At 51.4% G+C, this 115,343-nt stretch carries 106 protein-coding genes, 3 tRNA genes, 1 other RNA gene and 1 other annotated feature (1 of these 111 only partly in view); of the genes, 95 read left to right on the top strand and 15 right to left on the bottom strand.

Translation table 11 applies throughout. The features are described from left to right. The 17 genes from ACI48K_RS05190 to rnpB all read left to right on the top strand — a co-directional run. Positions 1-105 carry the 3' end of a PhoH family protein gene (locus ACI48K_RS05190; protein ID WP_475026480.1) on the top strand. Its footprint begins 867 nt before the window's first position, so only the last 105 of its 972 coding nucleotides appear in the window; the start codon falls outside the window, past its left edge; it ends in the stop codon at positions 103-105. Between the two features lie 128 nt (positions 106-233). Beyond that, the gene (locus ACI48K_RS05185; protein WP_475026479.1) at positions 234-2,522 is read left to right on the top strand and encodes an HD family phosphohydrolase; all 2,289 of its coding nucleotides are present in this window, start codon (positions 234-236) and stop codon (positions 2,520-2,522) included. Continuing rightward, positions 2,494-2,991, top strand: a complete 498-nt coding sequence (ybeY, locus tag ACI48K_RS05180) for an rRNA maturation RNase YbeY (protein WP_475026478.1) — start codon at positions 2,494-2,496, stop codon at positions 2,989-2,991. Before ACI48K_RS05185 ends, ybeY begins: the two co-directional genes overlap by 29 nt. Further along, positions 2,991-3,362 (top strand): diacylglycerol kinase family protein, encoded by a 372-nt coding sequence (locus ACI48K_RS05175; RefSeq protein WP_475026477.1) that lies wholly within the window; start codon positions 2,991-2,993, stop codon positions 3,360-3,362. Before ybeY ends, ACI48K_RS05175 begins: the two co-directional genes overlap by 1 nt. A 205-nt stretch (positions 3,363-3,567) precedes the next feature. Continuing rightward, positions 3,568-3,984, top strand: a complete 417-nt coding sequence (locus tag ACI48K_RS05170) for a cytidine deaminase (RefSeq protein WP_475026476.1) — start codon at positions 3,568-3,570, stop codon at positions 3,982-3,984. Between the two features lie 41 nt (positions 3,985-4,025). Next, a complete protein-coding gene (gene era / locus ACI48K_RS05165) occupies positions 4,026-4,928 on the top strand; it encodes a GTPase Era (protein ID WP_475026475.1) in 903 nt (300 codons plus the stop codon). 112 nt (positions 4,929-5,040) lie between these two features. After that, positions 5,041-5,184, top strand: coding sequence for a YqzL family protein (locus tag ACI48K_RS05160; protein ID WP_475026474.1), 144 nt, complete (start codon positions 5,041-5,043; stop codon positions 5,182-5,184). Between the two features lie 36 nt (positions 5,185-5,220). Beyond that, positions 5,221-5,970, top strand: coding sequence for a DNA repair protein RecO (recO, locus tag ACI48K_RS05155; protein ID WP_475026473.1), 750 nt, complete (start codon positions 5,221-5,223; stop codon positions 5,968-5,970). A gap of 339 nt (positions 5,971-6,309) precedes the next feature. Continuing rightward, positions 6,310-7,197: a glycine--tRNA ligase subunit alpha gene (gene glyQ, locus ACI48K_RS05150; RefSeq protein WP_475026472.1), complete on the top strand. Its 888-nt coding sequence runs from the start codon at positions 6,310-6,312 to the stop codon at positions 7,195-7,197. Further along, positions 7,190-9,268 carry a glycine--tRNA ligase subunit beta gene (gene glyS / locus ACI48K_RS05145; RefSeq protein WP_475026471.1) on the top strand — a complete coding sequence of 693 codons (2,079 nt, stop codon included), beginning with the start codon at positions 7,190-7,192 and terminating at the stop codon, positions 9,266-9,268. Before glyQ ends, glyS begins: the two co-directional genes overlap by 8 nt. Positions 9,269-9,441: 173 nt before the next feature. Further along, positions 9,442-9,903 carry a YaiI/YqxD family protein gene (locus tag ACI48K_RS05140; RefSeq protein ID WP_475026470.1) on the top strand — a complete coding sequence of 154 codons (462 nt, stop codon included), beginning with the start codon at positions 9,442-9,444 and terminating at the stop codon, positions 9,901-9,903. A gap of 90 nt (positions 9,904-9,993) precedes the next feature. Then, positions 9,994-11,817, top strand: coding sequence for a DNA primase (dnaG, locus tag ACI48K_RS05135; RefSeq protein ID WP_475026469.1), 1,824 nt, complete (start codon positions 9,994-9,996; stop codon positions 11,815-11,817). A 44-nt stretch (positions 11,818-11,861) separates the two neighbouring features. After that, entirely contained in the window at positions 11,862-12,989 is a 1,128-nt protein-coding gene (gene rpoD / locus ACI48K_RS05130) for an RNA polymerase sigma factor RpoD (protein WP_475026468.1), read from the top strand. 72 nt (positions 12,990-13,061) lie between these two features. Further along, positions 13,062-13,886 (top strand): hypothetical protein, encoded by an 825-nt coding sequence (locus ACI48K_RS05125; protein ID WP_475026466.1) that lies wholly within the window; start codon positions 13,062-13,064, stop codon positions 13,884-13,886. Next, the gene (locus ACI48K_RS05120; RefSeq protein WP_475026464.1) at positions 13,883-14,650 is read left to right on the top strand and encodes a tRNA (adenine(22)-N(1))-methyltransferase; all 768 of its coding nucleotides are present in this window, start codon (positions 13,883-13,885) and stop codon (positions 14,648-14,650) included. Before ACI48K_RS05125 ends, ACI48K_RS05120 begins: the two co-directional genes overlap by 4 nt. Continuing rightward, positions 14,626-15,741, top strand: coding sequence for a Nif3-like dinuclear metal center hexameric protein (locus ACI48K_RS05115; protein WP_475026462.1), 1,116 nt, complete (start codon positions 14,626-14,628; stop codon positions 15,739-15,741). Before ACI48K_RS05120 ends, ACI48K_RS05115 begins: the two co-directional genes overlap by 25 nt. A 102-nt stretch (positions 15,742-15,843) precedes the next feature. Next, positions 15,844-16,248: RNase P RNA component class A (gene rnpB, locus ACI48K_RS05110), an RNA gene on the top strand. Positions 16,249-16,338: 90 nt separating this feature from the next. Here rnpB and ACI48K_RS05105 read toward each other — a convergent pair. Beyond that, complete coding sequence (locus tag ACI48K_RS05105; RefSeq protein ID WP_475026460.1) at positions 16,339-18,228, bottom strand: S8 family peptidase; 1,890 nt, start codon at positions 18,226-18,228, stop codon at positions 16,339-16,341. 153 nt (positions 18,229-18,381) lie between these two features. Between ACI48K_RS05105 and ACI48K_RS05100 the strand changes: the two genes are divergently transcribed. The 6 genes from ACI48K_RS05100 to thiI all read left to right on the top strand — a co-directional run bounded on the left by ACI48K_RS05100 (position 18,382) and on the right by thiI (position 23,250). Continuing rightward, positions 18,382-18,888 (top strand): DUF3907 family protein, encoded by a 507-nt coding sequence (locus ACI48K_RS05100; RefSeq protein WP_475026458.1) that lies wholly within the window; start codon positions 18,382-18,384, stop codon positions 18,886-18,888. 107 nt (positions 18,889-18,995) lie between these two features. After that, complete coding sequence (locus ACI48K_RS05095) at positions 18,996-19,247, top strand: DUF1540 domain-containing protein (protein ID WP_475026456.1); 252 nt, start codon at positions 18,996-18,998, stop codon at positions 19,245-19,247. A gap of 76 nt (positions 19,248-19,323) precedes the next feature. Further along, positions 19,324-19,743 (top strand): hypothetical protein, encoded by a 420-nt coding sequence (locus ACI48K_RS05090; RefSeq protein ID WP_475026454.1) that lies wholly within the window; start codon positions 19,324-19,326, stop codon positions 19,741-19,743. Between the two features lie 181 nt (positions 19,744-19,924). Further along, positions 19,925-20,752, top strand: coding sequence for a lytic transglycosylase domain-containing protein (locus ACI48K_RS05085; protein WP_475026452.1), 828 nt, complete (start codon positions 19,925-19,927; stop codon positions 20,750-20,752). A 104-nt stretch (positions 20,753-20,856) separates the two neighbouring features. Continuing rightward, on the top strand, positions 20,857-22,008 hold the full coding sequence (locus ACI48K_RS05080; protein ID WP_475026517.1) for a cysteine desulfurase family protein: 1,152 nt from the start codon (positions 20,857-20,859) through the stop codon (positions 22,006-22,008). A gap of 6 nt (positions 22,009-22,014) precedes the next feature. Continuing rightward, positions 22,015-23,250, top strand: a complete 1,236-nt coding sequence (thiI, locus tag ACI48K_RS05075) for a tRNA uracil 4-sulfurtransferase ThiI (protein WP_475026516.1) — start codon at positions 22,015-22,017, stop codon at positions 23,248-23,250. 95 nt (positions 23,251-23,345) lie between these two features. Here thiI and ACI48K_RS05070 read toward each other — a convergent pair whose 3' ends face one another. After that, the gene (locus ACI48K_RS05070) at positions 23,346-24,050 is read right to left on the bottom strand and encodes a TerC family protein (protein WP_475026515.1); all 705 of its coding nucleotides are present in this window, start codon (positions 24,048-24,050) and stop codon (positions 23,346-23,348) included. Between the two features lie 150 nt (positions 24,051-24,200). Here ACI48K_RS05070 and ACI48K_RS05065 point away from each other — a divergent pair, with 150 nt between their 5' ends. The 6 genes from ACI48K_RS05065 (at position 24,201) to ACI48K_RS05040 (ending at position 29,632) form a co-directional block, all read left to right on the top strand. After that, positions 24,201-24,863, top strand: coding sequence for a TerC family protein (locus ACI48K_RS05065; protein WP_475026450.1), 663 nt, complete (start codon positions 24,201-24,203; stop codon positions 24,861-24,863). 162 nt (positions 24,864-25,025) lie between these two features. Beyond that, positions 25,026-25,520 carry a hypothetical protein gene (locus ACI48K_RS05060; RefSeq protein ID WP_475026448.1) on the top strand — a complete coding sequence of 165 codons (495 nt, stop codon included), beginning with the start codon at positions 25,026-25,028 and terminating at the stop codon, positions 25,518-25,520. Positions 25,521-25,705: 185 nt separating this feature from the next. Then, positions 25,706-27,547, top strand: coding sequence for a translational GTPase TypA (gene typA, locus ACI48K_RS05055; RefSeq protein ID WP_475026446.1), 1,842 nt, complete (start codon positions 25,706-25,708; stop codon positions 27,545-27,547). A gap of 32 nt (positions 27,548-27,579) precedes the next feature. Then, complete coding sequence (locus tag ACI48K_RS05050; RefSeq protein WP_475026444.1) at positions 27,580-27,897, top strand: YlaH-like family protein; 318 nt, start codon at positions 27,580-27,582, stop codon at positions 27,895-27,897. 90 nt (positions 27,898-27,987) lie between these two features. Further along, on the top strand, positions 27,988-29,076 hold the full coding sequence (locus ACI48K_RS05045; RefSeq protein ID WP_475026442.1) for an LCP family protein: 1,089 nt from the start codon (positions 27,988-27,990) through the stop codon (positions 29,074-29,076). Positions 29,077-29,179: 103 nt separating this feature from the next. After that, positions 29,180-29,632, top strand: a complete 453-nt coding sequence (locus ACI48K_RS05040) for a pyridoxamine 5'-phosphate oxidase family protein (RefSeq protein WP_475026440.1) — start codon at positions 29,180-29,182, stop codon at positions 29,630-29,632. A 40-nt stretch (positions 29,633-29,672) separates the two neighbouring features. On the opposite strand, the gene ACI48K_RS05035 is transcribed toward ACI48K_RS05040, so the two are convergent. Further along, the gene (locus ACI48K_RS05035; protein WP_475026438.1) at positions 29,673-30,257 is read right to left on the bottom strand and encodes a YhcN/YlaJ family sporulation lipoprotein; all 585 of its coding nucleotides are present in this window, start codon (positions 30,255-30,257) and stop codon (positions 29,673-29,675) included. Positions 30,258-30,361: 104 nt separating this feature from the next. Here ACI48K_RS05035 and ACI48K_RS05030 point away from each other — a divergent pair, with 104 nt between their 5' ends. Continuing rightward, positions 30,362-31,693 carry a PhoH family protein gene (locus ACI48K_RS05030; protein ID WP_475026436.1) on the top strand — a complete coding sequence of 444 codons (1,332 nt, stop codon included), beginning with the start codon at positions 30,362-30,364 and terminating at the stop codon, positions 31,691-31,693. A gap of 165 nt (positions 31,694-31,858) precedes the next feature. Continuing rightward, positions 31,859-33,118: a sugar ABC transporter substrate-binding protein gene (locus ACI48K_RS05025; RefSeq protein ID WP_475026434.1), complete on the top strand. Its 1,260-nt coding sequence runs from the start codon at positions 31,859-31,861 to the stop codon at positions 33,116-33,118. 3 nt (positions 33,119-33,121) lie between these two features. Here the strand turns inward: ACI48K_RS05025 and ACI48K_RS05020 are convergent, their stop codons facing one another. Continuing rightward, the gene (locus ACI48K_RS05020; protein ID WP_475026432.1) at positions 33,122-34,207 is read right to left on the bottom strand and encodes a coiled-coil domain-containing protein; all 1,086 of its coding nucleotides are present in this window, start codon (positions 34,205-34,207) and stop codon (positions 33,122-33,124) included. A gap of 142 nt (positions 34,208-34,349) precedes the next feature. After that, entirely contained in the window at positions 34,350-34,586 is a 237-nt protein-coding gene (locus ACI48K_RS05015) for a DUF2626 domain-containing protein (RefSeq protein WP_475026430.1), read from the bottom strand. 342 nt (positions 34,587-34,928) lie between these two features. On the opposite strand from ACI48K_RS05015, the gene ACI48K_RS05010 reads away from it, so the two are divergent. The 38 genes from ACI48K_RS05010 (at position 34,929) to ACI48K_RS04825 (ending at position 78,545) form a co-directional block, all read left to right on the top strand. Further along, the gene (locus ACI48K_RS05010) at positions 34,929-35,582 is read left to right on the top strand and encodes an RsfA family transcriptional regulator (RefSeq protein WP_475026428.1); all 654 of its coding nucleotides are present in this window, start codon (positions 34,929-34,931) and stop codon (positions 35,580-35,582) included. Positions 35,583-35,815: 233 nt separating this feature from the next. Beyond that, entirely contained in the window at positions 35,816-36,781 is a 966-nt protein-coding gene (locus ACI48K_RS05005; RefSeq protein WP_475026426.1) for a ketopantoate reductase family protein, read from the top strand. 76 nt (positions 36,782-36,857) lie between these two features. Further along, positions 36,858-37,241, top strand: coding sequence for a DUF3397 domain-containing protein (locus tag ACI48K_RS05000; RefSeq protein ID WP_475026425.1), 384 nt, complete (start codon positions 36,858-36,860; stop codon positions 37,239-37,241). Positions 37,242-37,467: 226 nt separating this feature from the next. Then, positions 37,468-39,180 (top strand): peptide ABC transporter substrate-binding protein, encoded by a 1,713-nt coding sequence (locus tag ACI48K_RS04995; RefSeq protein WP_475026424.1) that lies wholly within the window; start codon positions 37,468-37,470, stop codon positions 39,178-39,180. Between the two features lie 199 nt (positions 39,181-39,379). Further along, complete coding sequence (locus tag ACI48K_RS04990) at positions 39,380-40,312, top strand: ABC transporter permease (protein WP_475026423.1); 933 nt, start codon at positions 39,380-39,382, stop codon at positions 40,310-40,312. Between the two features lie 3 nt (positions 40,313-40,315). Beyond that, positions 40,316-41,278, top strand: coding sequence for an ABC transporter permease (locus ACI48K_RS04985; protein WP_475026422.1), 963 nt, complete (start codon positions 40,316-40,318; stop codon positions 41,276-41,278). Positions 41,279-41,289: 11 nt separating this feature from the next. After that, positions 41,290-42,285: an ABC transporter ATP-binding protein gene (locus tag ACI48K_RS04980; protein ID WP_475026421.1), complete on the top strand. Its 996-nt coding sequence runs from the start codon at positions 41,290-41,292 to the stop codon at positions 42,283-42,285. After that, positions 42,282-43,226, top strand: coding sequence for an ABC transporter ATP-binding protein (locus ACI48K_RS04975; protein ID WP_475026419.1), 945 nt, complete (start codon positions 42,282-42,284; stop codon positions 43,224-43,226). Before ACI48K_RS04980 ends, ACI48K_RS04975 begins: the two co-directional genes overlap by 4 nt. A 206-nt stretch (positions 43,227-43,432) precedes the next feature. After that, positions 43,433-45,070: a bacillithiol biosynthesis cysteine-adding enzyme BshC gene (gene bshC / locus ACI48K_RS04970; protein ID WP_475026417.1), complete on the top strand. Its 1,638-nt coding sequence runs from the start codon at positions 43,433-43,435 to the stop codon at positions 45,068-45,070. A gap of 11 nt (positions 45,071-45,081) precedes the next feature. Beyond that, positions 45,082-46,350, top strand: a complete 1,269-nt coding sequence (locus tag ACI48K_RS04965; RefSeq protein WP_475026416.1) for an adenosylhomocysteinase — start codon at positions 45,082-45,084, stop codon at positions 46,348-46,350. Positions 46,351-46,663: 313 nt separating this feature from the next. Continuing rightward, positions 46,664-47,095, top strand: a complete 432-nt coding sequence (mraZ, locus tag ACI48K_RS04960) for a division/cell wall cluster transcriptional repressor MraZ (protein ID WP_475026514.1) — start codon at positions 46,664-46,666, stop codon at positions 47,093-47,095. Positions 47,096-47,140: 45 nt separating this feature from the next. Further along, entirely contained in the window at positions 47,141-48,115 is a 975-nt protein-coding gene (gene rsmH / locus ACI48K_RS04955) for a 16S rRNA (cytosine(1402)-N(4))-methyltransferase RsmH (protein ID WP_475026415.1), read from the top strand. A gap of 1 nt (position 48,116) precedes the next feature. Next, complete coding sequence (locus ACI48K_RS04950; RefSeq protein WP_475026414.1) at positions 48,117-48,551, top strand: hypothetical protein; 435 nt, start codon at positions 48,117-48,119, stop codon at positions 48,549-48,551. 22 nt (positions 48,552-48,573) lie between these two features. Then, positions 48,574-50,799: a penicillin-binding transpeptidase domain-containing protein gene (locus ACI48K_RS04945; RefSeq protein WP_475026413.1), complete on the top strand. Its 2,226-nt coding sequence runs from the start codon at positions 48,574-48,576 to the stop codon at positions 50,797-50,799. Between the two features lie 82 nt (positions 50,800-50,881). Further along, a complete protein-coding gene (locus ACI48K_RS04940; RefSeq protein ID WP_475026411.1) occupies positions 50,882-52,834 on the top strand; it encodes a stage V sporulation protein D in 1,953 nt (650 codons plus the stop codon). A gap of 74 nt (positions 52,835-52,908) precedes the next feature. Then, a complete protein-coding gene (locus tag ACI48K_RS04935; protein ID WP_475026409.1) occupies positions 52,909-54,399 on the top strand; it encodes a UDP-N-acetylmuramoyl-L-alanyl-D-glutamate--2,6-diaminopimelate ligase in 1,491 nt (496 codons plus the stop codon). Next, a complete protein-coding gene (locus ACI48K_RS04930; protein WP_475026407.1) occupies positions 54,396-55,796 on the top strand; it encodes a UDP-N-acetylmuramoyl-tripeptide--D-alanyl-D-alanine ligase in 1,401 nt (466 codons plus the stop codon). The genes ACI48K_RS04935 and ACI48K_RS04930 overlap by 4 nt, the downstream gene beginning before the upstream one ends. Before the next feature lie 25 nt (positions 55,797-55,821). Further along, positions 55,822-56,787, top strand: a complete 966-nt coding sequence (mraY, locus tag ACI48K_RS04925; RefSeq protein ID WP_475026405.1) for a phospho-N-acetylmuramoyl-pentapeptide-transferase — start codon at positions 55,822-55,824, stop codon at positions 56,785-56,787. Positions 56,788-56,790: 3 nt separating this feature from the next. Further along, on the top strand, positions 56,791-58,215 hold the full coding sequence (gene murD, locus ACI48K_RS04920) for a UDP-N-acetylmuramoyl-L-alanine--D-glutamate ligase (RefSeq protein WP_475026403.1): 1,425 nt from the start codon (positions 56,791-56,793) through the stop codon (positions 58,213-58,215). A 49-nt stretch (positions 58,216-58,264) separates the two neighbouring features. Next, complete coding sequence (gene spoVE, locus ACI48K_RS04915; RefSeq protein ID WP_475026401.1) at positions 58,265-59,362, top strand: stage V sporulation protein E; 1,098 nt, start codon at positions 58,265-58,267, stop codon at positions 59,360-59,362. Between the two features lie 4 nt (positions 59,363-59,366). Continuing rightward, on the top strand, positions 59,367-60,488 hold the full coding sequence (murG, locus tag ACI48K_RS04910) for an undecaprenyldiphospho-muramoylpentapeptide beta-N-acetylglucosaminyltransferase (protein WP_475026399.1): 1,122 nt from the start codon (positions 59,367-59,369) through the stop codon (positions 60,486-60,488). 229 nt (positions 60,489-60,717) lie between these two features. After that, the gene (gene murB, locus ACI48K_RS04905; RefSeq protein ID WP_475026397.1) at positions 60,718-61,623 is read left to right on the top strand and encodes a UDP-N-acetylmuramate dehydrogenase; all 906 of its coding nucleotides are present in this window, start codon (positions 60,718-60,720) and stop codon (positions 61,621-61,623) included. Positions 61,624-61,639: 16 nt separating this feature from the next. Further along, entirely contained in the window at positions 61,640-62,920 is a 1,281-nt protein-coding gene (murA, locus tag ACI48K_RS04900) for a UDP-N-acetylglucosamine 1-carboxyvinyltransferase (protein ID WP_475026395.1), read from the top strand. An 81-nt stretch (positions 62,921-63,001) separates the two neighbouring features. Further along, positions 63,002-63,766 carry a cell division protein FtsQ/DivIB gene (locus ACI48K_RS04895; protein ID WP_475026393.1) on the top strand — a complete coding sequence of 255 codons (765 nt, stop codon included), beginning with the start codon at positions 63,002-63,004 and terminating at the stop codon, positions 63,764-63,766. Between the two features lie 247 nt (positions 63,767-64,013). Further along, positions 64,014-65,258, top strand: a complete 1,245-nt coding sequence (gene ftsA / locus ACI48K_RS04890; RefSeq protein ID WP_475026391.1) for a cell division protein FtsA — start codon at positions 64,014-64,016, stop codon at positions 65,256-65,258. A gap of 56 nt (positions 65,259-65,314) precedes the next feature. After that, a complete protein-coding gene (gene ftsZ, locus ACI48K_RS04885; RefSeq protein WP_475026389.1) occupies positions 65,315-66,436 on the top strand; it encodes a cell division protein FtsZ in 1,122 nt (373 codons plus the stop codon). A 223-nt stretch (positions 66,437-66,659) separates the two neighbouring features. After that, entirely contained in the window at positions 66,660-67,679 is a 1,020-nt protein-coding gene (gene spoIIGA, locus ACI48K_RS04880; protein WP_475026387.1) for a sigma-E processing peptidase SpoIIGA, read from the top strand. A 19-nt stretch (positions 67,680-67,698) separates the two neighbouring features. Then, a complete protein-coding gene (gene sigE / locus ACI48K_RS04875; RefSeq protein ID WP_475026385.1) occupies positions 67,699-68,421 on the top strand; it encodes an RNA polymerase sporulation sigma factor SigE in 723 nt (240 codons plus the stop codon). A gap of 90 nt (positions 68,422-68,511) precedes the next feature. Continuing rightward, the gene (sigG, locus tag ACI48K_RS04870) at positions 68,512-69,294 is read left to right on the top strand and encodes an RNA polymerase sporulation sigma factor SigG (protein ID WP_475026383.1); all 783 of its coding nucleotides are present in this window, start codon (positions 68,512-68,514) and stop codon (positions 69,292-69,294) included. 1,020 nt (positions 69,295-70,314) lie between these two features. After that, the gene (locus ACI48K_RS04865; protein ID WP_475026367.1) at positions 70,315-70,650 is read left to right on the top strand and encodes a YlmC/YmxH family sporulation protein; all 336 of its coding nucleotides are present in this window, start codon (positions 70,315-70,317) and stop codon (positions 70,648-70,650) included. Between the two features lie 78 nt (positions 70,651-70,728). Continuing rightward, entirely contained in the window at positions 70,729-71,577 is an 849-nt protein-coding gene (pgeF, locus tag ACI48K_RS04860; RefSeq protein WP_475026378.1) for a peptidoglycan editing factor PgeF, read from the top strand. A gap of 8 nt (positions 71,578-71,585) precedes the next feature. Next, the gene (locus ACI48K_RS04855; protein WP_475026366.1) at positions 71,586-72,278 is read left to right on the top strand and encodes a YggS family pyridoxal phosphate-dependent enzyme; all 693 of its coding nucleotides are present in this window, start codon (positions 71,586-71,588) and stop codon (positions 72,276-72,278) included. Further along, the gene (locus ACI48K_RS04850) at positions 72,278-72,727 is read left to right on the top strand and encodes a cell division protein SepF (RefSeq protein ID WP_475026365.1); all 450 of its coding nucleotides are present in this window, start codon (positions 72,278-72,280) and stop codon (positions 72,725-72,727) included. The genes ACI48K_RS04855 and ACI48K_RS04850 overlap by 1 nt, the downstream gene beginning before the upstream one ends. Positions 72,728-72,734: 7 nt before the next feature. Beyond that, on the top strand, positions 72,735-73,004 hold the full coding sequence (locus tag ACI48K_RS04845; protein ID WP_475026364.1) for a YggT family protein: 270 nt from the start codon (positions 72,735-72,737) through the stop codon (positions 73,002-73,004). Between the two features lie 10 nt (positions 73,005-73,014). Continuing rightward, a complete protein-coding gene (locus ACI48K_RS04840) occupies positions 73,015-73,797 on the top strand; it encodes a YlmH family RNA-binding protein (protein ID WP_475026363.1) in 783 nt (260 codons plus the stop codon). A gap of 141 nt (positions 73,798-73,938) precedes the next feature. Continuing rightward, complete coding sequence (locus tag ACI48K_RS04835) at positions 73,939-74,487, top strand: DivIVA domain-containing protein (RefSeq protein ID WP_475026362.1); 549 nt, start codon at positions 73,939-73,941, stop codon at positions 74,485-74,487. A gap of 81 nt (positions 74,488-74,568) precedes the next feature. Further along, positions 74,569-74,877: a binding site (T-box leader), on the top strand. Positions 74,878-74,929: 52 nt separating this feature from the next. After that, positions 74,930-78,025 carry an isoleucine--tRNA ligase gene (gene ileS / locus ACI48K_RS04830; protein WP_475026361.1) on the top strand — a complete coding sequence of 1,032 codons (3,096 nt, stop codon included), beginning with the start codon at positions 74,930-74,932 and terminating at the stop codon, positions 78,023-78,025. A gap of 169 nt (positions 78,026-78,194) precedes the next feature. Next, positions 78,195-78,545, top strand: a complete 351-nt coding sequence (locus ACI48K_RS04825) for a DUF5665 domain-containing protein (protein ID WP_475026360.1) — start codon at positions 78,195-78,197, stop codon at positions 78,543-78,545. Here the strand turns inward: ACI48K_RS04825 and ACI48K_RS04820 are convergent. Then, positions 78,532-79,275, bottom strand: a complete 744-nt coding sequence (locus tag ACI48K_RS04820) for a TraR/DksA C4-type zinc finger protein (protein WP_475026359.1) — start codon at positions 79,273-79,275, stop codon at positions 78,532-78,534. The two genes, ACI48K_RS04825 and ACI48K_RS04820, sit on opposite strands and share 14 nt — an antisense overlap. Before the next feature lie 207 nt (positions 79,276-79,482). Here ACI48K_RS04820 and lspA point away from each other — a divergent pair, with 207 nt between their 5' ends. The 12 genes from lspA (at position 79,483) to ACI48K_RS04760 (ending at position 92,913) form a co-directional block, all read left to right on the top strand. Beyond that, complete coding sequence (gene lspA, locus ACI48K_RS04815; protein WP_475026358.1) at positions 79,483-79,980, top strand: signal peptidase II; 498 nt, start codon at positions 79,483-79,485, stop codon at positions 79,978-79,980. Next, on the top strand, positions 79,977-80,924 hold the full coding sequence (locus ACI48K_RS04810; protein WP_475026357.1) for an RluA family pseudouridine synthase: 948 nt from the start codon (positions 79,977-79,979) through the stop codon (positions 80,922-80,924). Before lspA ends, ACI48K_RS04810 begins: the two co-directional genes overlap by 4 nt. Positions 80,925-81,062: 138 nt before the next feature. Beyond that, entirely contained in the window at positions 81,063-82,316 is a 1,254-nt protein-coding gene (locus ACI48K_RS04805) for an LL-diaminopimelate aminotransferase (protein ID WP_475026356.1), read from the top strand. 623 nt (positions 82,317-82,939) lie between these two features. Beyond that, positions 82,940-83,485, top strand: coding sequence for a bifunctional pyr operon transcriptional regulator/uracil phosphoribosyltransferase PyrR (gene pyrR, locus ACI48K_RS04800; RefSeq protein ID WP_475026377.1), 546 nt, complete (start codon positions 82,940-82,942; stop codon positions 83,483-83,485). A 1-nt stretch (position 83,486) separates the two neighbouring features. After that, positions 83,487-84,398: an aspartate carbamoyltransferase catalytic subunit gene (locus ACI48K_RS04795; protein ID WP_475026355.1), complete on the top strand. Its 912-nt coding sequence runs from the start codon at positions 83,487-83,489 to the stop codon at positions 84,396-84,398. Between the two features lie 33 nt (positions 84,399-84,431). Then, positions 84,432-85,727 (top strand): dihydroorotase, encoded by a 1,296-nt coding sequence (locus tag ACI48K_RS04790; protein ID WP_475026354.1) that lies wholly within the window; start codon positions 84,432-84,434, stop codon positions 85,725-85,727. 75 nt (positions 85,728-85,802) lie between these two features. Continuing rightward, a complete protein-coding gene (gene carA, locus ACI48K_RS04785; RefSeq protein ID WP_475026353.1) occupies positions 85,803-86,939 on the top strand; it encodes a glutamine-hydrolyzing carbamoyl-phosphate synthase small subunit in 1,137 nt (378 codons plus the stop codon). A gap of 3 nt (positions 86,940-86,942) precedes the next feature. Continuing rightward, positions 86,943-90,158 carry a carbamoyl-phosphate synthase large subunit gene (gene carB / locus ACI48K_RS04780; protein ID WP_475026352.1) on the top strand — a complete coding sequence of 1,072 codons (3,216 nt, stop codon included), beginning with the start codon at positions 86,943-86,945 and terminating at the stop codon, positions 90,156-90,158. 298 nt (positions 90,159-90,456) lie between these two features. Next, positions 90,457-91,191: an orotidine-5'-phosphate decarboxylase gene (gene pyrF, locus ACI48K_RS04775; protein WP_475026350.1), complete on the top strand. Its 735-nt coding sequence runs from the start codon at positions 90,457-90,459 to the stop codon at positions 91,189-91,191. Next, the gene (gene pyrE, locus ACI48K_RS04770) at positions 91,188-91,829 is read left to right on the top strand and encodes an orotate phosphoribosyltransferase (RefSeq protein ID WP_475026349.1); all 642 of its coding nucleotides are present in this window, start codon (positions 91,188-91,190) and stop codon (positions 91,827-91,829) included. The genes pyrF and pyrE overlap by 4 nt, the downstream gene beginning before the upstream one ends. Before the next feature lie 88 nt (positions 91,830-91,917). Then, positions 91,918-92,346 (top strand): RidA family protein, encoded by a 429-nt coding sequence (locus ACI48K_RS04765; RefSeq protein ID WP_475026348.1) that lies wholly within the window; start codon positions 91,918-91,920, stop codon positions 92,344-92,346. Between the two features lie 12 nt (positions 92,347-92,358). Then, positions 92,359-92,913, top strand: a complete 555-nt coding sequence (locus ACI48K_RS04760) for a hypothetical protein (RefSeq protein WP_475026347.1) — start codon at positions 92,359-92,361, stop codon at positions 92,911-92,913. Positions 92,914-93,285: 372 nt separating this feature from the next. Here the strand turns inward: ACI48K_RS04760 and ACI48K_RS04755 are convergent, their stop codons facing one another. Further along, on the bottom strand, positions 93,286-94,884 hold the full coding sequence (locus tag ACI48K_RS04755) for a glycosyl hydrolase family 18 protein (RefSeq protein WP_475026346.1): 1,599 nt from the start codon (positions 94,882-94,884) through the stop codon (positions 93,286-93,288). A gap of 218 nt (positions 94,885-95,102) precedes the next feature. Between ACI48K_RS04755 and ACI48K_RS04750 the strand changes: the two genes are divergently transcribed. From ACI48K_RS04750 to ACI48K_RS04720, 7 genes are all read left to right on the top strand, one after another. Continuing rightward, positions 95,103-95,930, top strand: coding sequence for an ABC transporter ATP-binding protein (locus ACI48K_RS04750; RefSeq protein WP_475026345.1), 828 nt, complete (start codon positions 95,103-95,105; stop codon positions 95,928-95,930). Beyond that, positions 95,893-97,002, top strand: coding sequence for an efflux RND transporter periplasmic adaptor subunit (locus ACI48K_RS04745; protein WP_475026344.1), 1,110 nt, complete (start codon positions 95,893-95,895; stop codon positions 97,000-97,002). The genes ACI48K_RS04750 and ACI48K_RS04745 overlap by 38 nt, the downstream gene beginning before the upstream one ends. Continuing rightward, a complete protein-coding gene (locus ACI48K_RS04740) occupies positions 97,002-99,914 on the top strand; it encodes an ABC transporter permease (protein ID WP_475026343.1) in 2,913 nt (970 codons plus the stop codon). Before ACI48K_RS04745 ends, ACI48K_RS04740 begins: the two co-directional genes overlap by 1 nt. A gap of 6 nt (positions 99,915-99,920) precedes the next feature. Beyond that, the gene (locus ACI48K_RS04735) at positions 99,921-100,811 is read left to right on the top strand and encodes an ABC transporter ATP-binding protein (protein WP_475026342.1); all 891 of its coding nucleotides are present in this window, start codon (positions 99,921-99,923) and stop codon (positions 100,809-100,811) included. 6 nt (positions 100,812-100,817) lie between these two features. After that, positions 100,818-102,323, top strand: coding sequence for an ABC transporter substrate-binding protein (locus ACI48K_RS04730; protein ID WP_475026376.1), 1,506 nt, complete (start codon positions 100,818-100,820; stop codon positions 102,321-102,323). Between the two features lie 352 nt (positions 102,324-102,675). Further along, positions 102,676-102,749 (top strand) — tRNA-Met (locus tag ACI48K_RS04725). 12 nt (positions 102,750-102,761) lie between these two features. After that, positions 102,762-102,835, top strand: a tRNA-Ile gene (locus tag ACI48K_RS04720). A 242-nt stretch (positions 102,836-103,077) separates the two neighbouring features. Here ACI48K_RS04720 and ACI48K_RS04715 read toward each other — a convergent pair. The 3 genes from ACI48K_RS04715 to ACI48K_RS04705 form a co-directional block, all read right to left on the bottom strand. Beyond that, entirely contained in the window at positions 103,078-103,305 is a 228-nt protein-coding gene (locus ACI48K_RS04715; protein WP_475026341.1) for a DUF6199 family natural product biosynthesis protein, read from the bottom strand. Between the two features lie 20 nt (positions 103,306-103,325). Then, complete coding sequence (locus ACI48K_RS04710) at positions 103,326-103,520, bottom strand: DUF6199 family natural product biosynthesis protein (RefSeq protein ID WP_475026340.1); 195 nt, start codon at positions 103,518-103,520, stop codon at positions 103,326-103,328. Positions 103,521-103,634: 114 nt separating this feature from the next. Further along, positions 103,635-104,318, bottom strand: a complete 684-nt coding sequence (locus tag ACI48K_RS04705) for an S-layer homology domain-containing protein (protein ID WP_475026339.1) — start codon at positions 104,316-104,318, stop codon at positions 103,635-103,637. A gap of 162 nt (positions 104,319-104,480) precedes the next feature. Between ACI48K_RS04705 and ACI48K_RS04700 the strand changes: the two genes are divergently transcribed. Beyond that, positions 104,481-104,566, top strand: a tRNA-Leu gene (locus tag ACI48K_RS04700). 680 nt (positions 104,567-105,246) lie between these two features. Here the strand turns inward: ACI48K_RS04700 and ACI48K_RS04695 are convergent. Continuing rightward, positions 105,247-105,846: a YjgB family protein gene (locus ACI48K_RS04695; RefSeq protein WP_475026338.1), complete on the bottom strand. Its 600-nt coding sequence runs from the start codon at positions 105,844-105,846 to the stop codon at positions 105,247-105,249. Between the two features lie 286 nt (positions 105,847-106,132). Here ACI48K_RS04695 and ACI48K_RS04690 point away from each other — a divergent pair, with 286 nt between their 5' ends. The 4 genes from ACI48K_RS04690 to ACI48K_RS04675 all read left to right on the top strand — a co-directional run bounded on the left by ACI48K_RS04690 (position 106,133) and on the right by ACI48K_RS04675 (position 110,260). Then, positions 106,133-108,394, top strand: a complete 2,262-nt coding sequence (locus ACI48K_RS04690; RefSeq protein ID WP_475026337.1) for an Ig-like domain-containing protein — start codon at positions 106,133-106,135, stop codon at positions 108,392-108,394. Positions 108,395-108,553: 159 nt separating this feature from the next. Then, positions 108,554-109,489 (top strand): ComEC/Rec2 family competence protein, encoded by a 936-nt coding sequence (locus ACI48K_RS04685; RefSeq protein ID WP_475026336.1) that lies wholly within the window; start codon positions 108,554-108,556, stop codon positions 109,487-109,489. A gap of 9 nt (positions 109,490-109,498) precedes the next feature. Further along, positions 109,499-109,714, top strand: a complete 216-nt coding sequence (locus ACI48K_RS04680) for a DUF3006 domain-containing protein (RefSeq protein ID WP_475026335.1) — start codon at positions 109,499-109,501, stop codon at positions 109,712-109,714. Positions 109,715-109,741: 27 nt separating this feature from the next. Continuing rightward, the gene (locus ACI48K_RS04675) at positions 109,742-110,260 is read left to right on the top strand and encodes a DinB family protein (protein WP_475026333.1); all 519 of its coding nucleotides are present in this window, start codon (positions 109,742-109,744) and stop codon (positions 110,258-110,260) included. A gap of 76 nt (positions 110,261-110,336) precedes the next feature. Here the strand turns inward: ACI48K_RS04675 and manA are convergent, their stop codons facing one another. Together manA and ACI48K_RS04665 are read right to left on the bottom strand one after the other, a co-directional pair. Beyond that, a complete protein-coding gene (gene manA / locus ACI48K_RS04670; RefSeq protein ID WP_475026375.1) occupies positions 110,337-111,281 on the bottom strand; it encodes a mannose-6-phosphate isomerase, class I in 945 nt (314 codons plus the stop codon). 23 nt (positions 111,282-111,304) lie between these two features. Continuing rightward, a complete protein-coding gene (locus ACI48K_RS04665) occupies positions 111,305-112,219 on the bottom strand; it encodes an ROK family protein (RefSeq protein WP_475026332.1) in 915 nt (304 codons plus the stop codon). A 115-nt stretch (positions 112,220-112,334) separates the two neighbouring features. Here ACI48K_RS04665 and ACI48K_RS04660 point away from each other — a divergent pair, with 115 nt between their 5' ends. After that, positions 112,335-113,363, top strand: coding sequence for a LacI family DNA-binding transcriptional regulator (locus ACI48K_RS04660; protein WP_475026331.1), 1,029 nt, complete (start codon positions 112,335-112,337; stop codon positions 113,361-113,363). An 80-nt stretch (positions 113,364-113,443) separates the two neighbouring features. Here the strand turns inward: ACI48K_RS04660 and ACI48K_RS04655 are convergent, their stop codons facing one another. Next, positions 113,444-114,061, bottom strand: a complete 618-nt coding sequence (locus ACI48K_RS04655; RefSeq protein ID WP_475026330.1) for a superoxide dismutase — start codon at positions 114,059-114,061, stop codon at positions 113,444-113,446. A 209-nt stretch (positions 114,062-114,270) separates the two neighbouring features. On the opposite strand from ACI48K_RS04655, the gene ACI48K_RS04650 reads away from it, so the two are divergent. Then, positions 114,271-114,516, top strand: coding sequence for a YuzB family protein (locus tag ACI48K_RS04650; RefSeq protein WP_475026374.1), 246 nt, complete (start codon positions 114,271-114,273; stop codon positions 114,514-114,516). A 50-nt stretch (positions 114,517-114,566) separates the two neighbouring features. On the opposite strand, the gene ACI48K_RS04645 is transcribed toward ACI48K_RS04650, so the two are convergent. Next, the gene (locus ACI48K_RS04645; RefSeq protein ID WP_475026329.1) at positions 114,567-115,199 is read right to left on the bottom strand and encodes a helix-turn-helix transcriptional regulator; all 633 of its coding nucleotides are present in this window, start codon (positions 115,197-115,199) and stop codon (positions 114,567-114,569) included. Between the last annotated feature and the right edge of the window lie 144 nt (positions 115,200-115,343).

Here is a 115,343-nt window from a genome sequence, read left to right as displayed (position 1 = left end):
GAGGAAATCGGCTTCGTTTATTTCAACGAATCGGATGTTGTTCGCCATTCGCTTGTACAGAAAATTATTGTTGCTTACGACCGTGCTGCTGAAAATCAGGGTTAATGATCCAGCCCCCGGACCCTCCCGCCAGGGAATCTTCGCGGCGATACACATTCGCTGTCGCTTTGAGCCAGAAGAATGATGCGGAGAAGGGTTTGCCGGGCTTTACATTTTTCAGGAGGCTGTCTTTTATGACTACTAACGATCAGCGCAGAAAGACGTTTCATACCAAAACAGCAGGCTGGAAGCATAGCGTATCGGTTCGATACGGCCTGTTTGTGTTGCTTGTCATCATGTTCTACGTCAGTCTGGCGCCAAAGCTGCTGCCCGAGACCTATGACATCGCCGTGGGAATGCCCAGCGAAAAAGAGATTCTGGCGCCGATGGAAATTCCGAATACCAAAGCTACGTTAAAAGCTCAGGAAGACGCCGCCGAAAAAGTAGGGCAAATCTATACGATACTTCCTCTCCGCAATGAGGTGCTTGTCGGCCAAATGCTTGACCGCATTTTTCGGCTGAATCAGGACGATCAGGTGTCGACGGAAGATAAGATTAAAATTTACCGTGAGGAGTTGCCTCAGCGCGTAAAGGACCATATTCAGAATTTCATCATGAACAACCGGGGGTCAAGCGCTTACTCCTCGACGTTGTTCCAGGAAGTGACCCAACGGATCGACGAGCAGCAATACCATATTTCCGAGGAAACGTTTATTAAAATTCCAACCTTGACGCCGGAGGATATCAACGAAATGAAGCCGGTGGCGGCGGATATTGTTGCCCGGCTCATGACGGACCAAATCGTCGACGCTCAGACCGCCCGGGCGAAAGTTGCGGAAATGGTAAGCACCAGCTCGCTGAGCAAGCGGACATCCCGTGAGGTTGTTCAGGAATTGGCCCGCCTGTCGATTACGGCCAATAAATTTTATGACGAAGAAGCGACCAAGGCCGCGAAGGTGGACGCACGGGAGAATACGCCTACCGTTTTTATTAAACAGGGTGATGTGCTTGTTAATAAAGGCGAAAAAATTACCCAGGAAATGTACACGCTGCTGGAAAAAAATGGCCTGCTTAAGGATGAAGTCAACTATTCGCCGCAGTTTGGGCTGATTTTGCTGTCCACGCTTATGGCTATCGGTCTGATTATGTTTATCCGGCAATCGGAAGGCGTCAGCCGCTTTAAGTACAATAACGCGCAGTTCGTCATGCTGCTGCTGATTTTTCTCATTACGATCGCGTCTATGCATGTAATCAATATCGTTCAGGATGAGCAGCGTCCGTACATCGGTTATTTGGCTCCGGTCGCAACGGGAGCGATGCTGATCACACTGCTGCTGGACTTGTCGCTGGCATATATTTGCTCGATTCTGTTCAGCATACTGGCCAGCATTATTTTGAACGTCCATCAGGGACAGATCTTTGATTTTCAATTCGGCCTTTTTACTTTCGTGATTTCGTTTGCGTCGATCTTCGCGATCCACCGGGCGAGTCAGCGTTCTACACTGCTGAAGGCAGGCATTATGATTTGCTTGTTTGGTTCGCTGTCCGTATTTACGCTGATTCTGATCAACAACAACGGCTGGACCGAGTCCAGCACCTTGTATGCCGTTGGCTTCGCGATTGCCGGAGGTTTGCTGACGACCATTCTGGTCATCGGCCTCATGCCATTCTTCGAAGTGACCTTTGGCATTTTGTCGGCATTGAAGCTGGTCGAGTTGTCCAATCCGAACCATCCATTGCTGCGCAAGCTGCTTACGGAGACGCCGGGAACGTATCATCACAGTGTCATGGTCGGCAACCTGTCGGAAGCGGCGGCGGAGGCGATTGGAGCCAACGGACTTCTGTGCCGCGTCGGCTCGTATTATCATGATATCGGCAAAACGAAGCGGCCGAGCTATTTTATCGAAAACCAGAACAATATGGAAAACCCGCATGATTTCATCGATCCGAAGCTGAGCAAATCGATTATCATCGCGCATGCACGGGATGGCGTCGAGATGCAGAAGGACTATAAGATTCCGAAGCCGATTCGGGACATCGCCGAGCAGCATCACGGAACGACGTTCCTGAAGTTCTTTTATCACAAGGCGCTGCGTCTGGCCGAAGAACAGGGGATTGAGCCCGATTTCACCGAAGCGGATTTCCGGTATCCGGGACCAAAAGCACAGTCCAAGGAAGCCGCGGTGGTGGGTATCGCCGACAGTGTGGAAGCTGCGGTGCGTTCGCTGCGCAAGCCGACGGTAGAGCAGGTGGAATCGATGATCGAAAAGATCATCAAAAGCCGCCTCGACGACCATCAATTCAACGAGTGCGACTTGACGATGCGGGAGCTGGATCTCGTAGCCCAGACCTTGAAGGAAACGGTAATGGGCATTTTCCATTCGCGGATCGAATATCCGGAAGAAATCAAGAAAAGCAAAGAGAGCGAAGATACGGACAGGGGGCAAGATTTAAATGGGCCTACAACTGGCTTGGAACAATGAACAAGGGAAAATGGAGATCGGCGATGATTTAATCTCTTTATTGGATACGCTGCTGCAAAAAGCGGGCGAAGCCGAGGGGATCAGCGAGGGAGAGGTTGCCCTGACGTTCGTCGATGACGAAGCGATCCACGAGCTGAACCGGGATTACCGGGGGATCGACCGCCCGACGGACGTGCTGTCCTTCGCTATGAACGAATCGCTGGATGATGAACTCGATATCGTGTACGAATTGGAAGAGGACGAAGAACTGAATGATCTGCCGGATGTGCTGGGCGATATTATTATCTCGGTGGATCGCGCCAAGGCGCAAAGTGAGGACTATGGTCACTCTATCGAGCGGGAGATCGGATTTTTGTTCGTGCACGGATTTTTGCATCTGCTCGGCTACGATCATCAGGATCCGGCGAGCGAAGCGGAAATGATGGGTAAACAGGAAGCCGTGTTGGCCCAGGTAGGTCTTGTACGCTGATGAAACCGCGGGGGAAATGGAGCGACACGTTTCGGTACGCCCTTGAAGGGATCGCCGCCTCGCTGAAATCAGAGCGTAACTTGCGGTTTCACACCTTTGCGGCGGCTGCCGTCATGTTGGCCGCTTTCTTTTTCCGGCTCCCGGCTAGAGATTTCGCCATTCTCCTGCTGGTTATCGCGCTCGTGATTTCCCTGGAACTGATAAACACCGCGATTGAAGCGGTCGTGGATCTCGTGACCCTGGAGCGTCATCCATTGGCTAAAAAGGCCAAAGATGCCGCGGCCGGGGCTGTACTGGTCTCCGCCGCGATTGCGGTTGTGGTCGGAATCCTGCTTTTTTACGAGCCGGTCACGACCTGGCTCGGTTTTTGAGAAGTTGAACAATGAGAAGTAGGGTGGCAAAAGTGTGAAATGTTCTGGAAGAAACGGTAGTGGTCGCCTTTGTGACCGGATTTCCTCCTTATCTGAATTAATATAATTAAAGAAATCCGGGAACAACAGCGATCGGAAGAATATTTCACACGGCTGCCTTTATACGCTCGATCTTCAATCAACTTATATAAAGGAGCTGATGAGCTTGGAGCATACTGAACTGCTGAAGGAAGCCATTAAGGCGCGTACCCGTGCTTATATTCCCTACTCGGGTTTTGGCGTTGGGGCGGCCTTGCTGGACCGGGACGGCCATGTGCATCATGGCTGCAACATCGAAAATGCGGCTTACAGTCCGACGAACTGTGCGGAACGGACCGCTTTGTTCCGGGCCATCGCGGACGGCCAGCGGCCGGGAAACTTTCGGGCGATTGCCGTGGTTGGCGATACCGATGAGCCCATCGCGCCGTGCGGCGTATGCCGGCAGGTGCTGCTTGAGCTGTGCGGACCGGATATGCCGGTCATTCTGGGAAATCTAAAGGGGAATATCCGCGAAACTACCGTTGGAGAGCTGCTTCCTTACGCTTTTGGTTCTTCCCAATTAAACGAAGGGGACAACGGGTAACCTATCTACATAGGCACTATACAGGAAAGGAAACAAGTGAAATGGCAAAATCCAAATTCAAATCCGGTTTCGTCGCGATTGTTGGTCGGCCCAATGTGGGCAAATCCACGCTGATGAATCATATCATCGGCCAAAAAATCGCGATTATGTCGGATAAGCCGCAAACCACGCGGAATAAAATACACGGAGTGTATACTTCCGAAACCATGCAGATCGTGTTTCTCGATACGCCGGGGATCCATAAGCGTCAATCCAAACTGGGAGACTACATGAATAATACGGCCCTAAACGCGCTTGGGGAAGTTGAAGCCGTTTTGTTCCTGGTGGACGCAGCCGAAGGGCTCGGCGGGGGAGACCGTTTTATCATCGAGCGATTGAAGGAGGTCCATACGCCGGTAATTTTGGTGCTTAACAAAATAGACCGCGTCGAACCCGAGCAACTGCTGCCGATGATCGAGGAATATCGCAAGCTGCACGAATTCACGGAAATCGTGCCGATATCGGCGATGCACGGCAACAACGTGAACACGCTGCTCGAGCAAATCGGCAGATATTTGCCGGAAGGACCGCAATATTACCCGGAAGACCAAGTAACGGATCATCCCGAGCAATTCGTGTGCGCCGAGCTCATCCGCGAGAAGATCCTGCATCTGACGCGCGAGGAAGTTCCGCATTCCATCGCCGTGACCATTGAGGACATGCGCGTTCAGGAAAACGGCGTCGTTTATTTGTCCGCCGTCATTTTTGTTGAACGTGACTCGCAAAAAGGCATTATTATCGGCAAGCAAGGGGCTTTACTGAAGGAAGTCGGCAAGCTCGCCAGAAAAGATATCGAAAACCTGCTCGGCTCCAAAATCTTCCTCGAGTTATGGGTCAAGGTGAAAAAGGATTGGCGCAACCAGGAGCGAATTCTCAAGGATCTCGGCTTTCACAAGGACGCTTAATCATTCATTCAATTTCTGTACTGCCAGTTATTGCAACGCATAGTTCGCGATTGCGGGCGCATCCTATTCTTTGAAGATGCAGGCGTCATTTCCGAAGAAAGGGTGAATACGAATGCGAGATTTTTCGTGGAAGTATTTTGCAATAACTGGAGATGTCGATGCTTATATGTTATACAAAGAAGCCGGCGCCAGCGGCAATTCGAATGAGGAGACTGCGGCGGCGGAAGAGCTGATCGCGGAAGAAGAGGCTGAATAGCTCCGCGGAGGAAGAAGCCAGGTTGGGGGAAAAGGCATGCTCTACAGGGTGGAAGGAATCGTCATCCGCAGCATGGACTATGGCGAAGGCAACAAGATCATTACGCTTTGTACGGAGAAAAACGGAAAAATCGGGGTGCTGGCCAGGGGGGCCAAAAAGGTAAAAAGCCGCCATGCGGCGCTTACTCAGCCGTTTACTCTTGGGGAATATGTTTTTTTTCGGCAAAATAGCGGTCTAGGCACTTTGAATCAAGGTGAGATTATCGAATCTCACTTTTCTTTGCGTGAAGACTTGTTTATGGCCGCCTACGCTTCTTATGTCTGCGAGCTGCTGGATCGGACGCTTCAGGACGAAGAGGTCGGCAGCTTCTGGTTCACGCAGCTAAAAGCGTGCCTGGAAGGGCTTGAGGCGGGAAAGGATCCGCAGATCATCATTCATTTGTTCGAAATGAAAATGCTGCAGGCCGCGGGTTACGGTCCTTCTTTCGAAAGCTGCATTTCCTGCGGAAAGCAGGAGGAATCGACATGGGTCAGTCCGCGCCTCGGAGGGAAGCTGTGCGCGAGCTGCAGGCATCACGATCCGGCGGCTATGAAAATCTCGCCAGGAACGTATAAGCTGCTTGCGCTGTTCGAGAGAATGGATATTCGAAGATTGGGGAATGTTGAAGTGAAAGAAGCCACCAAGCAGGAGCTTAAAACCGTTATGCGCGCTTTTATGGATGCGCAACTTGGGCTGAAGCTGAAATCGCAAAATTTTCTGGACCAGTTGGACAAATACGAGATTTGACGAACTTCATAAAATCATTTATTATAGAAAACAATCTCTCCTTAGGGAGACCACGCGTTGAACGGGAATAGTAATGAGGTTTCAAAGCCGTACTAGCGAGCCGGGGGTGGTGAAAGCCCGGTCGGAGGAACTCATGAATGGCGTCCCAGGAGCGTGAAATGAACGTGAAAAGCGGATTTGCGGGGTCTTTGATCGCAAATCAAGTAGGGTGGAACCGCGGGAACTTACAGCTCTCGTCCCTATGTCTGGCAGCAGGCGTAGGAGACGGGAGCTTTTTCGTCTTTGGCCGGCTGAACCAATTGGCAAGCAGTTCACAAAGGCGCAAAGGAGATGTGGTTCATGAATTTTCAACAAATGATCTTGACCCTGCAGCAGTTTTGGGCCGAACAGAATTGCATCGTCGTGCAGCCGTATGACGTCGAAAAAGGCGCCGGAACGCTGAACCCGATGACTTTTCTCCGCTCGATCGGACCGGAGCCGTGGAACGTGGCTTATGTAGAGCCTTCCCGGCGTCCGGCGGACGGACGTTATGGGGAGAACCCGAACCGTCTGTATCAGCATCATCAGTTCCAAGTGATTATGAAGCCTTCGCCTGACAACATTCAGGAGATTTATCTGGAAAGTCTGAAACGGCTCGGCATCAATCCGCTGGAGCATGACGTCCGTTTTGTCGAGGACAATTGGGAGCATCCGGGGCTAGGCGCTTGGGGACTTGGCTGGGAAGTATGGCTGGACGGCATGGAAGTTACCCAGTTTACTTATTTCCAGCAAGTTGGCGGAATCGAAACGAATCCGGTCGCCGTGGAAATCACGTACGGAATGGAGCGGCTCGCTTCTTACATTCAAGATAAGGAGAATGTGTTCGAACTGGAATGGGTAGCGGATACGAAATATGGCGACGTGTTCCATCAAGCCGAATTCGAGCATTCCAAATACACGTTTGAGCTCTCCGACGTAAAAATGCTGTTTACCCTGTTTAACATGTACGAGCAGGAAGCCGGCAAAGCGATGGAGCAGCACCTGGTTTTCCCGGCTTACGATTATGTGCTGAAATGTTCGCATACGTTTAACCTGCTGGACGCCAGAGGGGCGATCAGCGTGACGGAACGGACGGGTTACATTACCCGCGTGCGGAATTTAGCCCGCCAGGTTGCGGCTACGTATCTGGAAGAACGCGAAAAGCTCGGCTTCCCGATGCTTCAGAAAGGGGGAGTATCCCGTGGCTAAGGATTTTCTGTTTGAGATCGGTCTTGAGGAGATGCCTGCCCGTTTTATTCGCGCGGCTGTAGAGCAATTAAAGGACCGCACGGTCAAATGGCTGGAGGATTCCGTCATTTCATATGGGGAAGTGAACACCTATGCGACGCCTCGCCGTCTCGCCGTGCTGATCAAGGATGTCGCCGAGAAACAGGCGGACGTGCATGAAGAAGTCAAAGGACCTTCCCGTAAAATCGCTTTGGATGAAAACGGCGAATGGAGCAAGGCCGCTCTCGGATTCGCACGCAGCCAGGGCGCCAGTCCCGAACAGTTTACATTCAAAGAGCTTGGCGGCACGGAATACGTGTACGTCAGCAAAAGTACGACTGGCGTTGAAACGATGGGCATTATCGGGGAAGGCCTGCTCGGGATTCTCCATGCAATGAATTTTCCGAAAAATATGCGCTGGGGCAGCTACGACTTCAAATTCGTGCGTCCGATCCGCTGGATCGTCGCTTTGTTCGGCAGTGAAGTTATCGATCTGGAAATCACCGGAGTCAAGTCGGGCAAGGTGACGCGCGGTCATCGTTTCCTCGGAACCGATACCGTCATCGAAGCGCCTGCGGCTTACGTTGAAGCGCTGCGCGCGCAGCATGTCATCGCCGACGTCAATGAGCGCCAGACGCTCATTCAGCGGCAAATCGACGCTTTGGCCAAGGAAAAAGACTGGCATATCGCCGTAAAGGAAGACCTGCTGGAAGAGGTCCTGTTCCTCGTTGAAACGCCTACGGTGCTGTTCGGGGGCTTCGAGGAATCGTTCCTGCACATTCCGCAGGAAGTGCTGATCACGTCGATGCGCGAGCATCAGCGGTATTTCCCGGTATTGAATAAACAAGGCGGCCTTCTGCCCTATTTCGTGACCGTGCGCAACGGAGAGAACAGCTCGCTGGATATTATCTCCCGCGGGAACGAGAAGGTGCTGCGCGCACGCTTGTCGGATGCCAAGTTCTTTTATGAGGAAGATCAGAAGCTCCCGATTAAGGACGCTTTGTCCAAGCTCGAAAGCATCGTGTTCCATGAAGAACTCGGAACGGTCGGAGATAAGGTTCGCCGCATCCGCAAAAATGCAGATAAACTCGCGGTATTGGTTGGAGCGGACTCGGCCACGGCCGAAGCGGCTTCCCGCACGGCGGAAATTTGCAAGTTTGACCTCGTGACCCAAATGGTCTACGAATTTCCGGAACTGCAAGGCGTAATGGGTGAGGATTATGCCCGTAAAGCCGGCGAACCGGAAGCGGTGGCCAAAGGGATTTTCGAGCACTACCAGCCTCGCTTTGCGGACGACGCGGTACCCGCTTCTCTGGTGGGTTCGATCGTCAGCATCGCCGACAAAATCGATACGATCACGGGCTGCTTCTCGATCGGAATCATTCCGACCGGTTCGCAAGATCCTTATGGTTTGCGCCGTCAGGCGGCGGGCATCGTACAAATTGTATTGGAACATAAGCTGTCCATCGGGCTGTCTGACATCTTCGCCCTGGCTTTGGATACACACGAGGAGCTGCGCGGCTTAAAACGCGGAAAAGAAGAAATTCTGCGTGATTTGACCGACTTCTTCGGCCTCCGCGTCAAAAAGACGCTGTCCGATTCGCTTCGCTATGATGTCGTCGATGCGGTTATCGCGGCGGGATATAATGATGTCGTATTGATTGTGGAACGCGGAAACGCTCTGATGGAAGCCGTCCTTTCCGGGGATGAGTTTAAGCTCATCGTTGAATCGTTTGGCCGCGTAAGCAATTTGGCGGCGAAAGCCTCCTCCGAAAAAGTCCGCTCCGATTTGCTCGCTGAACCGGCGGAGAAAGAGCTGTACGAAGCTTGGCGTTCGATCACCGGCAGCTACAATGAGATCCTGAAAGCCCGGAATGCGGCCGAAGCTTTGAAGCTGATCGGCGGCTTGAAGCCTTCGATCACAAACTTTTTCGATGCGGTCATGGTCATGGCGGAAGACGAAGCAATTCGGGTGAACCGCTTGGCGCTGCTTGCTGCGATCGATGAAGATCTTAAAGCGTTCGCCGATTTTGGTAAACTTGTTTGGGCATAATTAAACAAGAGGATGTTTAGGTGTGGTTTAAGTTAGGCACGGGTGAGATTTGGGTTTCGACGAGGCCGCAGCCGTTTGGCTGCGAGGCGCGATTCCGTAAATCTCGCCTTTTGTCCCTTGCCACACTTTATTTGCGGGCACGCCAATAATTTTCCTGGAAAGGGCGGGAATTGATGAAAGCCAGAATCGTCGTTGACGGGGATTCCTGTCCGGTCAAGGCGGAAATTGTCGAAACGGCGCACCTTTTTGGCGTTCAGGTGCTGATGGTTTCTTCCTATGATCATGTGCTGCGGCCGGAGGAAGGAGTCCTGGTGATCCAGGTGGACCGCAGCCAGCAAAGCGCCGATTTATATATTGCGAACCATATCGCGACCGGAGATATCGTGGTCACTCAGGACTACGGACTCGCAGCTTTGGCGATTGCGAAGGCTTGTCATGTTTTGTCTCCCCGCGGCGAACAATATCACTCCGGAAATATCGATTATTTGCTTGAAAGGCGGCATCAACACGCAAAAGCTCGGCGGGGCGGGCATTATTTCAAAGGCCCCAAGCCCTTCACCGAAGCGGATCGTGGGCATTTTGCGGACATGTTGTCAAAACTTTTGCAACATTTGCAGGAGAATGTACAGTTTTAGCGAATTACTATTTACGTGTCATAGAGGAACTCAAAATGTCTCGGAATTTGACTTTTGAATTCGCTCTAGCGAAAGATGAAGGTGGTTTGGATGAGTACCGGACGCGGCAGCATTCCGGAGGAAGTCATCGAGGCAGTCTTGCGGCAGCATGATATTGTCGATACCGTCAGCAAGCACGTTCATCTGACGAAACAGGGCAAGTACATGAAGGGGCTTTGTCCGTTTCATTCGGAGAAAACGCCTTCGTTTACGGTTACGCCCGAGCGGCAAATTTTCCACTGTTACGGTTGCGGCAAGGGTGGAAATGCCATTAAATTCAGAATGGAAATCGAAGGATTATCCTTTCCCGAAGCAGTTCGAATGATGGCGGAAGAAGCCCATATCCCCTTTGAGGATCAAGCCGGCCGTCCGGCCGACTCGCCGCGAAGTCGGGAGATGGAACAAATGCTGCAAGCCCACGAATGGTCCTCCAAGTTTTATCACTTTTTGCTTAAAAATACGGAGTATGGCAAACCCGCCATGGAATATTTGAAGGCAAGAGGTTTCACCGACAAAGCCATCGACACATTCCAGATCGGGTACGCTCCGGCAAGGTGGGATACGCTCCTTCAGTTTTTGGATAAGCGTTCCTTCGACCTCGCGGCCATGGAACAAGGCGGATTGTTGTCATCGAAACAGGATGGCTCAGGCTATGTCGACCGTTTCCGCGACCGTGTCATTTTTCCGCTTCATAATCGGAACGGCAAGGTCATTGCTTTTGCCGGGAGAGTTCTGGGCGAAGGTCAGCCGAAGTACCTGAATTCACCGGAAAGCAAGCTGTTCAGCAAAAGCCGGACCCTTTACAATCTGCATCAGGCCAAATCGGAAATCCGAAAATCGCGGCAGATCGTTTTGTTCGAAGGTTACGGGGACGTGATCAGCGCTTGGGAAGCCGGAGTGCACAACGGAGTAGCTACGATGGGCACCGCCCTTACGGAAAGCCACGCTTCGATGATGCGGGGACTCGCCGATGAAATCATCGTCTGCTATGACGGAGACAACGCTGGACAAGCCGCTGCGCTGAAGAGCATTCCGATCTTGGAGGGGCTTGGTTTTCAGACGAAAATTGCTCTGCTCACCGAAGGGTTGGATCCCGACGAATTCGTGCAAAAGTACGGAGCGGAAAGATTTAGGCGTCAAATATTGGATGGCGCTGTTTCATCCGTCAAATTTAGGCTTATATATCTGAAAAAAAACCATATACTGCTAGAAGAAGACGGAAAGGTCGCCTATATCAAAGAGGCGATTCCCATTATCGCGCCGCTCGCTTCGCCGACGGAACGGGAAATTTATCTGAAGGAATTATCCGCCGAATTACAGGTTTCCTTCGAAAGCTTGAAACAGGAATGCAACGAATACCGCATGGCTATGCAAAAAAAGGCAGTCGAAGGGGATAATAAGGCCGAAAGGTGGAATAATGGTAGGCATAAAAAAGGGCAGGCTTCGATGCCGGCTCTGCTGCCAGCTTATCATGTGGCGGAACGGAGATTGCTTTCTTTTATGCTCCAGGATGAAGAGGTTGCCCGTTATGTGGGCGAGCATCTTGGCGAGAACTTTAACATCGAAGATCATGTGGCGATCGCCGCTTATCTATACGCCTATTATGCACAGGGGAAACCCCCGGATGCAAGCCGGTTTATCGCGTCGCTCCAGGACGAACGACTGGAACAAACGGTCATTTCCATCGCGATGATGGACACGACCGCGGAGTGGAGCACTCAGGAACTGGACGACTGCATACGCGAGATCAAAAAAGTACCGCTGCAGAAAGAAATCAAACGTTTGAGAGAAGAGTTCGTTTCCGCGGAAAAATCCGGAAATGCTTTGCGCGCGGCACAAATTGCTAGTGAGATTATTGCCCTAGAGAGACAGTAAGACGACGGACTTTCGGTGAGTTTCTAGGGAGGAGGGAGCCCAGAATGACGAATGAACAGCATACTGAACTAGAAACTGAATTAACGCTTGAACAGGTGAAAGAACAACTGATTGAACAAGGGAAGAAAAGGTCTTCGATCACCTATAAAGAAATTATGGAGAAGCTTTCGCCTTTTGATCAGGACCCAGAACAGATGGACGAGTTTTTTGAACAATTGGGGGACCTGGGAATCGACGTGACGGGCGACAGCGACGAGGAATTGACCCGGCGCAGAGGCGACGACGATCAGGGCGGCGATGACGATTTCGGGTTTGACGATGATTTAACGTTGCCGCCGGGAATCAAGATCAATGATCCGGTACGGATGTATTTGAAGGAAATCGGCCGGGTTCCGCTGCTTACGGCGGATGACGAGATGGAGCTCGCCAAACGGATCGAAAATGGGGACGAAGAGGCAAAACGCCGGCTGGCCGAAGCTAACCTTAGACTCGTGGTCAGTATTGCTAAACGTTATGTCGGACGTGGCATGCTGTTCCTCGATTTGATCCAGGAAGGCAATATGGGTCTGATCAAAGCCGTTGAGAAATTCGATCATAAGAAGGGCTTTAAATTCAGTACCTACGCAACATGGTGGATCCGCCAGGCGATTACCCGGGCTATCGCCGATCAGGCGAGAACGATACGGATTCCCGTGCATATGGTGGAAACGATCAATAAACTGATTCGGGTCTCCCGCCAGCTGCTGCAGGAATTGGGCCGCGAACCGGCGCCGGAGGAAATCGCCGCCGAGATGGAGCTCAGCGTAGAGAAAGTCCGGGAAATCATGAAAATTGCCCAAGAGCCGGTTTCGCTCGAAACTCCGATCGGGGAAGAAGACGATTCCCATTTGGGCGACTTTATCGAAGACCAGGAGGCGTTGGCCCCGGCCGATGCAGCTGCCTATGAGCTCCTTAAGGAACAGCTGGAGGACGTTCTGGACACCCTCACGGAACGGGAAGAAAACGTACTCAGACTCCGCTTCGGACTGGATGACGGGCGGACGAGAACACTGGAGGAAGTCGGTAAAGTGTTCGGCGTAACGCGGGAGAGAATTCGTCAAATTGAAGCGAAAGCGCTCCGCAAGCTGCGCCATCCAAGCCGCAGTAAACGGTTGAAGGATTTTCTCGAATAGGCGTAAGACGTACAACTCTGACCTTCTGCAGTCAAGCAGCAAGGTCATTTTTTTTGAAGGAAGGTGGATGTCTTGAACACTGAGAAACGTGAAGTCATCTTGACCGAAATCAACCATTGGCGAAAGAGCAGGCTTCTTCCGGAAAATTATTGCGATTTCCTGGAAAATCTGTACTATGACGAGAAGGCGAAGCCGTCTGAGCACTTCTTCTCCTGGGGTCTCTTGCAGCAGGGAAACGCGAAGCTCTGGTCCCTTGCATTTGGAATAATTTCCTTCTTTTTCTTTATTGGTTTTTATTTTAGCTTTTTTCCCTGGCCATTGCAAATGTTCGTGTCCTTGCTGGTGGGTTTCGGGTCCTACACGATAGCCGTATTTACTCGCCACAAGCATGAGTTGTTCTCGTTCCTTATGACGGCGATAGGCAGCTTGGCTATGCTTGGCCTTGGGGCTTGGACGATTTCACTGCAGGGATGGGATCCGGAACTTGGTGCGGTTATGCTCTTAGCTATATGCGGAATTTTGTGGATCGGGGCGGGATTTGTGCTTGGTTTCGGCATGATCAGCTATTGCGGCTTCATATGTGGAATATTGCTGTATGCGTTTCTGTTCGGCAAATATCATCCCGATGTCTCTTGGGGCATGACGCAGGTATTGTGGGTGCCGCTCAGCGTACTGCTGTTTTGGGTCAGCTGGCTGTGCCGGCAGCGGTTTAAGGGAGGCACGCGCGTGTTTTTTGCCGTCTCGCTGACACTCTGGTTTATGGCGGAGGCCCACAGCCTTATACTGGACAATCTCATTTATGAGGAAGTCGCTTTATTGTTTTTGCTTAAAATGATCGTAGCGTTTTTCATCTTGTTCTTATTACGAAAAAAATGGGTGGTGTGGATCTCTTCATGAGACTATCAGCAAGATTACAGCAAATCGCGGACAGGCTGCCGGCGGGCTGCCGGTTCGCCGATATCGGATCGGACCATGCCCTTTTGCCGGTTTATGCCGTGCAGCAGGGGCTGGCGGCTGCCGCCGTGGCCGGCGAAGTGAATCAAGGCCCGCTCCAAGCCGCGCAGCGTCAGGTCGCCGAGGCCGGGGAGCAGGCAAGAATATCCGTCCGTAAAGGGGACGGGTTGGCCGTCATCGCTCCGGGCGAGGTCGATGCGATTACGATCGCCGGAATGGGCGGAGCGCTGATCGTTTCGATCCTGTCGGACGGGAAAGAGAAGCTGAACGGCGTGAAGCGTTTGATCCTCCAGCCCAATGTCGGCGAAGAGTTCGTCCGCCGCTGGCTGATCGAAAACGGCTGGTTCCTGATCGAGGAGACCATTTTGGAGGAAGACGGCAAGATCTACGAGATTCTTGTAGCGGAAGCCATTCCGGATGCTGCCGCGCTTAATGAGGAATTATACCGGGAAAGGACTTTGCCGGATCGGGGCGAGAATGTTCGGTTGACGAAGGAACTGCTGCTGCAGATGGGGCCACGGCTCACGATTGAACCGGGAGAAGTCTTTTTCAAGAAATGGACCTTGGAAATCGAAAAATTGGCGAAAATACTCCGTTCCATGGAGGCGTCCTCACAGGAAAATTCCCGGGAAAAAGAAGAGGAATTCGCCCGTCTGTCCAAACGGCTGAAGGAGGTGCTGGCATGTTTGCCAAGGGTCAAACCGTAATTCAATATATGGAACAGCTCGCTCCAAAGCATGTCGCCATGGAGAACGATAAAATCGGACTGCAGCTCGGCAGCCTGCAAAAAGAAATCAACCGTGTCCTCATCGCGTTGGACGTGAACGAAGAGGTTGTTGACGAGGCGATCGCTTTAGGGGTCAATCTGATTATTGCGCATCATGCGATTATTTACCGGCCGCTGCCTCATTTGCAGGTCGACACGCCGATGGGGAAAGTATACGAGAAGCTGATCAAAAACGATATCGCGGTATATGTGAGCCATACCAATCTGGACGTGACGGATGGAGGAATGAACGACTGGATGGCCGAAGCTCTAGGTATCGAGAGCAGCGCCTCGCTGGAGGATGTTCATACGGACACGCTTTTCAAGCTGGTCGTATTCGTGCCGAAGGATCATCATCAGCGGGTGCTGGACGCCGTGCTGAATGCCGGAGCCGGGGCGATCGGGAATTACAGCCATTGCAGCTTCAACATCGAAGGATATGGCACTTTCAAGCCGGGAGAGGGGACAAATCCGTATATCGGGTCGCCGGGCAAGCTGGAGAAGGCGGATGAAATGCGGATTGAAACCGTGGTTCCGAATAGCCTCCGCTCCAAGGTCATTCAGGCAATGCTGAAGAATCATCCTTATGAAGAAGTGGCTTATGATTTATACCCGATGGATTTAAAGGGACGGACATTTGGACTCGGCCGGGTCGGCAAACTGAAGGAGCCGGTCAGCCTGGGAGCTTTTGTGCAGCGGGTGAAAGATAAGCTCGATGTGCCGTCGGTGCGCGTGGTCGGCGATTTAACCCGCATGATCCGCAAAGCGGCGGTCATTGGCGGATCGGGAGGCGATTACTGGAAGAGCGCGCTTTTTCACGGCGCGGATGTGCTCGTTACCGGCGACGTTTACTACCATACCGCCCAGGACGCCTTGATGGCCGGTATGACCATGATTGATCCCGGTCATAATGCGGAGAAGATCATGAAGCCGAAGGTCGCCTCCTGGCTGACCGAAAAGCTGGAAGAAAACAAATACGACACGAAAGTGTTCGCTTCTAAAGTAAACACCGAACCCTTTACTTTTTTATAAAGGAATCGTGCGTAAAATATTTGGCATAATGAGTTAGAATTACCGCTGATTCGCACTTGTCATCGGTAGTCAATGCCTGTATACTAACAAGTGTTGCCTTCGAAAGTTTGACAGACAATCGCCGGCGGCTTTGGGCCGCGGGAGGAAAGTCCGGGCTCCATAGGGCAGGGTGCTGGATAACGTCCAGTCAGCGCGAGCTGAAGGATAGTGCCACAGAAATGGACCGCCGATGGCCGCCGCAAGGCGCGCACAGGCAAGGATGGAACCGAGGTGTAAGAGACCCCGAGGAACGCTGGTGACTTCGTTCCTGGTAAACCCCACTTGGAGCAAGACCTAATGGGACGCAGCTTCTTTGTGAAGCAGCCTTTGCCCGAGGCGCGTCCGGGTTGGTTGCTGGAGCCGTTCAGTAATGTGCGGCCTAGATAGATGATTGTCGCTCGAGGCGGGAGGGTAGTTCCCGTTATAACCGCAAAGAGCACAGAACCCGGCTTACGGCAAACTTTCATAACTGCAGGCACCCTTAAATTCATGCAAAATGGACAAAGCCTCCGCTTTCGGCCCTTTCATCAGCCGATAGCGGAGGCTTTTGGTTTTTGGCTATTTTTTGATCCGGTCAATCGCCTGGTTTATTTTGCGTTCGATCGATTGCGGCCAGAACTGCAGCGGAGCACCGCCGCCTCCGGCGGCCTCCAGCGCGGCGTAAACGTCAATTTGCCCATAGCCGAAATATTTGTCGCGCCCCGCATCCCCAAGGTCGATCACGTTGCCGCGGATAATGTCCATGACCTCGGTGTTTTTCAGGTCGGGATTCACCGATCGGATCAAAGCGGCAAGCGCCGCGACATGCGGGCTGGCCATGGAGGTTCCGGACAGCGCGGCATATTGGTTGTCCGGATACGTGCTGGCGATGCTCTCGCCCGGCGCCATCACGTCGATGTAATCGCCGTAATTGGAGAAAGACGCTCTTTGCATGTTATAATCCGTCGCTGACACGCTGAGGACTTCCGGATAGGCGGCCGGATATCCCGGCCGCTCGGTATTGTCGTTGCCGGTGGCGGCAATGACGACCACGTCATGATCGAACGCGTATTTAACCGCGTCGTGCAGGAATTGGGCATCGGCGTAGTTGCCGAGGCTCATGTTGATGACCTTGGCCCCGTGATCCGTGGCCCAGATAACGCCCTGCGCAACGGAATACGTCGTTCCGGAACCGGACTTGTCCAGCGCTTTGACGGGAAGAATTTTGCCGCCCCACATCATCCCGGCAATGCCTTCGTTATTGTTGACGTTGGCCGAGATGATCCCGGCAACATGGGTGCCGTGACCGACATCGTCCATTGGCGGATCGTCCGGCGACACGACGTTATAGCCTTTCAGCAGCCGGCCTTGAAGATCGGGATGCTTCAGATCGACTCCGGTATCCACAACGGCGATGATGACCTCGTTGCTGCCCTTGGACAGCTGCCATCCCCGGTTTGTCTCGATGGCCGGCAAATTCCACTGATATTCCGAGAACAACAAATCGTTGGGAATTTCCGGGGTTTCATCTTGTGTAAACCCGCTGTCAATCTCATTGGTCAGGTACAAATAATGCGGCTCTACATATTTGGGATTCCAATGTCCTTTGAAATATTTCCTAAGCTGCTTCATGCTCATATTTTCCGAGCGAAAAATATACGTACCGCCGATTTTTCGCAGCGTCTTCCCGTGAATCGCCGTTTCAATGATTTTCATTTCCCGATCGGCGGGAACTTTGGCAAAGGTGACCACGATTTCGTTTTCGTAGTAATGGCTGGCGTTTTCGTTGTCATGGCCGGTTTTTACCGTAATATCCCGCAGCGTGTCGGGATGAACGGATTCCACTTTGAATTTTCCTTCCTTCGGATAGGGAATCAGCCGCAGATTTTTGTGCTGATGATACTCGACCCGTCCCAGAATACTGATGTCCATCACGGCGACGATGCCTTGTCCTTTGCGATTTTTCGCCGGTTCGGCGGACACGAAGTATTGCGGGTGATTTTTAGGAAAAGCTGGTGATTCATAAGACTTGGATTGCTGCAGCGATTTGCGGGCGTAACTCAAGTAGCTGTTTATTTGTTCCCGGGAAGCGGTATCCGGGCGAAAGTCGGGCTGCCGATATTCTTTTGTGGTTCCGCGTGCCCCATCGTACCATTGAATGGACCGAAACTGCTTGTGATCCTGTTGCAGTTTCCGGGCGTCCGCCGGCCACTTTCCGGATGAGGCTTTGGCAAAAGCTTCCGCAAGCGTTCGTAGATGTCCCTTGGCATCCATTCGGACGAGTCGCTCCGTAGCCGTAACGTCGCGGCGAAGCATATTTTGCTTGAGCCGCTGCTCCTGGGCCGGCTTCGGAACCGGGGTGTTCGCGGCACGGTAGCGCGGCGTGTTGTCCGCTTGTGGGAACAGGGAAAGGGTTGCCACGGCTGCGGCTGAAGTCAAGCCGAGCAGAGCCCATCTGCGCCATTTCATCGGGTGTTACCTCCCATTAAATATTTGATGGATATAGCGTGAGGTGATGGGCTTGTTTTTATTCTTCGGGGATACCTTATTTGGCTAAATTGTGTTACGATAATTTCGGTAATTGGAAATATTAATCATTACAGGAGAAGGAGATTTGTTCGCATGCCACAAGCCAACAACATCAGGCAGCTATGTGAAACTTCCAAGGAAAAGTTGAAGAGCGCGGCCAGCCGGATCGAGCAGTTTTTGAATCATTTTTCGCTGCCACAGCTTATGGAAGGCCAAGATGAAGATCATGGCGTTTTCTACCAGGGATTTCTGTCGGATTTGCGGCATCTGCTCGTTCACTCCGAAGAGTGCTACGAGAAATTGGGCGTCACGCTGCGCCGCGGTACCTTTGATGAGGATTCGGCTGAAAAAGTGTTATACCAGGTTTATCATGAATGCGTAAATAATTTCTTCTACCCCAAAAACGAAAGCTATTCCGAAGATGGAAGATATGCTTATACGGGTCAGGATGCGATTCGATTCCGTAAAAAACCAACCCGGGCGGCCCGTGATGTCATTTTTGACGTAACCGGCGCATTCGAGGAACTCCGTGATGATTTGACGTATTATGAAAGCGATTATTTGACGCAGCTTCGCTTAAACCGGGCCAACGCCAAATAACTGGAAATTTTTGATGTAGCCGAAGATGCCGAAAGGCATCTTTTTTAATTTGTTCGGAGCGATTTGGAACATGTTCCGCTGTATAGGTTGCATCCATAGCGGGGACAATGAAGTCTGAGGTGATTAGAATGCCAAACAGGGATAAACCCTTGGTTAAATGCAGCGTTTCGAATTGCAGCTATTGGGGTGAATCGAATGAATGCCGGGCTGACGCCATTATGATTGACATCGACCAGCATGCAAAACGCCATTACGATGCCGAATTTGCCGGCGAAGAATTTGATTCCGAACATAAAGACACGGCGCCAACTTCTTCCGTAACCTGCTGTCATACATTCAAACCCAAAAAAACGTCATAACGAAGCGCGATTTTTGGCTGCTGCAGCTCCCAACGTCACCCGAACTCCTGCAATCCAATTTACGGAGGTGCTCACATTGACTGATTTTAAGAAGGGCAAGCCGGATCACCCGTCATCTGAGAAAAATCGTACCGATTATCCGCGTAAAGCTCACCGCGAAGAATATGCCGCAGACATTACTCCTGCAGGCACTTTCGGCGGAAATGTGATTCGTGATGAGCGTAGGGCAAGTTCTCGTGGTGAAGAGCGCGACCGCGAGGGTACGCGCGCTGAACGTTCCGATGCCGTAACGTCGGCGGGACGTACAGTCGGTTATGTTGGAGTAGGGCTTGGAATTGTGTCTTTATTCATGTGGTCCATTATTCTGGGACCGCTGGCGGCGGTAATGGGATTTTATGCGTACAGCCAAGGCAACAAAACATCCGGCGCATGGGGAATCGGACTTGGCATCGTGTCCACGCTGGGTTATTTCGTCCTGATGCCGTTTACCCGATAAGCGGCTAGCCATCAAGGCAGTTACAATTGAAATTAATCGTTTTACGGGCTGACGTTTCGCTTACGGGACGTCGGCTCGTTCCCGTTTTATGGCGTTTTTTAAAAAGAGGTGGTTATTGCCGCCGAACGAGTGTAAAATGATAGTATCCATACATATCATACCAAAGAGGAGTTAGTTAAGGATGCAAATCGACCCGCGTACGATGGGGCAGCTGATCCAGCTCCAAATGATGAACAGTATTGATCTGCAAGGAAACGGAAACTCGGACTCTCTTGACTCCACAAACAGCTCGGGTTCCCTTTTTGATATATTGTTGCAAGAAATGCTGATGGCCGAAGGACAAGCCTCTTCCAATGAGGCTCCGGACAACGGCGGACTTGCGACGCTCGCGCTTCTTGGGGGCATGGGTCTTGGTTCATCCGATCCGGGAATGGGCTCGTCCGATTTGGGGCTTGGTCTGACCGGCGATGGGCTTGGCCTTTCTTCTTCGGTTTCAGGCTTATCGGGATCGATGGACAGTGTTTTGCGGCAGCTGCTGCAAGGTTCGGGCGGATTAACATCCGCTGATACAGACGGGACGGATTCGGCTAATGTAAGCCCGGATTTGGAGTTGATTATTACTCGCGCAAGTCAAACGTACGGCGTGCCTGAGAGTCTGATCAAAGCGATGATCCAAACGGAATCGTCTTTTAATCCCGACGCGGTTTCTTCCGCCGGCGCTAAGGGCTTGATGCAATTGATGGATGGTACCGCCCGGGGGCTTGGCGTTAGTGACCCGTTTGATCCGGAGCAAAATATCGACGGAGGGACCAAATATCTGTCGTACCAACTGCAAAGATTCGGCGGCCAGCTGAACACCGCGCTTGCGGCTTATAATGCAGGCCCGACGCGTCTTATGGACCTGGGGATTACCAATGACCAGCAACTGATGGACAAGCTTCACCTGCTTCCGCAGGAAACGCAAAACTACATTGCCAAGATCATCAGCGCACAGAGGAGATTCGAGTAGTGATTCGATAAAATCCAAGCACATGCAAAGATCAAATGGGAAAACGCCCGGCTCTCCGCGTTTTTTCTTTTGGTCTTTTTTAATCGGAGGGTAAGGTGAAAACGATGTTTTATTTTGATCATGCGGCAACAACCCCTCCTTACGAGGAGGTGACCCAAACGATTGCCGAAGTCATGGGAAGCCATTTCGGAAACCCCTCCTCCCTGCATCGCCTTGGGGAAGAGAGCTTAAGGCTGCTGGGTAAGGCACGGGAGGTTTGCGGCACTGCTCTGCAGGTCAAACCGCGCGAGATTGTCTTTACCTCGGGAGCATCCGAAAGCAACAACTTGGCGATTAAAGGCGCTGCTCTCCAGTTTATCCAGCGCGGCAAGCATTTGATCACCACTTTGACGGAGCATCCTTCGGTATTCGAATGCTGCAAACAACTCGAAAGCATGGGATGGGATGTGACCTATTTACCGGTATCGGCCGATGGGACGGTAACGGCGGAACAGGTCATCGGCGCGGTGCGCAGCGATACCGTTTTGGTTTCGGTGATGCATGTCAATAATGAGACCGGAGCCATTCAGCCCATCGAAGAGATCGGCCGCGAATTGAAACGAAATTTTCCGCGGATCCTTTTCCATGTCGACGGCGTGCAGGGCTTAGGCAAGCTGAAGCTATCCATTCGGAAATCCGGGATTGACTTGTACAGCCTCTCCGCGCACAAAATAAGAGGACCCAAAGGCATTGGTCTCTTGTACGTCCGTGAGGGACTGGCCTTATTTCCGCTGATCGCCGGAGGCGGTCAGGAGAACGGCTATAGATCGGGGACGGAAAATATCCCTTATATCGTTGGTTTTGCCAAAGCCTTACGCCTGGCGAGCGAGGGACAAGAGGAACGTGCCGCCGGAATGGCGGTTCTGAGAGAAAAGCTGATGAAAGGAATTGCAGCTATGGCCGATTTGAATATGAATTCTCCGGAGCATGGAGCTCCGCACATTGTGCATTTTTCCTATCCGGGAATGAAGGCGGAGGCCATGCTGCATATGCTGGAGGAAGAAGGCTGTTTCGTTTCCACCCGCTCGGCTTGCTCTTCCAAACGAACGGAACCGAGCCGTGTGCTGCTTGCCATGGGCAAAAGCAGGGAAGAAGCGGCTTCCGGAATTCGTATCAGCCTTGGCGAAGAGCATACGGAGAAAGATATCGATATTTTGCTCGAAGCTTTGAAAAAGTCGGTCGGCCGTATGCGAAAGATCATGACAGGAGAGAAATAAATGACCATAGATTACGATTTGCTGCTGCTTCGCTTCGGCGAAATTGCTATCAAGGGACGAAACCGTTCCAGATTCGAAAAAGCCGTCTTTTCGCATGTGAAATCACGGCTTCGTCCTTTTCCGAAAACGGAAATCCGCAAGGAATTCGGACGGCTGTATGTTGTTTTGAACGGGGAGCCGATGGGAGAAATCCTTGCGGAAATGAAAAAAGTTTTTGGCGTCGCCTCCATTTGTCTCGTCAAAATCGCCTCTTCCCGCCTGGAGGATATCGCGGCTGCAGCAACCGCCTTTATGAAAACCTTGCCGGAAGAAAAGCCGCAAACGTTTAAGGTAAGCGCACGCCGGGTCTGGAAGGAGTTCCCCCATTCCTCGCAGGAAATGAACCGCTTGGTTGGGAGCCCGGTTCTGCAAGCTTGTCCGCAGCTCAAGGTGGACGTCCATCATCCCGACGTCGAGCTGCGCGTAGAAATCCGTGAGCAAGGGACCTACATGTATCATGAAATTATCCCCGGAGCCGGCGGTTTCCCGTTGGCCACAAACGGCAAGGCGCTGCTTTTGCTCTCCGGCGGGATCGACAGTCCCGTTGCCGGGTGGTCGGCGCTGCGCCGCGGGCTCGAAATCGAATGCGTGCATTTTCACAGCTATCCCTTTACGAGCAAGAAAGCGGAGGAGAAAGTCATTGATCTGGCCCGTGTATTATCGAAATATGCCGGTGTGATCAAGCTTCATTTGGTGCCATTTACGGAAATCCAGACGTCTCTTGCTCAGACCGGACAAGAAAATTTGATCATCACGCTGATGCGCAGAGCCATGCTTCGCATCGCATCCCGATTGGCCGAGCAAAACGGGGCGCTGGCTTTGGTAACGGGAGATAGCCTTGGACAGGTAGCGAGCCAAACGCTGCCCAGCATGAACGTCATCGGCAGGGTAACGGAACTTCCGCTGCTCAGACCGCTGGTTATGAACGACAAATCGGAAATCATCGGCATTGCCCAGGAAATCGGGACGTATGATTTATCCATTCTTCCATATGAAGATTGCTGCACTTTGTTTGTGCCGAAATCGCCTACGACAAACCCGAATTTGAAAATCATCGAAAAAATCGAAGCCTCTCTACCCGATTACGAACGGCAGATTGACGATGCCGTGCTGGGAACGGAGCTGTTGACGATAAAACCTGGGGAGGAAGCGGTTCGGCCCCGTTCCTCCGAAAATGAGGTTGTTCAGGAGAAATGGTTTTAGCCGCTTGCGGAAAAAAACGGCCGCGCAAAAAGCGCGAGCACTAGGGCAACATGCCCTTGCTCGCGCTTTTTTGTATTTGGCCTCCATGAAGCTTTTTAATGTGTGGCCGGATGAGTTTGCGGCTTTTCGGCCGATTTTTGATGCTGCCGTTTCTTGAAAAAGCCAGCCAGCAATACGCCAACCATGACAATGGCGATCAGCAGATATCTCAATACGGGCTTGTCTTCAAAAAAGGAAACAAAATGCGGCTCCTTCGTAATCATATGCGCCGCGGTATACGCCAAAACGGCGGCACCGACATATGCAATCCACGGAAACCAATCGAGCAGCTTAATGAACAGAGTGCTTCCCCAAACCACAATCGGCACACTGATGAGAAGTCCGATGACGACAAGCACCATGTGCTGCTGGGATGCGCCTGCTACCGCAATAACGTTGTCGAGGCCCATGGCGGCGTCCGCTATGACAATCGTTCGAACCGCAGGCCAAAGCTTGTCTTTGGCTTCGATGGAATCATGCCCGCCTTCGTCCGCAAGCACCTTGTAGGCGATAAAAATGAGCATAACGCCTCCGATGGCTTGAAGCCAAGGGATGCCAAGCAGCCAAACGACGATCAGGGTTGCCACGATCCGGAGCGCCACGGCTCCTCCCGTTCCGTAAAGGATTGCTTTTTTTTGAACGGTTCGAGGCAGCTTGCGGGCAGCCATCCCGATAACGATCGCATTATCTCCAGCCAAAATCAAATCGATGAAAATAACGTTGATCAGTGAAAGAAAAAACGTTGCACTGAAAAAACTCATCGTAGTACTCAATAATTCCATTTATGTCACTTCCTCTACAGCCCTATATACGTATTTACGCACTAAAAGGATTCATTTGTCCAGAGTTGTTTTTGGAAATTGGCATAGCTTGGCTTATCCGCTCATACAAGTTTTAAAGGAGGGATGAGCGTGGAACAGCTGCTGCTTTTGTCGGAAATATTGATAATTAATCTGGTCCTAAGCGGAGACAATGCCGTTGTCATTGCCATGGCGAGCAAAGATCTTCCAAGCAAACAACGTAAACAGGCTGTATGGTGGGGAGCGCTGGGAGCGGTGCTGCTCCGCTGCGCGTTGACTTGGGTTGCCTTGCTCCTGCTCCAGATTCCGTTTATCCAGGCCGCCGGCGGAATTCTTCTCGCCGCGATCGCCTTTAAGCTGCTTGAATCCCATGATGAGCATTCCCGGGTGGCGGAAGTCGGCACGATGTGGAAAGCCGTGCAAACGATCCTCGCCGCCGATTTTATTATGAGCCTCGACAATGTGCTGGCGATTGCGGCGCTCGCCAAAGGCGATATGGCCGTTCTGGCCATCGGAATTGCGATCAGCATTCCGATCGTGGTCTGGGGGAGCAATCTGATTGCCGACTTGCTGCAGCGGTTGCCGATCCTGACTTACGTTGGAGCGGGCATTCTCGGTTATACGGCGGGAGACATGCTGCTGCATGATCCCAAGCTCGGGTACGCGCTTACGGCAGCGGCCCCTGCAATTGCCAAATGGCTCCCGGCCGCAGTAGCTGCGGTCGTTATTATGTTCGGCTGGATACGAAAATATAACGTTAAACGAGGCTCATAAGAACCTCGTTTTTTTCCATCGCCCGCCGTCAAAAATCATTCTTATGCAAAGAAATGGCAAGAGTGGTTTTTTGCACGGATTTCATATAAACTGGAAGGGAAGGGGATGTCGCATTTTGCTGCGGTTTGTCCCTCATTGTCTTCTGGAAGGTGTGTGGTGGAAATGTCCGACAACAACAAGCTGACGACCGGTATACTGATTTTGGCTGCCGGGCTCATTATCCTGCTTGGGAAATGGGGCGTATTCAGTTTCCTTGGCAAAACGTTATGGCCGCTGTTGCTGCTCATTCCGGGGATCGTGCTGCACCTTTGGCATTTTTGGAGAAAAGGGCCTTCGGAGCTGTTGGTTCCCGGCGGAATTCTGATCGTGTACAGCGTGGCGTTTTTCATCGGAAATTTTGGGGGTTGGCAAACGCTGAAGTTTACCTGGCCGCTTTTTCTTTTGGGAATCGCGGTGGGCTTGTTCGAATTCGGAATGTTCTCATCGCAGCGCCAGAGCGGCATGCTGACGGCGGCTCTGATATTGGGGGCAGTCTCAATTATTTTGCTTGGTTGGACGCTATTTTCGCTCTCGATCATTTATTTGCTCGCGATCGTGCTCATCATAGGGGGAGTATGGCTAATTGCAGGCCGCGGGAGAAGACGAAACTCCTGGTGAACCGCTCGCCCGTTCTTGAAATATTCAAAATTTAGCGTATAATATAGAGGATATGTCAAGCGTCGGCATTTTGGTCGACGCTTGTTTTGTGGCGAACATTGTCGTTCTGATTTAGGAATACAGGGCTTGAAGTACGGTGCAAACTTAAAAAAGAGACAAAAGATGAAAGGATTTGGAGATAAACCATGCATTCAAGAGAACAAATTAGAAACATTGCAATCATAGCGCACGTTGACCACGGCAAAACGACGCTGGTCGACAAGCTGCTGCAGCAGTCCGGAATTTTTCGGGAAAATGAATCGGTTCAAGAACGCGCGATGGATTCAAACGATCTCGAACGCGAACGCGGCATTACCATTTTGGCTAAAAATACGGCGATTACTTACAAGGATTTCCTGATCAATATCGTGGATACTCCGGGCCATGCCGACTTTGGCGGCGAAGTGGAACGAATCATGAAAATGGTCGATGGCGTGCTTCTGGTCGTTGACGCCTACGAAGGCTGCATGCCGCAGACGAAATTTGTGCTTCGCAAGGCGCTTGAGCATCACTTGACCCCGATTGTGGTTGTGAACAAAATCGACCGTCCGGCCGCCCGCCCTGCAGAGGTTATCGACGAAGTGCTGGATCTGTTCATCGAGCTGGAAGCGAGCGACGAACAGTTGGAATTCCCGGTTGTTTATGCGTCGGCGATTAACGGGACATCTAGTCTGGATCCGGAAAAACAAGACGACAACATGCTTGCCTTGTACGAAACGATCATTGACCATATTCCGGCACCAACGGAAAATGTGGATGAACCGCTGCAGTTCCTTGTTACGCTTATGGATTACAACGAATATCTGGGCCGTATTGCAATCGGCCGCGTGAACCGTGGCTTGATTCGCCAAGGTCAGGCCGTTACCGTCATGACCCGGGACGGAGGCAAGAAATCGGCACGGATCGAGAAATTGTTCGAATTTCAGGGCCTGCACCGAGTGGAAACTAATGAAGCCGGAGCCGGAGATATTGTGGCTATTGCAGGGATTAAAGATATCAATATCGGTGAGACCATTGCCGACCCGAACCAACCTGAAGCATTGCCGGTGCTGAAGATAGATGAACCTACGCTGCAAATGACCTTCCTCATTAACAACAGCCCGTTCGCAGGACAGGAAGGTAAGTGGGTAACTTCCCGCAAACTGCGTGAACGTCTGTTTAAGGAATTGGAAACCGACGTTTCCCTGCGAGTTGAAGAAACTGACAGTCCGGATGCTTTTATTGTGTCGGGTCGCGGCGAACTGCATCTGGGTATCTTAATTGAAAATATGCGCCGCGAAGGCTATGAGCTTCAGGTTTCCAAGCCGGAGGTCATCGTAAGAGAAATTGACGGAGCAAGAATGGAGCCGATTGAACGCCTGCTGATTGATGTGCCGGAGGAGAGCATGGGGGCTGTCATGGAAAGCCTGGGCTCACGCAAAGCCGAGATGGTAAACATGATTAACAGCGGCAACGGACAAGTCCGCTTGGAATTCTTGATTCCGGCTCGTGGCTTGATTGGCTACAGAACACATTTTCTGACGTTAACCCGGGGTTACGGTATCATGAACCATGCTTTTGACAGCTATGGCCCACTCCTTTCGGGACAGGTTGGCGGACGGCATGAGGGAGTTCTAGTCTCCAGTGAGAATGGAATGACGACACTATACGGCATTTTGAACATCGAAGACCGCGGAACGATTTTCCTTGAACCAGGAACCCAAGTTTACGAAGGCATGATTGTTGGGGAACATACTCGTGACAACGATATTGTCGTCAATATATGCAAAGAGAAGCAGGTTACAAACGTCCGTTCGGCGACGAAAGATGAAACCGTGCGAATGAAAACACCACGCTTATTCTCGCTTGAGCAGGCTTTGGAGTATTTAAATGATGATGAATATTGTGAAGTTACTCCAAAATCGATTCGTATGCGCAAAAAGGTTCTTAATAAGAGCGAACGCGAACGCGCTGAAAAACATCGCAGAAATGCCGAGGCTAATTTATAATAAATTTTAATTAGCATTGGGAGGGGATCGCTTTGCAGGCTTGGTTTGCACATCATCCGGTAATTTCCTATTTGGTGATTTACGTACTGGTGGTTTTCGTGTACAACAAAGTGTTTCGCGCCCAGCAGAAACTGCCGATTCTCAAGGAAATCGTTTTATACCTTTTAATGGCGGTAGGTTCTTTCCTTTTGCTTGTTTTCCAAATCGACAAACTGCCGATTATACAGTGCTTGCTCGTAGCCGTTGTATTGATGCTGATGGTGCGAATCCGTTATTTTGCGGAAGCCCGGCGCAAAAAAAGAAGCGGCTCCGCCGATCCGGTTTCCAAGAATCCTACGCAGCTCCCATAATTTTGGCCTGACGAGCAGGTAACTTTCCGCAGTTTGAAACGTCATAATCTTAGCGACAACATTTTTGATAGAAAAAAGGTGTTTTCATTCATGAGTTCTAACCGCAGCGGCTTGCCTCCCAGAGGGACGAAAAGCCAAGGACGATCCTCAAAAGGTTCAACAAAGAAGAGAAAAAAGTCAAGCGGCGTTAGGAAATTTATGAAGGTGCTGCTGTCCATTGTGCTCCTGGTCGTTATCGCCGGGGGGTTATATACCGGGTATTTGATCTATACCGCCGATCAAGTCATCGATTCGACAGGGACTCCGGATAAGGTGGCTCCGGGACAATCGGCCAAAGAAAAGCCGATTACGATGCTGCTGCTCGGTACGGATTACCGTCCTGAAACCGGAACGCATCTCAGCGATGTTATTATGCTGATCGCCATGAACCCCGACACGAAATCGGCGACGATCGTTTCCTTGCCCCGGGATACGAAGATGGAACTGGACGGCTACAAAACGAACAAGGTCAATGCCTTTTATCCTAATTTCCTGGCGCAAGAGAAGAAGAGCGGCATCTCGGCCGAACAGGAAATGAAGACGATGATGAGCAAGTTTTTCGACCTGCCGATTGATTATGTGTCGGTTCTCAACTTTCAAGGATTCCGCGATATCGTAGATAATTTGGGCGGCGTTGATGTCAACGTCGATGCGAATATGTGCTACCGCGACAGCGCGGACGGCACCGATATCGATCTGAAGGAAGGTTCCCAGCATTTGAACGGCGAGGATGCGCTCGGGTTTGTGCGGTACCGCAAATCGAACTGCAGTCCGAAAACGAAAGGTTCCGACGATTTTGACCGAAACCGCCGGCAAAATGAAGTGCTGCATGCGCTGCTTGACCAGGCGAAATCGCTCAATGGCGTAGTGGGCGCCGGCAAAGTGATTCAATCCGTAGGAAAAAATATGACGACGGATCTGGAATCCGAGCAAATGAAAAATATGATCTCGGCCTATTGGAATATATCCAAAGAAAATGTCAATTTCATGCCGATTACGGGCGATTGGAAAAGCCCTTACGTGTACTTGAACGAAGACGAGCTCAGCACGGCCAAGCAGGCGCTTAAAGATCAGCTTGCCGGTATTTCTCCGCCCGAAGAGCAGCAGGATAGCAATTCTGGACAGGCGACTGGCAATTGAAAGCAAGTTTGTTGGCATGATATAATATAATTAACTTAAGATTGAATGGAGCAGTAAGTTATCGAGATCTTAAGAAGGATCGTCAACAGGAGGGCTGGTAGCCATGTCCGAAGTCGTTACCCAATTGTCCGATTCGCTTTTTTCCGCTTTTCAGTCCGAAACATTTGTTTTGCTGAATACGGTGGATCAGGAATCGGGAGGGCCGACATCCAGCGCAATTTCTTGGATTTACGCCGTGGATCATTCCACGCTTAGGCTTGCCTTGGACCATCGTTCCCGGTTGGTCGGCAATATTAAAGCCCATCCGCGAGTGACGGTGTCCGTTTTTGGCGAAGACACGATTTACGCTATTAACGGCCAGGCTACCGTAGTGCAGGATCCTCTGGACGGAGTTCCTTTCATTATGTGCTGCTTCGACATCCATATCGATGCTGTGCGTAACGCCTTATTCTATGGTGCGCAGCTGGTAACTCCGCCTCAATATGCCAAAGTATACGACCAGCGTGCTGCGGACATGCTGGATCAACAAGTTTTTGCCGCAATGAAAAAAGCCTAGCGATTAATTTCGCCGGGCTTTTTTATCGTTTTGGGACAATCTAATGATTTCGATCAAGGGTCTGGGTTCGGTTGCCGCCGGGAGCCATTTTCATTTGCTCGGGCTTCGTGTTATTCGGCCGGGTATCGCTTGGAAACTGCGGCACGATACGGCCGATGATATCCGCCATTTCGGTGGCAAAACCGGCAACCGGGCGGCCCGCCCGAATCTTCTTGCCGAGTTCGGCAATCCGCTGATTCAGATCCATGTCGGCGGTAACCATGGCTCCGACGCCTTTCGGATCTTTACGAAGCGTCTCGGCCACCGTATATTTGATACTGCCGACGCGGGCCCGTTCCAGCTTGCTGTCGACATCAATGCCAACGATCGCCGTTTTTCCCATAACGACGACGTGGGCGCCTTTCACGCCGGGAACCTTTTTGACAAGCTGTTCCAAATGAACCTGTCTGGCTCGATCGCCTCTGGTTCCCGTATAAGCCAAGTTCGCATTATTGTTTCGAGCAACGTTTTGAACCCGGGGAGTGGCTCCCGTTTGATTCTGGGAAGAAGGTGATGCCTTTTTAGAAGTCGTTCCACAGCTCGTAAGCAGGGAAGCCGTCAATAATAAACACAGCCAAATTCGCATGTTGAATCCGTCCTTTCGTAAATGATGACATTAGATTCTCACGGGACGAGTAAAAATATGTATGAGAATGAAAGGCTGCAATGACCGCGGTGGAGGGGATAATTGTGAAGAAAATCTTTGTATTGGATACGAATGTATTGCTGCATGATCCCAATGCGATTTTTGCTTTTGACGAGCATGATGTGGTTATACCGGCCGTTGTGCTGGAAGAAATCGATTCGAAGAAGAGGAATGCCGATGAAATCGGCCGCAACGCCCGAGGGGTATCCAGGCTTCTGGACGCTTTGCGCGAAACGGGGCACTTGCATGACGGGGTACCGCTGGAGGGCGGCGGGCGAATCAAGGTGGAACTGAACCATCGAAGCTTCCTCAAGGTTCAGGAGATGTTCGGCGAAATTACGAATGACAATCGGATTTTGGCGGTTGCTCTGAACTACCACATGGAGGAGCTTGAACAAACCGAGCCGCGTCCGGTGGTGCTGGTCAGCAAGGATGTGCTCGTCCGGATCAAGGCCGACGTACTCGGGTTGACCGCGGAGGACTATCTTTCCGATCATACGCCTGAGCCCGATGACAGATATGGAGGTTACTCCACACTTAAAGTGCATCCTTCGATCATCGATGAATTCTATACGTACCGGTCTTTGCCGGTAAAACTGCTCGGATTGAATTATTCCCTTTATCCCCATGAGTTTGTGATTCTGAAAGACGAAATGGGCAGCGGAAAATCCGCTCTGCTCAAACTAAACGATGACGCCTCCAAACTGGAGCCGCTGTTTCTCAGCAATGAGCCGGTATGGGGAATCAGCGCTCGCAATGCCCAGCAACGCATGGCTTTGGAGCTTTTGCTGAACGACGACATCCCGCTTGTTACCATCACAGGCAAGGCGGGAACGGGGAAAACCTTGCTGGCGCTTGCGGCCGGGCTCTTAAAAGTGGAGGATGAACATAAATACAAAAAACTGCTGATTGCAAGACCGGTTGTTCCGATGGGTAAGGATATCGGCTATCTGCCGGGAGAAAAGGAAGAAAAACTCCGGCCCTGGATGCAGCCGATTTACGACAATTTGGAATTTTTGTTTGACACCAAAAAGGCCGGAGATATTGATAAAATCTTGATGGGACTCGGAAGCATTCAAGTTGAAGCGTTGACTTACATCCGCGGGCGCTCCATTCCCGGCCAATTCATCATCATCGATGAAGCGCAGAATCTGTCCCGCCATGAGGTGAAAACCATTGTGTCGCGGGTCGGGGAAGGCAGCAAAATCATTTTGATGGGCGATCCCGAACAAATCGACCACCCTTATCTTGACTCGGTGAGCAACGGCCTGAGTTATTTGGTCGAAAGCTTCAGAGAACAAGGGATCAGCGGCCACATCACATTGGAAAAAGGGGAGCGTTCCAAGCTAGCCCAACTGGCAGCGGATTTATTATAAAAAGCTGAGCTCTCCCAAAAATTTATCTTTTATTTCAAGCCGGATGAATCCCATCCGGCTATTTTCATATATTTTACCTCCCCTATTCAGAGTAGAATTTGATACAATGGGGAGTAATTGGATGATTTGTCGTAAGGTTTGAACTTGTGGAGAGGAAGAACAGGTGTGAAGCGTAAAAACCATTGGGTGCTTTTTGCCATCCTTCTGCTCGCCTTAATTAATCTTTCGCCGAGCGAACAGCCGGATGTGATCCGTACGGACGATGGGAGCGATGCTCAGCCAACCACGCCCCCGAGGCAAGAAACGGTGCAGGAGACGGGGCATATTCAGGTTGCCGTGCAGCTGCCGGATTCGGACTTTGTTCGCCTGGAACAAATGAATCAGGAATTTATGGATGAGCATCCCATTCAAGTGGATCTGGTCAACGTGCCGCCGGAGGAAACCTTTGCTTCTTTTCAGCAGCGGCTTCTTCAGCTTGGCGAATCGCCTGACGTCTTTCTGCTCGACAATGTATGGGTTCGCCGTTTTGCTGCGGAGGGTTATTTGCTTCCGACGGAAGGCTATTATTCGGGGTCACTTCCGGGCGAAGTGTTAAGCGCTTCCCTGGGCCAGAATGAATGGAACGGATACGTATGGGGAGTTCCGCTTGATACAGATCCTTATGTTTTCCTTTACGATGCGGATAAGCTGAAACAGCTTGGTTTAGATCACATTCCGGCCAATGCGGAGGAATGGAACGCGTTAATCGCTTCGTTCGCCAAGCAGTCCGGGAAAGAGCATCTTCTGGCTATCGATTTTGGAGATCCCTACGCGGAAATGTCATTGATGTGGCAGCTTGGGGGCGGCATGAACCCTTCCGAAGGAACAAATCCCTTTGCGGTGACGGAGGGTATGCAGGGGGCTATAAATAAAATCGAGCAGCTTCTGCCTTTTCTTCTCGATATGGGGCAATCCGATGACGTATGGAGTAAACTCTATAATGGCGAAATGGCGATCGCTCTGATTCCGGCTTCGAAGGCTTCTTTGCGCAATTATGCGCATATAACCGCCGCATATCCCAGCATCACGAAGGATCGGACTTCGACGTGGATCGGCGGGCGGAGTTACGCGGTTTCATCACAGACCGAAAATGCTGAAGCAGCGGGCGCATGGATTGCTTCGATGACGTCTCAAACCTATCAGCGAAGATGGTATCAAACCACGGGACATCTCCCCGTTTTAAAAACCATCTATTACGAGTCGGCCAAAAGCGAGTTGCCGGAGTGGGTACCGGCGTCTCTTCTGAACGGTTCCGTCGCCGCGCTCCCCGTTGGGGCGGATCTTCCTTCGCAGATGGAGAAGTTCTCGCAACTCGCGGGCGGCTTTTTCGGCGGAGAATTGAGCGGCAAACAATTTAAAGCCGGACTGGAGCAGCTCGGCCAATAAGACTTATGGCTTTTGCAGCGACAATTTCAGTTTAACCGTAAGGGTTCCCTGAGTAATGGCGGCTTCGGTTGCTTTTACGAAGGGAACTATTTTTTGCGGATAAAAGCCCAGATCAAAGTCGTTTTCAAGCTCCGCCCTAGTCGTATCGGGAAGTTCCAATCCATTAAAGATGAGATGGTCGACATGAAAAGTGATGGAGTTTTGAGGTTCGTTTTCGACGGTATAATGGCCGATCACCTTAATTTCAAGTCCGTCTTTGTCGCCCTGGGCCGTGACGCTGCCATCATCAAAAGCAAAGGAAATATCTTTTAAAAGCTCGTTTTTTTGGTGCAGAAAATCGTTCAACTCCCGTTCCCGAATGATGAGCGTATACCCGTCTTTCCCGTTCGTCAGACTATCCGGGTGGTCTTTCAGAAACTCGGAAAAATCGGACATGGCGGAGGATAACGCCCGAAAATAGCGGCGGACTTCATAAAGCCCGACATTTTTCCAATAATTCGTCAGTTCCTCGATCATGGCTCGCAGCTTCTCGGGGTCCGAGCTTAGTCCCAGTGTATTGTCGACGTTTTGCTGCAGCCCGATTACCCGTTCCCGCTGTGCCAGCAGGTTGGTTTTCATTTTAGTCAAATCAGCCGATAAAGCGTTAAGGCGCGTTTTGGTTTCGGTTAGCTCGGCGTATTCTTTTTTGTAGGTATTCAGTACATCCCGATCCCGTTCCATAATGATTTGGTAGTAATCCAGCATCGTCATAAAATCCTTCAGGCTATTCGCCGTAAACAACGAGGCTAAAAGACTTTCGCGCTCTCCCATATAATACGCCCTGATTCGCGCTCCCGCTTGTTCGCGGCTGACGCGAATTTGTTCGTTTTTATCCGTAAGCTGCGCGGAAAGCGACTGAATCTCATCTTCCGTTTCTTTTTGTTTGGCTTCAATCCGGTCGATTTCCCGGTCGATCTCCACAATGGACAGGCTTTGCTCCAGAACTTGCTGTTCTTCCGTCGAATAGGGTATGGCTAGCGTCGGCAAGGGAAACATAAAAATAAGGGTTAAAATCAATAAAAGGCATAAGGACCTCCTGCGTCTGTTCAAAGACAATCCTCTCCCCTGAGTAGTTGTACTATATATATGATCTTCATTACGAAAATAGGAAGAAATATTCGGGTTCGACTTCATGAAAAAGGCGATCCGGCCGCAGCCGAATCGCCTTTTAAAACATATGTTTTCGAATAAATTACAGCGGCAGCCCCATTTGAAAGATCGTCCAATAGCTGAAGCCGGTAAACGCAACGATCATGTATCCCCAGAATAAAAGGATGTAAGTTCGTTCCGTGAATTTGAGGTAGCCGAAAAGAACGAAAAATGCGGTTTGCAGGAAAAACAGCAACGCCATTTCCGTCATATGGCCGGCAAACGCCATAAGCCCGATGACGAGGGTAAAAAAGCCAAGGACGCGGAACATCCGTGCCACGAATTATCCCCCTTTCTTATGAATCACGGCATTCCATTTCTCTCCATATTATAACCTTCGCCACAACATGTGTAAACGAAAAGTAAATTTTTAGCCATATTTAATCTTATATATGTGATATAAATGATTGTATTTATGAAACAAATTATTCCAATGAATGTACATTTGAATATAATGTATGGATCATGCTGAATTTGGAAATACATTTTAGTATCAAATAGATTCTATGAACTCTATGAGAGGCATAGAAATGGAGTAAGAAGCATTTTACCCATACGCCTGCCGGAGACCGCCGGTTGGAAGACGGTTACATTTAGGATGTCGTTAGGAGGTTTTTATAGCATGACAGCAGTGAGACAAGATGCATGGAGTGCGGAAGATGATTTGATTTTGGCCGAGGTGACTTTACGTCATATTCGTGAGGGCAGTACCCAATTGACGGCCTTCGAGGAAGTGGGTGAACGAATCGGAAGAACGGCGGCGGCCTGCGGTTTTCGATGGAACAGCTGTGTTCGGAAGAAGTATGAAGCGGCGATCAGCATCGCCAAGGCGCAAAGACAAAAACGAAACTACATGAAAAAACAAAGCCCGTTATCCGTAAACTCCGGAATAGCCTCTTTGGCCTCGGTAGAGTTGGAAGAAGGAATTTACAGAGGAGAGGGTGTTACCGAAGAAACCATCTCCATCGACGCGGTAATCCGTTTCTTGCGCGGTTGGAAAAATACCATTCAAGAAACGAACCGCCACGTCAAGTCGCTTGAAAAGGAACTGCGGGAAAGAGACGAGGAACTGGCGGCGCTAAGAGAGCAAAACGAACGGCTATCCGCCCAGGTAAATGAAGTGCAGACGGATTACCGGGTGGTTAACGACGATTATAAGGCGCTCATTCAAATTATGGATCGGGCCCGGCGGCTTGCTTTCCTCAATGAGGAAGACGAGGAATCGAAATCGAGATTCAAAATGGACGCCAACGGCAATTTGGAACGAATTGAATAAAGAGGACGGAACACAAAGAACCCCGCCGGTCACGGCGGGGTTCTTTGTGTTGAAGTGATACCCGATAAAGTCGCTCTGTGAAAAGGTTGATCTTTCGATCGCTGTTGTTCACGGATTTTTTGGATTATACAAATTTAGAGGTTCTTTGTGTTTTTGGGGAAGGGTTGGTATAAATGAGATAGAGGAACATGCGTCCTGGATAATGAAGACGGGGCAGAAAGGGAGTCATCCATTTGAGGTTCGATATTGTAGGAGCGGGAGCGCTTGGTTTGTTATTTGGAGGGAAACTGGCCGCTTCAGGGGAAGAGGTCCGGTTTTGGACGAGAACGCAAGAGCAGGCAAAACTGTTGAATCGAGAAGGCATTATGCTTGCTGAGAAGGGGAATCCAGGCCAACTGTTGGACAAAAGCCGGTTTGGGGCTTATTTTATAGGCGACATGGGACAAGTCGTTTCCGGAGATACGCCGGACTTTCTGATCGTTACGACGAAGCAAAGGCATATTGACGATCTGTTGATTTCAGCGATTCGCAATATAGTCGCAGAGCGGACGGGCATTGTTTGTTTTCAAAATGGCGTCGGGCATATTGAACGCCTGACCAAGGGGCTTCCGGGTCAACCGGTCTTTGCCGCAGTTACGACGGAAGGATCAAAGCGAGCGGATGGAAGAAGCGTGAGCCGGGCTGGAGTTGGAGAAACATTTCTGGGAAGTGCCGGAGAGGCGGTAGAGACAACTGCCGATAGTGCCGATCTCTTTATGGGCAATCAAAAGACCGAAAGTTTGGTGAAAGTGCTTGAGAAGGCAGGATTTCCTGCGTTTTTGTCGAAAGACATCGATAGGGTGATTTACCGGAAACTGCTGATCAATGCCGCGATTAATCCGCTAACCGCACTGTGGCGCATTCCAAACGGGCAATTGGTGCAAACGGACGAACGAAGAGCGGTGCTTCGGCAATTATGCGAGGAAGGGGAACTTGTATACCGTTCTCTTGGGATACCGTATGATTCCGATATATTTGAGCAGATCGTCAGCGTATGCAAATCCACTTCTTCGAATATCTCCTCGATGCTGAAAGACGTGCAGCAAGGAACTCCTACTGAAGTGGACTACATAAACGGGCGCATCGTGGAAATGGCTCAAAGGGCTAACGTGCCCGTGCCCGGACACGAGCTCTTATGGCGATTGGTCAGGGCGATGTAACTTGACATCGGTATAAAAATTCAGCGGCATCCTTTAAAAGCAATCTTTTTTTCATATTCACGAAGGAGGTGGGATTTTGGCCTTTTTGATCACTCCGGTTATCATATTATCCATTATTCCGGTGATCCCGTTTTTGCTCGTATATTTTATTCACTTTCATTTGAAAAAAGATAAAAAAGCGGCCGTTTTGCTGGCCATGGACGTAACGACGGTATTTCTGATACTTTCCGTGTCCGCATTGTTCAATAATGTGTTTGGCTCCGGGTTTGGCTTTTATCTCATCCTTCTCGTGTTGCTTGTCGTTAGCGGACTGATTGGAGGAGCTCAGACAAGGCTGAAGGGAGCGGTCGACGTCAAGCGATTGGTTCGCGCGGTCTGGCGGCTGGCTTTTGCGGGGACAGGCTGCGCCTATGTCATTTTATTTCTGATCAGCTTTATTACATATATATCGGCAGCATAGACCAAACTATACAAGCTGGTGAATAAGCGAATAAAACAGTGACATTGAAGGTTAATTGTTAAGCAAAACAAATGTCAATATTGCATAATGGACTATTTTGTTAAGAAAGACGACCCGATTCGTGAAAAAACCTCAAATTTCTGAAAATTTGTGTTGGATTTTTTTGACCGCTGGTTGTATAATCTAAAAACATATACCACAACATTATTAAGGGGGATATTGCTAGATGAAGAAGAGTAAAAGTCTTTTGTTGCTTCTGACTCTCGTTCTTGCTGTCGGCACGCTGCTTTCGGCTTGCGGATCGAACAACTCGAACAATGGCGCTGCATCCAATAATGCAGGCAACTCCGGCAACAACGCAACTTCCAATAGCGGCAACAGCGGCGAAGAGAAGTTGGCTGCGGATCAAACGCTTAGAATCAACCTGAGCGCAGAACCACCTACTTTCGATCCAGCTCAAGCCCAAGACAGCCAAGCCAACACCGTTCTCAAAACGATGTATGAAGGCCTTACGCGCATGGATGATTCTGGTCAACCGGTCCCTGCAGCAGCTGAAAAGTGGGAAGTTGACGGAACCAAAGTCACATTCCATCTTCGTCAAGACGCAAAGTGGAGCAACGGCGACCCTGTAACGGCACAAGATTTCGTCTTCGCATGGGAACGCGTGCTTAGCCCTAAAACCGATCCTGCCGCTCCTTATGCTTATCAATTGTACTATTTGAAAAACGCGCAAGAATATAATGAAGGAAAAGTTACCGACTTTACCCAAGTTGGCGTAAAAGCGGTTGACGACTACACGCTGCAAGTTGATTTGGTTGCTCCAACTCCTTACTTCGTGGGTCTGACTTCCTTCTATACCTACTATCCGGTTCACCAATCCGTTAAGGATGATCCTAAATGGGCTGTTGACCAAAGCAAAATGATCGTAAATGGTCCGTTTACTTTGACCAACTGGGTTAAAGGCCAATCGATCGAAGTTACGAAGAACGAAAACTACTGGGATAAAGACAACATCAAGCTGGGCAAAATCACGATGTCTCTTGTAAACAGTGGCGCTACTGAACTTGCTTCTTATCGTAACGGCGAATTGGATCGCGCAGGCGCACCAAACGGTGAAATCCCTACCGACCAAATTCCGATTGTGCAAAAAGAACTGAAAGATGAATATGAAGTTAAAGGTATCGCAAGTACCTATTACTATGAATTTAACGTAACGGCTAAGCCGTTCGATAACCTCAAAATCCGTCAAGCTTTCTCGATGGCAATTGACCGTCAAGCGATCGTAGACAACGTAACTCTGGGCGGACAGCTTCCGGCTTATGGTTTCGTACCTCCAGGCATTAAAGGGGTTAGCGACGAATACCGTACAGAACACAAAGACGACTTCTTCAAAGAAGATTTGGAACAAGCCAAGAAATTGCTTCAAGAAGGTATGCAAGAAGAAGGCTACACCAAATTGCCTGACGTTACTTTGATTTACAACTCCAGTGAAGCTCACAAGAAAATTGCCTTGGCTATCGCTGATATGTGGAAGAAAAACCTTGGCGTTGACGTGAAAACGGAAAACCAAGAATGGGGCGTATTTATCGAAAACCGCCAAAACCTGAACTATCAAGTCGCACGTGCAGGTTGGAGCGCAGACTATAACGATCCGATGACTTACATCGATATGTGGACTTCCAACAGCGGTAACAACGATAACGGCTTCAAGAGCGAAGAGTACGACAAGCTCGTTGCCGAAGCGAAGGCTACCGATGACAACCAAAAACGTAACGATGACTTCTTCAAAGCCGAATCCATCCTGATCAAGGATACTCAAGCTTTGATGCCGATTTACTATTACACCAACGTCTCGCTGACAAAACCTTACCTGAAGGGCGTAGTTCTTGACTTTAGCGGCGCGATCGACTATACCCGCGCTTATCTGCTTGAACATTAATCCTTCAAGGTATCCCTTTTATAAAGGAATTGCATAGCGACATCGGGATATATATGTGGGTGTTCCATATATATCCCGTTTTTTTTGTGTTAACTTTTTCTTACACTTTTGTTTGCCAAATATATTGAATGGACAAAGCAAGCATTTTCACCTAAAATCGATTTATGTCGAATTTTTTGAGAAGGAGGTGTTAACGGGCATGGTACGTTATATTGCCAACAAGTTTTTTTACATGCTGGTGTCATTATTTATCCTGATTTCAGCTACCTTCTTCCTGATGAAAGCCATTCCGGGCGATCCATTCATGTCGGAGAAAAAGGTGCCGCCAGCGATTCAAGAACGTCTGTATCAACAATACGGTCTTGATAAGCCCGTTTTTCAGCAGTATTTAAAATATTTGGGTAATGTTGTGCATGGAGATTTGGGCATTTCGATGAAGATGATCAACCAGGACGTATCCCACATCATCAGTCAAACGTTTTCGGCTTCCTTGAAACTGGGTGCGGTAGCGATTGTGGTTTCCGTAATCGTTGGGGTGTTTCTCGGGATGTTGGCAGCGCTGTATCATCGCAAATTAATCGATAATGTAGCGATGGTGTTAGCGGTGCTAGGCATCGCGGTACCCAGCTTTGTGGTCGCGTCGCTGCTCCAGTATATTTTTGCATCCAAACTTCACTGGCTGCCGACGATGGGCTTTAAGGGTCCGCTCTACTATGTATTGCCGGTAGCGGCTCTGTCGGCTCAGCCAATCGCATTTATCGCCCGGCTTACGCGTTCCAGCATGCTGGAAGTGCTGCACGCCGACTACATCAAAACCGCAAAAGCCAAAGGCCTTGGCTGGATGGCCATTTTGTGGCGCCATGTAATCAGAAACGGCATTATGCCGGTTGTTACGTATTTGGGTCCAATGACGGCGAATATCGTAACCGGTTCCGTAGTTATCGAACAAATCTTCGGGATCGGCGGGATTGGTAAACAATTTGTTCAAGCTATCAGCGTCCGGGATTATCCGCTGATTATGGGGATTACGATTTTTTACGGTATCCTTTTAATGCTGGCGCGTTTCCTTACGGACGTTGCTTATGTCTTCGTAGATCCACGTATTAAACTTGGAAAACGGAAGGAGGGGTAAAGGATGGATACGAATTCAATTAAAACGATGGCAGCTCCTTCCGACCTGACTCCGGACGATTTCCGCAAAATTGGGGCTGACGAGAAAGAAGCCGAAATCATTCAACGCGAAAGTATTTCCGCTTGGCGGGATGCATGGCAGCGTCTTCGCAGCAACAAGATGGCGATGACCGCTCTTATCGTACTGGCGCTGATCGTTATTGCCGCAATTGTGGCACCGTGGCTGGTTGGCAAGATTTATCATTATAATTACTATTCCAATGATTTGCTTGCAACCAATAAAGCTCCAAACGCGCAGCACTGGTTCGGCACCGATGACCTTGGACGCGACATATTTGTCCGTACCTGGATGGGGGCCCGGATTTCGTTGATCGTTGGTTTGGCTGCGGCTTGTATCGACCTTTTGATCGGCGTTATTTACGGCGGCATTATGGGTTACTTCGGCGGCCGTGTCGATGAAATCATGAATAAGTTCTCCGAAATTCTGTATGCACTTCCTTACCTGCTGGTAACGATCTTGCTGCTGGTTGTGCTGGAACCAAGCTTGGGAACCATTATTCTGGCCTTGACGATCACCGGATGGATCAACATGTCCTGGATCGTGCGCGGCGAAATTATGCAGCTCAAAAACCGCGAGTTCGTGCTTGCTTCCCGTTCGATGGGCGCCGGTTCGGGACGCTTATTGTTCCGCCACCTGCTTCCGAATGCGGTTGGACCGATCATCGTAACGGTGACGTTGTCCGTGCCTAACGCGATTTTCGCCGAAGCGTTCCTGAGCTTCCTTGGTCTGGGCGTACAGGCTCCGGTTGCTTCGCTGGGTTCCATGATCAGTGACGCATTGACCGGTTGGTTGTATTTCCCATGGCGCATGCTGTTCCCGGCAGTCCTGATCAGCTTGACAATGCTTTCATTTAATATTTTCGGCGACGGTCTTCGCGACGCGCTTGATCCTAAACTGAAGAAATAGGAGGTGGAATGATGGAGCCGATTTTACAAGTCAAAGATTTGCAAGTCTCCTTTCAAGTTAAAGGCGGAGAAGTCAAAGCCGTTCGCGGCATGAACTTTGAAGTGGGAAAAGGGGAAACGGTTGCGATCGTCGGCGAATCCGGCAGCGGCAAGAGTGTCACGGCCCAAACGATCATGCGCCTGATTCCGTCCCCTCCGTCAATCATCAAGCAAGGCGAAATTATTTTCCAAGGTCAAGACCTTTTGAAGAAAAGCAACAAACAAATGGAATCGATCCGCGGCAAAGATATTGGCATGATTTTCCAAGACCCGATGACCTCTTTGAATCCTACGATTAAAGTAGGCCGACAAATTACTGAAGTATTAATCAAACATCAGAATATGTCAGCGGGCGAAGCGAAAAAACAGGCTATTGAAATGCTGAAGCTTGTCGGCATTAAAAATGCGGAAGCCCGCTTTAACCAATACCCTCACGAATTCTCCGGGGGCATGCGGCAGCGTGTCATGATCGCCATCGCACTGGCTTGCCGGCCGGCGCTGCTGATTGCGGACGAACCAACCACGGCGCTCGACGTTACGATCCAGGCGCAAATCATGGACGTTATGAAGGAAATGCAGGAGCATCTGGGCACATCCATCATTTTGATTACCCATGACCTTGGCGTTGTAGCCGGCATGTGCGACCGCGTTATTGTTATGTACGCCGGTGAAGTGGTGGAAGCCGGAACGAAATGGGAGATTTTCAAAAATCCTCAGCATCCTTACACCAAAGGTCTTTTGCGTTCGATGCCACGGCTCGACCAGAAGAAAGGCGAGCCGCTTATTCCTATTATCGGTACGCCGCCCGATTTGATTAAACCGCCGATCGGCTGTCCTTTTGCGGCTCGTTGCGATCAGGCGATGAGCATTTGCGAACGGATTGACCCGGCTGCTACCGAATTCAGCGATACGCATATCGCCCGTTGTTGGGATCTGCATCCGATGGCTAAGGAGGCGCAGACGTCATGAGTATCGGCAAAACATTGATCGAAGTCGAAGGACTGAAAAAATATTTCAACGTTGGCGGCGGCAACGTCCTTAAAGCCGTGAACGATATTAACTTCTCGATCGCTGAAGGGGAAACTCTGGGTCTGGTAGGCGAATCCGGCTGCGGTAAGTCGACCGCTGGACGGACGATTCTTCGTTTGTATGAACCGACGGGCGGAAGTGTACGTTTTAACGGCGTTGATATTAACAAGCTGTCTCCTAAGAAAATGAAAGCGATGCGCCGCGATATGCAGATGATCTTCCAGGATCCTTACGCTTCGCTGAATCCTCGTTTTACGGTAACCGATATTATCGGCGAAGCGCTGGACATTCACGGTATGGCCGGTTCCCGGGCAGAACGCAAAAAGCGTGTTGAAGAGCTGCTGGATATGGTTGGTCTCAATCCGGACCATGCGACCCGTTATCCGCACGAATTCTCCGGCGGCCAACGTCAGCGGATCGGGATTGCCCGCGCGCTTGCGGTAAATCCGAAGTTCATCATTTGCGACGAACCGATCTCCGCGCTTGACGTGTCCATTCAGGCGCAGGTTGTCAACCTGCTGAAGGACTTGCAAGACCGTCTCGGGCTGACCTACCTGTTCATCGCGCATGACTTGTCGATGGTTAAGCATATAAGTGACCGCGTGGCGGTTATGTATCTGGGCCGGATCGTCGAGCTTGCCGAGAGTGAAGAACTGTACGCCAATCCGATGCATCCATATACCAAAACGCTGCTGTCCGCCATTCCGATTCCGGATCCGGAAATCGAAGCGAACAAAAAGCGGATTCATCTTGAGGACGGCGGAAACGGTCCGATCCATTCCAAATCCGGGGCGTCCGGCGGCGGATTGTTCGACCTGGACAATTCCGAGCTCGTTGAAGTATCCAAAGGGCATTTCGTTTCGATGCCGAAAAAAGGTTAATCGGATTCGGCCCCGGCCGATCCATTTTGCCAAAGCTTTCGCAGCCTGTCTGGCTGCGAAAGCTTTTTTCATCTTTTCTTTTCATAAAGTCGTATTGTTGTCCAAGGATATGTTATATTTTTTAAGGAATGTTGACTTTGACGAAAAAGAGGAACTTCCGATACAATCAAGAAGGGTTTAACGAGGAACAGGAGGATAACAACCTGATGGATATCGTTCAAGAACCGTTGCCGTTAACGGGATCGCTGGCAGAAACGTATGCGTCGAATTTTGCTGCGGTAGAATCGCTATATGAGTACGATCCGGTCCGGGAGGATAGCTGGACGGAGAGAGTGAAATGGCTGGATCATTCCGAGAATCAGCGTATTTCCCGGGGAGAACTGGTCGCAAGGCTGAGAGAGTATAATGAGCGGTATAATCCGGATGCGGCGGTGCAAGCTGCCTTAACCAAGCTGGAACAGCCGGGAACGTCCGTAGTTGTCGGAGGGCAGCAAAGCGGGCTGTACACGGGGCCGCTGCTTGTGATATATAAGGCGGTCACCATCATTAAAGCGGCGCAGCGGGCGTCTTCCACTCTCGGACGCGCTGTTTTGCCGGTGTTTTGGATTGCCGGAGAAGACCATGATTGGGATGAAGTCAATCATTCCTATGTCTTGTCGCCCGATCTGCAGGTTCGTCGCATTCGTCTGGCTCATGAAGGGGAAGAACGCCTTCCGGTGAGCAAGACAAAAATCGCTCGCGAGCAATGGGAGAAGGCCGCCGAGGAACTGGAGGAGCTGCTGCCCGGCACGGAATTTAAAGCTGGGCTCATGGACTTGTTTAAACAATCGGCGCTGGAATCGCCAACGTTAAGCGAATGTTTTGCCAAGCTGATGGGAACTTGGTTCGGCAAGTACGGCCTGATTTTGCTGGATTCCGCCGATCCCGGGCTGCGGAGTTTGGAAACGCCGGTATTTGAAGCCATGATCCGGCATAATGACGGGCTCGAAGCCGGGTACCATGAATCGCTGAAGGATCTTGCCTCGCTCGGATTTGAGCCTCAGGCCGATGTTGCCGATGGGGGAGCGAATCTTTTTTACATAAGCGAGAAAGAGCGCCTGCTGCTTCATAAACGGGACGGTCGGTTTGCCGACCGAAAGGATAAGGTATCTTTTACCGCCGATGAATTGCTTGCCGAGCTGCGGGAGCATCCGGAACGTTTCAGCAACAACGTGCTGACCCGTCCTCTGATGCAGGACAGCTTGCTGCCTGTTCTCGGCGTCGTGCTGGGTCCCGGCGAGATCGCTTACTGGGCGTTGACGCGCAAAGCATTCGGCAAGCTGGGGCTCAAAATGCCGATTTTGCTGCCTCGGGAATCCTTTACGATCGTTGAAGGCACGCTGCGCAAGCATATGGACAAATACAGCCTGGGATGGAATGACGTTAAAAACCGGGAGTTGTTTCGTCAAAAGCGGGAAGCATGGCTTTCCGAGCAGGATTCGCTGCAGGTGGATGCCCGCTTTGATGAAGTCAAAGCCTCCTTTAGCGGAATGTACGATCCGCTGATTGAACAACTGGGCGGAATCCAAAACGGCCTCCTCAAATTGGGAGCGGCCAACCGCGACAAAATTATCGATCAGATCGAGTATTTGCGCGGCAAGGCCAAGGATGCCCTGGAGAAAAGCAACGAAGCCGGACTTCGGCATTTCGACCGGATCGAGCTGTCGCTCTTTCCTATGAATAAGCCGCAGGAACGGGTATACAATATCTTTTATTATTTAAACCGGTTTGGACCGGACTGGATAGATGGCCTGATGGATATTTCTTATGACATCACAGGTTCGCATCGCATTATTAATCTATAGGAGGGATTTGTGTGAGTTTGCCATCGATTGGGAACAGTGTAATCAAAGATTTGAAGCTTGCCCCGGAGGGACATTTGAAAATCGATTGGGTCGAAGCACATATGCCGGTGCTGAACCGGATTCGCAAGCAATTTGAGGCCGAGCAGCCGTTCAAGGGCCTGAAAGTCACGATTTCCTTGCACCTTGAAGCCAAAACGGCCTACTTGGCCAAAGTGGTGCAGGCGGGGGGCGCCGAGGTGACCATCACGGGCAGCAATCCGCTCTCCACGCAGGATGACGTTTGCGCCGCACTCGTGGAGGACGGCATCACCGTGTTTGCCAAATATAATCCCGAGCCGGAAGAGTATAAAGCTTTGTTGATTCAAGCGCTGGAAAACAAGCCGGATCTGATCATCGACGACGGCGGCGATCTTGTGACCATTTTGCACACGGAACGCAAGGACCTTCTGGCGAATATTCGCGGCGGCGCCGAGGAAACGACGACCGGCATTCTGCGGTTAAAAGCGATGGATAAGGAAGGCAAGCTGGAATTCCCGATGGTCGCGGTTAACGACGCGTATTGCAAGTATCTGTTCGATAACCGCTATGGTACAGGACAATCGGTATGGGACGGCATTAACCGGACCACCAACCTCGTAGTTGCCGGAAAGACCGTTGTGGTCGTTGGCTACGGCTGGTGCGGCAAAGGCGTGGCGATGCGGGCCAAGGGGCTTGGCGCCAACGTCATCGTCACGGAAATCGACGCGATTAAAGCGGTGGAAGCTTACATGGACGGCTTCCGCGTGATGCCGATGATCGAAGCCGCCCAAATCGGCGACTTCTTCGTAACGGTAACGGGCAACCGCGACGTTATTCGCGGCGAGCATTACGATGTCATGAAAGACGGCGCCATTTTGTCCAATGCCGGCCATTTCGATGTCGAATTCAACAAACCGGAACTCAAGGAACGCTCCTCTTCGGTGCGCACGGTTCGCCGCAATATCGAAGAATATAAACTGAAAGACGGACGCAGCATCTACGTCCTGGCGGAAGGCCGTCTCGTCAATTTGGCAGCCGGTGACGGACATCCGGCGGAGATTATGGATATGACCTTCTCGTTGCAGGCTTTGTCGCTGAAATACGTGAACGAGCGTTACGAGCAAATTGGAAAAACGGTCGTCAATGTGCCTTACGAACTGGATGAACAGGTAGCTCGTTTCAAACTTGAGAGTCTGGGACTCGGAATCGACACCCTGACTCAAGAGCAGCGCACTTATTTGGCCAGCTGGCAGGAGCATTAATAGGTCTTCGGCAGCGCTAAAGTTCCGTACCTAAGGCCCTTCCCCATAACTCCGGTTGTGGGGAGGGGCTTTTTTGCCGTCTTCATGGATTGGACATAACAAGCTTAAATTTGGAGCGAAAAAGCCTATTGCAGACATGAAAAAAGACCTAATCAACCTTCTGTATCTATGCCGCGTATGCGGGACTATTCTCCCTTCTTTTTAAAAATTTCGAACTCCAGAAGGATTTTAGAGCTTAACGCAGAATAGTTACTTATCAAAGTGGTGTAAAGTGGTGCAAAGTGGGGGAAAGAGGTAAGGAGTGAGTCATCCAATGTTTATGGGGGAATTCCAACATAGCATTGACGATAAAGGTCGGATTATTATTCCGGCTAAGTTTCGTGATCTCCTCGGAAGCTCTTTCGTCGTCACCCGCGGGCTTGACCAGTGCCTTTTCGTATATCCGATTCAGGAGTGGGAAGCGCTGGAACAGAAGCTGAAGGCCCTGCCGCTGATGAAATCCGACGCGCGCGCGTTCACCCGGTTTTTTTTCTCGGGGGCGACGGAATGCGAGTGGGATAAACAGGGAAGGGTAAACCTGCCCGGAAATTTAAGGCAATACGCCAAGCTGGAAAAGGACTGCGTCGTTCTCGGCGTATCCAACCGGGTGGAAATCTGGAGCAAGGATACATGGGAGCAGTATTTTGGACAGTCCGAAGAAACCTTTAACGAAATTGCCGAGAAGCTGGTAGATTTTAACTTTTAGTCTATGAACGAATTACAACTTTGAACAGTCTGGAGGGCTGCAGTCGTGTTCCATCACATCACGGTGCTTAAAAAAGAAGCGACAGAAGGGCTGCGCATCAAGCCTGACGGAATTTACGTGGATTGCACGCTGGGAGGCGGCGGCCACAGTGCGGTCATATTGTCCAAGCTCACCGAGGGCGGCAGGCTAATTGCCTTCGATCAGGATGATTGGGCGCTGGAGAATGCTAAGGAGCATCTTGCTTCTTATGCGGACAGGTTAACTTTAGTGAAGAGCAACTTTCGTTATCTCGAGCAAAAGCTATTAGAGCTTGACGAGGTTCCTAAACTGAACGGTGTGCCTCAGGTTGACGGCGTGTTGTTCGACTTGGGTGTTTCTTCGCCGCAATTTGACGAAGGAGAGCGCGGTTTCAGCTATAACGCAGACGCACCGCTGGATATGCGGATGGACCAATCGGCGGAGCTTACGGCGAGAGAAATTGTCAACTCCTGGCCGGAACGCGAAATTGCTCGTATCTTGTTTCAATATGGAGAAGAAAAGTTTTCCAGGAGAATCGCGAAAGTGATTGCGGATAAACGCCTGACCGAGCCGGTCGAAACGACGGAACAGCTCGTTGAGCTCATCAAGGAAGGAATTCCGGCGGCGGCGAGAAGAACAGGCGGGCATCCCGCCAAGCGCAGTTTTCAGGCGCTGCGAATTGCGGTAAACGACGAGCTTGGCGCCTTCGAGGAAGGGCTTCACGCAGCGATTCGCTGCTTGGCTCCGGAAGGAAGGGTGTCGGTTATTACCTTCCATTCGCTGGAGGACCGGATTTGCAAACAAATTTTTGCGGGATATGTTGAGAAATGCACGTGTCCTCCCGATTTTCCGATGTGCGTATGCGGCGGGAAAGGACAGCTGAAGTTGGTCAACCGGAAGCCGCTGGTTCCTTCAGAAGAGGAACTGGAGCTGAATCCAAGGGCGCGATCGGCAAAATTGCGCGTAGCGGAGAAATTACAAACGTTAGTGGGGGAATTGTGAAATGGCTTATACTCGGGGAAACCTTGCAGTCAAAGAGAAAGCAGCAGAACGCAGTTATCCGTCCCAGCGCTATCGCGAGACGACTAAGGTTGTCACCCGACGTTCTACGCTTCCGGTACGCGAAAAACTGCTCTACATGATGACCGTTGTATTTTGTGTCGCGATCATGGGAGGCCTGCTATGGCAAAATACCTCGCTTTACAACATCAAACGGCAAATGTTCAATATTAATTCGGATATTCAGAAGATGAATGTTCAGGTGAAGGAATTGTCCATTCAGAAAGAGAAACTGGAGGAGCAAATTCCCGAGGAAGCGGCCAAGCTGGGTTATGTGGAACCGTCGGAGGAGGGCTTCCATGTTGAGGCGCCTGCCGGAACAGGTACGGAGGAGACTCCCTCGATATCGGCCGACGGCGTGACTACGGCTCGGAAATAACGAACTGACAAGAGGTCTTCATATGATTAAGAGAATAAAACTTCGAACGCTGCTGATAGGGGGAATTATAACCCTCTTTTTTGCTGTATTGATGGGAAGAGTATTCTGGCTTCAGATCGTAGAGGGGGATTTCTGGGAAGCGCACGCGGAACAGCTCTGGTCTACGAAAAAAATACTGCCCGCGACCCGCGGGACGATTACGGACCGAAACGGCGACGTGCTGGCGGTCGATGCTCCGGCTTATACGGTAGCGATCAATCCGAAAGTCATTAATCAGTTCGATCTCCAGGATGAGGTGGTCGAAGGACTCGGCGAATTGCTGGGCAAAGACGAAAGTGAGCTGCGGGAGCTCGTAAACGCCAAAAAGAAAGACGGTTCATTTTACGAACAGCGTGAAATTCACGACGAAGGCTGGAAGATCGATCAAGAGCTGAAGGATAAGGTGGAAGAGTTCAGCAATAAGATCCTGAAAGAGCATAAAGGGCTGGAGGATTCGGGAATCTATATTATCAAAGATCAAAAGCGGTATTACCCGAAAAATAGTCTGGCTACCCATTTGCTCGGTTATGTCGACCGGGAGGGAAAGGCGGTTTCCGGACTGGAGGCATTTTTTGACGATGAGCTCAAAGGGAAAAACGGCTCGCTTGAATACAAGAGTGACGGAAGAGGCATCGAGGTTCCGAAAGCAAGCGAGATCTACACACCGGTCCAAAACGGCGATAACATTCAACTGACGATCGATGATACGATACAGTATTATATCGAAGATGCAATGAAAGAAGCTTATGATCAGCTCAAGCCGATCAGTATGACCGTAATCGCGGTCGATCCGAAAACGATGAATGTCCTGGGCATGGCGAACATGCCGACATATAACCCGAACGCGTATTGGGAAGACGTAGAGCAAAAGAACTTTTATAATCATGCGATAAAATCCGTTTACGAGCCGGGTTCGACTTTCAAGATCGTTACCTTGGCCGGCGCGGTGCAGGAGGGTCTGTTTAACCCGAATGCCACTTACAAGTCGGGCAGCATTCGCGTACCTGGGCAGACGATCCACGATATCAAGCGGGAAGGCTGGGGAACTATCTCCTATCTGGACGGCGTGAAACGATCCAGTAACGTAGCGTTCGTCAAGCTGGGTTACGAAATGCTTGGCCCCGAACGTTTAAAGCAATATGTCGATAGCTTTGGCTTCGGGCAAAAAACCGGGATCGAGCTGCCGGGCGAAGCGGCCGGTATCGTGGATCCGGTGCAGCAGGCCGACTTTGCCGCCATGTCGTATGGCCACGGCAAGCTGCTGGTAACCCCATTGCAGATGGTAACCGCGGTGGCGGCCGTAGCCAACGGAGGAAAATTGATGGAGCCTCACGTGGTGAAGTCCATCACCGACCCGCAGACCGGGAAAACGACCAAAACGGAGCCGAAAGTCGTGCGCCAGGTCATCTCAACAGATACGGCCAAGGAAGTGGGCGGCTATCTGGAGCAGGTCGTATCCGATCAGGAAATCGGCACCGGACGGCATGCCTACATCGACGGGTACCGCGTCGCCGGGAAGACCGGTACGGCGGTAAAAGTCGTTAACGGGCAATATGACTATACGAAACAGGTCGTTTCATTTATCGGCTACGCGCCGGTGGACGATCCGAAGATTGCCATGATCGTCCTGATCGACGAACCAAAGGACTCCGATTTGGGCGGCGGTACGGCGGCGGCCCCGATTTTCAAAAAAATCGTGAATCAAACTTTGCAATATATGGGCGTACCCAAGAAGTTTTCCGGTGAAGCCGCGAAAAACACAGCATCTGCGAACAGCGGACCGAAAGTGCCGGATTTAGGAGAAAAGACGCTCACCCAGGCGAAGGATCTTCTTAAGAGCAAAGGGATCTCGTATGCTACTCTGGGCAGCGGAACGAACGTGCTATCCCAGTTTCCGAAGGCGAACAGCACGCTTAAATCCGGGCAATTCGTCTACCTTCTTACGGAAGAGGGCAAGGACATCGCCATTCCGAGTCTGAAAGGAGAGTCGCTGCGGGACGCCTTGGAATTACTGTCGGTTTTGCAAATTCAGGCCACGGCGAAAGGCGAAGGGTATGTCGTCTCCCAAAAAGCCACCCAGGCGAACGGACAGAGGAGCGTGGAGCTTACCTTGGAACCGCCTGCGCCGAGTAACGGCGAAGCCGGTCAACCGGATGAAACGGACGGCGGTGAGGACGCTCAAGGAGGAGAAGCCCCCGGGTCGCCGTAGCTTGTTCTAACCCCTGTTTGTCCTGAATATTCATGAGATGAAAACATTCATTCATGAGACAGGATGGAATAGGGGGCAGCCTATGAAAATTTCTAAAGTCATTGTCAGACGAAGACTGTTCTGGTTGTTGATGATGCTGTGCGTGCTGTTTGCGGCATTAGCGGTACGGCTGGCTTACGTACAGATCGGTCAAGGCGCGGAATTGTCGGCCAAGGCGGAGGATTCCTGGCGCCGGAACATCCCTTATTCGGCGAAGCGGGGCGAAATCAGCGACCGGAACGGCAACGTTCTTGCATACAATATTACGACACCGACCGTCATGGCGATTCCGGTTCAGATCAAGCTGCCGCAAACGACGGCCAAAAGTCTGGCGCCGCTGCTTGGCATGAGCGAGGATGCAATCCTCAAGGTCATTACGAAAAAAGAATCCATAGTCAGGCTGCAACCCGGCGGACGCAAAATTACGATGGAAAAAGCCCAGCAAATTCGTGATTTGGCTCTCCCGGGTATTGTTGTCGCCGAGGATAACAAAAGATACTATCCCTTCGGCGGGCTCGCGGCGCATATTCTAGGCTTTACCGGCAGCTACAATCAGGGACTGACGGGTATAGAAAACAAGTACGATAACCTGTTGAGCGGGATGAACGGCAGTGTCTCGTACCTTTCGGATGCCGGCGGAAGATTGATGCCGGGATCTTCGGAAAAGTATGTGCCGCCCAAGGACGGCCTGAACCTGGAACTGACGATCGACAAGTCGATCCAGAGCATTATGGAGCGCGAGTTGGATCAGGCCATGGCGCGTTTGAATCCGGACTCGGCGTTGTCGATCGCCATGAATCCGAAAACCGGCGAGATTCTCGGCATGGCCGCCCGGCCGGGGTATGAGCCGGCCGATTATCAGAATTACGATTCCTCGGTATATAACCGGAATCTTCCCATCTGGATGACCTATGAACCGGGGTCGACCTTTAAAATCATCACGCTGGCTGCCGCGCTGGAGGAGAAAAAGGTGAATTTGCTGCATGACCGGTTTTTCGACCCCGGATATGTCAAAATCGCCGGAGCTACGCTTCGCTGCTGGAAAAAGGGCGGACACGGCAGCCAGACCTTTCTGCAGGTGGTCGAGAATTCCTGCAACCCGGGGTTTGTTGCCCTTGGGCAGCGGCTCGGCAAGGAAACCTTGTTTCAATACATTAAAAATTTCGGATTCGGGACCAAAACGGGCATTGACCTGAGCGGGGAAGAGAACGGAATTCTTTTTAAACTGCCGCAGGTCGGACCGGTGGAACTGGCGACGACCTCGTTTGGGCAAGGCGTATCGGTGACGCCGATTCAGCAGATTACCGCGGTTTCCGCCGCGATCAACGGGGGGAAGCTGTATAAGCCGTACGTCGCCAAATCGTGGACCAACCCGGAAACGGGAGAAATCGTCGAAGAGAACCAGCCGCAGCTCGTACGACAGGTCATTTCGGAAGAGACCTCGAAGCAGGTGCGTTCCGCTTTGGAAAGCGTCGTTGCCAACGGCACCGGCGGAAACGCCTTTATCGACGGCTATCGTGTGGGCGGCAAAACCGGGACGGCGCAAAAGGTCGTAAACGGGCGCTACTCTCCGAACGAGCATATCGTCTCCTTTATCGGCTTCGCTCCGGCGGACGATCCGCAAATCGTCGTATATACGGCGATCGACAACCCGCAGGGCATTCAGTTCGGCGGCGTGGTTGTCGCGCCGATCGTGCGCAATATCATGGAGGATACGCTGGAATACATGAAGGTTCCGCCCCGCAAAGATCAGGTCGCCAAAAAATTCAAGTACGGGGAGACTCCGATTGTAACGGTTCCCGATTTGATCGGGCATACAACCGAGGATATTTACGAAGACATGAACATGAACTTCAATCTGGCAAGATCCGGCGCAGGCAATGTTGTCATCAATCAGGCTCCAAAGGCAGGCGCACGGGTCGAAAAGGGCTCGACCATCCGCATTTACATGGGCAGCGAAGCCGATGCGGAGAAAGAACTTGATGACAGTGAATAATCTTCCTGAACTATACATTTTTTGGTGATAATATATAATAGGTGTTATGCTTTTTATTTGACGGAGGGGTACCTATGCTTTTAAAAGAACTAGCTACTTTTTTAACGGCTTCGGAAATACGCGGCGAAAAGGATGCGGATTGTACCGGTATCGCGATCGATTCCCGTAAAATCCAGGCCGGCGATTTGTTTGTCTGCCTGCCGGGACATACGGTAGACGGTCATGATTACGCGCGGCAGGCAGCAGAAAAAGGCGCGTCGGCCCTTGTCGTGGAGCGTTGGCTAAACGAAATTCCGCTGCCGCAGCTGAAGGCGAAAGACAGCCGTCTGGCCATGGCGGTGCTGAGCAATGTCTTTTTCGGCACGCCCAGCTGCCGCATGAAGGTTATCGGCGTCACGGGCACCAACGGCAAAACGACGACGACCTATCTGATCGAGCGGATTTTGCAGGATCGGGGAGAAGAAACGGGACTTATCGGCACGATCCAGCGCAAATTTGCCGGCCAAACCTATCCGATGTCCGGGACGACGCCGGAATCGCTGGATTTGCAATGCTATTTGAATCGCATGGCCGAAGGCGGAGCGACTTATTGCGTCATGGAAGTGTCCTCGCATGCTCTTGAACAAGGGCGCGTGAAGGGGACCAAGTTCCGCACTGCGGTATTTACGAACTTAACCCAGGATCATCTGGACTATCATAAAACGATGGATGAATATCGAAGCGCCAAAGGATTGTTTTTCTCGCGGCTTGGCAATACCTATGCCGCCGATCCGCAGGAGCGCAGCTATGCGGTTTTGAACGCCGACGATCCGGCAGCCGAGTATTTTGCCAAATTGACGGCAGCCGAGACGATAACCTATGGCGTCGAACATGAAGCGGACGTGCGCGCCTCCAATATCTCAATTACTTCCAAAGGAACTTCGTTCCATGTGGACACCTACCAAGGCAGCGCCGACATTTCTCTTCGAATGATCGGCAAATTCAATGTGTATAACGCGCTGGCAGCCATATCCGCCACCCTTTTGGAAGGCATTCCGCTGGAGCAAATCAAAGCCAGCCTGGAATCCATCAAAGGCGTAGAGGGACGGGTCGAGGCGGTTGACGAAGGCCAATCCTTCGCGGTGGTCGTCGACTACGCCCATACTCCCGATGGCCTCGAGAACGTGCTCCGTACCGTCAATGAATTCGCCAAGGGACGCGTGATTTGCGTATTTGGCTGCGGTGGAGACCGGGACCGGACCAAACGTCCGATTATGGGGCGGATTGCGGCGAAATACGCGCAGCATGTGATCGTCACTTCCGACAATCCGCGCACGGAGGATCCGGCAGCAATCCTGCAGGATATCAAACGCGGACTGCAGGACGACAAGGTGCCTGCCGACCGCTACGAGCTGATTGTCGACCGCCGGGAGGCTATCCAAAAGGCTATTGAAATGGCAAGCCGTGAAGATGTAGTATTGATTGCGGGGAAAGGTCATGAAACCTATCAATTGATCGGAACCGAAGTGCTCGATTTTGATGATCGGATCGTAGCAAAAGAAGCGATAAGGGGTTTGGCAAAGTGATTAGTAGAAACTTAGCGGATATTGCCGCGATGTGCGGCGGACAGGTTTGGAGAACGGACGATTCCGACATTTCCATACAGGGGGTTGTTACCGACTCCCGGCATATTTCGAAGGGGTGTCTGTTTGTTCCTTTGAAAGGAGAAAAGTTCGACGGCCACGACTTCGCCGCAGGCTGCCTGTCGGCGGGAGCGGGAGCCGTATTGTGGGAGAAGACCAAAGGAACTCCGCCCGGTCCGGCCGTGCTTGTCGGGAACACGCTTGAGGCGCTGCAATCTCTCGCCAAGTCCTATCTTCACGAAACGAAAGCTAAAGTGATCGGCATTACGGGTAGCAATGGAAAAACGACGACTAAAGATCTCGTTTTCGCCCTGTTGTCGACGACTTATAAAGTACACAAAACCAAAGGCAATTTCAACAATCATATCGGCTTGCCGCTGACGATTCTGGCCATGCCGGCGGATACGGATTTCGCCGTGCTCGAAATGGGCATGAGCGGCCGCTATGAAATTGAATTGCTTTCGAAGCTGGCCGAGCCGGAGACTGCCGTCGTGACCAACATCGGCGAGTCCCACCTCTTGCAGCTAGGCTCCAGAAAAGAAATCGCTCGCGCCAAGCTAGAAATCCTCTCGGGGATGAAGCCTGGGGGCTTGTTTATTTATAATGGGGACGAACCTCTAATCACCGAAGTGCTGGCCGAGCCGGAAACGAAGAAACCGTCCAGCCTTGTTACGGCGACGTTTGGCTTAAGCCATGGCAATGACGAGTATCCGAGCGGGATGATGTTCATGGAAAGCGGCATTCTATTCACCTCTCATCTAGGCGGAGATTCGGCATTGGAACTTCCTTTGCTCGGAGAACATAACGTAGTGAACGCGCTCGCCGCTTTAACCGTTGCCCGGCATTACGGGGTCAGCGAAGCCTCGATCCGGGAAGGGCTGCGATATGTGGAACTGACCGGCATGCGGATCGAAATGATTACCGGGATCAGCGGGATTACGATTCTGAATGATGCCTACAATGCCAGCCCGACTTCTATGAGAGCCGCCATCGGCGTGCTGGAGAAAATGAAGGGTTATTCCAGAAAGTTCGCGGTGCTCGGCGACATGCTGGAATTGGGAGCGCAAGAGCAAGACTTTCACCGGGAAATCGGGACCTTCCTGAACCCGGGCAAAGTGGATCAGCTCTTTACGTTTGGGCCTCTGGCCGCAAAAATTGCCGAAGGGGCGGCCGAAAGCTTGGAGGCGGACCGTATTCATTCGTTTACGGACAAAGCCAAGCTCATTCAGCGGCTTATTCCGATGCTGCGCCCCAGCGACGTGCTGCTGGTCAAAGCTTCCCGCGGCATGAAGCTCGAGGAAGTCGTGGACGCGGTTAAAAATAACGATCTTCATCATTGATCTTGCGCGAAAGGAGGGTGATCCCATGGATTTTGGACTCATACTGTTAACGATCGGCGTTTCTTTTATACTGGCCGTCATTTCGGCTCCGCTCTTTATTCCTTTACTTCGTCGAATGAAATTCGGCCAGCAAATTCGCGGCGAGGGACCGCAAAGTCATCTTAAAAAAGCCGGTACGCCAACGATGGGCGGTATCATTATCATATTGGCGTTTACATTGTCTTTTTTGAAGTTTTCCGTCGTAAACATGGATTTTTACGTTTTGCTGGTAGCTACCTTAGGCTTTGGCCTGGTTGGCTTTCTCGATGACTATATCAAAATCGTCTTCAAACGATCACTGGGACTGACGCCTAAGCAGAAGCTGTTCGGACAGATCCTGTTTTCCGCTATTGTCTGCGCGCTGCTCATTTCTGAAGGGCACAGCACGGCGATCGGGATTCCGGGAACCCAGGCCTCGTTTGATCTTGGCCCTTGGTTTTATTATCCTTTTATTGTCGTTATGATGCTGGCGATCAGCAACGCGGTTAACTTTACCGACGGTCTGGACGGCTTGCTCTCCGGCGTAAGCGCGATTGCGTTCGGGGCGTTTGCGGTGATTGCCATGCAGGCGACCTCCATTCCTGCCGCGGTATGCGCGGCGGCCATGATCGGCGCGGTGCTTGGCTTTCTCGTATTTAACGCTCATCCGGCCAAAGTGTTCATGGGCGATACCGGTTCGCTCGGGATTGGCGGGGCGATTGCCGCGGTGTCGATCATTACCAAAAGCGAGCTGCTTTTCTTGATCATCGGCGGTATTTTCGTTATCGAAATGCTGTCCGTCGTCCTTCAGGTCGTTTCTTTCAAAACCCGGGGAAAACGGATTTTCAAAATGAGCCCGATCCATCATCATTTCGAGCTGTCAGGCTGGTCGGAATGGCGGGTAGTGGTTACTTTTTGGGTTGTAGGCCTCGTATTGGCGGGAATTGGACTTTACTTAAACAAGGGGTTGTAAAAAATGAATCATCCAGAAGAATACCGGGGACGGCAGGTAGTCGTGCTCGGTTTGGCCAAAAGCGGCGTCCAGGTTGCCAAAACCCTGCATCAGCATGGAGCCGTCGTTACGGTGAACGATAGGAAAGACAGAGAACAATGTCCCGAAGCAACCGAATTGGAGGCTTTGGGAATTTCTGTTGTATGCGGGGGACATCCGGAAGGGCTGATCCATCCCGGCGTGGAACTGGTCGTCAAAAATCCCGGCATTCCATATACCGCGCCGCCTGTCGCCAAAGCGCTGGAACTCGGGATCGACGTGGTCACCGAAGTTGAAGTCGCTTATCGCTTGTGCGCGGCGCCTATGATCGGCATCACCGGCTCCAACGGCAAGACGACCACGACGACGTGGATCGGCAAAATGCTGGAAGCCGCCGGACTCCGGCCTATCGTTGCCGGCAACATCGGCACTCCGCTATGCGAAGCGGCTGCGGATGCCGATCGGGACAACTGGATGGTCGTCGAGCTCAGCAGCTTTCAGCTCAAGGGGACCCAGGAGTTTCGGCCTGCGGTTGCTTGCTTGCTGAATGTAGCGGAGACGCATCTGGATTACCACGGCACGATGGATGATTACATAGGATCCAAAGCCAAGCTGTTTGCCAACCAGCTTGAGACCGATCGGGCTGTGATCAATTGGGACGACCCTGTGTGCCGTGAACTCGTGCCTTATATCAAGGCGAAACTGTTTCCTTTCTCCATGACCGAGGAATTGAAGACGGAAAGCGTGTATGTCCACCCTTCGTATGTTCCCGGAGTGGAAGACGAGGTTTCGCGGAGCATCATGTACCGGAATTCAGACGGAGAAATCCGCAAGATCGTCGATATACAAGAAATCGCACTTCCCGGACGATTTAATGTGGAGAACGCTTTGGCGGCCGTCGCGGCTTCGCTGGCCGCGGGCGCGTCCCCCGAGGCGCTTGTTTCGCCGCTGCGCGCTTTCCGGGGGGTAGAGCATCGGCTGGAGTACGTTGACGAGAAGCAGGGGGTTGTCTATTACAATAATTCCAAAGCGACGAACTCGAAAGCAACCGTCATGGCACTGGGCGCGTTAACGAGCAGGGTCGTCCTGATTGCGGGCGGGCTGGACCGAGGTTCGGATTATATGGAATTGCTGCAAGTTTTCAAAGAGAAGGTAAAGGCGGTAGTGGCTATCGGGCAAACGAAAGAGAAAATCGGCCATGTTGCAAATCTAGCGGGTCTAATCGATATTGTGCTTGTCGATACTGGAGACAGCGCCGCGGAAACGCTGCGTACCGCGCTTAAGGAAGCGGCCGCCCTGGCAACGCCGGGGGACGCCGTACTGCTCTCGCCGGCTTGCGCCAGCTGGGATATGTTCTCTTCCTATGAAGAGCGTGGACGCATTTTTAAAGAGGCGGTGCATACCCTTTAAGTAGGGGGGTGGAAAAGCCCCTACTTTTCGTTAAGAGGTGGCATCCACGATGGGCAAGAGCCGTTTGGCGCCTGATTTTTGGCTGATGGCCAGTATTTTAGGCTTGCTTGCAATCGGAATCGTGATGGTTTACAGCGCCGGTTCCGTGTTAGGTTTTCATGATCACGGAGATTCTTTCTATTTCGTAAAGCGCCAGCTGCTGTTTGCGGTACTCGGCTTAGTGGCGATGTTTTTTACCATGAACCTGGATTACCGGGTGCTGCGCAAATACGCCAAAATCGGCTTGTTCATCTGCTTCGGGCTGCTGGTGATCGTGCTGATCCCCGGAATCGGGGTGGTGCGCGGGGGCGCGAGAAGCTGGCTCGGGATCAGCTCCTTCGGAATTCAGCCTTCCGAGTTCATGAAGCTCGGCATGATTTTGTTTCTCTCTTTTTGGCTGAGCAAAGAAGATTACCAGATTACTAATTTCTTTCGCGGCTTGCTTCCGCCGCTGGCCGTAATCGGGACGGCGTTTGGCCTGACCATGCTGCAGCCCGATTTGGGGACAGGCACGGTCATGCTGGGCGCTTCGCTGCTCATCGTGTTTACGGCGGGGGCCAAAATCCGGCATTTGGCCGGACTTGCCGCGATAGGCGCGCTGGGCTTCGCCGGTCTGATCCTGGCCGCCCCCTATCGGCTGCAGCGGATTACGGCGTTTCTGGATCCATGGTCCGACCCGCTCGGCGCCGGGTATCAGATCATCCAATCCCTTTATGCGATTGGTCCCGGAGGGCTGGCCGGACTGGGACTCGGCATGAGCCGCCAAAAATATGCGTATGTGCCGGAACCTCAAACGGACTTTATTTTTTCCATACTGGCGGAAGAACTGGGGTTCATCGGCGGCATGATCGTTCTGCTGCTGTTTCTAATTTTGGTGTGGCGAGGCATGAGGGTGGCTATGACCGTGGACGATACGTTCGGGAGCTTGCTGGCCGTCGGGATCGTGGGAATGGTCGCCGTGCAGGTGGTCATCAACATCGGTGTCGTTATCGGCCTCATGCCGGTCACCGGCATCACGCTGCCGCTCATCAGCTATGGCGGCTCATCGCTTACGCTGATGTTGACGGCGTTAGGCATTTTACTGAATTTATCCCGTTATGCGAGGTGAGATTATGCGCGTCGTACTGAGCGGCGGCGGAACCGGAGGGCACATTTATCCGGCGCTGGCCGTCGCAAGCCAATGCGCTGCGGAATATCCCGAGTCCGAATTTCTATACATCGGCGGGAAAAGGGGGCTGGAAAGCTCTCTGGTTCCGAAAGAGAATATTCCTTTTGAAGCGATCGATATTACCGGCTTCCGCAGGAAGCTGTCTTTGGATAATGTGAAAACGGTCATGCGGTTTATTAAAGGGGTTCAGACCTCCAAGAAGCTGCTGCGCGAATTTCGCCCCGACGTTGTCATCGGTACTGGCGGGTATGTGTGCGGCCCGGTCGTTTACGCCGCTGCCAAACTGGGCATACCGACCATCATCCACGAGCAGAATGCCGTTCCCGGATTGACCAACAAATTTTTGAGCAAATATGTGTCGTCCGTGGCGGTTAGCTTCAAGGGATCGGGAGACGCTTTCCCCGGAGCGAAAAACACTGTTTATACAGGAAATCCGCGAGCGACGACGGTGTATGAGGCCGATAAAAATAATGGCTACGATTCCCTGGGGCTGCCGAAGAGCAGTTCCATTGTTGTCGTTGTCGGAGGAAGCCGGGGCGCGCGAGCGATTAATGAGGCTATGATTGAGATGGCTTCGTACCTGGAGCGAGCTAGGCATGTCCGCTTCGTCTTTGTGACCGGCGACAATTACTACGAATCGACTCAGGAAGCGATCCGAGCCAAAACGGGCGAAATTCCGGCCAATTTGCAGGTGCTCCCTTATATTCACAACATGCCCGAGGTGCTTGCGGCGACTTCGCTGATCGTTAACCGGGCCGGAGCTTCCTTTTTGGCGGAAATCAATTCGCTGGGCATTCCCTCCATTTTGATCCCTTCTCCGAACGTAACCAACAATCATCAGGAGAAGAACGCCAGAACCCTGGAAAAGGCCGGGGCGGCCGAAGTGATTTTGGAGCCGGAGCTTGATGGAAAAAAACTGTTCGGCTCGATTGAACGCATTATGAACGATATGAAGCTTCATGCATCGATGGCGGATGCTTCACGCCGTCTCGGCAAGCCGGAGTCTGCCCATTTAATCGTGGAAGAGATGCGGCGAATTAGCCAGAATACGGAAGAACGAAGATAAACGCGATCCAAGCGGCGCGTCTGGGCGATTGTCACACTTCCGCCGGAAAGGCATAAGATACTTTATAAATCGTGACAATCCATACCGGAGCGGGCCTGACCCGAAAGGTTTTCCGCCGGCTCCGGAAGATCCGGGCTGCCGGCCGACCATGCGGCGCTCTCCAAAAACTCGCAGCCACCGTGAAGCCGGCGCAAAAAGCCGCCATACCCAATCAAGGAGGATTATTACGATGCAGCAGTGGATAGCGAAATTGACAAGCCAGGACGTCGGAAAGGTATTGCCGGGTGAACCTATGTCGAAATATACAACTTGGAAAATCGGCGGACCGGCCGACGCCATGATCATTCCCGAGAATACTCAACAACTGCAGACGCTCGTTCGCTTGCTGCACGAAGAACGGATTCCTTGGATGTTGGTGGGCAAGGGCTCCAATATGCTCGTCTCGGACAATGGCATCAGAGGAGCTGTCATCAAATTGGGCTCAGAGCTGGAGAACATTCAATTTAGAGGAACGGAGATTGAAGCCGGCGGGGGGGCTTCCTTCGTCAGACTGAGCGTTATGGCCGGAAAAGCGGGCCTGACCGGCCTGGAATTTGCCGGCGGCATTCCCGGAACGGTGGGAGGCGCCGTATACATGAACGCCGGCGCCCATGGGTCTGATGTGTCACGGATATTCAAATCCGCTGAAATTGTTCTGGAAACCGGTGAAATGGCCACGTATACCGCGGAGGATATGAAATTTGCCTATCGCCACTCGATTCTGCACGAACAACGCGGCATCGTGGCGAAAGCCCAATTTTCGCTTGCCGAAGGAGACCGGCTGGAAATCGCCGCCGCCATGGCGGCTTACAAGGACCGGCGGCGTAAGACGCAGCCGCTGCAGCAGCCGTGCGCGGGCAGCGTATTCCGCAACCCGCCTGGAGACCATGCAGCTAGACTGATTGAAGCTGCGGGCTTGAAAGGTTTTCGAGTCGGAGGGGCCGAGGTGTCCACGCTGCATGCCAATTTCATCGTCAACACCGGGCAAGCGACAGCAGAGGACGTTCTTGCGCTTATGGAGCAGATCAAAGGCACCATCGCGGAGAGATCAGGGGTCGCTTTGGTGCCGGAGGTCTTCTTCGTGGGCGAACGGTAAATTCGGAGGTGATACATTGGACAAATTGGTGATTGAAGGCGGGAGACCCCTCTCAGGATCCATACGTATCCATGGAGCGAAAAATGCCGCACTGCCGATTATGGCAGCGAGCCTGCTGTCAGAAGGCATGGTGCAACTTCGAAACGTTCCCCGCTTACTCGACATTGACGTGATGCTTGGGATTCTGAGCCGCCTGGGCTGCAGAGCGGTCCATAAAGGCGACACGGTCATCATCGATACGGGGAGCGCGGATTCCAGCCATGTGCCGGAAGACTTGATGAAGCAGATGCGTTCTTCCATCTTTTTGATGGGTCCGCTCCTTGCCAGGTTTGGCGAGGTATGCATTTATCAACCTGGCGGCTGCGCGATTGGGGAGAGAAAGATCGATCTGCATCTCAAAGGTCTTGAAGCACTCGGGGCAGCGATCGAAGAGAGAGATTCGCAAATTTGGTGCAAAGCCGATAAGCTGGTTGGCACCGACATTCATCTCGATTTTCCAAGCGTAGGCGCAACGGAGAATATCATGATGGCTGCAGCGATGGCGGAAGGTACGACAGTGATTACCAATGCCGCGCGGGAGCCGGAGATCCAGGACCTGCAAAATTTTCTGAACGCCATGGGCGCGAGTCTGATCGGGGCCGGAACGGACACGATAACGATCCGCGGCGTAGAACGGTTATATCCTTGCGAGTATGAGATTATCCCTGACCGGATTGTCGCCGGAACGGCACTCATTGCGGCAGCGGCCACCCGCGGCAGCGTGACGCTTACCCACAGCAATCCCGCGCATTTGGTATCGCTGCTGCACGTGCTTCGCCGCGCCGGTGTTCAAATCGGAGCATACAATGATATAATTACGGTAAGCAGCGTCGGACGTCCCAAAGCCGTGGAACGGATTGTCACTTCTCCGTACCCGTCTTTCCCTACGGATTTGCAATCTCAGATTATGGTATTGCTTGCATTGGCGGACGGAATGAGCCTGATGAAGGAAACGGTGTTTGAAGGCAGATTCAAACACGTAGATGAACTTGTACGAATGGGCGCGGATATTTCGGTCGACCTGAACGCCGCGTTTATCCGGGGTGTCCCCAGATTGTACGGTGCAACGGTGGAAGCGACGGACCTGAGAGCCGGTGCTGCGCTTGTGATCGCCGGGTTGGCCGCCCAGGGCAAAACGGTCGTGGAGCAGGTTCATCATATCGACCGCGGTTATGACCGAATCGAAACGATGTTCCAGCGCCTGGGGGGCGTCGTAAACCGGGAAACCCCCGTGCTGAAGCAGCTTGATTTAGCATAAGGAAGGCCTGAGACGTTCCCCTCCGCCGGAGGGGATCATCGGCTTTTGTAGTACTTATTCAGAACTTAACGGAGAAATGATATGCCAAAAGCCAATATACCTGCCCTTAAAGAACCTGTTCCCAAAAAGAAAAGCGGCCGAAAAATCAAAACGATTCTATTTCTGTTGTTTTTGTCTTTGCTGTGCGTACTTTTTTTTCGTTCCTCTCTGAGCAAAGTTTCCGTTATTACTTTTGAAGGAAATACATATGAGACGGATGCGCAGTTGCTGACAAAAACCGGGATTCAGGTAGGCAGTCCGTATTTTGGAGTCAGTGCGGATAACATCCGACATAAATTGTCGGAAATCAAGTCGATCAAACAGGTAGACGTAAACAAGTCTTTTCCGGGCTCGATTCAAATACGCATTGAGGAATATCCGCTATCGGCGTATGAACTATCGGACAATGGACAAATCAAGGGGCTTCTGGCCAATGGCACAAAGATTGACCTGAAAAACGGAGCCCCTGTGGACAAGCCTATTCTGACCGGCTGGAAAGAAGACGATCCCTATCTCTCGAAGCTTTGCAGTAAACTTGCGGAAATTCCGGACAACCTGACGGCAGACATTTCCGAAATCTCACCGTCTCCGACGCTGTCCTATCCCGACCGCATCAAAATGTACACCCGCTCCCGCTTTGAAGTGATATCGGCCATATCGCTGCTTGCCAAAAAAGCGGAATATATGAATATGATCCTGGAGGCTCAGGATCCAGGCAGACTGACAATGCTTGACGCCGATTCGTACGTTCCTTACAACGCGCCGGACGATGAGCAAAATGAACAAAATGATACTACTCATGAGTGAAAAACAATGTTAAAATACATTTTATGGGCTAGTTTCCTTTCTCCTTCTTTTTTCTTCTGATTTTTGCGTGTCGGCCTACCCTCTTTCATTTCGAGTTTACGGTTCTTCGGCGGGCTTTATTGTAAAAGTTGGAAGCTAAAAAATTTGTAGAAAAAAGAGGGAAAGAAGTAACCGTGTTGAATATGTAGAGAGTGCATTTATTACTAGGCTATAATATTTTTAATGGGAAATAGGAGGTGCCAGGGGCTTGAGCAACAATGACATCATTGTTAGTTTGGACATCGGTACATCCAAAGTTCGTGCTATTATTGGGGAAATCAGTAATGGAACCTTTAATATTATTGGGGTTGGATCTGCCGACTCGGAAGGAATTCGAAAAGGCGCGATAGTAGATATTGACCAGACCGTCCAATCGATCCGCAGCGCTGTTGATCATGCGGAAAGAATGGTAGGCATTCAGATATCGGAAGTGTATGTCGGCATTTCGGGAAATCACATCGGACTCCAAACGAGCCACGGAGTTGTAACCGTTCAAAACGAAGACCGTGAGATTGGCGAAGAGGACATCGAGCGGGTCATGAAAGCGGCCGAAGTCATCGCGCTGCCTCCGGAACGGGAAATTATCGACGTAGTTGCCAAGCAATACGTAGTAGACGGGCTTGAAGGCATTCAGGATCCCCGCGGCATGATCGGGGTACGCCTGGAAGTGGAAGCCACAATTATTACGGGGGCAAAGACGGCGATACATAATCTGCTTCGCTGCGTAGAGAAGTCCGGTCTGAAAGTTCATGACCTCGTTTTGCTGTCGCTTGGAGCAGGTCAGCTTGCGTTATCCAAGGACGAGAAAGGCATTGGCTCCGTGCTGGTGGATATCGGCGCAGGCTCAACAACGATCGCTGTGTTTGAAAGCGGCACAATCGTAGCGACATCCACGCTTCCGATAGGGGGAGAATTTATAACGAATGACATTGCTTACGGACTTCGTACGCTAACCGAACAGGCGGAAAAAGTGAAGCTGAAGTACGGTTGCGCTTCGATCGAAGACGCTGCGGCGGATGTCACCTTCAAGGTGACGCGAATCGGAAGCAATGTGGACAAGGAGTTCACGCAAGAGGATCTTGCGGCCATTGCGGAGCCGCGGGTGCAGGAGATATTTCAACTGATCCGCCAGGAAGTAAAGCGACTGGGGTACAACGAGTTGCCCGGAGGGTATATCCTTACGGGAGGAACCGTTTCGATGCCGGGACTTCTTAAGGTTGCCCAAGATGAACTGGCCACTTCCGTACGGATTGCCGTGCCGGATTATATCGGCGTTCGCGATCCGGGGTTTACCGGCGGTGTAGGCATTCTTTATAAAGTCATCAAGAACATCCGGGTCCGGAATTCCGGACCGAAGAAGACGACAACCGCCAAAGCTTCGGGAAGTCCGAAATCCGCCCGGAAGACGGGCTTGGTGGAACGGCTTAAAAATTTATTCAGTGAATTTATATAGCGGATCAGGGATGATGAACGGGCCATCCATGGACATTGAGGGGGAGATGGAATAGTATGTTGGAATTTGATTTTGAAATGGAAAGTTTGGCTCAAATTAAAGTCATCGGTGTAGGCGGCGGCGGAAGCAACGCCGTTAACCGGATGATCGAAAACGGCGTGCAGGGCGTAGAGTTCATTACGGTAAATACGGATGCCCAGGCGCTGCATTTGGCCAAATCCGAGCATAAATTGCAGATCGGGGATAAATTGACGCGTGGACTCGGTGCCGGCGCCAATCCGGATGTCGGCAAAAAAGCCGCCGAAGAGTCCCGCGATTTGATTGCCAATACGTTAAAAGGCGCCGATATGGTATTCGTTACCGCAGGCATGGGCGGCGGTACGGGTACCGGCGCAGCTCCGGTTATCGCTGAAATCGCTAGAGAATGCGGAGCGCTTACGGTAGGGGTCGTTACTCGTCCGTTCACGTTCGAAGGACGCAAACGGTCTTCCCAAGCGGAGCTGGGCATTGAAGCTCTGAAAGAAAAAGTAGATACGCTGATCGTCATTCCTAACGATCGTTTGCTGGAAATTGTCGATAAGAAAACTCCGATGCTCGAAGCTTTCCGTGAAGCGGATAATGTTCTGCGTCAAGCCGTCCAAGGCATCTCCGACCTGATCGCCGTGCCGGGGCTTATCAACCTTGACTTTGCGGACGTGAAGACGATTATGACCGAACGTGGGTCGGCATTAATGGGCATCGGTCTTGCTACCGGCGAGAACCGTGCGGCGGAAGCGGCTCGTAAAGCGATCATGAGCCCGCTGCTTGAAACTTCCATCGAAGGTGCGCGCGGCGTAATCATGAATATTACGGGTGGGGCAAACCTGTCCTTGTATGAAGTCAATGAAGCGGCTGAAATCGTTATTTCCGCTTCCGATCCGGAAGTGAATATGATCTTTGGCGCTATCATCGATGAAAATATGAAGGAAGAAATCAAAGTGACAGTGATCGCCACCGGCTTCGAGCCTAAGCATCAAGCTTCGTCGGTCCGTAAACCGGCGGCCGCTCCGAGTGTCCCCGAGCCGCAGCAGGATAGCCGTCAGGCTTCATCGCTGAGACCGTTTGGCAACCAGCCTTCCGGAGATCAACTTGATATTCCGACGTTCCTCCGCAACCGTTCGCGGAATAACAACGAATAAGATAAGACGATTCGTCTTCCCCGAAGACCTTGTCCCAAGATGGGACAAGGTCTTTTTTTGCTATCGTTTAAGAGTTTTTGCCTCCAATCGAAACTCTTGGGAACCTTTCTTTCTTTTACTTCGGCTCGACAAAATTAGTGCGAATCTACTCCCAATTTTAGACAGACTTTATAGACAGACATCTTTATACTGATAACCATCTACCTAGGCAGGTGAATGCCGCTTGGTTGTCTATATCGATCTTATTTTTTTGATGAATCTGCTTATCGATGCGAGTTTGCTTGTGGCGACGGCATGGATGAGGAAGCAGAAGATGAAGGCGTGGCGAATCGCGGCGTCCTCCACAGTTGGCGCGTTATACGTCGTGATGATGTTTTTGCCGGAGCTAAGTTTTTTGTATACCTTTCTGGTAAAGTTTCTTTTTTCCGTTGTTATGTTATGGATCGCCTTCGGATTTGGAAGCCTGCAAAACTATTTGCGTAATATGGGGGCTTTTTATATCGTCAATTTTACGGCGGCCGGGGCAATTTTGGGCGTGCATTATTTGCTGCAGAGCTCCGGGGAGATCTGGAACGGAATCTGGTATACGGCATCCGGGGGACTTGGGTTTACGTTGAAAATAGGAACATTATTTACGCTCGTCCTTTTCTTTGCCGCGCTGCTGTGGCTAAAATGGATTCTTTCCTCTCGTCAAAGGCAGGAGCGAATAACCTCTTTTCTTGCTGAAGTCACGGTGAGCATTGGCGATCAGGAGGTTCGGTGCACGGGGCTAATCGATACGGGCAACCAATTGTCGGATCCGTTTACCCGCTTGCCGGTCATGGTGATGGAAGCGGCGCTATGGGAAGTTTTTCTTCCTTCGCCCATGAGGGGGAAATTCGCTGTAGAACGTGCGGACAACCTCATTATGGAGTGGACGGAAACCGAGGGCTTTCCCTGGCAGGATCGCTTGCGCCTGGTACCGTATCGGGGAATTAATAAGGGAACGCAATTTATGATTGCGCTGAAGCCGGACGAAGTGACGATTGTGCTGGAAGGACGGGAATACCGCTCATCCCGGGTGCTAATCGGTTTGGACGGAGGACGGTTGTCCTCGGAAGGAACATACCGTGCGATCATTCATCCCGCATTGATAGAAGCGGAATACGACGGGAAGAACGCACCGGCCGCGGTGAAAACGGAGATGCTCTTATCGCCCGATTCGGCCAAAGGTCCTGATTCCATCGGTAAAACGGGAACGTAATATGGGAGGAAAGAAAACAATGCGTGTAAAATGGAAACTGATCCTGCAGTTGCAATACTACCGATTATTGTTTATTTTCGGGTTGAAAAGTGAAGAAATCTATTATATCGGAGGAAGCGAGGCGCTTCCCCCTCCATTGACGCGCGAAGAAGAAGAGTATTTGCTCCAGCGGCTTCCCACCGGGGACTCGGCCATCCGATCGATGCTGATTGAGCGAAATCTTCGGCTCGTGGTGTATATCGCTAGAAAGTTCGAAAATACGGGGATCAATATCGAAGATCTCGTATCCATCGGCGCGATTGGTCTTATCAAGGCAGTCAATACGTTTGATCCCGAGAAGAAAATCAAGCTGGCCACTTACGCCTCCCGATGTATTGAAAACGAAATCCTTATGTATTTGCGGCGCAACAGTAAAATCCGCACCGAGGTATCGTTCGACGAACCGCTTAACATCGATTGGGACGGCAATGAGCTGCTGCTGTCCGATGTACTGGGTACGGAAAACGACACGATTTACCGGAACATTGAAGAGCAGGTCGACCGTAAGCTGCTGCATAAAGCGCTCGACAAGCTGAGCGAGCGGGAGCGTATGATCATGGAGCTGCGGTTTGGCCTCGTTGACGGCGATGAAAAGACGCAAAAGGATGTCGCCGACTTGCTCGGTATCTCGCAATCTTATATTTCCAGATTGGAAAAACGGATCATTAAGCGTCTGCGCAAGGAATTCAACAAGATGGTTTAGGGTGTCGCCCGGAAGGACGAAATGCAGGAATAAAAATGCAGCCCGGGGAGATAATGATCATTAATGTTTCTCCTTGGGAGGTAAGACACGATGACCCGAAACAAAGTCGAAATTTGCGGCGTTGACACCGCAAAATTGCCCGTTCTAACCAATGCGGAAATGCGTGAATTGTTCCACTCGTTGCAGCAAGACCACGTAAGATCAGCCAGAGAAAAGTTAGTGAATGGCAACTTGAGACTCGTGCTGAGCGTCATCCAGCGGTTCAACAATCGAGGGGAGTATGTGGACGACCTGTTCCAGGTTGGCTGCATCGGACTCATGAAAGCCATCGATAATTTTGATTTATCGCAAAATGTTAAATTCTCCACGTACGCGGTGCCGATGATCATCGGCGAAATCCGGCGGTATCTGCGGGACAACAACCCGATCCGCGTCTCCCGAAGTCTTCGGGACATCGCCTATAAGGCGCTGCAAATGAGGGACAGTCTGACGAATCAAAATTCGCGGGAGCCTACGATTTTTGAAATTTCCGAAGCGCTGGGCTTACCGAAGGAAGATGTCGTCTTCGCACTCGATGCGATCCAGGACCCGGTGTCCTTGTTTGAGCCGATTTACCATGACGGGGGCGATCCGATCTATGTAATGGACCAAATCAGCGACGACAAAAACAAAGACGTATCATGGATCGAGGAAATTGCGCTTCGCGAAGCGATGCAGCGGCTGGGCCGCCGCGAGAAGATGATCCTCTCGATGCGCTTCTTCGAAGGTAAAACGCAGATGGAAGTTGCCGATGAGATTGGCATCTCCCAGGCCCAGGTATCGAGGCTTGAGAAATCCGCCATTGTACAAATGCAGAAACATGTGAAGTCGTAAAGGAGCGGTCCCTTCGGGGGCCTTTTTTAATTTGCTTCGGAGCTTGATTGCTGAAAGTGGTGGCGGGGAGCAGCTGCGAACCAGTTTGGGCCTGCGATCGCTGTTGCCGTCGGATAATTTGGATTTGATAAATTCCAATAAGGGAATCATCCGACGACAAAGGCGACCACTCCGTTTCTTCGGCTCCAAACTTTCTCTACGCTGCTCTTCACCACTTTACCGTTTGGGATCGCTGGACATTAAAAATGGCCCCGCGGCGCGGGACCTGAATGAGGCAGTAGTGGTGGCGGGGAGCAGCTGCGAACCAGTTTGGGCCTGCGATCGCTGTTGCCGTCGGATAATTTGGATTTGATAAATTCCAATAAGGGAATCATCCGACGGCAAAGGCGACCACTCCGTTTCTTCGGCTCCAAACTTTCTCTACGCTGCTCTTCACCACTTTACCGTTTGGGATCGCTTGGCATTAAAAATGGCCCCGCGGCGCGGGACCTGAATGAGGCAGTAGTGGTGGTGGGGGAGCAGCTGCGAACCAGTTTGGGCCTGCGATCGCTGGCAAGAAAAAGAAGTGAAGGCTAAAATTCTAACGGATCTAAATGCCGTTATTACGTTGAAACCGATCGTTGGAGAAATGTAACGGACTCCACGGCCCTTATTTGGCCTAAAACACAAGTTTTTGGTTACTAGGGGCTAAATAAGGTGTCTACGATCCGTTAGAGTATGAAATGCTGCTTTGCGGGGCAAATAAAGTCTTTACGATCCGTTAGAGCGATGAAACGCTGCTTTGAGCGTGAATAAGGCTAAGCCCCCCTAGTAGTTCGTTAACCCTCAAAAACTTCGTTTACTCGTCGATCAAACGGCAAGTGCTGCTTTCCAGGTTGAGCCTCAAGTTGAGCCGATTTTCTTTTGCTTAATTTTTTTAGACATGAAACATATATATAGGGGTGAGCGGCGGAAAATGGCTTTGGGTTTAATTTGTGCAATGCATGATGATTGGATTTTGCCGGATGGGGGCGTTATATCATGGATAATGTGGTGAGGGCCAGTATGAAAATATCCGATTTCCAAACGAAGGATGTTATCAATGTAGTGGACGGGAAGCGGCTGGGGCATATCAGCGATCTTGAACTTGATTTGCGCCAGGGGATAATCGAGGCGATTGTTGTTCCCGTAAATACAAAGTTTATGGGGTTGTTTGGCGGTGGAAGCGATCTGATCATCCCGTGGAAAAATATTGTGAAGATCGGTTCTGACGTTGTCCTGGTCAAAATGGATGAACTGCGGGAAACACGAGTACAGCCGCAGTATGAAACGACAGTGTATATCGACCGGGATGGGCGAGCCGAACGCCGAAATTAAAAGCTGGAGACAAACGCGAGTGTCCGCCGTTATGGTACACTGGAAGTAGACTTGCCAATTATAACGGAGGAATGGATGATGGAGCCATTTATTAGGAATCCTATGGAGCAGCCGGAACGTTTTGAGCTTGAAGCGTGGAACCGCCGGTTTCCGGAGGTTAGCGCAGGGTTTACCGGGAGAGGCGGGGGCGTCTCTCTTCCTCCTTACGATAGCTTGAATCTTGCCTTTCATGTCGGCGATGACCCGGCACTGGTGCTCGAGAACCGGAACCGCCTTGCTGGGGAGCTTGGGTTTGCGCCCGCGGCTTGGACCTGTGGGGAGCAGGTGCACGGTAAAAAAATCGCTATCATTGGAGCCGAAGACCGTGGCAAAGGTTATCTGGACCGGAGCAGCGCCTTTCAGGAGACGGACGGCCTGGTCACCAATGTGCCGGGCGTTCTGCTTACCTCTTTTTATGCGGATTGCGTGCCGCTTTACTTTTTTGATCCTGTCCGAAAGGTTGTCGGGCTCGCGCACGCCGGGTGGAAGGGAACCGTTCAGCGAATTGCCGGGCGGATCATCGAAGCGATGCGGGAGGAATACGGTAGTAATCCGGACGATATGCTGGCGGCTATTGGCCCGAGCATCGGGGAATGCTGTTACGAAGTGGATGAAACGGTCATGGGACGGGTTCGCGAGTCGCTTGAGGCGGTCGGGGCGAAAGAGGATGAAGGTCGGATCGCTTCGCCTTCTATCCACGCGGATAGGATGATGCTGAACTTGAAAGAAATGAATCGAATCATTATGATAAAAGCAGGAATATTGCCGACTCATATCGAATGTACAACGTGGTGTACAAGCTGCCATCCGGAATATTTTTTCTCTTACCGCAAGCAGGGCGGGGTTACGGGAAGGATGGCCAGCTGGATTGGTTTGAAAGAGAGGTGATCCTTTCTTTGTCGCTTAAAGAACGGATAGAACTAGTGGAACGCCTCATTGAGGCAGCTTGCGAGCGCAGCGGACGGAGACGTGAGGACGTTCATGTCGTAGCCGTAACCAAATATGTTTCGGCCGGGATGACAGGCAAAGTCCTGGATGAAGGGATCGAACATATCGGCGAGAATCGGCCGCAAGTGGCGCTGCCGAAATGGGAAGCGTTGGACGGACGCGGCACTTGGCATTTTATCGGCCATTTGCAGAGTAATAAAGTCAAAGACATCATTGGAAAATTTCAATATATTCACTCGCTGGATCGGATTTCTCTTGCCAATGAGTTGGAGAAGCGGGCTATCGCAGAGGATGTTACGATCCAGGCATTTTTGCAGATTAACGTTTCCGGCGAATCTTCCAAGCAGGGGCTTGAACCGGACGCGGCGGCGGATTTTCTCAGAGAGGCGGCCGGACTTACCCGGGTGAAAATCATCGGGCTCATGACGATGGCGCCGATCGAAGACGATCCGGAGCTGACCAGACCGGTTTTTCGCGAACTGCGGGAGCTTCGGGACAAGCTGAATGAGCAAGGCTTGACCAAAGAACCGCTGACCGAATTATCGATGGGCATGTCGGGAGATTTTGAAGTGGCGATTGAAGAAGGGGCGACATGGGTGCGCCTTGGTACTCTTTTAGTGGGGAAAGGGGAAGAGACGTAATGGGAGTAATGAACCGGTTCATGGGCTTTCTAGGGCTGCAGGAAGAAGAGGAAATCGTAGAGCGCGAAGGGGTGTCAGAACATGAACAGCCGGAACTTGAAACCCCAAGCTTCGAGCCGCGTAGAAATCAGAAGGGAAATAATGTGGTGAGCATTCATTCCCAAAAAAACGTGAAGGTGATCCTTTACGAACCACGCTCGTATGATGAGGCCCAGGAAATTGCCGATCATCTGCGCTCTCACCGGTCGGTTGTCGTGAATTTGCAGCGGGTGCGTAATGATCAGGCCATGCGAATCATCGATTTTCTGAGCGGAACGATTTATGCGCTTAGCGGCAGTATTTCCAAAATCGGAGGCAATATTTTCTTGTGCACGCCGGATACGGTGGAAATTCAAGGCTCTATCACGGAGATCCTGACGGAGGATCTAGATTACAACAGAATGAGGTGAAGTCAGCTTGGAATATGCAATAATCAACTTCATTGACTTGCTTTACACGATTTATCAGTACATGATTATTATTTATATTTTCATGTCTTGGGTTCCGAACGTACGGGAGAGCTTTATCGGTCAACTGCTCGGCAAGCTGGTAGAGCCGTTTTTGGCTCCTTTTCGCAGATTCGTCCCGCCACTGGGAATGATGGACTTTTCGCCAATCGTAGCGTTGGTAACGCTTTGGCTCGCATCCATTGGCTTAAAAGGCATCGTTCTGTACATTTTTGGGTAGCGTGAGCGAGATGCGAGAAGATATTTACGACCATTTCAAGCCGGAAGAGCGCCCGTTCGTAGATCGGGCGTCAGAGTGGGTTGTCAATGCCGGGGATTATCATGAAGTCAAGCGAAGCGACTTCCTGGATCCGCGGCAGTGCTATATATTGGAGTCTTTAGCCAACCGCCATCCCGATGTGGCCGTCAGGCTCGACGGGGGATTTGACGGGGCTGAACGGAAACGGGCCATTATTGCTCCCGATTATCGGGATTTGGCTCAAGAACCGTTGGGACTAAAGGTACTCAGCATTACGTCCGGAGATCAGAAATTTATCGAGCTGCAGCATGGGGATTATCTGGGCGCGATTTTGGGACTGGGGCTTAAACGCGACAAAATCGGGGATATTCATGTCCGGGAGGACGGATGCCACGTGGTGGTGGCAGAAGATATCGCCCCGTTTCTCGATACAAATCTTCGTCAAGTGCACCGGGTTGGCATTATGACGGAACTGCTGGAAATCGGCGAACTGCAAACTGCGGAAAAAGAGCTGGAGCCTCATGACTTGACGGTTGCTTCCCTGCGGCTCGACGGCATCGTCAGCGATGTGTTCCGTTTAAGCCGCAGCAAGGTGCTGATTCCGATCAAAGCCGGCCGCTGCCGCGTCAACTGGAAAACGGAGGAGGATCCCTCCAAGCCGTTAAAGGCCGGAGATGTCGTTGCGCTGCAAGGCTTCGGACGGTTCAAAGTGCTTGAGATGGACGGTTTGACGAAAAAAGGAAGATACCGTGTCAAAATCGGCAAATTTATCTGAACTCTTTGCAGGAGTTCGTGGATTATTGTCGAAATTATAGATCGAAATATGTTCATGAATGAAACGTTGAAAATCGTTGAAAATGAAAATGTGACACTGCTTTTCTTGCGGGAGTTGCCAAATTCACAGGAGGTGCGGATCATGCCATTAACGCCGCTGGACATACATAACAAGGAATTCTCTAGACGTATTCGTGGTTACGATGAAGACGAAGTTAACGAATTTCTCGATCAGGTAATCAAAGATTATGAAATCGTGATTCGGGAAAACAAAGAGCTGCACAACCAATTGATCGCTTTGCAGGATAAGCTGGATCATTTTGCTAATATTGAAGAAACATTAAGCAAGACGATCATCGTGGCTCAAGAAGCCGCCGACGAAGTGAAAAACAATGCGAAGAAAGAAGCGCAGCTGATCGTGAAGGAAGCGGAAAAAAACGCCGACCGGATCGTCAACGAGTCGTTGTCCAAATCGCGCAAGATCGCCATGGAAGTGGAAGAGCTCAAGAAGCAGGCTTCCATTTACCGCGCCCGCTTCCGCACGCTGGTTGAAGCGCAACTGGACTTGTTAAGCAGCGATAGCTGGGAAACCTTAGAGGATCGTGACCGGGATCGTGAAAGAGACCGCGATCGTGACCGGGATCGCGATCGTTTGTACGAGCATGACCGCGAAGCCAAAGAGATGTACTAAGCTGGGCGTCCGCCAAGGTTGACATGTGGCGTACGGATAAGTTATAAATAATAACATATCGAAGAGTTGAATATTTTGCATAGTGATTTGATGATGGGAACCAGTACGCTGCGTGGTTGATCCTCAGAGAGTTGGCGAAATGCTGAAAGCCAATGTTCAAGCTGCAGTCGGAATATCCTCCCGGAGAAGCCAAACTGAATTTTCCGAAGGAAGCCGGACTTGCGAAAGTCTGCTGCCCGAGGGAATTGTAAGTTTTGCCGGCTGTCGGCCGTTATTCCGGCCCCATATGAAGCGTATGGGATGGAGTTGTCATGACTTCGCTGCATGGTTGTTTATATGTGCAGAGTCATGGAACAAGGGTGGTAGCGCGAGCCAAGTCTCGTCCCTTTTGGGGGCGGGGCTTTTTTTATTTTAGCTAAACGAAAGGAAGTCATTGAAAACCATGAAAAAAGTGGATGTCAAAGAACATGCGCGTACACGCGACCTGCGCATTTTGGAGAAGTGGGATCGGGAAAATACGTTCAAGCGCAGTATCGAAAACCGGGAGGGCCGTCCCAACTACGTATTTTACGAAGGGCCGCCTACGGCAAATGGACTTCCTCATATCGGGCACGTTTTGGGCCGGGTTATCAAAGATTTTGTCGGCCGCTATCAGACGATGAAGGGATATCGCGTCGTTCGCAAGGCCGGCTGGGATACGCACGGATTGCCGGTTGAGCTGGGCGTGGAGAAAGAGCTTGGTATCTCCGGAAAACAGGATATTGAAAAATACGGCATCGAGGAATTCGTCAAGAAATGCAAAGACAGTGTGTTCGGCTACGAAAAGCAGTGGCGGGAATTCACCGAAGCGATCGCATACTGGACCGATCTCGACGATCCGTATATTACGCTCAACAACACTTACATCGAAAGCGTGTGGAACATTTTAGCCACGATTCATGACAAGGGGCTGCTGTACCGCGGGCACCGCGTCAGCCCGTATTGCCCTTGCTGCCAAACCTCTCTGAGCTCTCATGAAGTGGCTCAGGGCTACGAGGACGTGAAGGATCTCAGCGCGACCGCGAAATTCAAGCTGCATGATACCGGCGAGTATGTGCTGGCCTGGACCACGACGCCTTGGACGCTGCCTGCTCACGTAGCGCTTGCCGTAAACCCGGACATGGAGTACGCCAAAGTGAAACAGGAAGACGGCGTGTATATCGTAGCCAAAAACCTGGTCGAGAAGGTCATGAAAGGCGATTATACCGTGGAGTCGATCCATAAAGGCTCCGAATTCGTCGGCAAAACCTATACGCCGCCGTTTGGCTATATCCAAGCCGAGAAAATCAATGTGATCGTAGGCGCTTCCTTCGTGACGGACGCCAGCGGTACGGGGATCGTTCACATGGCCCCGGCTCACGGTGAAGACGACTATCGCGTATGCCGCGAAAACGGCATCAGCTTTGTCAGCGTGGTAAACGGTCAAGGCCGATACACGGATGCCGTCAGCGATTTTGCCGGACGTTTCGTGAAGGATTGCGATCTGGATATCGTCAAAACGCTGTCGGAGAAAGGGCTCCTTTACAGCAAAGAAAAATACGAGCACAGCTACCCATTCTGCTGGCGCTGCAAATCGCCGCTGCTCTACTACGCGATGGAAAGCTGGTTCATCGAAACGACGGCGGTCAAGGATCAGCTGATTGCCAACAACAACACCGTGGAATGGTATCCGGGGCATGTTCGCGAAGGCCGCTTCGGCAAATTCCTCGAAGAGCTGGTGGACTGGAACATCAGCCGCAACCGCTACTGGGGAACGCCGCTTAACGTTTGGGTGTGCCCGGACTGCGGCGGACAATATGCGCCTCACAGCTTGGCGGACCTTCGCGCTCACGCGGTGGGTCACGTTAGCGAGGATTTGGAACTGCACAAGCCGTATGTAGACGAAGTCAAAGTGAAGTGCCCGCACTGCGAGGGCGGGGTTATGGAGCGGACGAGCGAAGTGATCGACGTATGGTTTGACAGCGGCTCGATGCCTTTTGCGCAGCACCATTATCCGTTTGAAAACGAACAAACCTTCGAAGAGCAGTTCCCGGCGGATATGATTTGCGAGGGCATCGACCAAACGCGCGGCTGGTTCTATAGCCTCTTGGCGGTGTCCACGCTGTTCAAAGGGAAAGCTCCTTACAAAGCGGTTATCGCAACGGGACATGTGCTGGATGAAAACGGGCAGAAGATGTCCAAATCCAAAGGCAATGTCATTGACCCATGGGAAATCATCAATGAATTCGGCACGGACGCGTTCCGATGGGCTCTGCTGTCGGACAGCGCGCCTTGGAACAGCAAACGGTTCTCCAAAGGCATTGTGGCCGAAGCGAAATCCAAAGTAGTGGATACGCTCGTGAATACGCATGCGTTTCTGACGCTGTATGCCGGTATTGACGGCTACAAGCCGGAGGAGCATCTTTTCCGTCCGTCCGGCAGCAAGCTGGACCGCTGGATTCTCTCACGGCTGAACAGCCTGATTCTCACCGTCGATAAAGGCCTGGCCGTAAACGACTTCGTTAATTCTTCCCAAGCGATCGAAAGCTTTATCGACGAGCTCAGCAACTGGTACATCCGCCGCTCGCGCGACCGCTTCTGGGGCAGCGGCCTTGGCGAAGACAAACTGTCTGCCTACCAAACATTGACCGGTGTTCTGCTGACCTTGTCCCAACTGATTGCTCCGTTTGCGCCGCTGGTGGCCGAAGATATTTTCACCAATCTCGGCGGCGGGGAAAGCGTTCATTTTGCCGATTACCCGAAAGCGGATGAAGCCTTAATCGATCCTGCTTTGGAAGAAGACATGGAAAGCGCGCGCCAAATCGTCGAACTGGCCCGCAACGTCCGCAACGAAACGGGGATCAAAACGCGGCAGCCGTTATCCAGCCTGATCGTATCGATGGACCGTGATTTCGCGGTGGCGGAATATGAGGAGATCATCAAGGACGAAATCAACGTCAAAGTGATCGATATCGAAACCAGCGACAGCGGCTTCGTAGATTTCACGCTGAAGCTGAACCTGAAGGTAGCCGGGAAGAAATACGGCAAAAACGTCGGTTTCCTGCAGGGTTACCTGAAAAACCTGGCTGCGGAAAATACGCGGTCGATCGTGGAGAGCGGCGTGTTGAACGTGACTTCGCCGGAGGGCGAAGAGCTCTCGGTCACCGCAGACGAACTGCTGATCGAAAAGCAAGCGAAGCCGGGCTTCGCTTCGGCATCGGGTTACGGCTTGACCGTCGCGTTGAACACGGACATCACGCCGGAGCTTGAACAGGAAGGCTGGGTTCGCGAAGTGGTCCGGGCGGTGCAGGATACCCGTAAGAAGCTCGATCTGCCGATCGAAAAGCGGGTTCATCTTACGCTTGACGTCGATGATGAACTCCAAGCTGCGATCACGGCGTTTGAACATGTTCTTCGGGAGAACGTATTGATTACCGATGTCGCTTTCGGAAAACCGGAGGGACAGGTAGAGAACGTAGACCTCGGCAGCAAGCAAATCGGCGTTTATATCGAAGCGTGATTTGAATCTTGCAGAGCGCGAATTGAGAGGTTGAATGGAGAAAAGGCCGGAAGGCCATAATAGAAGCAACCGATAACGAACGAGCTTGGGCCTTTCCTTTTTCAAAAAAGGAAGGCCGGGCTCGTTTGTATTTTTGAAATTACATGATCGGATTGGGGTGCCTATATTTATGACTCGTCGCAAAACGGCTGCTGAACCGCCGGGGGAGGAATTTCCGAAAACGCCGGAAGAGCAAATGAACGCTTTGTACCGTCTCACCCTGAACTGGACAAGGCAGCTGGAAAAATCAAGGATTGCGGAGTACACCGAACTTTTAAACCGGCCCTGGCGCCTGATTTGGCTGAATATCCTTTCGGGTACCGCCAGAGGGGTCGGCATCGCAATCGGCTTTACTTTTTTCGCGGCGACGATTATCTATGTGCTTCAGGTACTTGGCGCACTGAATCTGCCGATCATCGGTGATTATATTGCCGACATTGTGCGGATCGTTCAGCGGCAGCTTGAGCTTAATACGTATTAGGCCCGGTGCCGAGCGAATCTTCGCTTTCCAGATGCTCGGTTGCGCTCATATGCTTGCGGTATTGTCCATTGCGGAAAAAGAACGCGTTTTGACTCTCGCCGTAGATGTCTGTAGCCACGAAGCTTTCGTACGGTTCGACAAACCCGTCGAGCTCGCTTGCGGCCTCGATCTCCATGTCATTATAGTCGTCGACTTCCGAATCCTCGGCGAATGCCGGAGTGTTGGACGTGCCGTAGCTCTCCACGATTTGCCACGCGTCCTCGCCGTCAAAACCGTTCTGGTCTTCATGTTCGTCGAGACTTGTCCGCCCAAATGGAGGATCCAGGAAAAGCTCCTCGATAGGACGTTTTGCCGAGACGAATTGCTGCGGGCTGTGCTTGACACAATAGGCTGTCTCGGGTACAGCTTTAAGGCGCTCATAGCGAATCGCCTTTCCGCAAACGTCGCAATAGCCGTAGCTGCCGTCGGCCATTCGCCGGAGAGCGCTCTCGATGCGGGTCAGTTGCAGTTCGTCATGCTCGATCAGTGCCAGGTCCTTGCCCCGCTCATACACCTCCGACCCGATGTCGGCCGGATGGTTGTCGATGGTGCTGAGCTCGCTGGTGTTGTCGCGAACCGAACCTTCCATGCCGTAGTGATCGTTTTGGTCAAGACTGCGTTCCAAGGAGCTGCGGGCCTCTTCCAGACTGGATTTCAGATGATTTAGTTGCTTATTCGTCAAGTGCGACATTTGGGGTACTCCTTTCAATGACATAGCCTTGGCTTTATCGGCTTCTCTTAGCGGTATTTTACGCAAAAACAAGCCGAAATACCTAAGGAAAATCCTTTCGTGCATGGACGGGCGAATTGCGGCTGTGCTACAATATACAAGGCTTACAAGTGGATAATCCTGCCGTTATTGCGGCGGCGGGCAATCAAAGATGAGGTGACTTGCCGCGTGGTATATTTTCTGATTGCATTGATTGTTTTTCTCATTGACCAAGGAACCAAGTACCTGATCGCAACCGGTCTGACGATCGGGGAGCAAATTCCGGTGATCGGCAACTTTTTCCTGATTACTTCTTCCCGCAACCGCGGTGCGGCATTCGGGATTTTGCAGGACCAGCGCTGGTTTTTTATCGTCGTTACGACGCTGGTTGTGGCGGGAATCATATGGTATTTGCTCAGAGTAAGTCGCCGGCCGAACAAACTTCTGCCTGTGGCGCTTTCGCTTGTTTTGGGCGGGGCCGTCGGCAACTTTTTGGATCGGGCGGTGAGCGGCGAAGTCGTTGATTTTTTGCAGCTTAACTTCGGGTCGTATACGTTCCCGATTTTTAACGCAGCCGATTCGAGCATTGTCGTTGGCGTTGCGCTGATTATCTTTGACTCGCTTTTGGAAATTCGCCGTGAGAAACGCTCGGCTCAACCAGGGCAAGAACATGAGGAGAAGATATGAATTTGGACAGGTTCATCACCGATTCCGAGGATGAAAGCTTCGATTGGGCAGCAGAAGCGGAATCCGCCAAGAGTCGGATTGATAAATACGTAAAAGAGCAGCTCGGCGACGATGTATCACGGAGTCAAATCCAGCTGTGGATCGAAGAAGGGCATGTGAAGGTGAATGGAGTGCCCGTCAAAGCAAATTACAAAGTGGCTGAAGGCGACAGAATCTCACTGATGATTCCTGAGCCGGCGTCCGCAGAAATTGTGCCCGAGGACATCCCGCTCGACGTTTATTTCGAGGACGGGGATGTCATTGTTGTCAATAAGCCCCGCGGTATGGTTGTTCACCCCGCTCCGGGACATTCGGGCGGTACCCTAGTCAATGCGCTGATGTTCCATTGCAAGGATTTATCCGGCATCAACGGCGAGCTGCGGCCCGGCATCGTTCACCGCATCGACAAGGACACGTCGGGGCTAATTATGGCGGCAAAAAACGATAAAGCGCATGCCTCGCTGGCGGCGCAGCTTAAGGAGCATTCCGTGACGCGCAAATATTTTGCGCTCGTCCACGGCAACGTCAGCCATGACCAGGGAACCGTGGACGCTCCGATCGGCAGGGATCCACACGACCGAAAAATGTATACGGTTGTGGAGCGCAACAGCAAACACGCGGTGACCCATTTTCAGGTGGTCGAACGGTTTGGCGATTATACGCTGCTCGAGCTGAAGCTGGAAACCGGACGTACGCATCAGATTCGCGTTCATATGAAATTCATCGGTCATCCGTTGGTCGGGGACCCGCTCTACGGCCGCAGCAAAGGCGTCAAAATGGACGGGCAGGCGCTGCATGCCGCCGTACTGGGATTTATTCATCCCGGGGACGGGCGCTATCTTGAGTTTTCCGCTCCGATCCCGGAAGATATGGAACATGTGCTTCTGTCATTAAGAAATCGTTGACCTGCTAGTGGTTATATGGGATTACCGACTTCGGACATGTTCAAAAAGTACAAACGATCCGGTAATTAGTCCATTCTCTATTAGCTCGTCTTCCCGCACTATTAAGAAGGTAGATTTAATGAAGGAGATGGATGGTTTATGAGTTTAGTCAATGAACAAGAAACCTACATTCAGCAGCAATTCGCGGAACGCATCGGCGGAGCCAACTACGGTAAAGATACCAACATTTATAAATTTGAAAAAATCAAACGCGCCAAAGCGGCGGCCAAAATGGATTTTCCCGACATTGAACTGATCGATATGGGCGTCGGCGAACCCGACGACATGGCCGATACCGGCATTGTAGCCAAACTGGCCGAGGAAGCGGCGAAACGGGAAAATCGCGGTTATGCCGATAACGGGATCCCCGATTTCAAAGAAGCGGCGGCTGTTTATATGCGCGACGTGTTCGGCGTGGACGGCATTGATCCTGTAACGGAGATCGTGCACTCCATCGGTTCGAAGCCTGCGCTGGCCATGCTGCCATCGTGCTTTATCAACCCTGGAGACATCACGATCATGACCGTGCCGGGGTATCCGATCATGGGAACGCATACGAAATATCTCGGCGGCGAAGTGCATACGGTTCAATTGACGGAGGATCGCAATTTTCTGCCGGATCTTAACGCGATTCCGGAAGAAGTAGCGCGCAAAGCCAAACTGATTTATTTGAATTATCCGAATAACCCGACCGGAGCAACCGCAACCAAGGAGTTTTTCTCCGAGGTGGTCGCTTGGGCTAAAAAATATCATGTAATTGTAGTGCATGACGCCCCGTATGCCGGCTTGATGTATGACGGAGAAAAGCCGTTCAGCTTTTTGTCCGTACCGGGCGCAAAGGATGTAGGCGTGGAGCTTCATTCTTTGTCCAAGTCTTACAATATGACCGGCTGGAGAATCGGATTTGTCGTAGGGAACCCGCTTGTTGTCAAAGCGTTCAGCGATGTGAAGGATAACAACGATTCCGGGCAGTTTATCGCGATTCAAAAAGCAGCGGCTTACGGATTGGCCCATCCCGAAATCACGGATAAAATTGCTTTGAAATATTCGCGCCGCCACAATTTGCTGGTTGACGCCTTAAACGAACTTGGATTCAAAGCCAAAAAGCCGAAGGGTTCGTTCTATCTGTACGTAGAAGCGCCTAAGGCCGTTGAAGGCGGGCCTGCGTTTGCGACGGCGGAGGACTTTTCGCAATTCCTGATCCGCGAGAAATTGATCTCTACCGTACCGTGGGACGACGCTGGACATTTTATCCGCTTCTCGGTGACATTTACCGCTGACGGAGAAGAAGAAGAGCGCCGTGTTATTGCGGAAATCAAACGCCGGCTGGGCGATTTGAAGTTTGTATTTTAACAAAAGATTTCATTGGTTATGAAAAAGGCGAAGCAGGGATATCCTGCTTCGCCTTTTTTGATTTTCCGATTCCTTAATCTTGCCCCGAAAGCGGCAGGCCGTACGGATAGTTTAGATTGATACCTTCCATCGATCTTCCATTTTGTCGATCGGTATGCAGCATGAATGATGTTCATTTGGACTTTGAATATTAATAAGATGAATAAAGAACGACTTTTATTCGGTTAAATAAAGAGTATCGATAAAAACATGGTTGAATAAATATAAACTGAAATGTATAATTATTTAAGGCTATTATCATTTCATAAGCAACCCCGGCGGGACAGCGTTTATCCACCCTTGTTTTGGCTGCCGATGATTTTCAGGCGTATTGTCTTGACAGGCTAACCTCCTTCTGTCATAATTCATGTAAATCAATAGCACCTTTAATTCAGTCCTGTGAGGCTGGCAAGGTAACGTGAATGGGGATTTAGGGGAAAACCGCGGTTTTCTTCCGGCCCCAAGTGACAGTCATGGTTATTCACTGTGACTAGAGACTCCTTGCCTGAATCCGGCAAGGAGTTTTTTTACGCGCCAATCACGGTACGAAGGTGGAAATCCATGTCCTTAAGGAGGCCAGAATGTTGAGCATCGAAAGTCATGTCATTATGGATGAGACGGCGATTCGGCGGGCACTTACAAGAATTGCGCATGAAATTTTGGAGAGAAACAAAGGGATCGAGGGCTGCGTGCTTGCGGGGATCAAAACTCGAGGCGTATTCCTGGCCAAACGGCTGGCAGAGCGATTGGAGGAGATCGAGGGAACCGTGATTCCCTGGGGAGAGCTTGACGTAACCTTCTACCGCGATGACCGCGAGGAATCGGATCAAGTCATGGAGAGAGCTTCATTCCCTGTATCGATTCAAGGCAAAAAAATCATTCTGTTCGACGATGTGTTATACACCGGACGCACGATTCGGGCGGCCATGGACGCGATCATGGATTGCGGGCGGCCTGAATCGATTCAGCTTGCGGTTCTTGCCGACCGCGGCCACCGGGAGCTGCCGATTCGCGCCGATTATATCGGCAAAAACGTGCCAACGTCCAAAACGGAAGAAATCGAAGTGCTTCTTCAGGAATATGACGGGACAGACCTCGTCCGCATCCTGCACCACCGGGAGGCGAACTGAGATGGCAATGACGGCATCCGTTGTGAAGGAACGCAGCTTGCTCGGGCTTAAAAACTTGAGCGCCTCCGAAATCTCCTCGATTCTTGACCGTGCGGCTTATTGGGATTCGAGCTCTGAAAAGGTAGTTCCGGTGCTGCAGGACCGGTTCGTATCGAACATGTTTTTCGAGAACAGCACGCGGACCCGCTTTTCTTTTGAAATGGCGGAAAAACGGCTTGGCGCGCAGGTGCTCAATTTTGCCGCCGCGGTCTCCAGCGTGGAGAAGGGTGAATCGATTTATGACACGGTGCGGACCTTGGAATCGATGGGCATCGAAGCAGGAGTAATTCGCCTGAAACCGGTTGGGATGCTCGAAGAGATCGCACCCAAAATCTCCGTGCCGCTGATCAACGCGGGAGACGGCAACAATGAACATCCAACTCAAGCGCTGCTTGATCTGTATACGATGAAACGCCATTTCGGCGAACTGAAGGGACTCAAGGTTTCGATCATCGGAGACATTAAACACAGTCGGGTGGCCCGCTCCAATTTATGGGCACTGCAAAAATTCGGCGCCGACGTGAAGCTGTGCGCGCCGGAAAATATGCAGGCGCCGGAGCTTGCGGCTGTGGCCCCTTACGTGCCGATGGACGAAGCGCTTTGCTCCGACGTGGTCATGATGCTGCGCGTGCAGCTTGAGCGTCATACGGACGGGATTTTCAAGTCCGCCGAAGAGTACCGCTTGCACTACGGATTAACGGAGGAGAGAGCCGACAAATTGGCTCCGCATGTGATCATCATGCATCCGGCCCCGGTAAACCGGAACGTGGAAATCGACGACGCCGTCGTAGAGCATCCGCAATCGCGCATTTTCAAGCAAATGGAAAACGGGGTGCCGATTCGGATGGCCGTGATGGAGAGAGCCTTGAAATAAACCTTAGAACATGACCGGAGGATGATCGATACCATGCGACTTAGGATTCTAAATGCAGCTGTCCTGAACGAAAACGGGGATTTGCAGCTTTCTCATATCAGCGTCAAAGACGGGCTAATCGAGAAGATAGAAAAAGCCGAAGAGGAGCAGGCTGCGACCGGCTCCGCACCGGAATGGCAGACCATAGACGCCGGCGGCAAACTGGTTGCACCGGGATTTATCGATATGCATGTTCATCTTCGCGAGCCGGGGTTTGAGCATAAGGAAACGATTGAAACGGGCTCAAGATCGGCTGCCAAAGGCGGATATACGACCATCGCTTGCATGCCGAATACAAAACCGGTGACCGATAATCCGGAAACGGTAAAATGGGTTCGGGGAAAAGCCGATGCGCTTGGGATGATTCATGTCCTCCCATATGCGGCAATCACGAAAAACGAGCAGGGCCAGGAGCTTACGGATTTTGCGGCTCTGAAAGAAGCCGGTGCGGTCGGATTTACAGACGACGGGGTTGGCGTGCAAAACGCGCAAATGATGAAAGATGCCATGAGCCGGGCAGCCGCCTTGGAAATGCCGGTCGTCGCGCATTGCGAAGACAACTCGCTTGTGGTGGGAGCGCCGGTGGCCGAGGGCGAATTTGCCAGAAAACACGGGCTGAAAGGCATTCCGAACGAGTCGGAGGCAATCCATGTCGGACGCGATATTTTGCTTGCTGAAGCGACGGGCGTACATTACCATGTGTGCCATGTCAGTACGGAACAGTCGATCCGGTTGATCCGCCAGGCCAAGGAAGTCGGTATCAGCGTGACCGCCGAGGTTTGCCCGCATCACCTTCTTTTAACGGATGATGATATTCCGGGACTGGACGCCAATTGGAAAATGAATCCTCCGCTTAGATCCAAGCGGGATGTTGAGGCTTGCATCGCTGCGCTGGAGGATGGAACGCTGGACATGATCGTAACCGACCATGCTCCGCACAGCGCAGAGGAAAAAGCGAAGGGCATGCAGATGGCTCCGTTTGGCATCGTCGGGTTCGAGACGGCGTTTCCGCTGCTGTACACGAAGTTTGTTGCCGAAGGACGCTGGAGTCTCGCGATGCTGGTGCAGAGAATGACCGCCGATCCGGCCCGCGTGTTCGGACTGAACGCCGGAAGCATTAAGCCTGGAGCCCCTGCCGATCTGACGATCGTCGATTTGAGCGAGGAACGGGTGGTGGATCCCGAGACATTTGCATCCAAGGGGCGGAATACGCCTTTTGCCGGATGGAAGCTGAAGGGTTGGCCCGTTACCACGATCGTGGACGGAAAAGTGGTTTGGAGCGAGAAATAGCCCGGTTTAGCAAAGAAAAAGCGTTTATAGAGATTGCAATAAATGGAAAAGTTAAGCGCAAAGGAGTGCTAGAGGATGCAGGCAAGATTGTTGTTGGAAGACGGCACGCTGTTTACCGGAAAATCTTTCGGGGCTGAAGTCGACAAAACGGGCGAGGTCGTTTTTAATACGGGTATTACGGGATATCAAGAGGTCATTTCCGACCCTTCGTACTGCGGACAGATCGTTACGATGACTTATCCGCTGATCGGGAACTACGGCATCTCGCGCGATGATTTCGAATCGATCACCCCTTCGATTCACGGATTTATCGTGCGGCGCTACGAGCCTACCCCGAGCAACTGGCGGGCGCAATACAACCTGGGCGATCTTTTGAAGGAATACGGGATTCCGGGGATCACCGATATCGATACGCGTATGCTGACACGGATCATCCGTCATCACGGCACGATGAAAGGAATTTTGACCACCTCTTCGAAATCCGTGGAGGAGCTTAAAGAGATGATGCTGGCTACCAGCATCGAAGAGCTGCGCAATCAGGTGGCACGAACCTCCACCCGGCACATATACAGCAGCCCGGGTTCCAAGGAGCGGATCGTGCTCGTGGATTTCGGCGCCAAGAGCGGAATTTTGCGCGAACTGAACAAACGGGACTGCGACGTGGTTATCGTCCCGCATGACACAACGGCCGAGGAAATCCGCCGCCTGCATCCCGACGGAATTCAGCTGACTAACGGCCCTGGGGACCCGAAGGATGTTCCTTACGCGGCCAAGATGATTTCCGAGCTTCTCGGCGAATATCCGATCTTCGGCATTTGCCTGGGGCATCAGCTGTTTGCGCTGGCCTGCGGCGCGGATACCGAGAAGCTGAAATTCGGACATCGCGGCGGCAACCACCCGGTGAAAGAGCTGGAATCCGGGCGCTGCTACATTACTTCCCAGAACCACGGCTACACGGTAACGGAATCCTCGATTGCCGGAACAGATCTGGAAGTGACGCACATCAATAATAACGACAAGACGATCGAAGGCTTGAAGCATACGAAATACCCGGCTTTTTCGGTGCAGTATCATCCGGAAGCCGCTCCGGGTCCTTACGATAACGGTTATCTGTTCGACCGTTTCATCGATATGATCCGGGAGCACAAACGTCAGCATCCGCAGAAGCCTCGCCAAGCGGAGCTGCTGATCATCGCGAAAGGAGATCTGTAACCCATGCCGATCAATAAAGACCTCAAGAAAATTCTCGTCATCGGTTCCGGTCCGATCGTGATCGGTCAGGCGGCCGAATTCGATTACGCCGGAACGCAGGCCTGCCAAGCCTTGAAGGAAGAAGGCGTCGAAGTCGTGCTGATTAACAGCAATCCCGCGACGATCATGACCGATACAAATATGGCAGATAAGGTATATATCGAGCCGATCACGCTGGAATTCGTGACGCAGATCATCCGTCAGGAACGTCCCGATGGACTCCTGCCGACCCTTGGCGGCCAAACCGGCCTTAACATGGCGGTGGAGCTTGCCCGGGCGGGTGTGCTTGAGCGTGAAAACGTGAAACTGCTCGGTACCCAGTTGAGCTCCATCGAAAAAGCGGAAGACCGGGATTTGTTCCGGGAGCTGATGCGTGAGCTTGAACAGCCGGTACCTGAGAGCACGATCATCACTACGGTGGAAGAAGCGCTTAAGTTCGCGGAAGAAATCGGCTACCCGGTCATCGTGCGCCCGGCTTATACGCTTGGCGGCACCGGCGGCGGAATTTGCGCCACGGAAGAAGAGCTTCGCGAGACGGTTGCTTCCGGCATCCGCTACAGCCCAATCGGCCAATGCCTGATTGAGAAATCGATCGCCGGCTTGAAGGAAATCGAATACGAAGTGATGCGCGATGCGAACGACAACTGTATCGTTGTCTGCAACATGGAGAACTTTGATCCGGTGGGCGTACATACCGGGGACAGCATCGTCGTTGCGCCGAGCCAAACGCTGTCGGATCGAGAATATCAGATGCTGCGTTCGGCATCGCTGAAAATCATCCGCGCGCTGAACATCGAAGGCGGCTGCAACGTGCAGTTCGCGCTGGATCCGCAAAGCTTCCAGTATTATGTCATCGAGGTCAACCCTCGGGTCAGCCGTTCATCGGCGCTCGCTTCCAAAGCGACGGGTTACCCGATCGCCAAAATGGCGGCGAAAATCGCGCTTGGTTATACTTTGGATGAAATCGTAAACCCGGTCACGGGGCAAACCTACGCCTGCTTCGAACCGACGCTTGACTATATTGTCAGCAAAATTCCGCGCTGGCCGTTTGATAAATTCGTTCATGCCAACCGCAAGCTAGGGACTCAAATGAAAGCGACCGGCGAAGTAATGGCCATCGGGCGGACGTTCGAGGAGTCGATCCACAAAGCGGTGCGTTCCCTTGAGATCGGCACGCATCGGCTCTATTTGAAAGACGCGGAGAAGCTTGACACGGACACGCTGAACGAACGGCTGATCAAAGCGGACGATGAGCGCCTGTTCCTGATCGCAGAAGCGTACCGCCGCGGCTACAAGCTTCAAGAGATTCATGATCTGACCGGCATCGACTGGTGGTTCCTGGATAAAATCGAACGTCTGGTGCAGTTCGAAGCGCATATTTCCTCGGAAATGACGCTGTCTTATGAAACGCTGTACGAAGCTAAGCGGCTTGGATTTACCGACCGCGCCATCGCCGAGCTCCGTGGTATCGGCCAGTCTTCCGGATCGCATTTGACCGAAGCCGAAGTCACAAGCTTCCGCAAGGAACACGGGTTGCGTCCGGTTTACAAAATGGTTGATACCTGCGCCGCCGAGTTTGAGGCTTCCACGCCATACTACTACTCGACCTATGAAACGGAAAACGAAGTGATTCGCACCGGGAAAGAAAAGATCGTTGTACTCGGATCGGGACCGATCCGCATCGGGCAGGGGATCGAATTCGACTACTCCACGGTGCACGCGGTTTGGGCCATCCAAAAAGCGGGGTACGAGGCCGTCATCATCAACAACAATCCGGAAACGGTTTCGACCGACTTCAATACCTCGGACCGGTTGTACTTCGAACCGTTGTTCTTCGAAGACGTCATGAATGTCATCGAGGAAGAAAAACCGATCGGCGTTATCGTCCAGTTCGGCGGCCAAACGGCCATCAATCTGGCGGCGCCGCTGCAGGCGGCAGGCGTACGCATCCTGGGAACCTCCCTGGAGAGCATCGATGAAGCGGAGGACCGCAAAAAATTCGAGGCGCTGCTCTCGAAACTGCACATCGCTCAGCCGAAAGGCAGCACGGTAACTTCCGTGGACGAAGCCGTGGGTACCGCCCAGTCGCTCGGATATCCGGTACTGGTGCGTCCATCCTATGTGCTTGGCGGACGCGCGATGGAGATCGTTTACTCCGACGAAGAATTGTTGAGATATATGGAACAAGCGGTGAATATCAATCCGAAGCATCCGGTGCTGATCGACCGGTACATGCTTGGCAAAGAGGTCGAGGTGGATGCCATCTGCGACGGCGAGACAGTGTTGATTCCGGGTATTATGGAGCATGTCGAACGCGCCGGGGTACACTCCGGAGACTCCATCGCCGTATATCCGCCGCAGCATTTGTCCGCCGAACTGAAAGAACAGATCGTAGACATCACGGTCAAAATCGCCAAGGAACTGAAAACGGTCGGGCTCGTCAACATCCAGTTCGTCATCTACAAAAACGAAGTGTATGTCATTGAGGTCAACCCGCGTTCCTCGCGGACCGTTCCTTTCTTAAGCAAAGTGACAAACATTCCGATGGCGAACGTGGCTACGGGGTGCATACTCGGCACCAAGCTGAGCGATTTGGGCTACAAGGAGGGGCTCTGGCCGGAAAGCAAGCAGATTTCCGTCAAAGTGCCGGTCTTTTCCTTCGCCAAGCTGCGCCGAGTCGAACCGACGCTGGGTCCGGAAATGAAGTCGACCGGCGAGGTTATGGGCCGTGATCCGCAGTACGCCAAAGCGCTGTATAAAGGGCTGATCGGAGCGGGAATTAAAATTCCTTCGACTGGTGCGATCATCGCCACCGTAGCGGATAAGGATAAAGAAGAAGCGGTCGAGCTTCTGAAAGGATTTTATAACCTGGGTTATAAAATCATCGCGACGGACGGCACGGCTTCCGCGCTTCTCGAAGCCGGGATTCACGTAAGCACGGTCTACAAGCTGACGGAAGGAGTGCCTAACATCCTTGACCTGATCCGGGGCGGGGAGGCGCACTTCGTCATCAACACGCTGACCAAAGGGAAGGAACCTCAGCGGGACGGCTTCCGCATCCGCCGCGAAGCGGTGGAGAACGGCGTCTTCTGCATGACCTCGCTGGACACCGTGCACGCGCTGCTGGAGATGCTGCAGACCATTAACTTCTCATCCCAAGCCATGCCATCCCTACTGTAAGGTAGTTCAAAAAACGGCTTTTGATCACGAAGCATAGTCAAGAAGATCATTCGGCATCGAATCTTGCGTTCACCTTCGAAGTGCGGTGCTCATGTAGGCTTCTCCTACACTGCGCTCCTCCTTCTTCAGGTTTACGCAACCTTCTCGGTGCTGAAAAGCCGTTTTTTGAACCTTGATTGAAAGAGGTAGTTCAAAAAACGGCTTTTGATCACGAAGCATGGTACAAGCGACAAAAGAGATAACAAATGCGGCTCGGGAGCACACGCTTCGGAGCCGCAAGTCTGAGGAGGAGAACGTCTTGAGTTCTTTCGAACAAGCCGCCGGACGGCTGATGGTGGCGCTTGATGTTCCGGATGCCGGACAGGCGCAAAAGCTGATCCGGGATTTGGAGGGCATCCCTTGTTATATCAAGGTGGGCATGCAGCTTTTTTACGCGGCCGGTCCGGATTTTATACGCGAATTGAAGCAGCGGGGCTACTCCGTGTTTTTGGATGTGAAAATGCACGATATTCCGAATACCGTCAAGGGCGGAGCAAACAGCGTGACCCGGCTTGGCGTCGATATGTTCAACGTTCATGCGGCCGGCGGACTTACCATGATGAAGGCTGCTAAGGAAGGCGCGCTTACCGCGCTTCAAAACGATTCTTCCTTAAAGCAACCGCATATTATCGCGGTTACGCAGCTGACCAGTACGAATCAAACGATGCTGAACCGGGAAATCGGCATTCCGGGCTCGGTGGAGCAATCCGTGATGTCCTACGCGGCGCTGGCCCAGGAAGCCGGATTTTCCGGAGTAGTGGCCTCGGCGCTGGAAGTGCCGGCCATCAAAGGGCAATGCGGGCGGGCTTTTCTGACGGTAACGCCGGGAATCCGCCCGGCTAACAGCCAGACGGATGATCAAGCCAGAACTTTGACCCCGGGTGAAGCCATCCGGCGCGGGACGGATTTCATCGTCGTTGGACGTCCGATCATTGCGGCGCACAGTCCCCGGGAGGCTGCGGAAAAAATTATTGAGGAGATGATGGAGTCATGATAGATGCCAAAGCAATCGAAAATCAGGTGGCGAGCCGTCTGCTCGAGATCGGCGCGGTGGCGCTGCGCCCGCATCAGCCGTTCACTTGGACTTCGGGGATCAAATCTCCGATTTATTGCGATAACCGGCTTACGATGTCTTATCCGGAAATCCGGGACCTGATCGCCGAATCATTCGCCGCAACGATCCGCGAATCCTATCCCGATGCGGAAGTGATCGCCGGAACGGCAACGGCGGGCATCCCGCATGCGGCGTTTACCGCACAGAAGCTTGGCTTGCCGATGGCCTACATCCGCGATAAAGCTAAGGGCCACGGGAAGGAAAATCAAATCGAAGGTCTGATCAAGCCGGGTCAAAAGGTTGTCGTCATCGAAGATTTGATTTCCACCGGCGGCAGTTCGCTCAAAGCGGCGCTGGCCGTTCGCGATGCGGGGGCCGAGCCGCTGGCCGTTCTGGCGATCTTCAGCTATCAGTTGGACAAAGCGGTTCAGGCTTTTGCCGAAGCCGGAATTCCGCTTAAGACACTGTCGAACTACGCGGCGCTGATCGAAGTTGCCGTGGAACGCGGCGATATTAAACCGGAAGACCTGGAGCTGCTCAAATCCTGGCGTAAGGATCCGGCTTCCTTCGGAGTTTAAACCTGACAAATAACGAAATGCTTGCGTTGCTGCAGGTATTTCGTTATTTTTTTGATAGGATAGAAACAAGCATGAAAGGGGAGTGCAAATGGAAACGAATAAGCACATACGTTTTACGAATCCGGAAACATTGCCACAAACGTTTGGTTATTCGCATGTTGCAGAGTTCAAAGGCGCAAGAACCCTGTATATTTCCGGACAAGTGGCTTTGGATAAATCCGGTCGAGTTGTCGGCGTAGGGGATCTTTCCGCCCAAACGAAGCAGGTATTCGAAAATATCCGGCTTGCCCTGGAAGCGGCAGGGGCATCGTTTGAGGATGTAGTCAAACTAACCTTTTTTCTGACCGACATCTCCCAAATGGCTGCGGTTCGGGAGATCAGGGACCAGTATATCAACACGGAAAATCCTCCGGCCAGTTCGGCGGTTGAAGTGGGCAAGCTGATTCGGGGCGATCTGCTGATCGAAGTCGAAGCCATTGCCGCAGATTTCCGGGATCTCGGTAGGCAGAATTTCTAGTGGAGGCTAAAAATGAAGAGACTGAGCGCAATGCTGTTGCTCTTTGCTTTATTTATGGCTTCGGGATGCAGTAAAAGTGAGGTTGCAGACCAATCGAAAACGACTCCGATTCCACCCGGGCAAGCCATTGCCGGTTTATCGATCAGCGATGGGGTTGCAAAATGGACGGAGGATAAGGACATTGAACCTTTCGAGCAAGTGGTCGCCTCCGCTCCGTTTACTGTCAAGCAGCCGAATGTCCCGTTTGAGGCAACCCATGAAGCGGTTGGCAAAGTGAAGGCACCGTTTGATTTATATCAAATCGTATATGCGAACGAGAAATTGGGATTCGAGCTTGTTTTGGCGGAGTCTAATTCCAAGGATTCAACAAAGCCGGAGGGCCGAAAAGGCGCCAAACTGCACAATGGCTCCCAAACCTGGATTCAAAGTCAAAATTTCTTTAGTGCGCTGTATTGGAGACATGACGGTCTTACCTATGCTCTAATGTCCCTAAAAGTCGAAAACGGAACATTTGTCCCGCTCTACAGCGAGCAAGAACTACTTGAAATCGCCAATTCGATCCGTTAGGCGACAAAGGAACCGTAACGGACTGAAGAGGCGTTATTTTGCCCGAAAAGGGAGTTTTACAATTCTAACGGATCGTAGAGACGTTATTCAGGGGAAAGTGGGCTGATTTGAGGTCATTGGAGATAAATAACGACTGTGGAGTCCGTTAGAACGGGAAATCGCCGAAAAATAGGAAATAGCGTCAATACGATTCGTTACGGGTGGCGGTCCAAAAAGCCATTTTATGATTTTGCGCATCCATTACAGCCGAAATTTCAAACAATAAGAAGCCCTCAGACCCACTGTGATAGAGGATTTGAAGGCTTTTTCGTTCTAAATTTGGGATTTGCGCATCCATTACAGCCCTTTTGGGATAGTCTCTAATTTCTTCTATTAAAACTTATACCCCTCATATTTCGCCACATTTTTTAAGCTATTCCAAATGTCCGTCGTCTCTCCGCCGATATGCCAGTACGCATACCCGGCGATCCCGCGGCTTGTACCAAGCCGGTACTTCTCGGAAAGCGAACGGGCATCCTCTAACCAAAGTTTGTGCGTCATGCCGGATTTCCAGTAAGATGCGGTGTACTGCCCCAGCGTGTCATTCCACTTCGTCTTGACTCCGTATGTGCCTAACCTACTCATCTGCTCCGGAAGCGAAATGTCCTCCGAAGAGACGGTGGCTCCGGCGTTGTTTAGGCTCCAATCGCGGTTGTACAGCGGCATGCCTAGAATCATTTTTTCGGCCGGCACCTGTTTGAGCAGCTTGTCCATATGGCTTTGAACCCACGGCAAAGAGGATACTGATCCGGCTTCGGCGCCGCTCCAATGCTCGTCGTAGGCCATAATTACGAGATAATCGGCACTCTTGCCAAGCTCACCATAATCATAGGCGTCGGACCAATCACTCCCAAGATCGGGCGGCAGGTCAACGGACAACACGGCGTTCAACGAATCCAATTTAGCCGCCAAGTTGGCGATAAAACCGGTATACAAACTGCGGTCGGAAGCCTGCACGTTTTCAAAATCCACATTAATCCCCTGCAGCCCGTATGTTTGTACGAATGAGGCCAATCTATCGATTGCGGCGCTTGATAGCTGCGGAGAAGCGAGAAGCTTATGAGTGGTTTCCTGATCGAAACGATTGCCGACCATGGCCCAAATTTGTTTGTTGCCTTGTCGTGCCCATGTCAATAACGAAGAGACGGATGAATCCGAAATACTCGCATCGCTCTCCAGGAAAAACCATCTCGGCACCAGCACGTTCACATTCGATTTGGAGATGGATTGCTCATAGGCCTGGGTGGACTGTCCATACTGCCAGCCCATCTGAATGGTCTGCTTGGCTTGCACCGAAATCCCTGAGGTCCAGCGGTCGTTTTGCAGAATTCGGTCCAAGATCATCGCCGTCTCCTGCCTTGTCAACGCCTGTAGAGGCGAGAAATAACCGTCGCTTCCTTCCATCAGCCCAAGCTCAGTAACTGAACCTATGTATGGGCGTGCCCAGTCGGCTACCTTGGCGGCATCCGTATAATTGATGGCTGCCGAAGCAGAGCTGGTCTTTTGTTTCAAGGCCCGGACTATCCAAGCGGCGGCTTCCTGCCTGGTCAGCGGCTGGTTTGGCGCAAAAATGCCGCCCCCCAGTCCCTCGGTCAGGCCGACATCGGTGGCCGTCTGCAGGGTTCCGTAATACCAGGATGTTTTGGGAACATCACTGTAAGCCGGAACTGCGGAGTTGGATGGCTCCAAATGGAGAATTCGGATGAGCGTTGTCATAAATTCGGCGCGGGTAATGGAGCGGGCAGGCGAGAACTGGGTGGGGGACGTTCCTTTCATGACTTGATTTTGGCTAAGCCTTACGATTGCGTCTTTTGCGAAGCTGCCTTCGATATCCTGAAACGGCAAATTATCGGCAGACGCAGGTCCCTGTTGTGTTACGGCGACGGCAACTAAAATAGCCGCCAATAGGAGGGTGGACATGATCTTTTTCATGAAGTAGGGACTCCTTTCCGTATTTAGTAGGAATCTCCGTTATTCTAACAGATTAATAGATTCCCATCAGCGCGTAAAATATGGTAATAAAATATCAATATCGTAAAAATTGTTGTAACTTTTTGGCAAGAGATTTCGTTTATAATTCAAGCGTAATGCCTTTGATAGACAAGTAGATTGGGGCGTCACGGATGAAAAAAAGATGGGGAGACCGATACATGATGCGGTGGCTTCGAAAACCAGACAAATCGATAAGCGAGCCTGACGAACAATCTTCTCTCGAAACGGCCCCGGAGACTGTGGAGATTGCCGCAACCGAGGAGGCTCAGGCAGGTGGATCGCCTGCAGCACTTCAAGAGAAAGACGAGTACACCGGTCCAATTCTTTCGGTTAGGGATGTTCGACGGTCTTTCCCGGTAGGCGGCGGGGAAGTCGAGGTACTGAAAGGAATCAACATGGAAGTTCTTCCTGGGCAGCTCGCCATGCTGAAAGGCCGGTCGGGCTCAGGCAAAACAACGCTCCTGAATATGCTTGGCGGTTTGGATCAGCCGACGGCGGGAGAGATATTTTTCAGGGGACAGCCGCTGCATACGTTAAATGACGAGAAACGGACGCGGCTGCGGCGGGATCAGATCGGTTTTATTTTTCAAGCTTACGCTTTGCTGCCGCTGCTTTCCGCTTGGGAGAACGTGGAGCTTTCGCTTCGGATGGCCGGGGTTCCCCCTCAAGAGTGGAAACGGCGCGTCACCCACTGCCTGGAGCTCGTTGGACTTGGCAAACGAATGTATCACCGTCCGTTCGAGATGTCGGGGGGCGAACAGCAGCGGGTAGCCATTGCGAAAGCGATTGCTCACCGTCCGAAGCTGCTTTTGGCCGATGAACCGACCGCAAATCTCGATTCGCAAATGGGCGCTCAGGTGATGGCTGTATTCCGAAGTATCATACATAGCGAACAAGTGACCATATGCATGACGACACACGATCCTACAATCCTGGAGGTAGCAGACCATGTTTACGAAATGGTTGATGGAAAATTCACGCGGTAGCAGAAGGAGGCTGATTCGGTCGTTAGGGCTTATAGGCATATGCCTCGCTCTGATTGCGGAAACCGGATGCGCTCTGCTGCCCAATGAAGACGAAGAAGAGAATCTGCCGGTCATCAAGCCTCCGACAATTTCGAAAAAACCGGAGTATGACGTTCGTTCGGAAACGATAGAGCTTAGCGTCAGCGCGGTCGGCAAGCTGATGAGCGAGCGGGAGGAACCGCTGTATTTTACGCAGGAAGGACTTCACGTCAACAGCGTTCGCGTTAAAGCCGGAGATAAAGTGAAAAAAGGCGATGTCATCATGGATCTGGATGTGGAGGCTCTGCAAAAGGATCTGCGCAAGAAAAAGCTGGAGTTTCAAAAGCAGGAAATCCAAATGAAAGAGACGCTTCGTACGAAAGACGAAAAGGACCCGATCGAATTCGAGGAGGCTCAGATCGTTTTTGAAGAGCAGCGCCAGGATCTGCAGGATTTGGAGAAAACAATTGCGGACGGCACGCTGAAAGCGCCTTTTGCAGGTACGATCGTTTCGATCTCCGCGCAAAAAGGCGGTCTTATTGAGCCTTATAAAACGGTAGCTCTCATCTCGGACACTTCCCAACTGGTGGTAGCCGCTTCATTTGCCAAAGAGGATTTGGAGAAAGTCGCCGTTGGGATGAAGGCCAAGGTAGACATCAATGCGGCTGGGGCGTTCGACGGCAAGGTCAAGGTGATGCCGGTAAATACCGGTGATTCCGATAACGGCAATGGGGGAAATGGCGGCAGCGGCGGCAGCGGAAATCCGCCGGCGGCCGATACGCTGGATAAGTATGTGATCGTCGAACTCGACAAATGGCCGCAAGGCATGGAGCGGGGCAGACCGCTCAGCGTTTCCATCGTAACGCAGCGCAAGGAAAACGCCACCTTGATCCCGATTTCGGCACTGCGCTCAATCGGTTCACGGACTTATGTTCAGGTGGTCGAGCCGGACGGAACGAAACGGGAAGCGGATGTGGAGGTTGGCATGCAAACCTCGACCGACGTGGAAATCGTTAAGGGACTGACGCCGGGGCAGAAAGTAGTGGGTCGTTAATGGGAGTACCTCTACTGCGTTTATTGTTTCGCAAAATGTGGAACACCAAATGGCTGACGCTGAGCACTTTGCTTGGACTTATCGTAGCCGTCTCATTTACAGTCAGCATTCCGATGTATTCGGACGGATCCTTAAAGCGGGTCGTCTCCAGTTCCTTGGAGGCGGAGAGCGAAGGTCTTCCGGCCGGTTCGTTAATTATGAGCTACCAGGCCCCGGGAGGGACGAAAACCGATCTCGGCAGTTTGGAAGCGGTGAATCAATATATTGCTAATGATGTACCCAAGGAAATCGGATTTCCTTACGATGCCTATTTGAATACACGCTCGTTCCGGTCGACGGAAGTTTATCCCGAAGATCCGACCAAAGTGGACGCCAGCCGGACCAGAACGATGTCCCTAGTCTCCATGAGCGGGCTAAAGGATCATGTCTCGGTAACCGGCGGCCAGATGTATTCGGAGCAAGCCGGTGGGGATACAATTGAGGCTCTGATGCTCGAAGAAGCGATGTACCGGCAGGATTTGCACGTCGGCGACGTGATCGATTACCCGGTCAAAAGCGGGATCGACGTGACGCTGAAGGTCAAGATCGTCGGGACATTTGAGGCTGCAGACGATACGGATCCTTATTGGTACCAAGGCTTCGAAGGAATGATGAATTCGCTGTTCGTATCGGAGAAGGTTTTCAATGATCAATTGCTAAAGGGCTTAAACATCCCGCTGCACAATTCCAGCTGGTATTATGCCTTTGATTTGCGCGAAATCAAAACGAGCGAGCTCTCTCCGTTATCCGGCACTTTGGATCGGCTCAACGTCGATTTGTACCAAAAGCTGAAGGACACGAAAGTGGATGTTTCGTTCGGCAGCCTGCTGGATGATTTCCGCAAGCAAAGCCTGCAGATGCAGACTCTGCTGTTCACGCTGGCAGCGCCGATGATAGCCATGGTCTTTTATTTTATCGTCATGAACGCACGCCAGTCGCTGGATAAGCAGCAAAGCGACATCGCCGTTTTGCGCAGCCGCGGCGCATCGACAAGGCAGATCATCGCCATCTATCTGCTGGAGGGGCTGATTCTTGGAATTGTTTCGCTGATTATCGGCCCGCTGTTGGGTTGGTTTATGTCCAAAAGCATCGGTTCGGCTGACGGGTTTTTGACCTTTGTGAACCGCAAATCAATTCCTGTCGGATTTAATCTCGACGCCCTTGCGCTTGGCATCGGTGCCGTGGTGCTGGCGGTTTTGGCGACATTGCTGCCTGCGGTATCGTACGCCCGTTCCTCAATCGTGCATGCCAAGCAGAAGCAGGCGCGTTCGCATCGTCCCGTTTGGCAGCGCTGGTTCCTCGACGTGGTGCTGATCGGGATCGCAGGCTACGGATATTATTTGTTCAACGAACGCCAAATGCTGACGTTTCAAACGGGGATGACGACGGATGAACTGCAGGTGCAGCCGTTCCTGTTTTTCGTTCCGGCGCTCGCCATTTTTTCGATCGGATTGTTTTTCCTCCGGATTTTCCCTTGGCTGCTTAAGCTGATCGGGTGGCTCGGGAAAAAATGGCTTCCGGTTCCCTATTATTTGAGTTTAACCCAATTGTCCCGTTCCTCTTCGTCTTATTATCCGCTGATGATTTTGCTTGTGCTGACGCTGGGGCTTGGCGTTTATAACGCATCCGCGGCTCGGACGATAGACCTGAATTCCACGGAACGGACGCTGTATAAATACGGTACCGACGTCATTATGAAGACAGTATGGGAAGGTACTGCGGAGACGTCTCCTCCGGGTCAAGGAGGTTCCGGCCAAGGCCAAGGCCAAGGCGGTGCGCCGGGGCAACCCGGCCAGGGAGGAGGACCCGGTGCTCCAGGAGGGGGCGCTCCCGGAGCACCGGGCGGGGGAGGTCAACCCCAAACTCCGACCAAGGTAATTTATTCGGAGCCGCCGTTCGAAATATTCCAGCAACTGGACGGCGTGGAGCACGCCGCTCGCGTGCTGCAGACAAAGGGAAATATCATCGTCTCGGGACGTTCTGCCGGGCAAGGAAATATCATGGGGATCGACAATGTCGATTTTGCCCAGGTTGCCTGGTTCCGAAACGACTTGTTCCCGGTGCATCCATTTAACTACTTGAATTTTCTCGGCATGAACGAAAGCGCAGCTTTGGTGCCGACCAATTTGGCGGAAAAATACAAACTGAAGCTCGGCGATGTATTTTCGGTCGCGCTCGGCGATCAGACCGTAGAGTTTGCGGTGTACGGCATTATCCCTTATTGGCCCAGCCAATATCCGGATCAAACGCCGTTTGTGATCGCCAATCTGGACTACATTTATGATCAGGTTCCGCTTATTCCTTACGATGTTTGGCTTAAGATGAAGCCCGGGGCCAAGGTGGCGCCGCTGATCACCAAACTCGCCGATAAGGGGATCGAGCTGTATTCGGTTCAAGACGTTCGCAGTGAGCTCGCGATCCAAAGCAAACATCCGACGCGCGGCGGCGTGTTTGGAATCCTGAGCCTTGGCTTCCTGGTCTCGGTCATCGTGTCGCTGATCGGCTACGTGTTGTACTGGTTTTTCAATCTATCCGGTCGGGTTGTGCAGTTCGGGATCTTGCGGGCTATGGGCCTATCGCGCAGGCAACTGACGTTTATGCTGTTGACGGAGCAGCTGCTGACCGCAGGGCTATCGATCGTACTTGGAATTGTGATCGGTAAAATTACCGGCAAGCTGTATCTTCCGTTCCTGCAAACCGCGGATAATGTGACGACACAGGTGCCGCCGTTCCGGATCGTTTTCGACTCGCAGGATACGCTTCAGCTGTATATCGTCGTGCTGGTGATGCTGCTGCTCGGAGCGGGGCTGCTGCTCTGGCAAATCCGGCGCTTGCGGGTTCATCAGGCCGTGAAGATGGGAGAGGAGCGTTAAGATAAGATGATTCAATGCGAAGGGTTGGTTAAAATCTTCAAATCCGAGGACATCGAAGTCGTCGCGCTTCAAGGCCTTAATCTGTCGGTGGAGCAGGGCGAAATGATGGCGATTATCGGAAACAGCGGCAGCGGTAAATCGACACTGCTCAACATCCTGGGCGGCTTGGACCGCCCGTCGGCCGGCCAGGTTTCGGTCGGCGGCTGGGATCTCCTCAAGATCCGGGATGACCAACTGGTCGAGTATAAACGGAAAACCGTTGGATTCGTCTGGCAAAATAACGCCCGCAACCTGCTTCCTTATTTGTCGGCGCTCGAGAATGTGGAGATGCCGATGCTTTTGACGGGGAAGCTGGATCGTGCATACGCTAAGCAGCTTTTGGAATGGGTTGGTCTGAAGGACCGGATGCACAGCAAACTGCATCAGCTGTCCGGCGGGGAGCAGCAGCGCGTGGCCATCGCGATTTCCCTATCAAACCGGCCGAAGCTGCTGTTGGCCGACGAACCCACCGGTTCGGTGGATACGGCGACTTCCGATCAAATCATGCGGATCTTCCGTGAGGTAAACCGCGAGCTTGGCGTTACGATCGTTATCGTTACGCATGATTTGGCGCTCGCCGGCAAAGTGGACCGCGTTGTTGCCATCCGGGATGGACTAACGAGCACGGAGTTCGTAAAGCGGAATCCGAATCTCGATTTGGCATCGGCGGAATCCGGCTTTGGGGCCGGCGGACTTCAAGAGGTTCACGAAGAATTCGTTGTGGTTGACCGGGTCGGACGGCTGCAGGTACCGAAGGAGTATTTAGACGCTGTAGGTATCGGCGGCCGGGCAAGTATGGAATTTGACGGAGAGAAAATTGTGATTACCGCACCAAAATCATTGGAGGGGGAAAAGTAAATGAACATGAGGCATGGAAAATGGCGCAAGATCATGTCCGTTTCCTTGGCGGCAACGTTGACGCTGGGGCTGCTGGCAGGATGCAGCGGCGGCAAAGCGGCGGACAAAGAACAGGAGAAGGTGCTGCGGATCGGCGTTCTTTGGGGTTCTACAGACGACTCGTATTTCCGTCAGCAATTCACGGATGTTTATGAGTTTACACATCAAAACGTTAAGATTGAAGTGGTTCCGGCAATCGATCAATCCCAATACCGTTATAGCGATGGCTCGCAGCCTTATCAACAGCCGGACTACTTGGAAAGCATGAAGAAAATCATGACCGGCAGCAACCCGGTAGATATCGTAGTCACGGATACGAGCGTGCTGAACCAGCTGATTCAGGAAAATATGCTGAAGCAGCTTGATCCGATGATTCAAGAAGATAAATTCGATACTTCGGACTTCGTTCCGGCGGTCATCGACGGCATCAAAGATCTGGGCGAAGGCAGCTTGTACGCTTTGGCGCCTTCCTTCTCTTCTTCCGCCCTGTACTACAACAAAAAAATATTTACTGACGCCGGGGTTGAACCGCCAACCGATAAAATGACGTGGGACGAAATTTTTGACCTCGCCCGCCGCGTAACAAAAGGCGAAGGCAAGGACCGCGTTTACGGCTTTTCGTTCGGCCGTTATCAAGGAAGCGATCCTTATTATGATATGCAGGCTAACTATGTCAATACGCTGCAGTTAAAGACTTTTGACGATAAAGCTGAGACTATGACGGTGAATACGCCCCAATGGACCAAAGTATGGGAAACGATCAGTAAACTGGCCAAAGACAAAATTCTTCCGGACAACTCAAGCATGAATAATGGCGGCGCCATTAATTGGAATGCCATTAATAGCGATTTGTTCCTTTCCGGTAAAACGGCAATGACGATTGCCGAAAGCGGTTATGTCAACGAAATCGAGGACGCCAATACCAATGCCGCAAAAATCAAAGACTTCAAGCCAGTGGACTGGGATGTCGTGACGGTACCTGTCCATCCCGAAAAGCCGGAAATTGGCGGAAACATCTATTTGAGCAATACGTTCGCTATCAACAGTGCCGCTCCCAACCCGGATACGGCATGGGATTTCATCAAGTTTATCGACAGCGAGGAATGGGCGAAGCTGAAGTCGCGCAGCAATTCTTATGAAATGGTGTCCCGCAAATCCTATATTCAACCGAAGCAAGGTCTGGATTATAATATTCAAGCGTTCTATCTGCTTAAGCCGATCCCGCCGACCGATCCGAAAATGGATAAAATGATGGCGGATAAACCGGGCCTTTACAACATCACCAATAGCGGCAGAAACTTCTTCCAGGAAGTGGTGGACAACAAGAAAACGCCTGCCGAAGCGCTGAAGGAATGGTCGGATAAGGGAAATACCATGCTGCAGGAAATCAAAAACAATCCGAAAACCCAGTTCCAAGAAGATGGAACGCCGTTTGTTCCGAATGCTGAGGCAGCCGCCGGAGGCAAGGGCTGATACAAGGAAATATAAGGAAGGCCGCCGGAGATTTCCGGCGGCTTTTTTTGCCCGTTCTTGGGTATTCTATAGGTACCGTAGAAATCAAACAATTTTGCGAAAGGAAGGGCAACAAGAGATGCGCTGGGTATACTTCAATAAATTATACAGAACCAAATTTCAAGCCGGATGCTTAGCCAAAAGATTGGAGCATGACGGGTGGATCTACGGGTTCGACGATATGCGCCAAATCGAAATTTTCCGCTCTCGCAAAGGGAAATACGGCGTTCGCTTTATCATCTGAACCAAGGCAGTTACCGCTTGACGAGCGCGGTGGAATTCGTGTATATTATTAACTGTCGCTATTTATTGACGCGGGGTGGAGCAGCCCGGTAGCTCGTCGGGCTCATAACCCGAAGGCCGCAGGTTCAAATCCTGCCCCCGCAATTCTTTGTAGTCGGGCCCTTAGCTCAGTTGGTTAGAGCGGTCGGCTCATAACCGATTGGTCGGGGGTTCGAGTCCCTCAGGGCCCATAGTGCGTGAACCCCTTGCCTAGCAAGGGGTTTTTGCTTTTTGATAGGGTGAGAGAGATGACGTGCGATAGCGAAGCTTGGCTGAATAAAAAAATCGACTCTCCTAATGGAGAGTCAATTTAATATTTCGCAATTTATATCCATCATCGGTTTTTAGATCATACAATTTCAGCTTGACTCCGTTTCCGTCGATATGTTGTCAAACTTGTAGGTTGCCAGGGAGGACTGAATCGGCGGGCGATTTACAAAATCAAACTAAAGAGTCCTATAACAAAAAACACGGAGCCTACTATTATACTGAAAACTCCGCGGACTTTGGCAAACTCGATATAGGTTTCGCTTGGTTCCGAATCGCCTTGCACTTTCCAGCCTTCATTGGCTTCCCATCTAAAGTCGGGCTTTTTAATGAGGAAAATCCCCAGAGCAATGAAGAGAGCGCCTATCAGAACGATAACAATGCGAAAGAACATGCAGACCACACTCCTTAAGCTCAGAAAAGCCTAAACATAAGAAAGAACACTACAATCAACACGATAATGCTGGCGATTCGATTCATCACAAGATAAGCCTCGCTGGGCTCGACGTCGCCTTTGACCATCCAGCCGTACCGCATGTACCAGCCTGCTTTTGGAAATACGGCATTAAGCAGCGCCAGGATAATAAACAAAAAGAGAAAAAATCCCATCACAATCACTCCTTAATTAGATTACGTGTGCTCCATCGATTTGTTTCGGAAATGGGGAGTGAAGTCGGAAAAAGGGACCGCGAGAGGCGGCCCCTTTATATTCTTCAAACTGATTTATTTGCTTCCGTCCGCGGACGGAGGAGCGGGATGCGCCTCCAAATACTGAACCGCATTGTAGGCTAATACGGCGGCTTCCGCACGGGTGATTTTATCCTGTGGCTGGAAGGAGTTGTCTTCATTCAGCTTGGCGATGCCAAGCACAAGCGCGCGCTGCACGGTTCCTTGATACAACACGTTAAGCTGGTCTTCGTCTTGGAATTTCACGGGAACGATATTGATCATCGGCAGGTTGCCGTGATGTTCCATAGCCAGTATCAGTTGATGCGTAAATTCTTCCTTAGTAAGCGGTTTGGCCGGGTCGAAATCGGCCGGAAGATCAAAACCGTTGCTTTGGGCTATGGCCAAGGCGTCGGCGTACCAAGCGTCGTTTTTCGCATTTTTGAAATAGTCGCTAGCTACCGGCTTATCGGTGGATGCTTCAGCGTTTAGGCTTAGTCCTAAAACGTTGATAATCAATTGGATGCCTTGGCTTTCGGTTAATGTTTCGTTGGGTAAAAATACGCGGTCATTCACGCCGCGAACGATACCCTTCGCCTGAAGCGCCGTAATACTGTCTTTAGCCGAAGATTGGGCAAGGTCCGTAAAAGTAGCGGTTGCAGCCGCGAAGCTTTGCGCTCCCAGCGATAAACTCAAGATAGCCGCCGCGGACAACACGGCCAGATTCCGTTTCAACATCATATCACCTCTTGTTTTTTTGTGAGCATCTACTAGACGGTGTGGCAGGTGGAAAAAGTTGCATTCATGCGCAATATTTTTTACTCCTACTGTTTTGCGGCAAGCCTTGCGTAATCCTAAAAGAACGTGATATAATCTTATTCGCTTAGTTTTTTGTGAAAGTATGCCGGGGTGGCGGAATAGGCAGACGCACAGGACTTAAAATCCTGCGGTTGGTGACAATCGTACCGGTTCGAGCCCGGTCCTCGGCATCACGCTGTTTTTCGCGGTCACATCAACGTCTAATGAGCGTTGAGATCGCGAAGGTTCTGTGTATCTATGCGGAGCGAAATCCTAACTCACAGGACCCGAAATCCAAGCGAAAATGATACGCTCATCTCCGTTTATTCAAATTCTAACGGAGAGGGCGTATTTTTTATGGTCAAAATTACGTCCGCATTATCGCGGATTATCCATTATGCGCCTATATGACACCTATGTATGTATACGTACTATTGCTCCAGCAAAACTTCAAACTTATCGATTAGATAGTATATCGAAAAGATAATGAATACGGAATAACCAATGATACGAGTGATCCGAGGAATACGGGGATTTTTATTAGAACGAATTTCCTTAATAACTTTATTGATGCACACCAACATACCAATAATAAAACAAGCAAATGCAAGCAAAGGATATCTTTCGAATAACCGCGAGGTTGAGGTTTGTAAGGGAATGCTAATCACTCCTTTATAGGTAGTATTTATATATTCGCTTACTTGTTTTCTTCTCCTTTATTTGGATTTTGGCTTACAAGTGCATTTGCTGCCTGACCCGGCACAATTCCCGGTCCTCGGCATCATGATAATAAAAAAGATCGCAGCGTCTCCTGAATTGGGAGTCCTGCGATCTTTTTTGTTTTTGCGCGTTCAACATGCCGCCGAAAATTCTATTTTTTCACCAAGTTGATGTGATTCAGCTGCGTTGGACTGTCGAAAATAAACTCCAGTTTATAGCTGCCGCGGTTATAAGTCCATTTGGTCTGTTTGGTGCTGCTGATCTTGCTTATGGAATTTGGCGCCAGCCAGCTTTTCTTAAGCATACTCATGGTCATGCCGCCGATATTGGTTTGACGTTCTACGTTGGTACCGAAATAACGAATTTCATTAAGTACGCCTTTTGATGAATAAGCCATTGCATATCCCGGGGTACCCATATCGGCGCCGTAAAGATCAAAACCGGAAACCGTTGTTCGTGGCTTCTCCGGCTCCCCCAGCTCCTTCAAAACGGTTGCGCGAGCCGTTTTGCCGACAATAAACTTGCCAACCACGTTTGCTCCGGGAAAGTGTCCTTCAAGTGCGGGCTTATAAAAAGAATTAAGAGCAGCCAATGCTTGTTTTTGCTGTTCCGCAGTCACGCTGGAAGCGGCTGCCTGAGCTTTGGGCGCAGAGAGCAAGGGACTGGCGCCGCCAAACGCTCCGAAGACAGTCGCACCGGCAACCGAAAGAGTCAGCACGGTTTTCCAAAAGGCTTTTTTTGTCATTGTCATGTTGCGTACCTCCCTATGATGAATGAAAGCCGAACAACCGAATTCATAAGGCAAAGGGGCTTTCCGTACTCAAAATATATCTTCGACGAGCGCCTGTCAACTTTCAACAACACTTGTTGTGTAAAGGGGGGCTTAAAGAAATTCTTTTTTATGCGGATAGATTTTTAATAGGTCAATGGTATTAATTTCGCTGAAAAGGTTACGAAATTACTCCCAAATGTCGATATAAAACGCATAGGGCTGGAAAAAGATTTCCGGTAAAGTGACTACCAAAGGAGAGAAATGCATGATTGCTAACAGGAAAGTAACGGGATGGTTTCTCGTTGTGGCTCTGCTCCTAGCGGCACTGTTCCCGACAGGTGTCTTTGCGGCCGCAGGGGATATCAATTCTATCGCCATTGACGGAGAGAATACAACAGTTGATCTTGCAGTGGGCAAAACCAAGCAGCTAAAGGCATGGGCAACCGTTGAAGGTTCAACCAATAAAAAGGATGTGACCGCTGCTGTTAACTGGACCTGGACATCCTCGAACGGAGCTCAGCTTACGGTAAATCAAGGTCTGGTTACCGCTTCGAAAAGCGGTGAAGCTATTGTAAGGGCTATCGATAGTACTTCGGGTTCTACCTCCATAATCACAATCAATATCGTCGATACATACACCGATTTAAGTTTGGATTACAAGCTGGATGGGAAATACGTTCTCGATAGTACCAGCGATGATAATCTTACGGTAAAAGCAACGGCGAAAATCGACAGCAGCAATTCTAAAGATGTCACGACGGATGCGAAATGGAGCTCCTCCAATTCCAGCGTATTGACGATCGATAAAGGGAAAATCACGTTGGTTGGCACGGGGACGGCAACAGTGACGGCCGAATACTCGGGATTAAAGGCCACTTATACGGCAACGGTGACTTCTCCTTACTCCGGATTAAAGTTGTTTAAGGACGGGGCAAAACTGGGTGACGGCGAGGATCTTGAGCAGATTGTTGTGGATAAAGAGATCACGCTGCTTGCTAAAACCATCAATGCGAACGACCAGTCCGAGACGGATGTTTCAACCAAAGCTGCATGGTCAACTTCCGACAGTAGCGTGGCGACGGTCAAAGAGGGTAAAGTGACGATCCTTGCCCTTGGGAAAGCAACCATTACGGCGAGTTATTTAGGAAATACCGTCAGCGTAGATATTTACGTGAGAACGCCTTATGAAGCGATTATTCTTGCACCTTCGAAGGATCAGTCCTTGTTTATCGGAGAAACGCTGAAAGTCGATGCGACGATGAGAAGCGGGGCGGGCCAGTCTGTTCCAGCCATCTCTCCGGACTGGACTTCTTCCAATAAGATTATCGCGACGGTGGACAGCACTGGGACGATTACAGCTCGATCGGTAGGAACCACAACGGTTAAAGTGAGTTCGCAGGGGATAAGTAAAAGTATCAAGGTAACGGTTAATCCAACGATTATGAAATTAACGGCCGAGAAAACGGAACTTGATTTGTTTAAAGGGGACTCCGTCAGCTTGCCGAAAGTAACGGCCAAGAAAATCGACGACCAAGATGTCGATTTCAGTGACCAAATCGAGTGGACGTCCGATCATGAAGACATCGCAACCGTCAAAGACGGCAAAATCACAGCCAAGGAAAGCGACGGCAGCACCCCGCTGTCCTCGACAGTGACGATTACCGGCAAGCTCCCTGAGGTAACCGGTATCGGATCGGCTTCTGCGATTCGCAGTTCTTCGGACGGTGTAGTGACCATCACGGTAACAGTTAAAGAAAAAGTGCTTACTTTGATCGCCGAAAATGAAAAAATGAACATCGTGGTAGGTGAAGAAACTCCACTGCCTACGATCAACATTGTTTATATGAACGGAGAAGAATCCACTGACACGACCGGCGTGGTGTGGACTTTAAGCGGTACTAACGCCGTGATTAAGACAACCGCCGACGGTAAGAAAATCAAGGGCTTGACCAAAGGTTCGGCTACTTTAAAAGGTACTTATGCGAGCAAGACAATCAGCATTCCGGTGACGATTGAGCAGAAGATTACCAAAATCGTCGTCGATCCGACAACGCTTGAGCTTAACCTCAAAAAATCGAAGTCGATCAAAGCGACCGGCTTCTATACGGATGGAAAAACCGTAAGTTTAGCGAGCAAAATGAACTGGCAATCCTCCAATGAGGACGCCGCTACGGTTTCAGGCAGCAGCATTAAGGCGGTTGCCGAAGGAACGACCACGATCTCCGGGTCCTACCAAGGAGTAGCCGTGAGCATTAAAGTCAGCGTCGTGCCGAAGTTGACGAAGCTCACTGTGGATATGAGCAGAGTGCCAATGACTCCGGGCTCCGCCAAAACAGTCGTATTGACAGCCCAATATGATACAGGCAAAGTTACCGATGTTACCGGCAGCGCGGTATGGACCAGTTCCAAACCGGCTGTTGCCACAGTTGCGAGCGGCAAAATTCAAGCGATAGCCAAAGGGAGCTCAACGATTAAAGCCAGCTTTGGCGGTAAAACCGCTACGGTATATGTTACTGTAAAACCTTAATTAAGCACTTTTAGGGAGTCCGCCAAACCTTGGCGGACTCCCTTTTTTAGGTTGATTCCAAAATAAGGATTGCTTCAAGGCCGGGCTTTCACTATAATTGGAACAGGTGTTCTTGTGTTTCTTGTCCGAACTACAATCAGCTGAAAAGGAAAGGCATCTATGAGCAAGCGTAAAAAGGCTAAAAAACAAGGCATTACCGGGTTATCGGCATTATTGATTTTTCTGCTTTATCTGGGTTTCGTTTTCTACTCCCATTATGTTCCCGACGATTGGAAGAACACGCAGCCGAAGGCGGAAGAAAGTTCCGCGTCGACCCATGTGCAGGAAGCGTCCGGGAAGCAGCTGAGGGTCGTCTTTCTTGATGTGGGGCAAGGAGCGTCGCAGCTCATTATTAGCCCGAACGGAAAGACGATGCTGATCGATGCGGGGAACAACAGCAAGGAACAGACCATGCTCGGCTATTTGAATAAATACGGCATCAAGCGTCTTGATATCGTCATCGGAACACATCCGGATGCGGATCATATCGGTGGTCTGGATCGCGTGATCGATCATACCGATGTCGGTGAGGTTTACATGCCGAAAATTCAGTCCAATACGAAAACCTTCGAATCTCTGCTCCAGTCGATTGGGCGGAAGGGCCTTAAAGTAAAGACCGCCAAAGCGGGACTCCTTCTGAATTTTGACCCACAGGTTCAGGTGAAAATGCTCGCCCCCGTAAGTATGACGGAGGAAGGAACCAACAATATGAGCGCAGTGGTAAGAGTGACTTATGGCGGCACTTCATTTCTGCTGACCGGCGATGCGGAAACGGAAAGTGAAAATGAAATGATCGATTCCGGCGCAACCCTCCGTTCCGGCGTTTTGCTGGTTGGGCACCATGGATCCAAATCTTCCTCATCGCTGCGGTTTTTGAACCAGGTCAAACCGAAGTACGCCGTTATTCAAGTTGGAGAGAACACGTATGGTCACCCTACTCAAACGGTTTTGGATCGGCTTTCCAAGCTCGGAATTAAGGTGTACCGCAACGATCTGCAGGGAACGATCGAAATTGCCTCCGACGGCAAAGAATATCATATTTCAACGGAAAGGTAAGTGCCGCCGATGATTCATGTCATTGAAGGCTTTGAAGGGGATTACTGCATCGTTGAAAGTGATGGGAACGTTAAACCCGTTTTGCGAAAGCTGGTGGACTCCACAGTTAAGATCGGGGATGTTGTGGAGTGGAACGGCGAGAAATGGATGACGAACCATCGGGAAACGGAAGCTCGCCGCAAAGCGATCCGGTCGCTAATGGATGAAGTCTGGGAAGATGAATAATCGAACGCAAGGGAGGAATGAATTTCTATGCTGACCAAACCAGAAAAAGGAGAGTTCTCGGATCATTTTGCAGGTTATATCGGCGAGGTTGAGGAACGGGATATCCTTGCGCTGCTTAAGCTTCAGCCGGAGCGGGCGAACCGGGAACTCGGCGGCCTGGCGGAGGAACAGGGAGATTTTCGTTACGCCGAAGGAAAATGGAGCTTGAAAGAGGTGCTTGGGCACATCAGCGACACGGAGCGGGTCATGAGCTACCGTTTGCTGAGAGTGGCCAGAGGGGATACGACGCCGCTGCCGGGCTTCGAAGAGAATTTATTCGTTCAAAATGCCAATTTTGAAAAACAGACGCTATCCGAACTGCTTCATGATTTTATGCTTGTGCGGGAATCAACTTTGTCCCTGATACGCGGGTTGGACGACTCGGCTTGGGACCGGATCGGGACAGTTTCGGGCGGTCCTGCTACTGCTCGGGCCTTGGCGTATATCATTGCGGGACACGCTTATCATCATTTTGCGATTATTCGCGAGAGGTACCTGCAATCCTAAGAAACAACGTAAATGTAGCTAAAAAGCCGGCAAGCTTTACGGACGACGCATCCGCCCAAGCTTGCCGGCTTTTAAGTTATTCGTGCGCCACGATCAGTTCGAGTTCACCGCTGAGCTGGTATGGACCGAACTCGACAGGCAGGATGAAGTGATCACCTTTAGCCAGCGGATAGCTTTCATTTCCGGCGTTCAGTGTTCCTTGCCCGGCAAGCACGCTGAACAGTGTATACTTTGAATTGCCGGAAAGCGTAGCTACGCCAGCGACATTCCATTTTTGTACGGTAAAGAAGGAATTAGTCACAAAGGTGGTAACGGCCAGCCCGTCTTGGGTAAAACGGCTGTATGACTCAGGCTGATACCCTTGCGGTACCGTGATGACGTCGATCGCTTTTTCCAAATGAAGCTCGCGGCCGTTTCCGTTTTTATCCTTGCGGTCATAATCGTAAACGCGATAGGTCGTATCGGAGCTTTGCTGGGTTTCCAGCACGACGATGCCTTTGCCAAGCGCATGCAGCGTACCGCTTGGAACATAGAAGAAGTCGCCGGCTTTGACCGGCACTTTGGTCAGAAGCCCTTCCCAGTTGCCCGCTTCGATCATTTGCACCAGTTGCTTCTTGGTTTGGGCTTCGTGTCCGTAAATGATCGCAGATCCCGGTTCGGCGGCCACAATGTACCAGCATTCGGTTTTGCCAAGCTCTCCATGTTCATGTTCGGAAGCGTATGTGTCGTCGGGGTGCACCTGAACCGACAGATCGTCGGAAGCGTCAAGAAGTTTGGTCAGCAACGGAAACACGGGGGAATCCGAGTTGAACAGCTCCTTGTGCGAAGACCACAGCTCGCCAAGCTTCATGCCTTGGTATGGGCCGTTTTTGACGACGCTTTGTCCGTTGGGATGCGCGGAAATCGCCCAGCATTCCCCGGTAAGGTCATTGGGGATCTCATAGCCGAACAAGTCTCTCAACTTTGTTCCGCCCCAGATTCTTTCCTGAAAAATCGGCTGCAAAAAAATAGGTTCGTTCATCATTTGTCAGGCTCCTTAAATCTTCAGTATGGGATATGAATCAGTGCGGCGGCCCCGATCAGTCCGGCATCCTGCAATAGCGCGGCAGGGACGATTGGCGTTTTGCGTCCCGAGGGATTCAGCGCATATTTGGATACGTAATCGGTAACCGCATCGAACAAAGGCGCGCCAACTTGAGACACGCCGCCGCCGATGACGAGAAGTTCCGGGTCAAACGTATTGATCAGCGTAACACAGCCGACACCGATGTACCGGAAAACCTTATCCACCAGTGCTTTGATTCCCTGATGCCCGTCAGCGGCAAGATCGAACGCTTCCTTCGAGGAAATCTCGCGGCCAAGCAGAGCGGAAGCTTGCCGGGCAATGGCGGTCCCGGAGGCGATATATTCCCAGCAGCCTTGTTGACCGCATACGCAGGTTCCGGCGGCAGGATCGATTACGATATGCCCAACGTCTCCGGCATTGCCGGAAGCTCCGGTGATCAGCTTGCCATGCGTATAAATACCGGCGCCGATGCCCGTGCTGACCGTAATAAACACGAAGTGCTCGGCCTCTTTAGCGGCACCTTGCCACTTTTCGGCCAAGGCGGCGGCAGTCGCGTCGTTTTCAAAAGAAATCGGCAGGCTGAAATGGCGCTTCAGCGCATCCACGACCGGGAAGTTCCACCACTCTGGCAGATTTGGCGGCTCCGCGATTTTTCCTTCCTTCGTGTTCAGCGGTCCGGGAGCACCAACTCCGATGCCCAGCAAATCGGATTCGCTTAAGCCGGCGTCATTCGTTAATTGCTTGACGGCTTCGGCCATGCGTTCCACCATGACTTCCGGGGTAACGGAGCGGTCGGTCGTCAGAGAGGTTTTAGCATGAACCTGTCCGTGCTCGTCGACCAAACCGATGGCCGTTTTGGTGCCGCCGATATCGATGCCAACTGCGTAACTCAAAATTCATTCCTCCTGTTGTCTAAACGACATCATTAACTTGACATACTTGACAAAATATAATTTTGTAAAGTAACATTTAGGCTAAGTTTAACATGTTTCGGGAGGGTTGAAAAGAATGGGCCGGAAAAAGAAAGTGTCAATGCAGGATATCGCCGACAAGCTGAATATCTCCAAAAATGCGGTGTCGCTGGCCCTGATGAACAAGAAAGGCGTCAGCGAGGAAATGCGCTCCCTCGTGCAGCAGACGGCCAAGGAGTTGAGTTATGGTCCTTATGCCGTGAAAGAGGTCGGAGCCGGCACGAATATTCTCGTTATTGTTCCCGAGCGGATCATGAGCTATCAGGATAACGATCATTTCCAGTTTTTTCACGATATGATTTGGGGATTGGAGAAAAGCGCGCGCAAGCAAGGGCTTAACGCCGTCATTACACCGCTTGACAGAGAGATGGAGGGAAGTCTCAAGCTTCCGGGTGTTTTTTCGGATATCCCTTACCGCGGGATCATGATGTTCGGAATCGTGGAGTATGACTATGCCCGCATGCTTTGGGAGATGGATACGCCGCTGGTCGTCATGGACTCCTATGATCGGGAGCTGCCTTGTGCGGCGGTAACGTCGGCCAACATCACGGGAGCCTATGAAGCGGTCGCTTACTTGATCCAGGCGGGGCACCGGGAAATCGGTTTTATCGGTCCGACCAACCTGTCGACCAGCCATGACGAACGGTGGCTCGGATACTGGAAAGCGATGCAGGATCACGGTTTAAAGCCAACCGGCGACTGGTGTTTGACGTTATCTGAAGGATATGAACATACGTCCCAAGAAATCGACGTATTTCTGAATGGATTAGTGAAACTGCCCACCGCTTTTTTTTGCGGAAATGACCGGATTGCTTACCTTCTGGCAGAGCTTCTGCATGAAAGAAACGTCCCCATTCCTGACAAGGTCTCGATTGCCGGCTTCGACGATTTGCAGTATGCGAGCCGGGCGGGGCTGGGCATGACAACGATGCGGGTGGATAAGGAGAAGATGTGCGATGCGGCGATCTCCTTGCTGCAATCGCAGTACGGAAGAGCCCGGGAGTTCGTTCATACGGAAATCCGGCCGACGTTGGTGGTCCGCGATTCGGTGAAATGGATGCCATAAGCGTAAAAAAAACGGCACGGCTTTCGAGCCGTGTCGTCTTTTTTGTGAATGGGCAAATGAAGATGCGATGGACGGTTGGATTATTTGTTCAGCGCGGCTTCGTAACGTTTTTCAACTTCGGACCAGTTGATCACGTTGAAGAAAGCGGCGATGTAATCCGGGCGTTTGTTTTGATATTTCAGATAGTAAGCATGTTCCCAAACGTCAAGGCCAAGCACAGGAGTTTTACCTTCCATCAACGGGGAGTCTTGGTTTGGCAGGCTGAATACGGACAATTTGCCGTTCGCGTCTACCGCCAGGAAGGCCCAACCGCTGCCGAAACGCGTCGTTGCGGCTTTCGAGAAATCTTCTTTGAATTTATCAAAGCCGCCCAGTTCGTTGTTGATGGCGTCGGCAAGCTTACCGGAAGGTTGGCCGCCGCCGCCCGGTCCGATTAATTCCCAGAACAGCGAGTGGTTGGCATGGCCGCCGCCGTTGTTGCGAACTGCGGTGCGGATGCCTTCGGGTACACTGTCCAGATCGGCGATCAGGTCTTCAACCGATTTGGATTGAAGTTCGGGAGCGGATTCCAATGCAGCGTTCAGATTGGTTACATACGTATTATGGTGGCGATCATGGTGAATCGTCATCGTCAATTCATCGATATGCGGTTCAAGAGCATTCGGAGCATAAGGCAAAGCTGGCAATTGATGTGCCATGGTAAATCATCCTCTCTAAAATAATTATTATGTAAAACTCGATTTCGTTTCCGACAACCTTATTATAGAACTCCATTTCCACTTAGTCAACATAAATGTATGTTAAGTATGTTAAATTGAAGTACATACATTGACAAACACTCGCCTGCTCCTCATAATGAGGGAGCAGAACAGGACTTTTTGAGCTTAGGGGTGATTTTTACGTGGGTATGGGTATCGTCCTTGTCGAAGCATGCGACAGCAATCTGATCAGCGCCTTGGAGCTGGAACAGCTGGAAGAGGAGTATCCCGAGATCGCGGTGCTTCGCTCCGACTGTCTTAATATATGCGGATTATGCAAAATCAAACCGTATGCGCTGGTAAACGGACATAGAGTCATTGGGAATACGATAGAAGAGTGTGTAGAGCGAATCAAGCTAAAGATCGAAGAAGAGCTTGAGGCGTACCAAGTATAATCGGCAACAGCAACGAGACAGCCTCTGGATTCAGAGGCTGTCTCGTTGTTTTACTTGCGGTTCCGGATGATATAAACGCAGGACTTGCCGTCCTTCGCGAGGCATTCGGTCCGCTCAACATCCGTATTCAAAAGGGATTTGAATAAATTGAGCTCGCAATCACAGGCATGATTATATTGATTGGCAATTTGCGAAATCGGGCAATTATGCTCTTTAAGCACGTAATCGCCTTCGCCGTTTTCCTCGATTTCGGTCATATAGCCATTGTCGTTCTGGATCTCCGCCAGACGCCGAACTTTATCGGGCAGCTCTTTTCCTTCCATTTCCGCTTCATATCTGCGATTTAACCGCTCTTTGCGGCGGTCGAACAATCGATTTACCATCTCTTCGCCGGATTCCTCGGCAAGTTCGTCCAGCAGATCCAGCGTAAGCGTATGATAATTTTTGGGGAACACGGTTTCTCCCAAATCGGTAAGTCCATATACGGCCGTAGGACGGCCCATGGTCTGACGATTCATTTTGGATTCGATCAGTCCGTCTCTTTCCATCGTTCCCAGATGCCGGCGAACGGCCATCTCGGTGATTTGCAACTCATTCGTGATGTCTTTGGCGCTAAGCGGCCCGAGCGTTTTCATCATATGAAGAATCCGTTCACGGGTAGAGAGCTCTTTATTTTGACTCATGCGGACACATCCTTCCAGGTGAAAATCACGGTTACAAAAATTGTAGAGAATATTCTATGCTTAGTCAATATTAAAGTATAGTAAGTATAATAACTATCTGCCATTTGAAGAAGATCAGTCAAAAATTATAGGATTGCCTAAAAT

Source organism: Paenibacillus terrisolis, assembly GCF_056171975.1.
This window is presented reverse-complemented; position numbering and strand designations above follow the sequence as displayed.

Excerpts from the sequence above, each read along its gene's own strand:
- ACI48K_RS04840 (WP_475026363.1), top strand. The coding sequence starts at position 73,015 with ATGCGAGAAGATATTTACGACCATTTCAAGCCGGAAGAGCGCCCGTTC.
- ACI48K_RS05160 (WP_475026474.1), top strand. The coding sequence starts at position 5,041 with ATGCGAGATTTTTCGTGGAAGTATTTTGCAATAACTGGAGATGTCGAT.
- ACI48K_RS04740 (WP_475026343.1), top strand. The coding sequence starts at position 97,002 with ATGGGAGTACCTCTACTGCGTTTATTGTTTCGCAAAATGTGGAACACC.
- murB (WP_475026397.1), top strand. The coding sequence starts at position 60,718 with ATGCAGCAGTGGATAGCGAAATTGACAAGCCAGGACGTCGGAAAGGTA.
- ACI48K_RS04795 (WP_475026355.1), top strand. The coding sequence starts at position 83,487 with ATGGCAATGACGGCATCCGTTGTGAAGGAACGCAGCTTGCTCGGGCTT.
- carA (WP_475026353.1), top strand. The coding sequence starts at position 85,803 with ATGCAGGCAAGATTGTTGTTGGAAGACGGCACGCTGTTTACCGGAAAA.
- ACI48K_RS04655 (WP_475026330.1), bottom strand. The coding sequence starts at position 114,061 with ATGGCACATCAATTGCCAGCTTTGCCTTATGCTCCGAATGCTCTTGAA.
- ACI48K_RS04835 (WP_475026362.1), top strand. The coding sequence starts at position 73,939 with ATGCCATTAACGCCGCTGGACATACATAACAAGGAATTCTCTAGACGT.
- mraY (WP_475026405.1), top strand. The coding sequence starts at position 55,822 with ATGGATTTTGGACTCATACTGTTAACGATCGGCGTTTCTTTTATACTG.
- sigG (WP_475026383.1), top strand. The coding sequence starts at position 68,512 with ATGACCCGAAACAAAGTCGAAATTTGCGGCGTTGACACCGCAAAATTG.
- ACI48K_RS04690 (WP_475026337.1), top strand. The coding sequence starts at position 106,133 with ATGATTGCTAACAGGAAAGTAACGGGATGGTTTCTCGTTGTGGCTCTG.
- ACI48K_RS04940 (WP_475026411.1), top strand. The coding sequence starts at position 50,882 with ATGAAAATTTCTAAAGTCATTGTCAGACGAAGACTGTTCTGGTTGTTG.
- recO (WP_475026473.1), top strand. The coding sequence starts at position 5,221 with ATGCTCTACAGGGTGGAAGGAATCGTCATCCGCAGCATGGACTATGGC.
- ftsZ (WP_475026389.1), top strand. The coding sequence starts at position 65,315 with ATGTTGGAATTTGATTTTGAAATGGAAAGTTTGGCTCAAATTAAAGTC.
- ACI48K_RS05185 (WP_475026479.1), top strand. The coding sequence starts at position 234 with ATGACTACTAACGATCAGCGCAGAAAGACGTTTCATACCAAAACAGCA.
- ACI48K_RS04805 (WP_475026356.1), top strand. The coding sequence starts at position 81,063 with ATGAGTTTAGTCAATGAACAAGAAACCTACATTCAGCAGCAATTCGCG.
- ACI48K_RS04790 (WP_475026354.1), top strand. The coding sequence starts at position 84,432 with ATGCGACTTAGGATTCTAAATGCAGCTGTCCTGAACGAAAACGGGGAT.
- ACI48K_RS04645 (WP_475026329.1), bottom strand. The coding sequence starts at position 115,199 with ATGAGTCAAAATAAAGAGCTCTCTACCCGTGAACGGATTCTTCATATG.
- dnaG (WP_475026469.1), top strand. The coding sequence starts at position 9,994 with ATGAGTACCGGACGCGGCAGCATTCCGGAGGAAGTCATCGAGGCAGTC.
- ACI48K_RS04680 (WP_475026335.1), top strand. The coding sequence starts at position 109,499 with ATGATTCATGTCATTGAAGGCTTTGAAGGGGATTACTGCATCGTTGAA.
- ACI48K_RS04755 (WP_475026346.1), bottom strand. The coding sequence starts at position 94,884 with ATGAAAAAGATCATGTCCACCCTCCTATTGGCGGCTATTTTAGTTGCC.
- ACI48K_RS05105 (WP_475026460.1), bottom strand. The coding sequence starts at position 18,228 with ATGAAATGGCGCAGATGGGCTCTGCTCGGCTTGACTTCAGCCGCAGCC.
- ACI48K_RS05040 (WP_475026440.1), top strand. The coding sequence starts at position 29,180 with ATGTCCGAAGTCGTTACCCAATTGTCCGATTCGCTTTTTTCCGCTTTT.
- ACI48K_RS05080 (WP_475026517.1), top strand. The coding sequence starts at position 20,857 with ATGTTTTATTTTGATCATGCGGCAACAACCCCTCCTTACGAGGAGGTG.
- murD (WP_475026403.1), top strand. The coding sequence starts at position 56,791 with ATGAATCATCCAGAAGAATACCGGGGACGGCAGGTAGTCGTGCTCGGT.
- ACI48K_RS04685 (WP_475026336.1), top strand. The coding sequence starts at position 108,554 with ATGAGCAAGCGTAAAAAGGCTAAAAAACAAGGCATTACCGGGTTATCG.
- ACI48K_RS05140 (WP_475026470.1), top strand. The coding sequence starts at position 9,442 with ATGAAAGCCAGAATCGTCGTTGACGGGGATTCCTGTCCGGTCAAGGCG.
- ACI48K_RS04895 (WP_475026393.1), top strand. The coding sequence starts at position 63,002 with ATGCCAAAAGCCAATATACCTGCCCTTAAAGAACCTGTTCCCAAAAAG.
- pyrE (WP_475026349.1), top strand. The coding sequence starts at position 91,188 with ATGATAGATGCCAAAGCAATCGAAAATCAGGTGGCGAGCCGTCTGCTC.
- ACI48K_RS04660 (WP_475026331.1), top strand. The coding sequence starts at position 112,335 with ATGGGCCGGAAAAAGAAAGTGTCAATGCAGGATATCGCCGACAAGCTG.
- ACI48K_RS04730 (WP_475026376.1), top strand. The coding sequence starts at position 100,818 with ATGAGGCATGGAAAATGGCGCAAGATCATGTCCGTTTCCTTGGCGGCA.
- ACI48K_RS05010 (WP_475026428.1), top strand. The coding sequence starts at position 34,929 with ATGACAGCAGTGAGACAAGATGCATGGAGTGCGGAAGATGATTTGATT.
- ACI48K_RS05035 (WP_475026438.1), bottom strand. The coding sequence starts at position 30,257 with ATGCGAATTTGGCTGTGTTTATTATTGACGGCTTCCCTGCTTACGAGC.
- ACI48K_RS04825 (WP_475026360.1), top strand. The coding sequence starts at position 78,195 with ATGACTCGTCGCAAAACGGCTGCTGAACCGCCGGGGGAGGAATTTCCG.
- ACI48K_RS04705 (WP_475026339.1), bottom strand. The coding sequence starts at position 104,318 with ATGATGTTGAAACGGAATCTGGCCGTGTTGTCCGCGGCGGCTATCTTG.
- ACI48K_RS04995 (WP_475026424.1), top strand. The coding sequence starts at position 37,468 with ATGAAGAAGAGTAAAAGTCTTTTGTTGCTTCTGACTCTCGTTCTTGCT.
- ACI48K_RS05045 (WP_475026442.1), top strand. The coding sequence starts at position 27,988 with ATGAGTTCTAACCGCAGCGGCTTGCCTCCCAGAGGGACGAAAAGCCAA.
- ACI48K_RS04980 (WP_475026421.1), top strand. The coding sequence starts at position 41,290 with ATGGAGCCGATTTTACAAGTCAAAGATTTGCAAGTCTCCTTTCAAGTT.
- ACI48K_RS05175 (WP_475026477.1), top strand. The coding sequence starts at position 2,991 with ATGAAACCGCGGGGGAAATGGAGCGACACGTTTCGGTACGCCCTTGAA.
- ACI48K_RS04710 (WP_475026340.1), bottom strand. The coding sequence starts at position 103,520 with ATGGGATTTTTTCTCTTTTTGTTTATTATCCTGGCGCTGCTTAATGCC.
- ACI48K_RS04950 (WP_475026414.1), top strand. The coding sequence starts at position 48,117 with ATGGCTTATACTCGGGGAAACCTTGCAGTCAAAGAGAAAGCAGCAGAA.
- ACI48K_RS05085 (WP_475026452.1), top strand. The coding sequence starts at position 19,925 with ATGCAAATCGACCCGCGTACGATGGGGCAGCTGATCCAGCTCCAAATG.
- ACI48K_RS04715 (WP_475026341.1), bottom strand. The coding sequence starts at position 103,305 with ATGTTCTTTCGCATTGTTATCGTTCTGATAGGCGCTCTCTTCATTGCT.
- ACI48K_RS04695 (WP_475026338.1), bottom strand. The coding sequence starts at position 105,846 with ATGACAATGACAAAAAAAGCCTTTTGGAAAACCGTGCTGACTCTTTCG.
- typA (WP_475026446.1), top strand. The coding sequence starts at position 25,706 with ATGCATTCAAGAGAACAAATTAGAAACATTGCAATCATAGCGCACGTT.
- ybeY (WP_475026478.1), top strand. The coding sequence starts at position 2,494 with ATGGGCCTACAACTGGCTTGGAACAATGAACAAGGGAAAATGGAGATC.
- ACI48K_RS04935 (WP_475026409.1), top strand. The coding sequence starts at position 52,909 with ATGCTTTTAAAAGAACTAGCTACTTTTTTAACGGCTTCGGAAATACGC.
- era (WP_475026475.1), top strand. The coding sequence starts at position 4,026 with ATGGCAAAATCCAAATTCAAATCCGGTTTCGTCGCGATTGTTGGTCGG.
- murG (WP_475026399.1), top strand. The coding sequence starts at position 59,367 with ATGCGCGTCGTACTGAGCGGCGGCGGAACCGGAGGGCACATTTATCCG.
- ACI48K_RS05115 (WP_475026462.1), top strand. The coding sequence starts at position 14,626 with ATGTTTGCCAAGGGTCAAACCGTAATTCAATATATGGAACAGCTCGCT.
- ACI48K_RS05060 (WP_475026448.1), top strand. The coding sequence starts at position 25,026 with ATGTCCGACAACAACAAGCTGACGACCGGTATACTGATTTTGGCTGCC.
- ACI48K_RS05070 (WP_475026515.1), bottom strand. The coding sequence starts at position 24,050 with ATGAGTTTTTTCAGTGCAACGTTTTTTCTTTCACTGATCAACGTTATT.
- ACI48K_RS05095 (WP_475026456.1), top strand. The coding sequence starts at position 18,996 with ATGAAGTCTGAGGTGATTAGAATGCCAAACAGGGATAAACCCTTGGTT.
- ileS (WP_475026361.1), top strand. The coding sequence starts at position 74,930 with ATGAAAAAAGTGGATGTCAAAGAACATGCGCGTACACGCGACCTGCGC.
- ACI48K_RS04945 (WP_475026413.1), top strand. The coding sequence starts at position 48,574 with ATGATTAAGAGAATAAAACTTCGAACGCTGCTGATAGGGGGAATTATA.
- ACI48K_RS04810 (WP_475026357.1), top strand. The coding sequence starts at position 79,977 with ATGAATTTGGACAGGTTCATCACCGATTCCGAGGATGAAAGCTTCGAT.
- ACI48K_RS04985 (WP_475026422.1), top strand. The coding sequence starts at position 40,316 with ATGGATACGAATTCAATTAAAACGATGGCAGCTCCTTCCGACCTGACT.
- rpoD (WP_475026468.1), top strand. The coding sequence starts at position 11,862 with ATGACGAATGAACAGCATACTGAACTAGAAACTGAATTAACGCTTGAA.
- spoVE (WP_475026401.1), top strand. The coding sequence starts at position 58,265 with ATGGGCAAGAGCCGTTTGGCGCCTGATTTTTGGCTGATGGCCAGTATT.
- ACI48K_RS04850 (WP_475026365.1), top strand. The coding sequence starts at position 72,278 with ATGGGAGTAATGAACCGGTTCATGGGCTTTCTAGGGCTGCAGGAAGAA.
- ACI48K_RS04675 (WP_475026333.1), top strand. The coding sequence starts at position 109,742 with ATGCTGACCAAACCAGAAAAAGGAGAGTTCTCGGATCATTTTGCAGGT.
- ACI48K_RS04820 (WP_475026359.1), bottom strand. The coding sequence starts at position 79,275 with ATGTCGCACTTGACGAATAAGCAACTAAATCATCTGAAATCCAGTCTG.
- ACI48K_RS04750 (WP_475026345.1), top strand. The coding sequence starts at position 95,103 with ATGATGCGGTGGCTTCGAAAACCAGACAAATCGATAAGCGAGCCTGAC.
- glyQ (WP_475026472.1), top strand. The coding sequence starts at position 6,310 with ATGAATTTTCAACAAATGATCTTGACCCTGCAGCAGTTTTGGGCCGAA.
- ACI48K_RS05120 (WP_475026464.1), top strand. The coding sequence starts at position 13,883 with ATGAGACTATCAGCAAGATTACAGCAAATCGCGGACAGGCTGCCGGCG.
- ACI48K_RS04990 (WP_475026423.1), top strand. The coding sequence starts at position 39,380 with ATGGTACGTTATATTGCCAACAAGTTTTTTTACATGCTGGTGTCATTA.
- manA (WP_475026375.1), bottom strand. The coding sequence starts at position 111,281 with ATGAACGAACCTATTTTTTTGCAGCCGATTTTTCAGGAAAGAATCTGG.
- ACI48K_RS04765 (WP_475026348.1), top strand. The coding sequence starts at position 91,918 with ATGGAAACGAATAAGCACATACGTTTTACGAATCCGGAAACATTGCCA.
- ACI48K_RS04650 (WP_475026374.1), top strand. The coding sequence starts at position 114,271 with ATGGGTATCGTCCTTGTCGAAGCATGCGACAGCAATCTGATCAGCGCC.
- ACI48K_RS04745 (WP_475026344.1), top strand. The coding sequence starts at position 95,893 with ATGTTTACGAAATGGTTGATGGAAAATTCACGCGGTAGCAGAAGGAGG.
- carB (WP_475026352.1), top strand. The coding sequence starts at position 86,943 with ATGCCGATCAATAAAGACCTCAAGAAAATTCTCGTCATCGGTTCCGGT.
- ACI48K_RS04975 (WP_475026419.1), top strand. The coding sequence starts at position 42,282 with ATGAGTATCGGCAAAACATTGATCGAAGTCGAAGGACTGAAAAAATAT.
- ACI48K_RS05100 (WP_475026458.1), top strand. The coding sequence starts at position 18,382 with ATGCCACAAGCCAACAACATCAGGCAGCTATGTGAAACTTCCAAGGAA.
- bshC (WP_475026417.1), top strand. The coding sequence starts at position 43,433 with ATGGATATCGTTCAAGAACCGTTGCCGTTAACGGGATCGCTGGCAGAA.
- pgeF (WP_475026378.1), top strand. The coding sequence starts at position 70,729 with ATGGAGCCATTTATTAGGAATCCTATGGAGCAGCCGGAACGTTTTGAG.
- ACI48K_RS04735 (WP_475026342.1), top strand. The coding sequence starts at position 99,921 with ATGATTCAATGCGAAGGGTTGGTTAAAATCTTCAAATCCGAGGACATC.
- mraZ (WP_475026514.1), top strand. The coding sequence starts at position 46,664 with ATGTTTATGGGGGAATTCCAACATAGCATTGACGATAAAGGTCGGATT.
- sigE (WP_475026385.1), top strand. The coding sequence starts at position 67,699 with ATGCGTGTAAAATGGAAACTGATCCTGCAGTTGCAATACTACCGATTA.
- ACI48K_RS04865 (WP_475026367.1), top strand. The coding sequence starts at position 70,315 with ATGGATAATGTGGTGAGGGCCAGTATGAAAATATCCGATTTCCAAACG.
- ACI48K_RS04760 (WP_475026347.1), top strand. The coding sequence starts at position 92,359 with ATGAAGAGACTGAGCGCAATGCTGTTGCTCTTTGCTTTATTTATGGCT.